Source organism: Streptomyces sp. HSS9-12 (assembly GCF_054963655.1).
Genome location: NZ_JBUEGC010000016.1, coordinates 1 through 114,544, shown reverse-complemented (window position 1 = coordinate 114,544; position 114,544 = coordinate 1). Strand labels below are relative to the sequence as shown.

96 protein-coding genes and 1 pseudogene are annotated in these 114,544 nt (G+C 70.5%); 57 read left to right on the top strand and 40 right to left on the bottom strand.

The window, feature by feature from the left end:
* The 3 genes from ACY34J_RS11450 to ACY34J_RS11440 all read right to left on the bottom strand — a co-directional run.
* Positions 1 to 605, bottom strand: a 605-nt coding sequence (locus ACY34J_RS11450) for a replication initiator (RefSeq protein ID WP_462761952.1), incomplete at its 3' end; no start/stop codon positions are given.
* A 136-nt stretch (positions 606 to 741) separates the two neighbouring features.
* Positions 742 to 1,512 (bottom strand): FtsK/SpoIIIE domain-containing protein, encoded by a 771-nt coding sequence (locus ACY34J_RS11445; protein WP_462726375.1) that lies wholly within the window; start codon positions 1,510 to 1,512, stop codon positions 742 to 744.
* Positions 1,467 to 2,651: a magnesium and cobalt transport protein CorA gene (locus ACY34J_RS11440; protein ID WP_462726374.1), complete on the bottom strand. Its 1,185-nt coding sequence runs from the start codon at positions 2,649 to 2,651 to the stop codon at positions 1,467 to 1,469. The genes ACY34J_RS11445 and ACY34J_RS11440 overlap by 46 nt, the downstream gene beginning before the upstream one ends.
* 289 nt (positions 2,652 to 2,940) lie before the next feature.
* On the opposite strand from ACY34J_RS11440, the gene ACY34J_RS11435 reads away from it, so the two are divergent.
* A complete protein-coding gene (locus ACY34J_RS11435; protein WP_462726382.1) occupies positions 2,941 to 3,681 on the top strand; it encodes a PP2C family protein-serine/threonine phosphatase in 741 nt (246 codons plus the stop codon).
* A gap of 176 nt (positions 3,682 to 3,857) precedes the next feature.
* Here ACY34J_RS11435 and ACY34J_RS11430 read toward each other — a convergent pair whose 3' ends face one another.
* Both ACY34J_RS11430 and ACY34J_RS11425 read right to left on the bottom strand, forming a co-directional pair.
* Positions 3,858 to 4,646, bottom strand: a complete 789-nt coding sequence (locus ACY34J_RS11430) for a VOC family protein (protein WP_462726373.1) — start codon at positions 4,644 to 4,646, stop codon at positions 3,858 to 3,860.
* 154 nt (positions 4,647 to 4,800) lie between these two features.
* On the bottom strand, positions 4,801 to 5,706 hold the full coding sequence (locus tag ACY34J_RS11425; protein WP_462726372.1) for a helix-turn-helix transcriptional regulator: 906 nt from the start codon (positions 5,704 to 5,706) through the stop codon (positions 4,801 to 4,803).
* Between the two features lie 93 nt (positions 5,707 to 5,799).
* Between ACY34J_RS11425 and ACY34J_RS11420 the strand changes: the two genes are divergently transcribed.
* Both ACY34J_RS11420 and ACY34J_RS11415 read left to right on the top strand, forming a co-directional pair.
* The gene (locus tag ACY34J_RS11420) at positions 5,800 to 7,482 is read left to right on the top strand and encodes an AMP-binding protein (RefSeq protein ID WP_462726371.1); all 1,683 of its coding nucleotides are present in this window, start codon (positions 5,800 to 5,802) and stop codon (positions 7,480 to 7,482) included.
* Positions 7,479 to 9,101, top strand: a complete 1,623-nt coding sequence (locus ACY34J_RS11415; protein ID WP_462726370.1) for an AMP-binding protein — start codon at positions 7,479 to 7,481, stop codon at positions 9,099 to 9,101. Before ACY34J_RS11420 ends, ACY34J_RS11415 begins: the two co-directional genes overlap by 4 nt.
* A 103-nt stretch (positions 9,102 to 9,204) precedes the next feature.
* Here the strand turns inward: ACY34J_RS11415 and gcl are convergent, their stop codons facing one another.
* The 5 genes from gcl to ACY34J_RS11390 all read right to left on the bottom strand — a co-directional run bounded on the left by gcl (position 9,205) and on the right by ACY34J_RS11390 (position 14,574).
* The gene (gene gcl / locus ACY34J_RS11410; protein WP_462726369.1) at positions 9,205 to 10,986 is read right to left on the bottom strand and encodes a glyoxylate carboligase; all 1,782 of its coding nucleotides are present in this window, start codon (positions 10,984 to 10,986) and stop codon (positions 9,205 to 9,207) included.
* 294 nt (positions 10,987 to 11,280) lie between these two features.
* Positions 11,281 to 12,021: a hypothetical protein gene (locus ACY34J_RS11405; protein WP_462726368.1), complete on the bottom strand. Its 741-nt coding sequence runs from the start codon at positions 12,019 to 12,021 to the stop codon at positions 11,281 to 11,283.
* 461 nt (positions 12,022 to 12,482) lie between these two features.
* Complete coding sequence (locus tag ACY34J_RS11400; RefSeq protein WP_462726383.1) at positions 12,483 to 12,632, bottom strand: hypothetical protein; 150 nt, start codon at positions 12,630 to 12,632, stop codon at positions 12,483 to 12,485.
* A 59-nt stretch (positions 12,633 to 12,691) separates the two neighbouring features.
* Complete coding sequence (locus ACY34J_RS11395) at positions 12,692 to 13,600, bottom strand: 2-hydroxy-3-oxopropionate reductase (RefSeq protein ID WP_462726367.1); 909 nt, start codon at positions 13,598 to 13,600, stop codon at positions 12,692 to 12,694.
* Between the two features lie 134 nt (positions 13,601 to 13,734).
* Positions 13,735 to 14,574, bottom strand: coding sequence for a TIM barrel protein (locus ACY34J_RS11390; RefSeq protein ID WP_462726381.1), 840 nt, complete (start codon positions 14,572 to 14,574; stop codon positions 13,735 to 13,737).
* Between the two features lie 139 nt (positions 14,575 to 14,713).
* Between ACY34J_RS11390 and ACY34J_RS11385 the strand changes: the two genes are divergently transcribed.
* From ACY34J_RS11385 to ACY34J_RS11360, 6 genes are all read left to right on the top strand, one after another.
* The gene (locus tag ACY34J_RS11385) at positions 14,714 to 14,965 is read left to right on the top strand and encodes a YkoF family thiamine-binding protein (RefSeq protein WP_462726366.1); all 252 of its coding nucleotides are present in this window, start codon (positions 14,714 to 14,716) and stop codon (positions 14,963 to 14,965) included.
* Positions 14,962 to 15,342, top strand: a complete 381-nt coding sequence (locus tag ACY34J_RS11380; protein WP_462726365.1) for a helix-turn-helix domain-containing protein — start codon at positions 14,962 to 14,964, stop codon at positions 15,340 to 15,342. Before ACY34J_RS11385 ends, ACY34J_RS11380 begins: the two co-directional genes overlap by 4 nt.
* Positions 15,343 to 15,501: 159 nt before the next feature.
* Positions 15,502 to 16,020, top strand: a complete 519-nt coding sequence (uraD, locus tag ACY34J_RS11375) for a 2-oxo-4-hydroxy-4-carboxy-5-ureidoimidazoline decarboxylase (protein ID WP_462726364.1) — start codon at positions 15,502 to 15,504, stop codon at positions 16,018 to 16,020.
* Positions 16,017 to 16,403, top strand: a complete 387-nt coding sequence (gene uraH / locus ACY34J_RS11370; RefSeq protein WP_462726363.1) for a hydroxyisourate hydrolase — start codon at positions 16,017 to 16,019, stop codon at positions 16,401 to 16,403. The genes uraD and uraH overlap by 4 nt, the downstream gene beginning before the upstream one ends.
* Positions 16,404 to 16,410: 7 nt before the next feature.
* Positions 16,411 to 17,343 carry a factor-independent urate hydroxylase gene (pucL, locus tag ACY34J_RS11365; RefSeq protein WP_462726362.1) on the top strand — a complete coding sequence of 311 codons (933 nt, stop codon included), beginning with the start codon at positions 16,411 to 16,413 and terminating at the stop codon, positions 17,341 to 17,343.
* A gap of 155 nt (positions 17,344 to 17,498) precedes the next feature.
* A complete protein-coding gene (locus ACY34J_RS11360) occupies positions 17,499 to 18,908 on the top strand; it encodes an 8-oxoguanine deaminase (protein ID WP_462726361.1) in 1,410 nt (469 codons plus the stop codon).
* A 199-nt stretch (positions 18,909 to 19,107) separates the two neighbouring features.
* Here the strand turns inward: ACY34J_RS11360 and ACY34J_RS11355 are convergent, their stop codons facing one another.
* From ACY34J_RS11355 to ACY34J_RS11345, 3 genes are read right to left on the bottom strand one after another with little or no spacing between them, the layout of a single operon-like run.
* The gene (locus tag ACY34J_RS11355; RefSeq protein ID WP_462726360.1) at positions 19,108 to 19,503 is read right to left on the bottom strand and encodes a cupin domain-containing protein; all 396 of its coding nucleotides are present in this window, start codon (positions 19,501 to 19,503) and stop codon (positions 19,108 to 19,110) included.
* 49 nt (positions 19,504 to 19,552) lie between these two features.
* Positions 19,553 to 20,458 carry a ribonuclease BN gene (locus ACY34J_RS11350; protein ID WP_462726359.1) on the bottom strand — a complete coding sequence of 302 codons (906 nt, stop codon included), beginning with the start codon at positions 20,456 to 20,458 and terminating at the stop codon, positions 19,553 to 19,555.
* A gap of 53 nt (positions 20,459 to 20,511) precedes the next feature.
* The gene (locus ACY34J_RS11345) at positions 20,512 to 22,950 is read right to left on the bottom strand and encodes a LuxR C-terminal-related transcriptional regulator (protein ID WP_462726358.1); all 2,439 of its coding nucleotides are present in this window, start codon (positions 22,948 to 22,950) and stop codon (positions 20,512 to 20,514) included.
* 419 nt (positions 22,951 to 23,369) lie between these two features.
* On the opposite strand from ACY34J_RS11345, the gene ACY34J_RS11340 reads away from it, so the two are divergent.
* Positions 23,370 to 24,977, top strand: a complete 1,608-nt coding sequence (locus tag ACY34J_RS11340; protein ID WP_462726380.1) for an MFS transporter — start codon at positions 23,370 to 23,372, stop codon at positions 24,975 to 24,977.
* Between the two features lie 36 nt (positions 24,978 to 25,013).
* Positions 25,014 to 25,640 carry a potassium channel family protein gene (locus tag ACY34J_RS11335; protein WP_462726357.1) on the top strand — a complete coding sequence of 209 codons (627 nt, stop codon included), beginning with the start codon at positions 25,014 to 25,016 and terminating at the stop codon, positions 25,638 to 25,640.
* 138 nt (positions 25,641 to 25,778) lie between these two features.
* Here ACY34J_RS11335 and ACY34J_RS11330 read toward each other — a convergent pair whose 3' ends face one another.
* The 6 genes from ACY34J_RS11330 to ACY34J_RS11305 form a co-directional block, all read right to left on the bottom strand.
* Positions 25,779 to 26,183, bottom strand: a complete 405-nt coding sequence (locus ACY34J_RS11330; protein WP_462726356.1) for an SHOCT domain-containing protein — start codon at positions 26,181 to 26,183, stop codon at positions 25,779 to 25,781.
* Between the two features lie 235 nt (positions 26,184 to 26,418).
* Positions 26,419 to 27,843 carry a hypothetical protein gene (locus ACY34J_RS11325; RefSeq protein WP_462726355.1) on the bottom strand — a complete coding sequence of 475 codons (1,425 nt, stop codon included), beginning with the start codon at positions 27,841 to 27,843 and terminating at the stop codon, positions 26,419 to 26,421.
* An 87-nt stretch (positions 27,844 to 27,930) separates the two neighbouring features.
* Positions 27,931 to 28,128, bottom strand: a complete 198-nt coding sequence (locus ACY34J_RS11320) for a hypothetical protein (RefSeq protein WP_462726354.1) — start codon at positions 28,126 to 28,128, stop codon at positions 27,931 to 27,933.
* 163 nt (positions 28,129 to 28,291) lie between these two features.
* Positions 28,292 to 28,813: a hypothetical protein gene (locus ACY34J_RS11315; protein WP_462726353.1), complete on the bottom strand. Its 522-nt coding sequence runs from the start codon at positions 28,811 to 28,813 to the stop codon at positions 28,292 to 28,294.
* A gap of 263 nt (positions 28,814 to 29,076) precedes the next feature.
* Positions 29,077 to 30,690 carry a malate synthase A gene (gene aceB / locus ACY34J_RS11310; RefSeq protein WP_462726352.1) on the bottom strand — a complete coding sequence of 538 codons (1,614 nt, stop codon included), beginning with the start codon at positions 30,688 to 30,690 and terminating at the stop codon, positions 29,077 to 29,079.
* Between the two features lie 245 nt (positions 30,691 to 30,935).
* Positions 30,936 to 31,565 carry a nucleotidyltransferase family protein gene (locus ACY34J_RS11305; protein ID WP_462726351.1) on the bottom strand — a complete coding sequence of 210 codons (630 nt, stop codon included), beginning with the start codon at positions 31,563 to 31,565 and terminating at the stop codon, positions 30,936 to 30,938.
* Positions 31,566 to 31,899: 334 nt separating this feature from the next.
* Here ACY34J_RS11305 and ACY34J_RS11300 point away from each other — a divergent pair, with 334 nt between their 5' ends.
* Positions 31,900 to 32,229, top strand: coding sequence for a DUF5955 family protein (locus tag ACY34J_RS11300; protein WP_462726350.1), 330 nt, complete (start codon positions 31,900 to 31,902; stop codon positions 32,227 to 32,229).
* Between the two features lie 334 nt (positions 32,230 to 32,563).
* On the opposite strand, the gene ACY34J_RS11295 is transcribed toward ACY34J_RS11300, so the two are convergent.
* Positions 32,564 to 33,373 carry an IclR family transcriptional regulator gene (locus ACY34J_RS11295; RefSeq protein WP_462726349.1) on the bottom strand — a complete coding sequence of 270 codons (810 nt, stop codon included), beginning with the start codon at positions 33,371 to 33,373 and terminating at the stop codon, positions 32,564 to 32,566.
* 507 nt (positions 33,374 to 33,880) lie between these two features.
* Here ACY34J_RS11295 and allB point away from each other — a divergent pair.
* The 6 genes from allB (at position 33,881) to ACY34J_RS11265 (ending at position 40,839) form a co-directional block, all read left to right on the top strand.
* Positions 33,881 to 35,227, top strand: a complete 1,347-nt coding sequence (allB, locus tag ACY34J_RS11290) for an allantoinase AllB (RefSeq protein ID WP_462726348.1) — start codon at positions 33,881 to 33,883, stop codon at positions 35,225 to 35,227.
* Positions 35,228 to 35,229: 2 nt separating this feature from the next.
* Positions 35,230 to 36,375: an allantoicase gene (alc, locus tag ACY34J_RS11285; RefSeq protein WP_462726347.1), complete on the top strand. Its 1,146-nt coding sequence runs from the start codon at positions 35,230 to 35,232 to the stop codon at positions 36,373 to 36,375.
* Between the two features lie 316 nt (positions 36,376 to 36,691).
* Positions 36,692 to 38,047, top strand: a complete 1,356-nt coding sequence (locus tag ACY34J_RS11280) for an MFS transporter (protein ID WP_462726346.1) — start codon at positions 36,692 to 36,694, stop codon at positions 38,045 to 38,047.
* A gap of 120 nt (positions 38,048 to 38,167) precedes the next feature.
* On the top strand, positions 38,168 to 38,596 hold the full coding sequence (locus ACY34J_RS11275) for a guanyl-specific ribonuclease (RefSeq protein ID WP_462726345.1): 429 nt from the start codon (positions 38,168 to 38,170) through the stop codon (positions 38,594 to 38,596).
* 269 nt (positions 38,597 to 38,865) lie between these two features.
* On the top strand, positions 38,866 to 39,504 hold the full coding sequence (locus ACY34J_RS11270; protein ID WP_462726344.1) for a bifunctional 4-hydroxy-2-oxoglutarate aldolase/2-dehydro-3-deoxy-phosphogluconate aldolase: 639 nt from the start codon (positions 38,866 to 38,868) through the stop codon (positions 39,502 to 39,504).
* 135 nt (positions 39,505 to 39,639) lie between these two features.
* Entirely contained in the window at positions 39,640 to 40,839 is a 1,200-nt protein-coding gene (locus ACY34J_RS11265) for a cytochrome P450 family protein (protein WP_462726343.1), read from the top strand.
* 220 nt (positions 40,840 to 41,059) lie between these two features.
* Here the strand turns inward: ACY34J_RS11265 and ACY34J_RS11260 are convergent, their stop codons facing one another.
* Positions 41,060 to 42,004 carry a threonine/serine dehydratase gene (locus ACY34J_RS11260; RefSeq protein ID WP_462726342.1) on the bottom strand — a complete coding sequence of 315 codons (945 nt, stop codon included), beginning with the start codon at positions 42,002 to 42,004 and terminating at the stop codon, positions 41,060 to 41,062.
* Between the two features lie 167 nt (positions 42,005 to 42,171).
* Between ACY34J_RS11260 and ACY34J_RS11255 the strand changes: the two genes are divergently transcribed.
* The 10 genes and pseudogenes from ACY34J_RS11255 (at position 42,172) to ACY34J_RS11210 (ending at position 52,212) form a co-directional block, all read left to right on the top strand.
* A complete protein-coding gene (locus ACY34J_RS11255) occupies positions 42,172 to 42,891 on the top strand; it encodes a GntR family transcriptional regulator (protein ID WP_462726379.1) in 720 nt (239 codons plus the stop codon).
* A gap of 116 nt (positions 42,892 to 43,007) precedes the next feature.
* Positions 43,008 to 44,015, top strand: a pseudogene (locus ACY34J_RS11250) (sugar ABC transporter substrate-binding protein); the annotation flags it as partial.
* A 91-nt stretch (positions 44,016 to 44,106) separates the two neighbouring features.
* Positions 44,107 to 45,117, top strand: coding sequence for a sugar ABC transporter substrate-binding protein (locus tag ACY34J_RS11245; RefSeq protein ID WP_462726341.1), 1,011 nt, complete (start codon positions 44,107 to 44,109; stop codon positions 45,115 to 45,117).
* 26 nt (positions 45,118 to 45,143) lie between these two features.
* A complete protein-coding gene (locus tag ACY34J_RS11240) occupies positions 45,144 to 46,160 on the top strand; it encodes an ABC transporter permease (protein ID WP_462726340.1) in 1,017 nt (338 codons plus the stop codon).
* Positions 46,157 to 46,972: an ATP-binding cassette domain-containing protein gene (locus ACY34J_RS11235; protein ID WP_462726339.1), complete on the top strand. Its 816-nt coding sequence runs from the start codon at positions 46,157 to 46,159 to the stop codon at positions 46,970 to 46,972. Before ACY34J_RS11240 ends, ACY34J_RS11235 begins: the two co-directional genes overlap by 4 nt.
* Before the next feature lie 486 nt (positions 46,973 to 47,458).
* Entirely contained in the window at positions 47,459 to 48,598 is a 1,140-nt protein-coding gene (locus tag ACY34J_RS11230; protein ID WP_462726338.1) for an ROK family glucokinase, read from the top strand.
* On the top strand, positions 48,595 to 49,275 hold the full coding sequence (locus tag ACY34J_RS11225; protein ID WP_462726337.1) for a sugar kinase: 681 nt from the start codon (positions 48,595 to 48,597) through the stop codon (positions 49,273 to 49,275). Before ACY34J_RS11230 ends, ACY34J_RS11225 begins: the two co-directional genes overlap by 4 nt.
* A 38-nt stretch (positions 49,276 to 49,313) precedes the next feature.
* Positions 49,314 to 50,630, top strand: a complete 1,317-nt coding sequence (gene pcaDC, locus ACY34J_RS11220) for a bifunctional 3-oxoadipate enol-lactonase/4-carboxymuconolactone decarboxylase PcaDC (protein WP_462726336.1) — start codon at positions 49,314 to 49,316, stop codon at positions 50,628 to 50,630.
* A 55-nt stretch (positions 50,631 to 50,685) separates the two neighbouring features.
* Positions 50,686 to 51,330 carry an MBL fold metallo-hydrolase gene (locus tag ACY34J_RS11215; RefSeq protein WP_462726378.1) on the top strand — a complete coding sequence of 215 codons (645 nt, stop codon included), beginning with the start codon at positions 50,686 to 50,688 and terminating at the stop codon, positions 51,328 to 51,330.
* Positions 51,331 to 51,417: 87 nt separating this feature from the next.
* Positions 51,418 to 52,212, top strand: a complete 795-nt coding sequence (locus ACY34J_RS11210) for an exodeoxyribonuclease III (RefSeq protein ID WP_462726335.1) — start codon at positions 51,418 to 51,420, stop codon at positions 52,210 to 52,212.
* Here the strand turns inward: ACY34J_RS11210 and ACY34J_RS11205 are convergent.
* Positions 52,209 to 54,035 carry an SGNH/GDSL hydrolase family protein gene (locus ACY34J_RS11205; RefSeq protein ID WP_462726334.1) on the bottom strand — a complete coding sequence of 609 codons (1,827 nt, stop codon included), beginning with the start codon at positions 54,033 to 54,035 and terminating at the stop codon, positions 52,209 to 52,211. The genes ACY34J_RS11210 and ACY34J_RS11205 overlap by 4 nt on opposite strands.
* A 226-nt stretch (positions 54,036 to 54,261) precedes the next feature.
* Here ACY34J_RS11205 and ACY34J_RS11200 point away from each other — a divergent pair, with 226 nt between their 5' ends.
* From ACY34J_RS11200 to ACY34J_RS11180, 5 genes are all read left to right on the top strand, one after another.
* Positions 54,262 to 54,705: a DUF6278 family protein gene (locus ACY34J_RS11200; protein ID WP_462726333.1), complete on the top strand. Its 444-nt coding sequence runs from the start codon at positions 54,262 to 54,264 to the stop codon at positions 54,703 to 54,705.
* Between the two features lie 118 nt (positions 54,706 to 54,823).
* Positions 54,824 to 55,591: an amino acid ABC transporter ATP-binding protein gene (locus ACY34J_RS11195; RefSeq protein ID WP_462726332.1), complete on the top strand. Its 768-nt coding sequence runs from the start codon at positions 54,824 to 54,826 to the stop codon at positions 55,589 to 55,591.
* 21 nt (positions 55,592 to 55,612) lie between these two features.
* Positions 55,613 to 56,527 (top strand): glutamate ABC transporter substrate-binding protein, encoded by a 915-nt coding sequence (locus ACY34J_RS11190; protein ID WP_462726331.1) that lies wholly within the window; start codon positions 55,613 to 55,615, stop codon positions 56,525 to 56,527.
* Positions 56,528 to 56,563: 36 nt separating this feature from the next.
* A complete protein-coding gene (locus ACY34J_RS11185; RefSeq protein ID WP_462726330.1) occupies positions 56,564 to 57,208 on the top strand; it encodes an amino acid ABC transporter permease in 645 nt (214 codons plus the stop codon).
* Complete coding sequence (locus tag ACY34J_RS11180) at positions 57,205 to 58,080, top strand: amino acid ABC transporter permease (RefSeq protein WP_462726329.1); 876 nt, start codon at positions 57,205 to 57,207, stop codon at positions 58,078 to 58,080. Before ACY34J_RS11185 ends, ACY34J_RS11180 begins: the two co-directional genes overlap by 4 nt.
* A 22-nt stretch (positions 58,081 to 58,102) precedes the next feature.
* Here ACY34J_RS11180 and ACY34J_RS11175 read toward each other — a convergent pair whose 3' ends face one another.
* Together ACY34J_RS11175 and ACY34J_RS11170 are read right to left on the bottom strand one after the other, a co-directional pair.
* A complete protein-coding gene (locus ACY34J_RS11175; protein WP_462726328.1) occupies positions 58,103 to 59,716 on the bottom strand; it encodes a CocE/NonD family hydrolase in 1,614 nt (537 codons plus the stop codon).
* Positions 59,717 to 59,845: 129 nt separating this feature from the next.
* On the bottom strand, positions 59,846 to 60,640 hold the full coding sequence (locus tag ACY34J_RS11170; RefSeq protein WP_462726327.1) for a hypothetical protein: 795 nt from the start codon (positions 60,638 to 60,640) through the stop codon (positions 59,846 to 59,848).
* A 110-nt stretch (positions 60,641 to 60,750) separates the two neighbouring features.
* Between ACY34J_RS11170 and ggt the strand changes: the two genes are divergently transcribed.
* Positions 60,751 to 62,571: a gamma-glutamyltransferase gene (ggt, locus tag ACY34J_RS11165; protein WP_462726326.1), complete on the top strand. Its 1,821-nt coding sequence runs from the start codon at positions 60,751 to 60,753 to the stop codon at positions 62,569 to 62,571.
* A gap of 161 nt (positions 62,572 to 62,732) precedes the next feature.
* On the opposite strand, the gene ACY34J_RS11160 is transcribed toward ggt, so the two are convergent.
* Both ACY34J_RS11160 and ACY34J_RS11155 read right to left on the bottom strand, forming a co-directional pair.
* The gene (locus tag ACY34J_RS11160; RefSeq protein WP_462726325.1) at positions 62,733 to 63,815 is read right to left on the bottom strand and encodes a M4 family metallopeptidase; all 1,083 of its coding nucleotides are present in this window, start codon (positions 63,813 to 63,815) and stop codon (positions 62,733 to 62,735) included.
* Positions 63,816 to 63,852: 37 nt separating this feature from the next.
* The gene (locus ACY34J_RS11155) at positions 63,853 to 64,773 is read right to left on the bottom strand and encodes an endonuclease/exonuclease/phosphatase family protein (protein WP_462726324.1); all 921 of its coding nucleotides are present in this window, start codon (positions 64,771 to 64,773) and stop codon (positions 63,853 to 63,855) included.
* Between the two features lie 307 nt (positions 64,774 to 65,080).
* Here ACY34J_RS11155 and ACY34J_RS11150 point away from each other — a divergent pair, with 307 nt between their 5' ends.
* The 6 genes from ACY34J_RS11150 to ACY34J_RS11125 all read left to right on the top strand — a co-directional run bounded on the left by ACY34J_RS11150 (position 65,081) and on the right by ACY34J_RS11125 (position 73,271).
* Entirely contained in the window at positions 65,081 to 66,601 is a 1,521-nt protein-coding gene (locus ACY34J_RS11150; protein ID WP_462726323.1) for a hypothetical protein, read from the top strand.
* Positions 66,602 to 66,828: 227 nt separating this feature from the next.
* A complete protein-coding gene (locus tag ACY34J_RS11145) occupies positions 66,829 to 67,671 on the top strand; it encodes a nitrilase-related carbon-nitrogen hydrolase (protein ID WP_462726322.1) in 843 nt (280 codons plus the stop codon).
* Positions 67,668 to 68,975 (top strand): aspartate aminotransferase family protein, encoded by a 1,308-nt coding sequence (locus ACY34J_RS11140; RefSeq protein ID WP_462726321.1) that lies wholly within the window; start codon positions 67,668 to 67,670, stop codon positions 68,973 to 68,975. Before ACY34J_RS11145 ends, ACY34J_RS11140 begins: the two co-directional genes overlap by 4 nt.
* Before the next feature lie 46 nt (positions 68,976 to 69,021).
* On the top strand, positions 69,022 to 70,422 hold the full coding sequence (gene hydA, locus ACY34J_RS11135) for a dihydropyrimidinase (RefSeq protein ID WP_462726320.1): 1,401 nt from the start codon (positions 69,022 to 69,024) through the stop codon (positions 70,420 to 70,422).
* A gap of 27 nt (positions 70,423 to 70,449) precedes the next feature.
* Positions 70,450 to 71,451: a TIGR03842 family LLM class F420-dependent oxidoreductase gene (locus ACY34J_RS11130; protein ID WP_462726319.1), complete on the top strand. Its 1,002-nt coding sequence runs from the start codon at positions 70,450 to 70,452 to the stop codon at positions 71,449 to 71,451.
* Positions 71,452 to 71,693: 242 nt separating this feature from the next.
* Positions 71,694 to 73,271: an NCS1 family nucleobase:cation symporter-1 gene (locus ACY34J_RS11125; protein ID WP_462726318.1), complete on the top strand. Its 1,578-nt coding sequence runs from the start codon at positions 71,694 to 71,696 to the stop codon at positions 73,269 to 73,271.
* Between the two features lie 91 nt (positions 73,272 to 73,362).
* Here the strand turns inward: ACY34J_RS11125 and ACY34J_RS11120 are convergent, their stop codons facing one another.
* Positions 73,363 to 74,115, bottom strand: a complete 753-nt coding sequence (locus ACY34J_RS11120) for an SDR family NAD(P)-dependent oxidoreductase (protein WP_462726317.1) — start codon at positions 74,113 to 74,115, stop codon at positions 73,363 to 73,365.
* Between the two features lie 343 nt (positions 74,116 to 74,458).
* The gene (locus tag ACY34J_RS11115; RefSeq protein WP_462726316.1) at positions 74,459 to 75,529 is read right to left on the bottom strand and encodes an ADP-ribosylglycohydrolase family protein; all 1,071 of its coding nucleotides are present in this window, start codon (positions 75,527 to 75,529) and stop codon (positions 74,459 to 74,461) included.
* A gap of 140 nt (positions 75,530 to 75,669) precedes the next feature.
* Here ACY34J_RS11115 and ACY34J_RS11110 point away from each other — a divergent pair, with 140 nt between their 5' ends.
* The 5 genes from ACY34J_RS11110 (at position 75,670) to ACY34J_RS11090 (ending at position 82,171) form a co-directional block, all read left to right on the top strand.
* Positions 75,670 to 77,472: a gamma-glutamyltransferase family protein gene (locus tag ACY34J_RS11110; RefSeq protein WP_462726315.1), complete on the top strand. Its 1,803-nt coding sequence runs from the start codon at positions 75,670 to 75,672 to the stop codon at positions 77,470 to 77,472.
* 70 nt (positions 77,473 to 77,542) lie between these two features.
* Positions 77,543 to 78,466, top strand: coding sequence for an inositol monophosphatase family protein (locus ACY34J_RS11105; RefSeq protein ID WP_462726314.1), 924 nt, complete (start codon positions 77,543 to 77,545; stop codon positions 78,464 to 78,466).
* A gap of 168 nt (positions 78,467 to 78,634) precedes the next feature.
* Positions 78,635 to 80,050 (top strand): phytoene desaturase family protein, encoded by a 1,416-nt coding sequence (locus ACY34J_RS11100; protein WP_462726377.1) that lies wholly within the window; start codon positions 78,635 to 78,637, stop codon positions 80,048 to 80,050.
* A 69-nt stretch (positions 80,051 to 80,119) separates the two neighbouring features.
* Complete coding sequence (locus ACY34J_RS11095; protein ID WP_462726313.1) at positions 80,120 to 81,616, top strand: AlkA N-terminal domain-containing protein; 1,497 nt, start codon at positions 80,120 to 80,122, stop codon at positions 81,614 to 81,616.
* An 18-nt stretch (positions 81,617 to 81,634) separates the two neighbouring features.
* Positions 81,635 to 82,171 (top strand): methylated-DNA--[protein]-cysteine S-methyltransferase, encoded by a 537-nt coding sequence (locus tag ACY34J_RS11090; RefSeq protein WP_462726312.1) that lies wholly within the window; start codon positions 81,635 to 81,637, stop codon positions 82,169 to 82,171.
* Here ACY34J_RS11090 and ACY34J_RS11085 read toward each other — a convergent pair.
* Positions 82,166 to 82,948 (bottom strand): SIR2 family NAD-dependent protein deacylase, encoded by a 783-nt coding sequence (locus ACY34J_RS11085; RefSeq protein ID WP_462726311.1) that lies wholly within the window; start codon positions 82,946 to 82,948, stop codon positions 82,166 to 82,168. The genes ACY34J_RS11090 and ACY34J_RS11085 overlap by 6 nt on opposite strands.
* A 229-nt stretch (positions 82,949 to 83,177) precedes the next feature.
* Between ACY34J_RS11085 and ACY34J_RS11080 the strand changes: the two genes are divergently transcribed.
* Positions 83,178 to 84,335, top strand: coding sequence for a glycerate kinase (locus tag ACY34J_RS11080; RefSeq protein ID WP_462726310.1), 1,158 nt, complete (start codon positions 83,178 to 83,180; stop codon positions 84,333 to 84,335).
* Positions 84,336 to 84,621: 286 nt separating this feature from the next.
* On the opposite strand, the gene pssA is transcribed toward ACY34J_RS11080, so the two are convergent.
* From pssA to ACY34J_RS11035, 9 genes are all read right to left on the bottom strand, one after another.
* The gene (pssA, locus tag ACY34J_RS11075) at positions 84,622 to 85,482 is read right to left on the bottom strand and encodes a CDP-diacylglycerol--serine O-phosphatidyltransferase (protein ID WP_462726309.1); all 861 of its coding nucleotides are present in this window, start codon (positions 85,480 to 85,482) and stop codon (positions 84,622 to 84,624) included.
* On the bottom strand, positions 85,469 to 86,116 hold the full coding sequence (locus ACY34J_RS11070) for a phosphatidylserine decarboxylase (protein ID WP_462726308.1): 648 nt from the start codon (positions 86,114 to 86,116) through the stop codon (positions 85,469 to 85,471). The genes pssA and ACY34J_RS11070 overlap by 14 nt, the downstream gene beginning before the upstream one ends.
* 168 nt (positions 86,117 to 86,284) lie before the next feature.
* Complete coding sequence (locus ACY34J_RS11065) at positions 86,285 to 87,490, bottom strand: acyl-CoA dehydrogenase family protein (RefSeq protein WP_462726307.1); 1,206 nt, start codon at positions 87,488 to 87,490, stop codon at positions 86,285 to 86,287.
* A 1-nt stretch (position 87,491) separates the two neighbouring features.
* Positions 87,492 to 88,058, bottom strand: a complete 567-nt coding sequence (locus ACY34J_RS11060) for a MaoC family dehydratase (RefSeq protein WP_462726306.1) — start codon at positions 88,056 to 88,058, stop codon at positions 87,492 to 87,494.
* A 3-nt stretch (positions 88,059 to 88,061) separates the two neighbouring features.
* Complete coding sequence (locus ACY34J_RS11055) at positions 88,062 to 89,021, bottom strand: HpcH/HpaI aldolase/citrate lyase family protein (RefSeq protein WP_462726305.1); 960 nt, start codon at positions 89,019 to 89,021, stop codon at positions 88,062 to 88,064.
* Entirely contained in the window at positions 89,018 to 91,033 is a 2,016-nt protein-coding gene (locus ACY34J_RS11050) for a protein meaA (RefSeq protein ID WP_462726304.1), read from the bottom strand. The genes ACY34J_RS11055 and ACY34J_RS11050 overlap by 4 nt, the downstream gene beginning before the upstream one ends.
* The gene (gene ccrA, locus ACY34J_RS11045) at positions 91,033 to 92,370 is read right to left on the bottom strand and encodes a crotonyl-CoA carboxylase/reductase (protein ID WP_462726303.1); all 1,338 of its coding nucleotides are present in this window, start codon (positions 92,368 to 92,370) and stop codon (positions 91,033 to 91,035) included. Before ccrA ends, ACY34J_RS11050 begins: the two co-directional genes overlap by 1 nt.
* 427 nt (positions 92,371 to 92,797) lie before the next feature.
* A complete protein-coding gene (locus ACY34J_RS11040) occupies positions 92,798 to 93,613 on the bottom strand; it encodes a TetR family transcriptional regulator (protein WP_462726302.1) in 816 nt (271 codons plus the stop codon).
* 148 nt (positions 93,614 to 93,761) lie between these two features.
* Positions 93,762 to 95,567, bottom strand: coding sequence for a 3-hydroxyacyl-CoA dehydrogenase family protein (locus ACY34J_RS11035; RefSeq protein ID WP_462726301.1), 1,806 nt, complete (start codon positions 95,565 to 95,567; stop codon positions 93,762 to 93,764).
* Positions 95,568 to 95,888: 321 nt separating this feature from the next.
* On the opposite strand from ACY34J_RS11035, the gene ACY34J_RS11030 reads away from it, so the two are divergent.
* Positions 95,889 to 96,512, top strand: a complete 624-nt coding sequence (locus tag ACY34J_RS11030) for a HEAT repeat domain-containing protein (protein WP_462726300.1) — start codon at positions 95,889 to 95,891, stop codon at positions 96,510 to 96,512.
* An 80-nt stretch (positions 96,513 to 96,592) separates the two neighbouring features.
* On the opposite strand, the gene ACY34J_RS11025 is transcribed toward ACY34J_RS11030, so the two are convergent.
* Positions 96,593 to 97,630: an Rv2578c family radical SAM protein gene (locus tag ACY34J_RS11025; protein WP_462726299.1), complete on the bottom strand. Its 1,038-nt coding sequence runs from the start codon at positions 97,628 to 97,630 to the stop codon at positions 96,593 to 96,595.
* Between the two features lie 145 nt (positions 97,631 to 97,775).
* Here ACY34J_RS11025 and ACY34J_RS11020 point away from each other — a divergent pair, with 145 nt between their 5' ends.
* From ACY34J_RS11020 to ACY34J_RS10975, 10 genes are all read left to right on the top strand, one after another.
* Positions 97,776 to 98,222, top strand: coding sequence for an SRPBCC family protein (locus tag ACY34J_RS11020; protein ID WP_462726298.1), 447 nt, complete (start codon positions 97,776 to 97,778; stop codon positions 98,220 to 98,222).
* A gap of 366 nt (positions 98,223 to 98,588) precedes the next feature.
* A complete protein-coding gene (locus tag ACY34J_RS11015) occupies positions 98,589 to 101,057 on the top strand; it encodes an MFS transporter (protein WP_462726297.1) in 2,469 nt (822 codons plus the stop codon).
* A gap of 286 nt (positions 101,058 to 101,343) precedes the next feature.
* Positions 101,344 to 103,794, top strand: a complete 2,451-nt coding sequence (locus ACY34J_RS11010) for an ATP-binding SpoIIE family protein phosphatase (RefSeq protein WP_462726296.1) — start codon at positions 101,344 to 101,346, stop codon at positions 103,792 to 103,794.
* Between the two features lie 81 nt (positions 103,795 to 103,875).
* On the top strand, positions 103,876 to 104,598 hold the full coding sequence (locus tag ACY34J_RS11005) for a class I SAM-dependent methyltransferase (RefSeq protein WP_462726295.1): 723 nt from the start codon (positions 103,876 to 103,878) through the stop codon (positions 104,596 to 104,598).
* Between the two features lie 100 nt (positions 104,599 to 104,698).
* A complete protein-coding gene (locus ACY34J_RS11000) occupies positions 104,699 to 105,532 on the top strand; it encodes a M55 family metallopeptidase (RefSeq protein WP_462726294.1) in 834 nt (277 codons plus the stop codon).
* Positions 105,525 to 106,919, top strand: coding sequence for a M20/M25/M40 family metallo-hydrolase (locus tag ACY34J_RS10995; RefSeq protein ID WP_462726293.1), 1,395 nt, complete (start codon positions 105,525 to 105,527; stop codon positions 106,917 to 106,919). Before ACY34J_RS11000 ends, ACY34J_RS10995 begins: the two co-directional genes overlap by 8 nt.
* A gap of 4 nt (positions 106,920 to 106,923) precedes the next feature.
* On the top strand, positions 106,924 to 108,936 hold the full coding sequence (locus tag ACY34J_RS10990; RefSeq protein ID WP_462726292.1) for a S9 family peptidase: 2,013 nt from the start codon (positions 106,924 to 106,926) through the stop codon (positions 108,934 to 108,936).
* 410 nt (positions 108,937 to 109,346) lie between these two features.
* Positions 109,347 to 110,828 (top strand): CoA transferase, encoded by a 1,482-nt coding sequence (locus ACY34J_RS10985; RefSeq protein ID WP_462726291.1) that lies wholly within the window; start codon positions 109,347 to 109,349, stop codon positions 110,826 to 110,828.
* Positions 110,829 to 110,938: 110 nt separating this feature from the next.
* Complete coding sequence (locus tag ACY34J_RS10980; protein WP_462726290.1) at positions 110,939 to 113,065, top strand: DUF5107 domain-containing protein; 2,127 nt, start codon at positions 110,939 to 110,941, stop codon at positions 113,063 to 113,065.
* Between the two features lie 61 nt (positions 113,066 to 113,126).
* On the top strand, positions 113,127 to 114,047 hold the full coding sequence (locus ACY34J_RS10975) for an NADP-dependent oxidoreductase (protein ID WP_462726289.1): 921 nt from the start codon (positions 113,127 to 113,129) through the stop codon (positions 114,045 to 114,047).
* A 93-nt stretch (positions 114,048 to 114,140) separates the two neighbouring features.
* Here ACY34J_RS10975 and ACY34J_RS10970 read toward each other — a convergent pair whose 3' ends face one another.
* Positions 114,141 to 114,491: a VOC family protein gene (locus tag ACY34J_RS10970; protein ID WP_462726288.1), complete on the bottom strand. Its 351-nt coding sequence runs from the start codon at positions 114,489 to 114,491 to the stop codon at positions 114,141 to 114,143.
* Between the last annotated feature and the right edge of the window lie 53 nt (positions 114,492 to 114,544).

Genomic DNA, 114,544 nt, shown 5'->3' with positions numbered 1-114,544 from the left:
GGGACACCAGCTGCGGCGGCGATGGTGCGGCGCAGGTGGAGCATGAAGCGCGCCCACAAGGCCGGGGCATGGGCGTTCCACAGCACGGCGCCGGGGTAGTCGTACCGCTCGGGGTCGAGCGGGGTGCCGAGGAGCGGGTCACCCTTGGCGTGGGTGCGCCCGCAGCGGCAGCGCACGGAACCGCCCACGCGTCGGCCGTGGACCGGCCCGTATGAGGGTGCGGTGAGGGTGGCGAAGACGCGGGGGTGGGTGGCGACCTGGTCGGGGATGTTCTTGCCGCCGCGCAGGCCGGCGGCGATGAGCTGGTAGGTGTCCTGGCGGTAGAGCTCGGCGCAGGAGGGGCAGCGGGTGGTGCGGCGGTTGCCGCAGCGGACCAGGAGGTGCCCGGCGGGCAGTTCCTTGGACTTCAGTTCGCGCAGGATCTCGCCGGTGAAGGCGTCGATCTCGGTGTACTGGCCTTCGAGCCGGATCGGCTGGGCACAGCCACCCAGGGAGGACAGCTGCCGTACCACGCCGAGCAGGTCGCGGTACCCGGTGAACGTGGGCAGCGCGGCCGTGGCCGGTTCGGGGCGGGGGATTGTGGCGGTCGGGTCGTGCGGTGGCATGCTGGCGGGACCTCTCTGCACTGCGGCACACGCGTGCCGTGGACGGGTATGGGAGGGAGGCCCCGGCAGGGGCGAGGGTTTGGCGACTACACGCCCTTGCCGGGGATCACTGCGAAGCGGGACCAGGAGGCGGCGGTCACGCGGCCTTGTCCAGGTCCACGCGGTCGGGCAGCTCGCGGACCTTGAGCCCTTCGGCGCACATGACGTCGTTGATCTGCCAGCAGGCTTCGGTGGGCAGGTAGACCGAGCGCAGCCGGACCGGAACGCGCATGTCGCCGACGGAGGCGATGGACACACCCTGGGGCATGGTCCGGTCGGCGGCAGTGATGTCCAGTTCCCGGCCGTCGGGGAAGAGGTGCAGGAAGTCCTCGACGGTGTCCATGCGGTGGCAGATCCGGGCGGACAGATTGGTCCGCACGGCGGTGGTCAGCACGTCGGCGGAGGGCTTCTGGGTGAGCAGCCACAGCCGGATGCCGAACTTGGCTCCCTGGCTGGCGATGGCCAGCAGCTCGGCCTCGAAGCGTTCGCGCGCCTTGCGGTCGGGGTGCCGGGTGTAGTTCGCCACCTCATCGATCACCACCAGCAGCAGCGGCAGCTCAGGGCTGAACTCGGTGATGCGGTCGGTACGGCCGGACCAGAACAGCCGCTCCCGGCGCTGCATCTCCTCACGCACCCAGCGCAGGATCTCGGTCGGATCGTCGGGATGGACGGCGTCGGACACCTTGTAGGCGGTACGCCACCAGGGCGCGACCGCACCGAAGTTGGGGTCGATCACGATCAGACGCACGTCCCGCATGAGCGAGGCGTAGGCGAGCAGGGTGTTGACGGTGATCGATTTGCCGGAGCGGGTGAGGCCGGAAACTAGAGCCAGTCCCGCCGCTTGAAAATCACGTACAAAGTGGTGCAAACCAGCACCATCAAGCCGATCGCGAAGGGGTAGCCGAACGCCCAGTGCAGCTCGGGCATCTGGCGGAAGTTCATGCCGTAGATGGTCCCGACCAGCGTCGGCGCGAAGAGAATCGCCGCCCAGGCGGAGATCTTCTTGATCTCCTCGTTCTGTTCGAAGCCCGCTTCCGCCAAGGCCCGCATCTCGGCGTTCTGCTGCTGGCTGACCAGTGTGGCGTTGACCGTCAGGATGTCCGCGAGGGCCTGGCGGAAGCCGTCCACGCGCTCGCTGGTGTGGGTGACATGGTCGGCCACGTCCCGTAGGTAGCGCTGCAGTTCCTCGTCGGTGCCGTACTTCGCGAAGCCGGCCATCAGGCCGTTGAGCATGCCGACCATCGGGCGGGTGGCGCGCTGGAACTCCACCGTTTCGCGGGCGAGTTCGTAGATGCGGCGCGAGACCTCGGGGTCGCCGCGGAAGACCTCGGTCTCGATCTCGTCGACGTCGTTCTGGACGCCGGCCACCACGGGGATGTACCCGTCGACGACCGCGTCCAGGATCGCGTACAGCACGGCCTCCGGGCCGAGGGCCAGCAGCTCGGGGGTCTCCTCCATACGCCGCCGGACCTCCGACAGGTCCGGGGCGGCGGCGTGCCGCACCGTGATGACGAAGTCGGCACCGACGAAGACGTGCAGCTCGCCGAACTCGATGTCCTCGGGGTCGTCGAGATAGCGGGCGGCGCGCAGGACAACGAAGAGCGTGTCTCCGTAGCGCTCCAGCTTCGGACGCTGGTGGGCCTCGAGGGCGTCTTCGATGGCCAGCGGGTGGAGGTCGAATTCCTCGGCGAGGGAGACCAGCTCCGCCTCGGAGGGCCGGTGCAGGCCGATCCAGGCCATGCCCTCCTGCTGCTCCCGCAGCTGCCGGAAGGTGTCGGCCAGCGTGGCGGGCGTGCTGACGCGGACGCCGTTCTGGTACAGCGCGGCGTGCACCACGCTGCCTTCGGCGGCCGGCGGGGCGGAGCCGGCGCTCGCCTGGGGCGGCGCGGCGGACCGGTCTGTGGCCCCGTCTCCGGCCCGCGCCTTGGGCGAGGGCCGAGCCGCGGCGGTACGGAGCCAGGTGTGCTTCCTGGGGGAGAGCAGAGGACGGGGGCGGCGCTCGGACATGACTGTCCCTTCACAGCGGAACGGGCTCGGGCGGACATCGGCACACCTCCGGCACCGCTCCCGGCCGCTGCTAGCGCAGGGACCAGCCGGTGCCGCTCGGCAGGCGACTGGGAGGTTCGCCTGTCATCGCAGACTCACCTCCTGCCTCGAACACATGTCGTCGCATGTCACTGACCACGACAAACGATATACGCCACCCACGCCGTGGTCGAAGCGGTGCAGCGCGGGACGGCCCGGCCGACAATGGAAGAGACGAGCCGGCCCGCCTACCGGGAAGGCGATGACCGCCATGGCCTACATCGTCGTCAGCGCGCTCAGCCACGCTGGTCTGCTGCGTGAGCACAATGAGGACAGCCTCGCCATCGGCCCCTGGACCCTGTGCAGCACTGCGACCGAGAGCCCGCAGACGCTGCTGTTCCCGCTCGGCACACCGCTCGTCGTCTCCGTCGCCGACGGTCTCGGCGGCCATCCGGCAGGTGAGGTCGCCAGCGCTCTGGTCGTCCGCCGGCTGTCGCGGATCGGACCGTTCCTCGACAGCGAGGACGCCGTGCGCGACGCCATCGAGGCCTGCAACAAGGCGGTGTACGACGCCGCCGACGACGATCCCGACCTGATCATGATGGGCACCACGGTCGCGGGGGTGGTGGTGACGGAGGAGTCGGTGCTCTCCTTCAACGTCGGTGACAGCCGGGTCTACGACGCCGGCCCGGACGGCTTCAAAGAGGTGACCATCGACGACAATCCGCCGCTCGCTCCGGGGCAGCGCACCACTCCCATCGTCACGCAAACCCTCGGCGGAACCCCCGAGTTCACTCCGGTCGTCCCGCATGTGACCAGCTCGCCACTGTCCGTCGGCACCCGCCACCTGGTCTGCACGGACGGGCTGAGCGACCCGGTGCCGGACGACCATATCGAGGACATCATGCGCGAGCACGGCGACGGCAGGGCGGCCTTCGAGCTGTGGAAGGCCGCCATGGACGCGGGAGGGCCCGACAACATCACGCTCGCCGTCGTCCGTATCGGCGACTGAGGCCCGCGAGCACCTGGCGCATCGACCGGGATCGCGAGCGCGCCACGCTGGTCGTCGAGCCTTTGCGAAGCTGTCGCACGCCGACCGTGCCGCGCTGGAGGCCGAGGGCGCACGCCTGCTGGAATTCGCCGCGGCGGGCGCCGCCCACGACATCCGGGTCCGGCCCGGTTGATCGCCTACGCGGCTTCCAGCCGCCGCGTGCTCGTGATCACCGCGAAGTCCGCGCCGAATGGATCGGTGAGCCGTGCGAAGCGCCCGACATCCGCCGCTTCCACAGGGTGGATGGCGATCGCGCCACCTGCCTGCTCGGCCTTCGCGGCCACCAGGTCGCACTCCGTCACCTCGATGTACGGAAGCCAGTGCGCCGCCGCCCCGGCGGGCGGCAGGGGCATGACCCCGCCGAAGGACGGGTCCGGCCTGTCCTCGGCGAGGCTCAGGACCGTGTACGTGGTCCCGGCGAAGGGCATCTCGTCGGCCCGCCAGCCGAAGACCGAGCCGTAGAAGGAGCGGGCGCCGTCCGGCTCGGGGGTGTGCAGCTCCGTCCAGCACAGGCTGCCCGGCTCCGTGACCAGCTCCAGCCCGGGGTTGTCACGCGGCTCCCATACGGCGAACTGCGCGCCGGCCGGGTCGGTGAACCCCGCCATGCGCCCTTCGGTGAACACCTCCACCGGCCCGAAGCGGACCGTGCCGCCGGCCTGCTCCACCGCCTTGGCCGTGGCGTCGGCGTCAGCGGTGTGGAAGTACACCGTCCAGGCGCTGCGCGCGCCCTCCTCGGTGAGCGGGCCGACGCCGGCCACCCTCTTCCCGTTGAGCTGGAACATCGCGTATCCGCCCGCTTCGGAGCCGAGCGCCTCCAGCCGCCAGCCGAACAGCTCGCCGTAGAAGGAGGCCGCGGCCGCCATGTCGGGCGTCCCGAGATCGAGCCAGTTGGGCGCCCCGGGGACGTACTCGGTGGTGAGCGTCATGAGCGGCTCCTTCGCGGGCGGGGAACGGAACCTGTCGAGACGTGGTGTGACCTTGTGACCTTGATGGCCGCGTACCCCCCGCCTGACGGCGTACCCCCAGCCTGACCCGGATCCGGTGCCCTCGCACCCTGCTGCGCGACCGCCCCGTGGGGCGCTACGGCAGCAGGCCCGCGCGGCGGGCCGCCACCACCGCCTCCATGCGGGTGTGCGCCCCCAACTTCCGCATCGCCGAGCGCAGATACGCCTTCACAGTCTCCGCCCGCAGCCCGAGCCGCTGCGCCACCGCCGCATTCGTCGCACCCACCGCCACACAGGCCAGCACATCCAGTTCGCGTGGCGCGAGCCGTACCCCCGCGGGGCGGCTCCGGGTCCCCGCGGCGGCAAGCCGGCCGCACACGGCGAGCAGGTCCGCCCGCAGCTCCGGATCGGTGACGCGCGGGGCCAGCGCGCGCAGCTCGCCGTGCGCTTCCCGAACTTCCTCCCACGCCCCCGGGTCGTTACGGTCGCCGCCGGCCGTCGCGGTGGGGGCAGCCAGCGGTGGCAGGGGGACGCCGCCGACTGGAGCGTGGTCCCAGTCGGCCGCCGGGCCGCGCCGCCCGGCCAGCAGACGCTGGGCCTCGTCCCGCACCGCCAGCGTCTGCTCCAGCTCACGGGCTGCCTCCACGGCCGCGTTCAGAGTGCGGTCCCCGAGCGGCAGAGCGTCCCGCAGGGCTCCGTAGAGAACGCCGCGCACCCGCCGCCGTACGACCACCGGTACCGCGAGCACCGCCCGCAGCCCTTCCGCTTCCACCGCCGCGTCGTACTCGTGGCTGATCGTGCGCGCGGTGCGGTAGTCGGTGACCGCGAGCGGGCGGGAGAGGGCCAGCGACTTGCCGCCGAGGCCGTTGCCCGCCGCCACCGCAAGCCCGCGCAGGGCCGCCGTCGCCGCCCCGCTCAGTTCACTGATCCGCACCTGTCTGCCGTCGTCCACCAGTCCGCCGAAGGCGACCGGCAGACCGCTGGTGCGCCGCAGCGTCCGCAGTGCCGTGCGTACCTCGCCCGTCGCGCCCGCCTCCGGCATCGCACACCTGCCCTTCAGCCCCGTTCGGGGGTAGTGAGACACAGTTCACCGATTACACGATGCGAGTGGGCGGTCCCGCAATGAGGAGGACACATGGCGGCAACCAGCGCGACGGAGGAGTTCCGGGAGGCCCGGGACTTCCTGCTGCGGCACCGGGAGGACTACGAGGCGGCGTACGGGGGCTTCCGCTGGCCCCGGCCCGAGCACTTCAACTGGGCCCTGGACTGGTTCGACCGTGTAGCCGAGGGCAACGACCGCACGGCACTGCACATCGTCGAGGAGGACGGGAGCGAGGCGCGGTACTCCTTCGCCGAGATGTCGGCGCGGTCCGACCAGGTCGCGGCCTGGCTGCGCGCCCAGGGGGTACGGGCAGGCGAACGGATCGTGGTCATGCTCGGCAACCAGGCCGAGCTGTGGGAGACGGCACTGGCCGCGATGAAGCTGCGGGCGGTCGTCATCCCCGCCACCCCGCTGCTCGGCCCCGCCGACCTCACCGACCGGATCACCCGTGGCAAGGCCCGCCACGTCATCGTCCGGGCCGAGGACACGGCGAAGTTCGACGAGGTGCCAGGTGAGTACACGCGCATCGCGGTCGGCGGCACGGGCGCCGCGGCAGGTGGCTGGCGCGCGTACGAGGCCGCGTACGACCACCAGGGGGCCTTCGAGCCGGACGGGCCCACCCGCGCCGACGACACCCTCATGCTGTACTTCACCTCCGGCACCACCGCACAGCCCAAGCTGGTGGAGCACACCCACATCTCGTACCCCGTGGGCCATCTGGCGACGATGTACTGGATCGGCCTGCGTCCCGGCGACGTCCACCTCAACATCTCCTCGCCGGGCTGGGCCAAGCACGCCTGGAGCAACCTGTTCGCCCCCTGGAACGCCGAGGCGACCGTCTTCATCCACAACTACACGCGCTTCGACGCGGCGGCGCTCATGGGGCACATGGACCGCTGCGGGGTGACGAGCTTCTGCGCGCCGCCCACGGTCTGGCGGATGCTCATCCAGGCCGACCTCACCCAGCTGCAGGCGCCCCCGCGCGAGGCCGTGGCGGCGGGCGAACCGCTCAACCCCGAGGTCATCGAGCGGGTCCGGGAGGCCTGGGGCGTCACCATCCGGGACGGCTTCGGGCAGACCGAGACGGCCGTGCAGGTCGCCAACTGCCCCGGCCAGCCTCTCAAGCCCGGCTCCATGGGCCGCCCGACGCCCGGCTACGCGGTCGCGCTCATCGACCCCGTCAGCGGCGAACCGGGCGACGAGGGCGAGATCTGCCTCGACCTGTCCGCCGGCCCCGTCGGCCTGATGACCGGCTACCACGGTGACCCCGAGCGCACCGCCGAGGCGATGGCCGACGGCTACTACCGCACCGGCGACATCGGCAGCCGCGACGCCGACGGCTACATCACCTACGTGGGCCGCGCCGACGACGTCTTCAAGGCCTCCGACTACAAGATCTCCCCGTTCGAGCTGGAGAGCGCCCTGCTGGAGCACGACGCGGTCGCCGAGGCCGCCATCGTCCCGGCCCCCGACCCGCTGCGGCTGGCGGTCCCCAAGGCGTACATCGTCCTCGCCGAGGGCTGGGAGCCGGGCCCGGAGACCGCGAAGGCGCTGTTCGCACACTCCCGGGAGACCCTGGCGCCGTACAAGCGGATCCGCCGCATCGAGTTCGCCGACCTGCCCAAGACCGTCTCCGGCAAGATCCGCCGGATCGAGCTGCGCGAGCGCACCGCAGAGGGAAGCACCGCCGAATACCGCGAGGGGGACTTTTCATGACCGAGCTCTCGTACAGCAGCGGCACCGGCGACCGGCCGCTGCTCGGCGACACCATCGGCACCAACCTCGACCGGGCCGTCGCCGCGCATCCGGAGCGGGACGCACTGGTCGACCTGCCCTCCGGGCGCCGCTGGACGTACGCCGAGTTCGGGAAGGCGGTCGAGGAGGTCGCGCTCGGGCTGCTCGCCAAGGGCGTGGGCAAGGGCGACCGGGTGGGGATCTGGGCGGTCAACTGCCCGGAGTGGGTGCTGGTGCAGTACGCCACCGCCCGCATCGGCGCGATCATGGTCAATATCAATCCGGCCTACCGCGTACACGAGTTGGAGTACGTCCTGCGGCAGGCCGGCATCGAGGTGCTGGTCGCCTCCCTCGCGCACAAGACCAGCGACTACCGGCGGATGGTGGAGGAGGTGCGCGGTGCGTGCCCCGCGCTGCGCGAGGTCGTCCACATCGGCGACCCGACCTGGGAGGAGCTGGTCCAGGCGGGCAGCGCGGTCCCGCGTGAGCGACTGGCGGCCCGTGAGGCCGAGCTGAGCTGCGACGACCCGGTCAACATCCAGTACACCTCCGGCACCACCGGCTTCCCCAAGGGCGCCACCCTCTCCCACCACAACATCCTCAACAACGGCTACTGGGTCGGGGAGATGGTCGGCTACACCGAGCACGACCGGATCTGCCTCCCGGTGCCCTTCTACCACTGCTTCGGCATGGTGATGGGCAACCTCGCAGCCACCAGCCACGGCGCCTGCATCGTCATCCCGGCCCCGTCCTTCGACCCGGTGGCCACACTGCACGCCGTCGAGCGCGAGCAATGCACCTCCCTCTACGGCGTACCGACGATGTTCATCGCCGAGCTGAACCTGCCCGACTTCGCCACCTACGACCTGTCCACGCTGCGCACCGGGATCATGGCCGGATCTCCCTGCCCGGTGGAGGTGATGAAGCGGATCGTCGCCGAGATGCACATGGCCGAGGTCTCCATCTGCTACGGCATGACGGAGACTTCGCCCGTGTCCACCCAGACGCGGCGCGAGGACGACCTGGAGCGGCGTACGGGTACGGTCGGCCGGGTGCTGCCGCACCTCGAGGTGAAGGTCATCGACCCGGCGACGGGAGTGACCGTCCCGCGCGGCGAGCCGGGCGAGCTGTGCACCCGCGGCTACAGCGTCATGCTCGGGTACTGGAACGAGCCGGAGCGCACGGCCGAGGCGATCGACAGCGGGCGCTGGATGCACACCGGCGACCTGGCGGTGATGCGGGAGGACGGCTATCTGCAGATCGTCGGCCGGATCAAGGACATGATCATCCGGGGCGGGGAGAACGTGTACCCGCGGGAGATCGAGGAGTTCCTGTACGGACATCCGAAGATCGCTGATGTGCAGGTGGTCGGAGTCCCGGACGACAGGTACGGGGAGGAGATCCTGGCCTGCGTCATCCTGCGCGACCCCGCCGAGACGCTCACCCAGGAGGAACTGGCCGCATACTGCCGGGGCCGGCTCGCGCACTACAAGGTGCCGCGCCATCTGCAGGTCCTGTCGGCCTTTCCCATGACGGTCAGTGGAAAGGTCCGCAAGGTGGAGCTGCGCGAGCGCTTCACCGAGCAGCCGGCGCGGCACTAGGGTCGCCCGGCGATGGGTTGGTGCCGTCCGGCGGCGCGAGGTACGGGCGCGACAGGAATTTCGCGCCGCCGGACGGAGTGTGCGGGGTGGAGCGGAAGCGCCGTCAGCTCTTGAGCGGCTTGATCGCGGTGGGCGCGTGGCCCGGCTCGGTCGCGATCTCCTCCCATTCGTTCACCTTGTCGATGTCGGCGGCAGCCATCGAGATGTTGGTGATCCGCTCCAGGATGGCTTCCACGACCACCGGGACCCGGTGCACGGCGGCGAGCTTCTTGGCCTCCTCCAGCGCCGACAGCAGGTTCTCCGGTTCGGTGACCCGGATGGCCTTGCAGCCCAGACCCTCGGCGACCTTGACGTGGTCGACGCCGTAGACGCCCAACTCGGGGGAGTTGATGTTCTCGAACTCCAGGTTGACCTGGTAGTTGATGTCGAAGTTCCGCTGCGCCTGGCGGATGAGCCCCAGGTAGGAGTTGTTCACCAGGACGTGGACGTAGGGGATCTTGTGCTGTGCCCCGACCGCCAGCTCTTCGATCATGAACTGAAAGTCGTAGTCGCCGGACAGGGCGACGACCTGCGCCTCCGGGTCCGCCTTGGCGACACCCAGCGCGGCCGGGATGGTCCAGCCGAGCGGGCCGGCCTGGCCGCAGTTGATCCAGTGGCGCGGCCTGTAGACGTGCAGCATCTGCGCGCCGGCGATCTGGGAGAGGCCGATGGCGGTGACGTACCGGGTCTCCGGGCCGAAGGCCTTGTTCATCTCCTCGTACACGCGCTGCGGCTTGATCGGCACGTTGTCGAAGTGGGTACGGCGCTGCAGCGAGGCCTTGCGCTCCTGGGTGGAGGCGGCCCACTCGCTGCGGTCCGGCAGCTTGCCCTCGGCCCCCAGCTCCTTCGCCACCTCGACGAACAGCTCCAGTGCGGCCTTGGCGTCCGAGGCGATGCCGTAGTCCGGTGCGAAGATCTTGCCGATCTGGGTGGGCTCGATGTCGACGTGGACGAACGTACGGCCCTGGGTGTAGACCTCCAGGCTGCCGGTGTGGCGGTTGGCCCAGCGGTTGCCGATGCCGAGGACGAAGTCCGACTCGAGGAAGTTGGCGTTGCCGTAGCGGTGCGAGGTCTGCAGACCCACCATGCCGGCGTTGAGCTCGTGGTCGTCGGGGATGATGCCCCAGCCCATCAGGGTGGGGACGACCGGGGTGCCGGTCAGCTCGGCGAACTCCGCCAACAGGTCTGAGGCGTCGGCGTTGATGATGCCGCCGCCGGCGACGATCAGCGGGCGCTCCGACGCGTTCAGCAGTGAGACGGCCTTCTCGATCTGGGCGCGGGTCGCGGACGGCTTGTAGACCGGCAGCGGCTCGTACGTCTCGGGGTCGAACTCGATCTCGGTCATCTGGACGTCGATCGGCAGGTCGATCAGGACCGGGCCGGGGCGGCCGGAACGCATCAGGTGGAAGGCCTGCTGGAAGACGCCGGGGACCTGCGCGGCCTCCAGGACGGTGGTCGCCGCCTTGGTGACGGGCGCCGCGATCGAGGCGATGTCGACGGCCTGGAAGTCCTCCTTGTGGATCCGGGCGGTCGGCGCCTGGCCCGTGATGCACAGGATCGGTATGGAGTCGGCGATCGCGGAGTACAGGCCGGTGATCATGTCGGTGCCGGCCGGGCCCGAGGTGCCGATGCACACACCGATGTTGCCGGCCTTGGTCCGGGTGTAGCCCTCGGCCATGTGGGAGGCGCCTTCGACGTGCCGGGCCAGGGTGTGGTTGATCCCGCCGCCGGCCTTCAGGGCCGCGTAGAAGGGGTTGATGGCCGCGCCCGGCACACCGAACGCGTTGGTCACGCCTTCACGCTTGAGGATCTCAACTGCCGCGCGGGCGGCGGTCATTCGAGGCATCGAGTACTCCTGGGTCGACCGTCATAGGCGGGCTCTCGCGAGGGCCGGAGGGGCACGGCTTCCATGATGCGAAAGATATGTTCTGCAATATGGAAGCAATGTAAGGATGCGGCGGTCCGCGCGTCAAGGGAGGGGTGATGTGTTCGGAGGTGCCCGGGCTGCTCGCAGGGGTGATGGGCGCCATGCGGTTGCCCATGTGATCGCGCAGCTGAGCGGGTCCCGCCGTCAACGGGCGATGGTGACCTGCGCGTTCATCGCTGATGTGGCGTCAGTAGGCGGCGGGGCCGCGTCCGGTCACGGACCCCAGTCGATCAGGTCGTCCGCGGCGTCATTGACCGGCTGCGGAGTGCCGGTGAGGTCCATGACGAAGAGCGGGATGCGGAGTTCATCGGCGCGGGTACGAGCATCCCGGGTATAGCCGGCGAGGGAGAAGAAGACGCTTGCCGCGGACTGGGTGAGGCCGTGGAGCCACAGGCATTCGACGTCGCGCAGAGTGGTGGGCCGGGTGGTGGGGTCCACCTGGGCGATGACGCCCGGGCCGCACAGATCCGCGCCGAACGCGGCGGTGTCGTCGGCGATCTGTACGTCCCTGTAGCCCAGCCACTTCATGTACTGTGCGGCCGCGGTGATCGCGTCTCGGCTGGTACGGATCGTCACCGGCCGGAAGGCCGGGCGCAGTACGGCCGCGGAAGGCGGCTGGATTCGCTCGGTGGGCTCGGAGCCGGCGCCCGGTGTGGCGCGGACGGCACCGGCGGTGCCCGAGGCCGGCACCGCCGTGGATGCCACGGGGACGAGCAGGATCGTCCCGCAGGCGCAGCCGAGTTCGGGGCGTGGCCACTGGTCCTCGCGGCCGCAGGAGCCGCACTGTACGCGCACCCAGGAGTCGTCCCAGGTGCGGTGTTGTACGGGGAGCGGCACACCGCCTCGGAGTACGGGCAGGGTTACCGGCGAGCCGCAGGCGCAGGGGAAGGTGGGCGGCGTGAACGAGTGCTCGCGGCGGCACGCCGGGCACCGCACCGGCACGCTCTCTGCCACGTCGCCTCCCACGGGGTCTGATGCGGCGTCGAAGGGTTTTCGGACGCTTGTGGCTTGGACCCCATGTTCTCTGATGCGTCACGCTTTGGGGAGTGAATTGAGCCGTTTCCCCGGACCCCGGCCCCGCTCACTCGCCCCGTCAGTCTCCCAGTGAGGGGAACCACCGGCTTCAGCCGGTGGAGCCGGTGGGGGGAATCGCTTCCCTGGCCTGTGGTATTTCCTTTCGTCCCGCAAGGGATCGGTTCGGGCTGGACCGCAACCCTCGGGTTGGAAGCCCCCTCCTTTCAGGTGGGGGAGCGGAGTCACTTGTCCGCAAGGGACCGGTTCGGGCTGGACCGCAACCCTCGGGTTGGAAGCCCCCCTTCGTGCAGATGGGGGATCGGAGTCACGACAATCCGTACCGCCCGGCCACCCCTCATTGGACCGGACGGTACGGACATCCCTAGCGAACTGACTTTACGTCAGTCCTCTCGCAGCTCGCGGACCTTGGCCTCGACGCGCTTGCCGTAGTCCGGGTCGGCGGCGTGGAAGTGGGCGAGGTTCTTCTCGATCACATCATCGCGGCCGACCTTGACGGCTGCGAAAAGCGACAACAGTTTGTTGAAATCCAAGGGGCGGCGCCTTGGGCGCGACAGGACAGTGTCGGTGCCGCCACCCGGAGCCGGAGTGGTCAGCCGTCGACCCTGGTGCCGGACAGCCGCTCGACCGCGCGCAGCAGTGCGGAGTGGTCCAGGCCCCCGTCGCCCTGGGCGCGCAGCGAGGCGACGAGTTGGGCGACGACGGCGCCGACGGGCAGCGCGGCACCGACGTTGCGGGCGGCGTCGGTGACGATGCCCATGTCCTTGTGGTGCAGGTCGATCCGGAAGCCGGGCTTGAAATCCCGGTTGAGGAAGTTGGCCTTCTTGCGGGTCAGGACGGTCGAGCCGGCCAGACCGCCACCCAGCACATCCAGCGCGGCCTCGAGGTTCACGCCGGACTTCTCCAGGAAGACCACGGCCTCGGCACAGGCCTGGATGTTGACGGCGACGATGAGCTGGTTGGCGGCCTTGACCGTCTGGCCGGAGCCGTGCGGCCCGCACCGCACGATGGTCTTGCCCAGTGCCTCGAAGATCGGCTTGGCCTCCTCGAAGTCCGCCTGCTCGCCACCGACCATGATCGACAGTACGGCCTCGATGGCGCCGGCCTCACCGCCGGAGACCGGGGCGTCCAGGACACGGATGCCCTTGCCGGACTCGGCCGCGGCCTTGGCCAGGTCGATGGAGGTCTGCGGGGTGATCGAGGACATGTCGATCAGCAGGGCACCGTCCCTGGCGTTCGCCAGGATGCCGTCCTCGCCGTAGGCGATGGCCTCGACCTGCGGAGAGGCCGGGACCATGGTGATGACGACGTCGGCGTCCTTGACTGCCTCTGCGATGGAGGCGGCCGCGGTGCCGCCGTTCGCCTCCAGCCGGTCGAGCTTCTCCTGCTCGAGGGTGAAGCCGGTGACCTGGTAACCGGCCTTGATCAGGTTCTCCGACATGGGGGAGCCCATGATGCCGAGGCCTATCCAGGCAATCTTCGGGAGTGCGGCGGTGCTCATGGCGTCCTCTCGCTGGGGTTGTGGAAGGGGGCGCCTCATCAGGGCGCAGGGCGGTCGGGCATTCGGCCGGCGAAGCCGGGCCGCGCAGGCAGGGGCCGCGCGGGGGGTGAGCCCGCGGGCGGCGCGCGTACGGATCAGCGCACGGCGCGCTGGTTCGCCGGCAGCCACCCGAAGGTTTCGGCGCTGGGCGCGTCGCCCGGCTTGTACTCCAGGCCGATCCAGCCGTCGTAACCGGCCTTCTTCAGGCGGTCGAGGAGGTCGGTGAAGTCGAGCTCCCCCGTGCCCGGGGCGCCACGGCCGGGGCTGTCGGCGATCTGTACGTGCCCGGTCTTGTCGGTGTAGCTGTCGATGATCCGGTGCAGGTCCTCACCGTTCATCGACAGGTGGTACAGGTCCATCAGGAACGCGGCGTTGCCGAGCCCGGTGGCGGCGTTGACCTTGTCCACGATCTCGATCGCGGGCTCGGCGCTCACCAGCGGGTACAGCGGCGACTCCGGCTTGTTCAGGGCCTCGATCAGCAGGATCGCGCCCACCCGGTCGGCGGCGCGGGCCGCGATGACGAGGTTCTCCAGGGCGAGCTCGTCCTGGGTCCCCGCGTCCACGCCCTCGACGCGATTGCCGTAGAGCGCGTTCAGGGCCTTGCAGCCCACCGACTGGGCGAAATCGGCGGCGATATCGACATTGGCGCGGAAGCGGTCGGACTCCGTGCCGGGAATGGACAGCGCGCCCCGGTCCGGGCCAGGCAGCTGACCGGCGTAGAAGTTCAGGCCCACCAGCTGGGTGCCGGCGTCCCGCAACGCGTCCCGGAGCGTGTCGAGTTCCGCCTGCTCCGGGACGGGGGAGTCGATCCACGGCCACCACAGCTCAACCGCGGTGAAGCCGGCCGCACGGGCAGCCGCGGGTCGCTCCAGGAGCGGGAGCTCGGTGAACAGGATGGAGAGGTTCACATCGAAGCGCTGGTCCGTGACGCCGATTTCAGGGAGGGCCATGAGGGCGGCGCTCCTTCCGTATTGCGGAAGCTTATTTCTGCTTAATGGAAAGACTCTAAGTGACGCGGCGAGGCTGTCAAGTGGGGCTGCCTGATATGCGTAGTGGCGCAGTAGGTTGAGGGACGTGAGATTGAGGGTTGAGTTCACGACCGAGCCTTTCGACCTGGACCAGGCGCCGCCTCATGCGGTGGTCGCCCGAGAGGTCGTACAGGCCGCCGAGCTGGATGCCGTCGACGTCGGCCCGTTCGGCAACACCGCGGAAGGTGCGGCCGACGAGGTGCTGACCGCCGTCGACGCGCTGCTGCGCAAATCCCTGGAGGCGGGTGCCACCAGGGTCTCGCTTCAGGTCAATGTGATCGCGGACGGTGAGAGATGACCGCGCCCGAGGATCACCCGTTCGTTACGGCGGTCAAGCCTCTCGTTGACGCCATGGGCGGCGAGATGGTGGCCCCGGAGCTGGCGACGGGCGACGATGTCGTCCTGGCCTGGGAGGGGCAGGATGTGCTGGCCGTGCGGCTGCCTCACCTGTCCGACTCTCTCGACCACATCCTCGCCGACCTGGAGCGCCGGCATGGTGTGCCGCTCTCGCAGCTCGATCGGAAGACCAAGCAGTCGGTCGTGCGGATCCTGGAGGCGCGCGGAGCCTTCTCCGTGCGGCATGGGGTCGAGACCGTGGCGGCCGCCCTCGGGGTCAGCCGCTTCACCGTATACAACTACCTGAACCGGGAGAACGCAGCCAAGGGTGACAGCTGACCCCCTGGCACCCGCACCGGCCGCCGTCCGGGATGACCGGGCGGCGGCCTTTGTGCCGGGAGAATTTCAACAAAGTGTTGACGTGGTGTTGTGTGAGGGCGTTAGCTAGGCGAAGCCCGTCCAGCACAAGGCCACGGAGGACCCGTGTCTTCGAGTTCGATGGCGAGTCCCGCAGACGGGGGACTTGCCCGGTTCAACGCCTCCCAGGAGAGCGCGGCCCGCGCCGCCCTGCACGAGGTGTGCGCCAGTTCCGCCTGGGTGAGCAAGCTGCTGGCCCAGCGCCCCTTCGCCACGGCCGACGCCCTGCTCGCGGCGAGCGACGCCGCCATGGCGGACCTCGCCGCCGAGGACCTGGCCGAGGCCATGGCAGGGCACCCGCCGATCGGGCGTCCGAAGCCGGGCGATGCGACCTCCGCCCGTGAGCAGCGGGGGATGGCCGGCGCTTCCGAGGAACTCAAGGCGGAGATGCTCGAGCTGAACCTGGCCTACCAGGAGCGCTTCGGCCATGTCTTTCTGATCTGCGCCACCGGCCTGACCGGCGAGCAGATGCGCGACGCGCTCCGTCACCGGATCGACAACTCGCCGGAACAAGAACGCGAGATCGTCCGAGAGCAGCTGGGCAAGATCAACCGCATCCGGCTGACCCGCCTCGCAGAAGAAGGAGCCGTTACGCGATGAGCACCGACACCACGGCTTCGGTGTCCACGCACATCCTGGACACCAGCGTCGGTCGCCCGGCCGAAGACGTCGCCGTGCGGCTCTCCGCGCGTGCGGACGGCGGTGAGTGGACCGTCCTCGGTGCCTCCACGACCGACGCTGACGGGCGCTGCAAGGACCTTCCGGTTCCGCCGGAGGGCGCCACCCATGTGCGCCTCGACTTCGAGACCGAGGCGTACTTCGCAACCAAGCAAGCCGAGGAACAGCAGGACGCCCCCCGCGTAAGGGACAGCGGAGCCTTCTTCCCGGAGGTGGCGATCACATTCGCCGTCAAGCCGGGTGAGCACTACCACGTACCGCTGCTGCTCAACCCGTTCGGCTACTCCGTATACCGAGGGAGCTAGCACCGACATGCCCACCACGCTCGGCCAGAACCAGTACGGGAAAGCAGAGAACCGCGTCGTCAAGATCACGCGGGACGGCGACACCCACCACATCAAGGACCTCAATGTCTCGGTCGCCCTCTCCGGCGACATGGACGAGGTCCACTACTCGGGCAGCAACGCCACCGTGCTGCCGACCGACACGACCAAGAACACCGTCTTCGCCTTCGCCAAGGAGTACGGGATCGAGTCGGCCGAGCAGTTCGGCATCCACCTGGCACGCCACTTCGTGACCAGCCAGGAGCCGATCAAGCGGGCCCGTATCCGAATCGAGGAGTACGCCTGGGACCGGATCGAGGCCTCCGAAGCCGACTCACGCTTCATCGGGGCCGAGGAGGTCCAGCACTCCTTCGTCCGCAAGGGCCAGGAGATCCGCACCGCCCAGATCACCTTCGACGGTGATGAGTGGGAGGTCATCACGGGCCTGAAGGACCTGACGGTGCTGAACTCCACCAACTCGGAGTTCTGGGGCTACGTCAAGGACAAGTACACGACCCTGCAGGAGGCGTACGACCGCATCCTCGCCACCGATGTGCACGCCCGCTGGCGCTACAACTGGACCAGCGACGAGCAGCGGATGCCCAACTGGGAGAAGAGCTACGCCCAGGCGCGCAAGCACCTGCTGCAGGCCTTCGCCGAGACCTACTCCCTCTCGCTGCAGCAGACGCTGTACCAGATGGGTTCGCGGGTCATCAACAGCCGTGCGGAGATCGACGAGGTCCGCCTCTCGCTTCCGAACAAGCACCACTTCCTGGTGGACCTGGAGCCGTTCGGCCTGAAGAACGATACCGCCGACGGAGCTGTCTACTTCGCCGCGGACCGTCCGTACGGCCTGATCGAGGCCACCACCCTGCGCGATGGCGCCGAGCCGCGGATCCCGGTCGACATGACCAACCTCTGACACGGGTAGCCGCGTCCCCGGGGTTGCCCCCGGGGAACCGGCGCACAGGAGGTAACTCCCATGGCACAGCCCGCACAGCCGGCGGCCGACGCCGCTCACATTCCCCAGGGCCTTGCCGTGCCCACACCGCCACTGACAGAACACGAGAAGGCATCATGGCAACGCAGCCAGCACCGGCAGCCCCTGACAGCGTGGCCCGGCGCATCGTCATCGAGAACTGCGCCATCGCGACCGTCGACGCGCACGACACCGAGTACGCCACCGGTCATATCGTCGTCGCCGGCCACCGCATCGAGTCGGTGGGCCCGGGAGCTGCCCCCGACCATCTGGAGAACGTGGTCCGCCGGATCGACGGCACCGGCCATCTGGCCACCCCCGGCCTGGTCAACACCCATCACCACTTCTACCAGTGGATCACCCGCGGACTGGCCCAGGACTGCAACCTCTTCAACTGGCTGGTCTCCCTCTACCCGGTCTGGGCGCGCATCGACGAGCCCATGGTCTACGCGGCCGCCCAGGGTTCGCTGGCGATGATGGTGCGCGGCGGCGTCACCACTGCCATGGACCACCACTACGTCTTCCCGCAGGGCGCCGGCGACCTGCTGGGTGCCGAGATCCGCGCCGCCCAGGAGATCGGCGTCCGCTTCACCGCGACCCGCGGCTCCATGGACCGCGGCGAGTCGGACGGCGGCCTGCCGCCGGACTTCGCCGTCGAGACCACCGACGCCGCGCTGATCGCCACCGAGGAGGCGATCGACACGTACCACGACGCCTCCTTCGGCTCGATGCTGCAGATCGCCGTCGCGCCCTGCTCGCCGTTCTCCGTCTCCACCGAGCTGCTGCGCGAGGCCGCCGTACTGGCGCGGCGCAAGGGCGTACGGCTGCACACCCACGGCTCGGAGACCGTGGAGGAGGAGCAGTTCTGCAAGGAGCTGTTCGGCATGGGCCCGACCGACTACTTCGAGAGCACCGGCTGGCTCGGCGAGGACGTGTGGATGGCCCACTGCGTCCATATGAACGACTCCGACATCGCGGCCTTCGCCCGCACCCGCACCGGCGTCGCCCACTGCCCGTCCTCCAACGCGCGCCTCGCCGCCGGCATCGCCCGCGTCCCGGACATGCTCGCCGCCGGTGTGCCCGTCGGCCTCGGCGTGGACGGCACCGCCTCCAACGAGTCCGGCGAGCTGCACACCGAACTGCGCAACGCCCTGCTGATCAACCGCCTCGGTGCCCACCGCGAGAACGCCCTGAACGCCCGTCAGGCGCTGCGGCTGGGCACCTACGGCGGGGCTCAAGTCCTCGGCCGGGCGCAGGAGATCGGCTCCCTGGAGGCCGGCAAGCTCGCCGACCTGGTGCTGTGGAAGGTCGACGGCGTCGGCCACTCCTCGATCGCCGACCCGGTCGCCGCCCTCGTCTTCGGCGCGGCGGCCCCGGTGACCCTCTCACTGGTGAACGGCAAGCCGGTCGTCGAGGACAACCACCTCACGACGGTGGACGAGGACGCCATTGCCCGCAGTACGCGGGAGGAGGCTCAGCGGCTCGCGCGCATCGTCGCGGCGGAGTGATCCAGGGCCGGACCAGGAGGGGACACCCCTCCACCTCAGCAACCGGCCGGGAGGGACGGCTCCCGGCCGGTGGCCGCGGACCCGAGCGGGGTCCGCGGCATCCGGATCCGGGGGACGCGGGCAGCCCGCCCGCGTCCCCCGGGGACGGTCGTACCTCCATGCCACCCGCCCTGCAGAAGAGCCGGGTGGCAAGGGCAATTCACATCAGCTCGTGGCCCACGGTGCTGTCCACATGGTCCGGGATCTCGCCGTCGTGCCGGTCCCCGGTGGTCGAGGTGCCCGAGGGCTCGAACATGAGGATCGATCCGCCCGGCGACGACGGCTTGTGCTCGGTTCCCTTGGGCACCACGAATGTGTCGCCCTTCCGGAGCTGGACTGTGGTCTCGCTGCCGTCGGCGCCGCGCAGGGCGATGTCGAACCGGCCGTCGAGGACCAGGAAGAACTCGTCGGTGTCGTCGTGCACGTGCCAGACGTGCTCCCCTTCGGTATGCGCGATCCGTACGTCGTAGTCGTTCATACGGGCCACGATCCGCGGGCTGTAGACGTCCTTGAACGAGGCCAGTGCTTCGGTCAGGTTGACGGGTTTCGCATCCATGCGATCCATTCTCCGCCAGGCCCGGGCACGGTGTCTTGTACGTTCTTCCTCATCTCGGACGCCGAGGACCTCTGATGGGAGCTTCACGCCTCAGTCGTTCCGTCAGCCTGGTGAACCACTGCGAGGAGGCCACGATCTGGCCGACGGCGAGTCCCACCACCGCGATGGCGAACACCACGATGAGCCAGGAGAGCAGGGTGAAGACGGGCCCGAGGGGACCGTACTCGGCGAAGCTGCGGTCCATGGCTCTCGGCATGACCAAACGGGAGACGTAGCCCAGCAGGACGGTAGCGGTGCCGGTCAGTACGGCGCCCGGCAGGAGCAGCAGCCACCCGATTCTGCCGCCCAGCAAGAGGTGCTGTGTCCACCACCACAGCAGAATGCCCGAGAGGAGGGAGAGGACCAGCCCGGCCACGAACCCGGCGCCGAAGCCCCTGCGCAGAGGCGCCTGCACGAAGAGCACCGCCATCCAGACGAGCACCCACAGCAGCCATCGCCAGGCCACCACGCGTACGCCCGCTCGCGGCAGATTCCAGCACCGTTCGCAGACCGACTGCAGAGCCCGGCTGAACGCTGTCGCGGAGACCAGGGCCACGATCACGCCCACGGCGCCCGAGGAGTTCTTCACCGTCTCTGAGGCGAAGAAGGGCTGTTTCACCTCGTCCAGTGCTTTACCGTGCATGCCCACCGTCGTTCGCAGGGAGTCGGTCATCAGGTTCTGCAACTCCCTGGGCATGAACGCCGCCACCACCATCAGCAGCGGCAGGGCCGCCAGAAACGCCTGTGCGGCAAGCCGGATGGCGGCTTCCAGCGTGTTCACAGCCAGCAGGCGCTGCAGCAGTCCGGCCGCGAGCGGTGTCCGCGTCCGGGCCAGGATCCGTTGGAGCCGTTCGCGGACTCCGCCGTCCGTGCCGTGTGGGCGGCCACGCGGCCGATGCCGTTCCCGCGCGCTCACCGCGTACCTCCATGTCCCGGCCGAAGGCCGGCCGGCTGTGTCATTCGGGCAGATCAGAGAAGATGCAGCTCCTTTCCGCGCAGGACCGCATCGCGGCGGCGGGAGACGCAGAGTTTGCGGTAGATGCTTCTGAGGTGCGTCTTGACGGTGTTCACCGACAGATGAAGTTCATGGGCGATCTCGTCGGTGGCCATCATCTGCGCGACGAGCTCCAGCACTTCGCGCTCACGGCCGCTCAGCGGCCGCAGCGCCTGATTGGCGCGCCCCGCCGAGCGGTGGGTCCGGGCCAGTGCGGCGCTGCGCGCCGGACCGCCGGAGCCGGGGGTGGTGACGACACCGATAGCCGACGCGGCGTCCCCACGGGCCAGATCGATCGCCGAGTGCGCCATGGACAGGCGCTCAGCGGACCACGACGCCCGACAGGCCCGATCCCCGTCGCGGAGGGCTTCGAGGGCTGCTTCCCACTGACCCCGCGCCAGCGCCAGGCGGGACCGAAGGATCGCCTTCTCGACCGTCAGGACCGGGTCGTCCTCCCGGGCATCGGGGGTGGCCTCGGCCAGGCGAAGGTGGTGCTGGGCACCCTGGAGGTCACCGCGCTCGAAGGCAACGGTGGCCAGCGCCAGATGAGCGGCCCCTGAACGCCCCGCCGCCGGTATTCCGTGCTGTTCGGCGACCGCGACGGAGCGCAGGGCGTGGCCTTCGGCGGTGACGAGCCATCCGCGGATGCTCTCGACCAGGGCGAGCCGGGCAAGGGCGTCGTGTCGTACGGTGCCGGTGCTGTCGGAGGTGCAGGCCGTGACCGCGTCGCTGAGGACGTGCCGGGCGTCCTCAAGGCATCCGGTCCGCAGGAGGGTGCAGCCGAGACCGTAGCGCCGAAGCGCCTCGATTTCCGGGTGCTGCTTGAGCCGGAACTGCGGGACCTGCTCCATCAGTTCCTCGACCTGGCGCGCCGTTTCCGCGGCGGCAGCTCTGCCGCCGCGGTCGCCCTCATCCCCGTACGGCTCGGAGAGGAGCCGCAGCAGAGCGAGGGCGAGTCGCACCTCGGGCTGCGCTCCCTCGTCCCACAGGTGGTGCTCGGCCTCGGTGAGCCGCTGCCGGCAGCCCGCCGGGTCGTGCTGGGACAGCCGGCATGCTGCCGTCACGATGGCGGGTTCCGCTCCCTGCACGTCGGCGGGGATGCGGGAGAAGAGCCCTTCGAGCCGGTCGGCCTCGGGGCCGGTCAGCAGATTGCCGATCATCAGGTGCTCGATGGCCTTGGCGGAGCCGTACTGCCAGTCGCCGGCTGCTGCCGCGTGCCCCAGGGCTTCGCCGATCCGGCCGGCGTCCGCCAGCCATCGTGCTGCCCGGCGGTGCAAGCGCGGTTGCAGGCCGGGCCGCTGCGCGCGCAAGTGCATGTGAAGCACCTCGGCGAACAGCGGGTGAAAGCGGCACCAGGGAGTGTCCGCCACGGGTTCGACGAAGGCGTTGGCGCGAGCGAGTTCCGTCAGAACCCGCTCCGCGTCCTTCCGCCCGGTCAGGGCATTGGCGAGGTCGGGGTGCACCTGGTCGAGGATGCTGGTGCGCAGCAGCAGCTCCTGGGTGCCGGTTGGCTGCGCATGGAGTACCTCGGCGAGCAGATAGTCGGCCACCGCGTGCTGGGAGGCGGCGAACGACCGGGCGAAGCCGTCCGGATCGTCGGACCGCTGCATGGCCAGAGCACAGAGTCTGAGCCCGGCGGCCCAGCCCTCGGTTCGCTCACTGAGGTCGCTGACGGTCTCACGCGTCGGTGACAAGCCGTGCCGGCGCAGCAGCGCCTCGGCCTCAGGCGGGGTGAAGGCCAGGTCTGCGCCGCGGATCTCGCTCAGCCGGTCCTCGGCACGGTAGCGGTGGAGCGGCAGCAACGGGTCGACCCGGCTGATCAGTATCAGGCGCAGCCGCCCTCGTACGTGGTCCAGCACGAACTGCAGGGACTCCGGCACCTCGCGACCGGACAGCTTGTCGAGTCCGTCGAGTACGAGCACCACCGGTTGGGGCAGGCGGTCCAGAACGCAGCAGAGGCGAGCGAGGAGGGAGTGACCGACGTCGCCCGGGCAGGCCGGGGTGCTGACCTCGTCCGGTAGCGCCAGAAGATGACGCCGGAAGGCTTCCAGTACGTAGGCCCAGAACACACCAGGTGCGCTGTCGTCGGCGTCGAGGGTGAGCCAGACGGTCGGCCCAGGTGCTGTTCCCAGGCGCGTCCAGGACGCGGCGAGTGTGGTCTTCCCGGAGCCCGCCGGGCCGGTGATCAACGTAACCGGCCCGTCCGTACCGCCCTCCAGCCGGTCAACCAGCCGCTGCCTGCGGACGAACGTCCGAGGCAGAGCCGGGACCGAGAATTTGGCAGCGAGCAGTGGATCCCCGGTCGGGGCCAGCGCCGGAAGGGAGGTGCTGTTGCCGGGGGTCGTTGCGTCGATGCGGGAGGTACGGGTGTGCCCGCCGCCTTCCGCGGCTGCCGGGGCCTGGTGAGGGGACATGACTGCTGGGTGGAGCGGTGCCCCGTGATGTTGTGCGTGTACTCGCGATCGGCCCCCTGCCGGGAACCGGTACTGCCATAGTCACCCCGCTTCACCTGTGATCGCCAAGCGGGCGCCGAGCAGGCCGCGGGGCCCGGTGGCCGAGATCGCCTCCGACCGGGTGATTCACCTTTGTCCGAGACGCCGCAACCGGATGATCGGAGCCACGTGAAGGATGGTTGTCACCCCGCTGCGGCACGACCGGCGCCGCCTGGTGGCCGCCGCAGCAGGCGGTGCCGCGGTGCCGCTGCGGCGGGCGGGGTGCCGCGGCAGCCGGTGACACTCCGTACGGTACGCGACACGATCCGGCACCGCGGTGGGAGACGATGACGTCCGTTCAACCGGTCGGTGCCCGGTCGGGCTCTGTGGAGGTGCGCACGGTGCGGCGTTGGCGGGCTCTGGTCATCCTGGGGACGGCCCAGTTCCTGATGGTGCTCGATACCTCGGTGATGAATGTGTCGATCAGCCGGCTGGTGGAGGACTTCGACACCGAGGTGACCGCGATCCAGGCCGTCATCACCCTCTACACCCTGGTCATGGCCGCGTTCATGATCACCGGAGGGAAACTCGGGGACATGTTCGGGCGCCGCCGGATGTTCGCCGTCGGGCTGGTCGTGTACGGAACGGGGTCCGCTCTGACCGCGGTGGCGCCGAAGCTGTGGGTGCTCACACTCGGCTGGTCGGTCATCGAGGGGCTCGGCGCGGCACTGGTGCTTCCGGCCCTCGCAGCCCTGGTGGCGGGCGCCTACAGAGGACGGGACCGAGCAGTCGCCTATGGCGTCATCGGAGGTCTCGCCGGGGCGGGCATCGCGGTAGGGCCGCTGCTTGGCGGCTGGGTGACGACCTATCTGACCTGGCGGCTGGTCTTCGCCGGTGAGGTGGTCCTGGTCGTGGCCATCCTCGGTTGCATCCGGTGGGTCGAGGAGCGGCAGCGGCCGGAGCGTCCGGCCGCCCGGCTCGACGTCGGCGGCGCGGTCCTGTCGGCCGCCGGCCTGGCCTGCGTGGTCCTGGGCATCCTGCAGAGCAGCACCTGGGGATGGCTGCGGCCACGCGCCTCCCCGGTCACGGTATTCGGCTTCTCGTTGACCATGTTCGTCATCGCGGCGGGAGGTTGCCTTCTCGTCCTCTTCCGGAGGTGGGAGCGCCATCAGGAGTCCAGCGGCCGGGAACCTCTGGTGCGGTCCGCTCTGTTCGGCATTCCGGCACTGCGCTCCGGCCTGACCATGCTGCTCAGCCAGAACATGATCCTGCTGGGGCTGTTCTTCATCATTCCCCTGTACCTCCAGGTCGTGCAGGGCCTCGACGCGTTCCAGACGGGCCTGCGGCTCCTGCCCGTATCGGTCACGATGCTGGTGTCATCGATGAGCGGCCCCCTCCTCGGCCGGATCGCCGGCCCGCGCGCGGTGGTGCGGCTCGGTCTGCTGGTCCTTCTCGTTTCGATCCTGTGGCTGCTCGGCACCATCGAGCCCCGGCTGGACGATCTGTCGTTCGCGCTGGCCATGGCCGTGCTGGGGCTGGGGATGGGCCTGCTCGCCTCCCAGCTGGGCAACGTGGTGCAGTCCAGCGTCGGAGAGGCCGAGCGCAGCGAGGTCGGCGGACTCCAGTACACCGCCCAGAATCTGGGGTCCTCCCTCGGTACCGCGCTCATCGGCGCCATCCTCATCGGTGCTCTGGTGAGTGTCTTCACATCGCAGATCACCGAGGATCCGCGGATCTCGGACGCGGTACGGCAGCAGGCCGGCATCGCGATCGAAGCCGGTGTCAGCTTCGTGAGCACCGACCAGGTACGGGCGGCGGTCGAGCGCAGCTCCGTGCCGCCGTCCGAGGCGGACGCCCTGGTGGAGAGCTATGCCAGGGCCCAGCTCCACAGCCTCAAGGCGGCGATTCTGGCTGCGGCCGGGATCACGCTGCTCAGCCTTGCCTTCACCCGTCACCTGCCGACGGCCCGGCTCCCCAGGGCTCCGGCCGAGGCAGCTGCGGCCTCCTGACCCATCGACGAACGCGGAAGTGGGAGAACAGAGCAGGTGGAAGATCCGGACGCGCGGCATGAAAGCGATGAGATGCGGAGCGGCGCCGGCGAGGGTGCGGGGCGATACGGGACGGCCGGCTCGCTGGTACGGGCGGTGGCGCGGCCGCTGCTCACCGCGGCCGGTCTCGTCGTCGCGTACTACCTGCTGCCGATGAACAGGCCGTTCGCCGGGGGTGGGGCCGTCGGTCTCGTCCTCGGTCTGATCGCTGTTCTGGTGATCTTCACCTGGCAGATCCGTATGATCGCGCGCTCCCCCCGCCCCCGGTTGCGGGCCGTCCAGGCCTTCGCGACCGTTCTTCCGCTGTTTCTCCTGCTCTTCGCGGCCGCCTACTACCTCCTGGAGCAGTCCGAGCCCCGCAGCTTCACGGAGCCTCTGACCCGGACGGATGCCCTGTACTTCACGATCACGGTATTCAGTACGGTCGGGCTCGGGGACATCGCCGCCCACTCGGAGCCGGCCCGAGTCGTGACGATGCTTCAGATGACGGGTGACATCTTGATCGTCGGAGTGGCGGCACGGATGGCGGTCGGCGCGGTCCAGGCAGGCCTCCGCCTGCAGCGAGGCGACACCGATGCCCCGGGTGAGACCGCAACGGGCGAGGAGCGCCAAGACGGCGGGTGACCACCCCCGAAGCTCCGGCGTCGCACCTGACTCCCCTGGTCATGGCTTGGGATTGGTCCGTACGACGCACAGCGCCCAGATGATGAACGCGTAGAGCGCGATCAGCACCGCAGGCTGTTCCCGGAAATCTCGACGGTGCTAGTGCAGGATCTTCTCCTTGGCGCGCTGGAACTCGGCCTCGGAAATGTCGCCCCGGTTCTTCAGCTCGGAGAGTTTGGCCAGTCTTTCCACGTCTCCGGTCGCGCCGGCAGCCACGTCCCGGATGTAGGAATCCATTGCCGCTTGCTGTGCGCGCGCGTGCTCGATGTCGCGCTCACCCATACTGCGACCACGCGCGATCACATACACGAAGACACCCAGGAACGGAAGGATTATCACGAAGATGAGCCAGCCGGCCTTCGCCCACCCATTCATCGTCCGGTCACGGAATATATCGACGATGATATGGAACAGCAGCATTATCCACAGGACCCACAGAAAGATCCACATCGCGGTAAGAAAGGCGCCGAGGACCGGATAGTCGTACGCCAGATAGCCAGCCATCGTTCTCTCCTGCTTTCAGCAGTTCGGCTTCCACGGTCACGCGGCAGCCGTCGGCGGCTGCGGCAAGTACTGGCACGCCGGTCCCTCCGGACAGCGGCTTGGGTTGCCACGGCCCGCATCTGCCACAGTGCGACGACAAAGTGCCGCGCGCATCACCCTCGGCGGGTGACCCCGACCAGAGGTTGGGCGGCAGGACCCGTGCGCGGTGCGACGACGCATGAACACGGCGCAGGACTCACCGTGGCCCTGCGCTGTCCGGCGGCTGTTCCTGCTCAGGACCTTCCTCCGTAGGCGCCTCGCCCCGAGCAGCCGGAGGCCCTGCCGCGGCGGCGGCTGGAGCGACGGCGCGGGGTGCACCGGCCGCGGCGAGGATGCCCAGCACTGCCAGTACGGCGACGACGATGACGAGGACGAGGGCGACGGAGGCCGGGGTCGGGTAGTTCCACAGCACCAGCGCCAGCGCGCCCGCCGCGATGACGATCCCGGTGGTCCAGGGACGGTGGGCCTCCAGCCAGCGGCCCACCGGCCCGGTGCGCAGCCCGATGCGCGCGAGGGCCCTGCCCGTCGCTCCGGTAACCGCGGCGGTGCCGGACCGTATGGCGCGAGCGCCGCGTCCGGGCCCGTACAGATAGGCCGCGACCGCGGTGATCGCGGCGACGACGAGCACGGTGTACGTGCTGTTCCGCAGGAAGCGCACCAGGGTGTCGAAGACGACCGCCGCGGCGGCCCGTGGCTGTGCACTCGGGGGTACGGAATCGATGTAGAGCTGGCGCACCACGTTGAGGCCTACGAGGAGCAGGAGCATCATCACGCCGGTGCCGATGCCCGCTGCCATCAGCGCCACCCGATGTGACGGCGCCGCCCACACGGCCACGGCCGCCAGCACCACCACGGTGACGGGCAGCCAGATGCCGACGGTGTCGAGCACCATCATCGCGGTCTGCGCCTTCTGTACCTTGTCGGACTTGATCAGCACGATCTGCCGGTCGACATCGGGGATGTACTTGGCCTTTTCGAAGCCGGCCTGAATGAGCCGCTGCTGGACCCGGTCCACGACCGTGCCGATGTCCAGCACGACGGTGTCGCCCTTGGCCTGTACGGCGCTGGTGCCCTCGCCGGTGAGGACCTTCACCACGGCGGCGTGCGCGCGTTGGTTGGCGAAATCCCACGTCTGAGCAAACTCGTCACTGGTGACGACCTTGCGCACCACTCGGTGGACGACGTCGGTCACGGCGTTCTCCAGCGGGCCGGACAACGCCCTGGCCTGGTTGACGACCACCCGGGGAGCGTCGTTTCTCGCCAGGACGTCCGCCAGAGCGTTGGTGACCCGCTCGACTTCGAGCTTGTTGACCACATCGCGGGTCAGGCGGTTGATCACCACGTTCTGCACCACGGGCTCTCTGGCCAGTGGGGCGACGGTTTCGACGTACCGGTCCTGGTCCGTGATCTCGGATTTCGCCCAGGTGGCGACGACCCCGAGCGGCGCCAGGAGAAACGCCAGCACCAGGAGTACGGACGTCGCGGCGTACCGCAGTCCCCGATGCCGTGTTTGCGCGGCACGGTGCAGCCGCTCGTACTCCGCCCGCTCGGAGGCCGTCAGGGGACGCTCATCCGCCGGGCGGCCGCGGTCCTCGGGGGCGGGGGTGTCTGAGGTGGCCATGGGCTGCTCCTTTCCTCTGTTGCCCCCTGACGACCTCGTCCGCGCTGCCTTCGGGGCGCGCCGCGACACGAGCGAGCTGGAACGCCCTCAGTCCGGCAGCTGGCGCATCTCGACCACGTGAAGGCCGAGGTCCTGGAAGCGCATCAGCAGCCCGTACAAGTGCGCCTCGTCGGTGACCGATCCGAACAGGACCGTCTGCCCGGACACCGCCACCTTCTCCAGCTCGGGGAACGCTTCGGCCATCGGCGGGGACAGGCAGCCGGTGACCCGGAACTCGTAGTGCATGGCGCACTCCACCGTGGGTCGACCGATGGTGCTTTCCTCGTATGCTGCCGCGCGCGCGACAGCCGGCCATCACCCGTGCCAGGTGACATTCGCTCCGGGTCCGAGCCGGTCTGGATGTGCTGTGTGCACCGGTCGCCTGACGGGGGTCCGGTTACTCCCTCCGTCAGTGCTGGAGTGCGGTCTTGACCGCCACGATGATCAGCCCAAGCAGAAGGTTGACGGCACCGGCGGCGACCACCAGATGACGAGGCGCACCGGCACGAACGACTGCGATGCTCGCCCAACCGACTTGCTCGGTCACGGCGACAGCGAGCGCCAGCCACGCGGCCCCTCCTGGTCCCAGGCCCAGTAGCGGGCTGATCGCCACGGCCCCGGCCGGTGGGACGGCCGCCTCCACGATCGGCCACTCATCCGTGCAGACCCGACGGACCTCCTCCCATGTCAGTGGCTGGTGGACCAGCCTGTCCCCGACGAGACGGGAATAGACGTGGGCAGCCCAGAACACCCCGCCCGTACTGAGCAGCAGCACGATGAGCCCGAGCCGCGGATACACACCCAGGGTTCCGGCCCCGGCCACCACCGAAGCGGCGAGGAGCGAACCGTAGACCGCGCCGGCGTAGTCGGTCCGAGCCGCGCCCGGCGGCTGCTGAGCGTCGTCGCCGTGTGCGGTGGCACGACTCGTCACACATCCAGGCTCTCCTGGGCCGCCGTGACCCGCATGTCCGCTCTGGTCCGTGAGGCCCAGTGGCCCGCAGGGGCGGCGGACTCCGGTGGGGCGCCGTGCGTCGCCCTGGTGGGCGGGACTCTGCCACGGCCGCGTAGGCCCCGGACCATCACGCATTCCGACCTGCGGCGCCGGCAGCGCATCACCGTTTCGGGGGGTGGCGGGAAATGCGGACACGGGCCGTCGTCCGCCGTGGACGAGGGCCCGTGTGCGGTGCATTGCGGTCAGCCGAGCAGTTCGTACGCGGGGAGGGTGAGGAAGTCCTCGTAGTTCTCGTCGAGCGAGACCTGGAGGAGCAGGTCGTGCGCTTGCTGCCACTTGCCGGACGCGAAGGCCTCCGGGCCGGTCTCGTTGCGGATAGCCTCCAGTTCCTGGGCGGCGACCTTGCGGGCCAGCTCCGGGGTGGCCTTCTCGCCGTTCTCGAAGACGACGCCGGCGTTGATCCACTGCCAGATCTGGGAGCGGGAGATCTCCGCCGTCGCGGCGTCCTCCATGAGATTGAAGATGGCGACGGCACCCAGGCCGCGCAGCCACGCCTCGATGTACCGGATGCCGACCTGGACCGCGTTGACCAGACCGCCGTACGTCGGCTTCGCGTCCAGCGAGTCGATCGCGATCAGGTCGCCGGCCGCCACCGACACGTCCTCGCGCAGGCGGTCCTTCTGGTTGGGCTTCTTCCCGAGCACCGCGTCGAAGGAGGCCATCGCGATCGGCACCAGGTCCGGGTGGGCGACCCAGGAGCCGTCGAAGCCGTCGCCGGCCTCGCGGTCCTTGTCGGCGCGGACCTTCTCGAAGGCGACCTTGTTGACCTCGGCGTCGCGCCGGGACGGGATGAAGGCCGCCATGCCGCCGATGGCGTGCGCGCCGCGCTTGTGGCAGGTACGGACCAGCAGTTCGGTGTAGGCGCGCATGAACGGGGCGGTCATCGTCACCGCGTTGCGGTCCGGCAGAACGAACCGGGGGCCGCCGTCACGGAAGTTCTTGACGATGGAGAAGAGGTAGTCCCAGCGGCCCGCGTTCAGGCCCGAGGCGTGGTTGCGCAGCTCGTAGAGGATCTCCTCCATCTCGTACGCGGCGGTGATCGTCTCGATCAGGACGGTGGCGCGGATGGTGCCCTGCGGGATGCCCACGTAGTCCTGCGCGAAGACGAAGATGTCGTTCCACAGCCGGGCTTCGAGGTGTGACTCCGTCTTGGGGAGGTAGAAGTACGGTCCCTTGCCGAGGTCGAGCAGGCGCCGGGCGTTGTGGAAGAAGTAGAGGCCGAAGTCGACGAGCGCGCCCGGCACCGCTCGGCCGTCCAGCCGCAGGTGCCGCTCATCGAGGTGCCAGCCGCGCGGCCGCATCACGACGGTGGCGAGCTCCTCGGCGGGCTTCAGCGCGTAGGTCTTGCCCTGCGGGGTGGTGAAGTCGATGCGCCGCTCATAGGCGTCGATCAGGTTGAGCTGGCCCAGGACAACGTTTTCCCAGGTGGGGGCGGAGGCGTCCTCGAAGTCGGCGAGCCACACCTTGGCGCCCGAGTTGAGGGCGTTGATGGTCATCTTGCGGTCCGTGGGGCCGGTGATCTCCACCCGCCGGTCCTCGAGGGCGGCGGGCGCCGGGGCGACCTGCCAGTCGCCCTCGCGGATGTGCGCGGTCTCCGGCAGGAAGTCCAGGGTCGAGGTGCGGGCGATCTCCGCCCGGCGCTCCTTGCGGCGCGCGAGGAGCTCGTCGCGGCGGGGGGTGAACCGGCGGTGGAGCTCGGCCACGAACGCGAGGGCCGCGTCGGTCAGAACCTCCCCCTGCCGCTCCACAGGCTCGGCGTCGACGATGGCCAGCGAGGAAGGCGCTGGTGCGGACATAAGGTTGTCACTCCTTCAGCGGGCGGTGCCCGTCCGGCCGCGCTGGTACGCGGCACGGGGTGCCGCAGTGCTCCGGGATACGGTCGCGGGCGCGGTCTGAGGTAGAGGGTGCTTCTGAACAGTGGAGAATAGTTTCCTCATAGTGGAAGTACAAGGTGTGTTGACGTCGAGATAATGTTTTTGCGCCCGATCGGGCGACGAGATGGCTCTCAGTGCCACCCCTGCCTGCCGAGCCCGCGCACGGCTCAACTCCCCAGCAGCTTCAGGTCCTCAGGGGTGTCGATGTCGTCGGGTGCCGCGATGTCCGAGCAGTCGATCAGCGTGATCTCGTCCGCGTGTGCCTGGAGATACGTACGCGCTCCCCGGTCGCCGACCGCACTCGCCGCGATTTCCGGCCAGAGGGCGCTGCCGAACAGCACAGGATGGCCGCGCCGGCCCCCGTACGCGGCGGCCGCCAGGCTCGTCGGCGAGCGGAACGCCGCCACCAGTCGGGCCACCGCGTCCGCGCCGATCCCCGGCTGGTCCACCAACGTCACCACCGCCGCCCGCGCGTCACTGCCGGCCAGGGACTCCAGTCCCGCGCGCAGCGACGAGCCCATGCCGTCCGCCCAGTCGGGGTTGTCCACCAGGACGCAGCCGGGCAGCTCGGCCCTGGCCCGTACGTCGTCTGCTGCCGCGCCCAGCACCACGTGCAGCGGGCCGCAGCCGCCGTCCCGGAGCACGGCCGCCGCGTGCTCGACGAGCGGCCGGCCCCGGAAGTCCAGCAGTGCCTTGGGGCGGCCGCCCAGCCGCCGCCCGCCGCCCGCGGCGAGCAGCAGCCCGGCGACCGGGCCTGTGGGGTCGTTGGGCATCCGCGCGGCTGCGAAGTCTGTCATGTGCCCCTGCATATCGCACCCGTGGCCCCAGTGGGTGTCGGCGTCGGCCCTGTTGCGGGCTGGGCAGGCACCGATGTCCGGTTCATCCCTGTTGCTCCTCGCCCTGTCGAGCTGATTTTCGCCCTCCGTGTGGCGCCAGGTGCGGAGAGTGGCGTTAACTTGCCCGCGACGGACGCACGGGTCTCTTCTCTCCAGGCTGAGGGCGGCCGAGAGGGACGGGTCTGAGTGCCCGGACGCAGGCGAGCGCTGCGAGAGGGGCAGGAGTGCGTCGCGCATCGATCGAACGGACCGCGGCAGGCCGGCGGGCACCGCGGCGGCGGAGGGCGCCGTAGCAGTGGAGCAGAGGCGAGCGGTCGGCATCGACCAGGAGGCGTGGGTGGACGACCCGCGCCTGACGGAGTTGCGCGCGGCCGTCTCCCGGCTGCGCCGTGAACTCGCCGGGCACCCGGCCGAGTTGTCCGACCGGGGTGTCGCCGAGGACGAGCTGGCCGCCCTCGACGCCATGGTGTGCGCCGGAGCGCCCGAGGTGCCCCGGCTGCGCCGCTCCCTGCTGCTGGTCGCCGGGGCGCTGGGCTCGGTGAGCGCGCTGGTGCCCGCGCTGACCGAGATGCGTCAGGTGATCGACGCGTTCAGCGATCTCCCGCGCCCACGCCCCGGCGGCTGACCGATCCTGGGCGGGGTCCGGTTCAGCGCTCGGGGCAGACGTGGCACCGGGCCTTGGCCCCTTGGCCCTGGCCCGGTATTCCGGGCTCGGTGCGGCACCGGCCTCAGGCCCTTGCCGGGGACCCGGGTGTTGACATGGCATGGGGACCCCGGCCCCGGGCTGGCGTCCCCGCGCCTTCGGCGCGGACTTTCCCCAACCACCGGGTGGCAAAGACTGGCGCGGACCGCCGGACCCTGCGGGGCCTGGCGGTCCAGGCCTGGCATGTGCACCCTAGCGGTGGGGGTGCAACGCACGGCGACGTGCGAGCCGCGAAGGCTGCGTTTCGCTTCGGCCGTCAGGCCGAGGTCGCATTCGCGCCGGTGCCGGCCAGCGCGGACGACAGCCCGGCCGCGACCTCCCGCAGCAACGGCACGATCTTCTCCGTGGCCGCCTCCGTCACCCGGCCGGCCGGACCCGAGATCGAGATGGCCGCGGGCGTCGGCGCGTCGGGCACCGCGACGGCCAGGCAGCGGACGCCGATCTCCTGCTCGTTGTCGTCCACCGCGTAGCCGGCTTCCCGGACCTGCCCCAGCGCCTCCAGAAAGGCATCGGGCGTCGTGATCGTCTTCTCCGTCGCGGCCGGCATTCCCGTACGCGCCAGCAGCGCCCGGACCTCCTCGGCCGGGGAGTTGGCGAGCAGCGCCTTGCCGACGCCCGTGGAGTGCGGCAGCACCCGACGGCCGACTTCGGTGAACATCCGCATCGAGTGGCGCGAGGGCACCTGCGCGACGTACACCACCTCATCGCCGTCGAGCAGGGCCATGTTCGCCGTCTCGCCGGTCTCCTCGACCAGCCGTGCCAGATACGGGCGCGCCCAGGTGCCGAGCAGGCGGGACGCGCTCTCGCCGAGGCGGATCAGCCGCGGGCCGAGGGAGTAGCGACGGTTGGGCTGCTGCCGTACATAGCCGCAGGCCACCAGCGTGCGCATCAGCCGGTGGATGGTGGGCAGCGGAAGTCCGCTGCTGCTGGACAGCTCGCTCAGCCCGACCTCGCCCCCGGCGTCGGCCATCCGCTCGAGCAGATCGAAGGCGCGCTCGAGGGACTGCACGCCGCCGGAGCCGTTGGCGGGCTTGGCGGTTGCGGAGGTGCTGTCGGACGGCGGCACGTCGCGTTCCTTTCGAGGCAGCAGATGGGGCCGACCACCGCGTCAGTGCGCGCGCCGCGGCCGACCGGCAAGTAGGCAGCCTACCCGGCCCAGCCGACCTCCACATCGGCCCTGACACTGCGTTCGCGCCGGTCACGGCTTGTTTGCCCACGTGATCGTGGCGTAGGCCCGTATCCCCGACCTGGCTAGTGGCGATAGCTACGGTCTGATTCCCGGAATCATCGTTCCAATACGTGGAATCCCTCAAACCGCGAAAGTCGGCTCCCCCGACAACGTCTCGCGGGGGCTGGCCGCCGAGGGCTGTACCGCGGTTCCCGCAGGTCGGGGCGGTGTCAAGGGCCGATTCGGCCGAGGCGAGGGGGTCTTGACGGACGCGGTGCCGGAGTGAAGACTCCCATTCAACAGATCGTTGAAATTTCGCTGTGTGGAAGCCGTTCTTCCTTCGGCACCACACACCAGATGCCGCGAGCACAGCCGCAGTGAGAAGCCGAGAAGAGGGAGACCCGGGTGTCCGAGGTGGAGCTGGTTCTGCGCTCGACGCGCGTCATCACCCCCGAGGGGACGCGCCCGGCAGCAGTCGCCGTGGCCGACGGCAGGATCGCGGCCGTGCTGCCGTACGACGCCGAGCCGCCCGCCGGTGCGCGGATCGAGGATTTCGGGGACGACGTTGTGCTCCCCGGCCTGGTGGACACCCACGTGCACGTCAACGATCCCGGCCGTACCGAGTGGGAGGGCTTCTGGACCGCGACCAGGGCCGCCGCGGCCGGGGGCATCACCACGCTCGTCGACATGCCGCTCAACAGTCTTCCTCCCACCACCACGGTGGAGCACCTCGAGATCAAGCGCGGGGTCGCGCGCAGCAGGGCGCACATCGACGTCGGGTTCTGGGGCGGCGCCATCCCCGGCAACACCAAGGACCTGCGCCCCCTGCACGAGGCGGGAGTCTTCGGCTTCAAATGCTTCCTGTCGCCCTCCGGTGTCGATGAGTTCCCGCAGCTCGACCAGCGCGAACTGGAGCGCGCCATGGGCGAGATCGCGAGTTTCGACGGGCTGATCATCGTGCACGCCGAGGATCCGCAGCGGCTGGAGAGCGCCCCGCAGCGCTGCGGCCCCCGCTACGCCGACTTCCTCGCCTCGCGTCCCCGAGAGGCCGAGAACGAGGCCATCTCCGGCCTCATCACGCTCGCCAAGAAGCTGCACGCGCGCGTGCACGTCCTCCACCTGTCCTCCAGCGACGCGCTGCCGCTCATCGCCGCGGCGAAGGGTGAGGGCGTGCGGCTGACGGTGGAGACCTGTCCGCACTTCCTCACCCTCACCGCCGAGGAAGTCCCCGACGGCGCCACCGAGTTCAAGTGCTGTCCGCCGATCCGCGAGGCGGCCAACCAGGACGCGCTGTGGGAGGGGCTGGCCGACGGGACGATCGACTGCGTCGTCTCCGACCACTCGCCCTGCACTGCCGACCTCAAGCGCTTCGACACCGGCGACTTCGCCCAGGCCTGGGGCGGCATCTCCTCCCTCCAGCTCGGCCTGCCCGCGATCTGGACCGAGGCGCGGGGCCGCGGCCACACCCTCGAGGACGTCGTCCGCTGGATGGCCACCGCACCCGCCGAGCTGGCCGGCCTGGGCCGGAAGGGCGCCATCGAGCCGGGCCGCGACGCCGACTTCACCGTGCTCGCACCCGATGAGACCTTCACCGTGGATCCCGCGGAGCTGCATCACCGCAACCAGGTCACCGCCTACGCCGGCAAGACGCTGTACGGCGTCGTACGGTCCACCTGGCTGCGCGGGCAGCGGATCGCCGACCACGGCACGACCACCGAGCCCACCGGCCTCCTTCTGGAAAGGCAGCGATAACCATGGCCGCGGAGATACCGCGCTTCACCGGCGATGCCGGCCCGTACGGCGGCGGCGACCCGTACGCCGACTACCGCACCGCCGACTTCCCCTTCACCCACCTCGCGGATCTCGCCGACCGCCGGCTGGGTGCGGGCGTCATCGCCGCCAACGACGAGTTCTTCGCCCAGCGCGAGAACCTGCTCATCCCCGAGCCCGCCCACTTCGACCCGGAGCACTTCGGGCACAAGGGCAAGATCATGGACGGTTGGGAGACCCGGCGCCGCCGTGGCATCAGTGCCGAGCAGCCGCACCCGGCCGAGGACGACCACGACTGGGCGCTGGTACGGCTCGGTGCGCCCGGCGTCATCCGCGGCATCGTCGTCGACACCGCCCACTTCCGCGGCAACCACCCGCAGGCCGTGAGCATCGAGGCCGCCTCCGCCGCCCCGTCCGCCTCGCCCGACGACCTGCTCGCCGACGACGTGAAGTGGACAACGCTCGTACCCCGTACACCGATCGGCGGCCACGCGGCCAACGGCTTCGCCGTCGACGTCGAGCAGCGCTTCACCCACCTGCGCGTCAACCAGCACCCCGACGGCGGGATCGCGCGCCTGCGGGTGTACGGCGAGGTCGCCCCCGACCCGGTGTGGCTCGCCGCCCTCGGCACCTTCGACCTGGTCGCGCTGGAGAACGGCGGCCAGGTACTGGACGCCTCGGACCGCTTCTACTCGCCGGCGACCAACACCATCCAGCCGGGCCGCTCCCGCAAGATGGACGACGGCTGGGAGACCCGCCGCCGCCGCGACAAGGGCCACGACTGGATCCGCTACGCGCTCGTCGGGCAGTCCGAGATCCGCGCGGTCGAGATCGACACCGCCTACCTCAAGGGCAACGCGGCGGGCTGGGCCGCGCTGTACGCCCTGGACGTCTCCGGCGGCGCCGACCCGGCCGACCATGCCTGCGACGCATGGGTGGAGATCCTTCCGCGCACGCGTCTGCAGCCCGACACCAACCACCGGTTCGTACTGGACGCGGCCCCTGCCGCCACCCACGTCCGGATCGACATCTTCCCCGATGGTGGCGTCTCGCGGCTGCGCCTCTTCGGCTCGCTGACGGAGGCCGGTGCTCAGCGGCTGGCGGCCCGGCACCAAGAGCTCGGCGGCTGACCCAACTCAGCGTGTTCGGGCTGTGCCTGACGCCCTTTCCGAAGCCGGCCGGTGTGCGAGGAGCGCACCGGCCGGACCGCTGTGTACAAGAACCGGCGGCTCGCAGCACTGCGCCGCACCGGGTCGCCTCGACACCGACAGTACGCGGCGCGCGCCCCTTCATACCTACTGGCCGGTACGAATCGATGCTGTTCATGCGGTTGACGCCATACCACCCGGTCGGTACGTTCACTCGCGCTCAGCCCCGGGATTCCGTTTTCGCTCGTCGGCGCCGACATCCCCATCCCGTCCCCACCCTCCTTCGAAGGGCGGCACCATGGATACATCTTCCGCTGCGAGCGCCCCCGCACCAGACTCCGCCGAGAGCCCTGCCCCTGATTCCGCCGAGGTCTCGCGCCGTCGCCGCACCGCCGGCGCCGCGGCACTGGCCGCTGCCGTCGAGTGGTACGACTACTTCATCTTCGGCATCGCGGCCGCCCTGGTCCTCGGCCACCAGTACTTCCCCTCCGCCAGCCCCGTCGCCGGCGTGCTCGCTGCCTTCGCCACCTTCGCCGTCGGCTTCCTCGCCCGGCCCGTCGGTGGCGTCATCGCAGGTCACCTCGGTGACAAGCGCGGCCGCAAGCCGATGCTCGTGCTCGCCCTGACCATCATGGGTCTGGCCACCACCGCCATCGGCGTCCTGCCGTCCTACGACAGCATCGGCATCATCGCGCCCGTGCTGCTCGTGCTGCTCCGCGTCCTGCAGGGCGTCGCCGTCGGTGCCCAGTGGGGCGGCGCGATGCTCATGGCCACCGAGTACGCCCCGCCGGGCAAGCGCGGGCTGTACGGCAGTCTGGTCCAGCTCGGCGTCCCCATCGGGGTCGTCACCGCCAACTGTGCCTTTCTCCTCGCCGCGGGCGTCGCCCCGGGCGCGGCCTTCGCCTCCTGGGGTTGGCGGTTGCCGTTCCTCATCGGTCTGTTGGTGCTGATCCTCGCCTGGTACATCCACACCAGGGTCGAGGAGACCCCCGAGTTCCGGGAGGCCGAACGTCGACTCGCCGCGCAGGAGAAGGCCGAGGACGGTGAAAGGTCACCGCTGCGCGAGATCCTCCGCAACCACCTGGGGACGGTGCTGCTCGCGGGCGGCTCGTTCGCCGTCAACACCGCGACCTTCTACATCCTCATCACCGGTGTGCTGGACTACACCACCCGCAGTCTGGGCATGGACCGCGGGTCCGTCCTCACCATCTCGCTGCTGGTCAGCACCTTCCAGCTGCTGACGATCCCGGCCGCGGCGGCGCTCTCCGACAAGTTCGGCCGGCTGAAGATCTACACGGTGGGTGCGGTCGGACTGCTCCTGTGGGCGGTGCCGCTGTTCCTGCTCATCGACACCCGTTCGCTCACCGGGCTGACCGTCGCGACGCTCGTCGGCAGCCTGTTCCTGTCCATCATGTACGGCCCGCAGGCGGCGCTGTTCGCCGAGCTGTTCACGGCCGAGATGCGCTACACCGGGGCCTCACTGGGCTACCAGATCAGCGCGGTTCTCGGCGGCGGACTCGCGCCGTTTGTGATGGTGCTGCTGCTGGAGTCCACCGGCACCTCGATGTCGGTCTCCGGCTACATCATCCTGCTGGCGGTCATCGCCCTCGGCTCGATCGCCGTCCTCAGGCGCCGCAACGCCACAGCAAGCTGACGCGGCTATCAGCTTTTCCGGCGGGCCACGCGGTTCGCCGGAAAAGATCGTGTGAACTCCCAGCAAGCAAAGGCCGTTTGGCGTTGACAGCCAGTCAGTCGTCGGCGTCATGCTCATGGCATGAAATTCCCCCCACGGATCGTCAGGACCGGCGCCCTCTGCGCCCTGGTCTCCTCTCTCCTGGTCGGCGGACCCGCCCTCGCCTCCGCCTCGCAGTCCACGGCCTCTCCGGTCACGCACGCCGCGGCGCCGTCCGCGGCGCAGGTCGGGGACATCTGCTACTCCGCCCTGCCGTCCGAGGCTCACGACACCCTCAACCTGATCGAGGCCGGCGGCCCGTACCCGTACCCCCAGGACGGCACCGTCTTCCAGAACCGCGAAGGCCAACTGCCGGCCCAGCAGAGCGGCTACTACCACGAGTACACGGTCAAGACGCCCGGATCGCCGGACCGCGGCGCCCGCCGCATCATCACCGGCGAGGCCCCTCAGGAGGACTACTACACCGCGGACCACTACGCCTCGTTCGACCTCATCGACGCCAACTGCTGAACCCAGCTCCCCGGGGGCGCGCCGATCGGGCCCCCGGAGGGGCCGATGTCAGTGGTGCCCGGTACGGTTCCGGCAGAAGTGACGTACGGGCGGGCAGCGGAGGCAACAGTGGCAAACGGGCGCGGCTCCGGGACGTTACCCATATCCGGCATCGCGCCCATGCTGTCGCCGACCGCAACCGACGCCACGACCCGTGTGACAGCCCTGGCCCGGTCGGCCGGATCGGCCGTGTCCGCGTCTTCGCACACACGAAAGGGCAGCCGACTGCCGTGTACCGCTGGGAGATCACCCGTGCCGCGCTGGCGCAGCGGGTCTTCGCCATCATCCGCACCGAGAGCTACGACCAGGCGGCCGCCGCGGCCGACACCCTCGTCTCCGCCGGGATCACCAGCCTGGAGATCTCCCTGACCACCCCGTTCGCGCTGGAGGTCATCACCACGCTCACCCGCGAGGTCGGCGAGGAGGCCCTGATCGGTGCGGGCACCGTTCTGGACGCCTCGTCAGCCCGGATGGCGATCGACGCGGGCGCCCGCTTCCTGATCTCGCCCGCGCTCGACGCCGACGTCATCCGCACCGGCCACCGCTACGGGATCCCCGTCTTCCCCGGCGTGGCCACCCCGTCCGAGATGGTGCAGGCCATGGAACTGGGCGCGGACGCACTCACGCTCTTCCCGGCCTCGGCGTATCGGCCCGGCTGGATCAAGGACGTACGCGCGGCGCTGCCCCAGGCGCCGCTGCTGCCCGCCGGCGGTGTGACCGTCGAGAACGCCCCGGAGTGGATCGCCGCGGGCGCGGTCGCGTGCGGTATGGGTTCGGAGCTCTCGGAGGGCGACCGGGACGCTGTGGCCAAGCGCGCGGCCGATCTGCTCGCCCGGCTTGCGGAGGTGGACGGCTTCGGCTTCGGCTGAACGCGGGTCCCCGCCGGGGCGCCAACATGTACCGCGTACAGGCCGATTGTCGCCCGAAATCGGCTGAATCGGGGCCCCTCAGGGCGCCGCGTCGCCGGTTAGTGTGTGCTCATTTCTCACCACCATGGGGGAACCATGAGCACAGACGCGCTGATCGACCTCGCCGGTCTCGGGGAGGACTTCACCCGGGACCCCTATTCCGTCTACGCCGAACTTCGCGCACGCGGACCAGTGCACCGGGTACGTATGCCGGAGGGCGCCGACGCCTGGCTCATCGTCGGCCATGAGGCGGGGCGTGCCGCGCTCGCCGATCCGCGGCTGTCGAAGAGCTGGAAGAACGCTTCCGCCGCGCTGGGGCTGTCCAGCGTCGCGTCGGGTACGCACATGCTGAGCTCGGACCCGCCGCACCACACCCGGCTGCGCAAGCTGGTCTCGAAGGAGTTCACCCCGCGCCGGATCGAGGCGCTGGAGCCGCGGGTACAGCAGATCACCGACGAGCTGCTGGACGCCATGCTCGCCCGTGCGGACGGCCGCGCTGATCTCGTGGAGGCCCTGTCCTTCCCGTTGCCGATCTCAGTGATCTGTGAACTGCTGGGGGTGCCGTTCCTGGACCGGCAGTCCTTCCGTACCTGGACCAATGACGTGACGTCAGACCCCGACGTGGAGGTACGGAGGTCAGCGTCGGAGGCGGCCGCCGGCTACATCGCCTGGCTGATCGAGGAGAAGCGGAAGGACCCGGGGGACGATCTGGTCAGCGCGCTGATCCGTACCACCGACGAGGACGGGGACCAGCTTTCCGTCAACGAGTTGATGGGCACGGTGTGGCTGCTGCTCGTCGCCGGGCACGAGACCACCGTCAACCTCATCTCCAACGGAGTCCTCGCCCTGCTCAACCACCCGGATCAACTGGCCGCGCTTCGCGCCGACTTCTCGCTCATGGAGAACGCGGTGGAGGAGATGCTGCGCTACGACGGGCCGGTTGAGACGCCGACGTACCGGTTCACCACCGAGCCCATGGACATCGGCGGCACCACGGTTCCCGGTGGGGGTGAACTCGTCCTGGTCGCGATCGCCGACGGGAACCGTGACCCGGAGCGCTTCCCGGACGCCGACCGCTTCGACATCCGCAGGGACGCGCGGGGCCATCTGAGCTTCGGCCATGGAATCCACTACTGCCTGGGCGCGCCGCTCGCCCGTCTGGAGGCGCGGGTGGCGGTCCGTACGCTGCTGGAGCGCTGTCCGGATCTGGCGCTCGACATCCATCCGGCGGCGATCACCTGGCGCACGGGCATGCTGATTCGCGGGCCGCAGCGCCTGCCGATCCGCTTCCGCTGACCGCCCCTACCCCGCCCTTCCCGATACTGGGGCTCCGCCCCAGACCCCGTGCCCAAGAGGCTGAGCGCCAGGATTCGGCGGCCGCAGGGGCAGCTCCCAGCAGCAGCTGAGAGGTGCCCCGGAAGAAGGCGGGCGAGGAGTCCGTCCACAGGGCGAGGATCCGCCGCCAGCCACCGCTGGGGCGCCTCGTGGGGGCATGCGGAGCCCGCCGCAGGCGCGCCTATCGCCGGACCAGGTCCGAGGGATCCGTATTCGCGCCGCACAGGATGACGCAGATCCTCTCGCCCGGCGCCGGGACGTACGCCCCGGACCGCAGCGCCGCCAGTGCGGTGGCGGCCGCGTGCTCGACCGCGAGTCTGCTCTCGTCCCACAATGCCTGCCGAGCCGAGACGATCGCTTGGTCCGAAACCAGGACGGAGCGCACATCGGCGCGCTGCGCCCAGCGCAACGCGGTCTCGGACACCCGACGGGCTCCGAGGGAGTCGGCCGCGACGGACTCCACCGGCACGTCCACCACCCGCCCGGCCTCCAGCGCGGCGTTCAGCGCCCGGCAGCGCTCCGGCTCGACGGCGACGACCCGTACGCCGTGGTGGTCGGCGGCCGCGGCGATCCCGGAGAACAGCCCGCCGCCTCCGACTGCCACGACCACGGTGTCCACCCCGGGCAGACGGTCGTGGATCTCGGTGAGCAGGGTGCCCGCGCCCGCGGCGATCAGCGGGTGGTCGTAGGCGTGCGACTCCAGCGCGCCCGAGGCGGCCGCGTACTGACGGGAGGCGTCGAGGGCCTCGGCGTACTCGGCGCCGACCTGCCGTACGTCCGCGCCGAGCGCGCGCAGCCTGTCGGCCTTCACGGCAGGCGCCGTCTCCGGCAGGAACACCGTCGCCGGCACGCCGTGCTGCGCGGCGGCCCATGCGCAGGCGAGCCCGGCGTTCCCACCGGAGGCGATGACGACACCGGCCTCCGGCATGGTGCCAGCCTCGACGTGCGCGGCGGTGAAGTTCGCCGCGCCGCGGGCCTTGAAGGACCCGGTGTGCTGCATGAACTCGAGCGCCAGCCACAACTCGGCGTCACGGAAGGTGTCCGTCGGTGCGAGGGTGACAGGCCGGGTCCGTCCGGCGATACGGTCCCGGGCGGACTTCACATGGCCGTAGGTCAGCGCTGTCATGTCCCCGAACGTACCCCAGGCGTCAGGAGGAGCGGTGCAGGTCACCGCACCCGGCCCGGATATGTCCGGACAATCAGTCTTACAACTTCCCGTCATCTGCCCTGACGGCTACGCTCACGACCGTGGCGAAGCACGAAGCAGACGCGACGGGCGCACTCCAGCTCAGCGTGGACCGCAACAGCCCGGTCCCGCTGTACTTCCAGCTGTCCCAGCAGCTCGAAGCGGCGATCGAGCAGGGCAAGCTCGCCCCGGGCAGCCTGCTCGGCAACGAGATCGAGCTGGCGGGGCGGCTCGGGCTGTCCCGCCCCACCGTCCGGCAGGCGATACAGTCGCTGGTCGACAAGGGTCTGCTCGTACGCCGCCGAGGTGTCGGCACCCAGGTCGTCCACAGCCAGGTCAAGCGCCCGCTGGAGCTGAGCAGCCTCTACGACGACCTTGAAGCCGCGGGCCAGCGACCCGCGACCCGCGTACTGCGCAACACCGTCGAGCCGGCCACCGCGGAGGTCGCCGCCGCGCTCGGCGTCGCCGAGGGATCCGATGTCGTTCTGATCGAACGGCTGCGGCTCGCGCACGGCGAGCCCATGGCCCATCTGCGCAACCATCTGCCCCTCGGTCTGCTGGAGCTGAACACCGAGCGCCTGGAGGCCACCGGCCTCTACCGGCTCATGCGCGAGGCCGGCATCACCCTGCACAGCGCCCGGCAAACGGTCGGAGCCAAGGCGGCCGATGCCGAGGAGGGCAAGCAGCTCGGCGAGCCGGAAGGCGCTCCGCTGCTGACGATGCAGCGCACGACCTTCGATGACACCGGCCGGGCCGTCGAGTTCGGCTCGCACACCTATCGCGCTTCGCGGTACGCCTTTGAGTTCCAGCTGCTCGTCCGCGGCTGAATCGGGCCCATCCGAGTAAGAATGTTCGGACAAAGTATTGACGGGGTGTGCCGCACGCCGTTAGAACTCCCTGCAGCCGCACCGAGGCGGCCCCGGCAGGGAAGGCGGACCCCACGATGGCGTGCAGACGCGCAGCGCGTACGACCCGGACAGCAGCCGCACTCGCGGCGACGATCGCACTCACAGTCACCGGGTGCAGCAGCTCCGGCGGCAAGGGAGCCGAGGACAAGGCCGGCGGCACGAGCGCCGCGAAGGCCGTGAACACCCCGCGCCTGAAGATCGCGATGGTGACCCACTCCGGGGAGGGCGACACCTTCTGGGACATCGTGCAGAGCGGTGCCAAGCAGGCGGCCGCCAAGGACAACGTGGAGTTCCTCTACTCGGCCAACAAGGAGGGCGACCAGCAGGCCCAGTTGGTGCAGACCGCGATCGACCAGAAGGTAGACGGTCTGATCGTCACCCTGGCCAAGCCCGACGCGATGAAGGCCGCCGTCGCCAAGGCCGTCAAGGCCGGCATACCCGTGGTCACGATCAACTCCGGCGGCCGGTTCTCGACAGCGGTCGGCGCGCTCTCGCACATCGGCCAGGACGAGACCATCGCGGGTGAGGCGGTGGGCGAGGAGCTGAACAAGCGCGGCCGGAAGAAGGCGCTCTGCGTCATTCACGAGCAGGGCAACGTCTCCCTCGAGGACCGCTGCGCGGGCGTGAAGAAGACCTTCAGGGGCTCCGTACAGAACCTCAACGTCGAGGGTACGAACATGCCCGCCACCCAGTCCTCGATCGAGGCGAAGCTCCAGTCGGACAAGGACATCGACACCATCGTCACCCTCGGCGCGCCGTTCGCCGCCGCCTCGGTCAAGGCGAAGAAGACGTCCGGCAGCAAGGCCGAGATCGACACCTTCGATCTCAACGCCCAGGTCGTGAAGTCCCTGGGCGCCAAGGAGATCGGCTTCGCCGTCGACCAGCAGCCCTATCTGCAGGGCTATCTCGCCGTCGACGAGCTGTGGCTCTACAAGACCAACGCCAACGTCCTCGGTGGCGGCAAGCCCGTCCTCACCGGACCCGCCGTCGTCACGGAGAAGGACGTTCCGCGGCTGGAGAAGTACACCGCGCGCGGCACCCGTGAATTTCCCGAAAACCGCCGTAACGGATACTTGGGCGGCCGGGGTGACCCGGCCGCACCGGAAAGAACAGCAGCTGGAAAGGCACGTCTTCGTGGCAAGGGTTCGGACAGGAGTACGTGCGACGGGCGCCGTTCTGGCGGCGGTGCTCGGCGCGACCCTGACGGGGTGCAGCAGTACGGGCGGCAAGCGGGCGGAGGAGCGGGCCGAGCAGGCCGCCCAGGGCCATGCCGCGGTGACGACCCCGCGCTGGACCTTCGCGATGGTCACCCACTCCGGTGACGGGGACACCTTCTGGGACATCGTGCAGAGCGGTGCCAAGCAGGCCGCCGTCAAGGACAACGTCAGATTCCTCTACTCGCACCACGACGAGGCCCAGCAGCAGGCACAGCTCGTGCAGACCGCGATCGACCAGAAGGTCGACGGCCTGATCGTCACCCTGGCCAAGCCGGACGCCATGAAGGCTGTCGTCGCCAAGGCCGTCAAGGCCGGCATACCCGTGGTCACCGTCAACTCGGGCTCGGAGGAGTCCAAGAAGGTCGGCGCGCTCACCCACATCGGCCAGGACGAGACCATCGCCGGTGAGGCGGTCGGTGAGGAGCTGAACAAGCGCGGCCGCCGTCACGCCCTCTGCGTGCTGCACGAGCAGGGCAACGTCGGCCATGAGCAGCGCTGCGACGGTGCCCGGAAGACCTTCCACGGCGAGCTGAAGAACCTCTATGTCGAGGGCACCAACATGCCCGAGGTGCAGTCCGCGATCGAGGCGAAGCTGCAATCCGACAAGGGCATCGACGCCGTCGTCACGCTCGGCGCGCCCTTCGCCGCCACCGCCGCCAAGGCCAAGGAACAGGCGAACAGCAAGGCCGAGATCGACACCTTTGACCTCAACACCAAGGTGGCCCGGTCCCTGAGGGACGGCGACCTCGGCTTCGCCGTCGACCAGCAGCCCTACCTGCAGGGATACGAGGCCGTCGACCAGCTCTGGCTCCACAAGTACAACGCCGACACCCTGGGCGGCGGCCGGCCGGTGCTCACCGGTCCGCAGATCATCACCAAGAAGGACGCGGCCGCCCTGGAGGACTACACGAAGCGAGGGACCCGATGACAGGCCTCGTCACCACACATCCCCCCATGGACGAACGGCTCGTGCACCGCTCGCTGGTGCGCCGCCTCATGGGCCGACCCGAGCTGGGCGCGGTGGTCGGCGCAGCCGCCGTCTTCGTCTTCTTCGCGATCGCCGCCGACAACTTCCTCCAGGCGTCCAGCCTGAGCACCGTCCTGTACGCCTCCTCGACGATCGGGATCATGGCGGTACCGGTCGCGCTGCTCATGATCGGCGGCGAGTTCGACCTGTCGACGGGCGTGATGGTCACCTCGTCCGCCCTGGGCTCGTCGATGTTCAGCTACCAGATGACGGCGAACGTCTGGGTCGGCGTCGGCGTATCACTCCTGGTCACCCTGGCCGTCGGCTTCTTCAACGGCGTCATGCTGGTGCGCACCAAGCTGCCGAGCTTCATCATCACCCTCGGCACCTTCCTGATGCTGACCGGCCTCAACCTGGGTTTCACCAAGCTGATCAGCGGCACGGTCTCCACCAAATCGATCGGCGACATGGAGGGCTTCACCTCCGCCCACGCCCTGTTCGCCTCGCACCTCGCCCTCGGCGGGGTCGACCTGCAGGTCACCATCCTGTGGTGGGCCGCCCTGGTCGCCCTGGCCACCTGGATCCTGCTGCGCACCCGCGTCGGCAACTGGATCTTCGCGGTGGGCGGCGGCGCGCAGGCCGCCCGCGCGGTCGGCGTCCCGGTCAACCGCACCAAGATCGGCCTCTATATGGCCGTCGCGTTCTGCGCCTGGATCTCGGGCCAGCACCTGCTGTTCTCGTACGACGTCGTGCAGTCCGGCGAGGGCGTCGGCAACGAGTTCCTCTACATCATCGCGGCCGTCATCGGCGGCTGTCTGATGACCGGCGGTTACGGCTCGGCCGTGGGCTCGGCGGTCGGTGCCTTCATCTTCGGCATGACCAGCAAGGGAATCGTCTACGCCCAGTGGAATCCCGACTGGTTCAAGTACTTCCTCGGAGCCATGCTCCTCCTGGCCACCCTGCTCAACGCATGGGTCCGCAAGCGGGCGGAGGCGAGCAAGTGACAGCCCTGGTGAAGCTCACGGATGTGAGCAAGTTCTACGGCAACATCAAGGCCCTGCAAGGGGTGAGTCTCGAGGTGCACGCCGGAGAGATCACCTGTGTGCTGGGGGACAACGGCGCCGGCAAGTCCACCCTGATCAAGATCATCGCCGGGCTGCACCAGCACGATGCGGGAACCTTCGCCATAGGCGGCGAAGAGACCCGGCTGACCTCTCCCCGCGAGGCCCTCGACCGCGGTATCGCCACGGTCTACCAGGACCTCGCCGTGGTGCCTCTCATGCCGGTGTGGCGGAATTTCTTCCTCGGCTCGGAGCCGACGAGGGGCCGGGGCCCGTTCAGGCGTCTCGATGTCGAGATGATGCGCGAAACCACCAGGTCGGAGCTGCTCCGGATGGGGATCGACCTGCGCGACGTCGACCAGCCGATCGGGACGCTCTCCGGAGGCGAGCGGCAGTGCGTGGCCATCGCGCGGGCCGTCTACTTCGGCGCGAAGGTGCTCGTCCTGGACGAGCCGACCGCGGCACTCGGCGTGAAGCAGTCAGGTGTCGTACTGAAGTACGTCGCCGCCGCCCGTGACGCAGGTCTCGGAGTAGTGTTGATCACGCACAATCCGCACCACGCGTATCTGGTCGGTGACCGGTTCGTGCTGCTGAAGCGCGGAGCGATGTCCGGCAGCTACACCAGGGAGAACATCGCACTGGAGGAACTCACTCGCCAGATGGCGGGCGGATCGGAACTCGACCAGCTGAGCCACGAGCTCGAACGCGCCCCCGTCCCGGCCCACCTCAAGGCAGCTGCGGACGAGGCGCGATGACCGCCTCACCGCTGCGGCCCGCCTTCAGACAGCGGCCGACGAGACATACGGATCTTCCCGGAGTCGACCGGCAGCCGCCGGCGGACGCGAGGGGCCCGGGGTCGTAGGCAGGGGTTCCTGGACGCAAGAGCGTAGTCAGGGCCGCCAGGCCCGAGAATGCGCAGTCCAGGCCCCTCCCGGGTGCCCCGGGCCCCGACCCGGTCATCACCGCTGTGCGTCGCCCTCTGCCCGTGAGGCAGAATCACCACGAGTGAGATGATCCGAGGCCCGCCCCCGGCCTCCTGAGACCTCCGGGACGAGACAACTCTTGCGAGCACGCACCGGCAGCGACCGCAGGCCCCGCGCACGCACCCCCCAGGCCGCGCACGCGGCAAGGGCCCACGCCGCGCACGCGGCCAGCGCCGCCCGGCCCGCACGCGCCGCCCGGCCCGTACGCGCTGCCCGGCCCGCACGCGCCGCCCGGCCCGTACGCGAGGAGGTCACGCCATGAGCAGCGGCAGCAGCTACCGGGAGCGCGCCTACCGTGGCTCGGCCCGAGCCACCATGCTCCGCACTGTCGGCACCCGCGAGCGCCGCTCCCACCTCACCGCCCCCCGCGTCCCCACCGTCGGCATCGACATCGGTGGTACCAAGGTCGCGGCCGGTGTCGTCGACGCCGACGGCAACATCCTCGAGAAGATCAAGACCGAGACCCCGGACAAGTCCAAGAGCCCCAAGGTCGTCGAGGACACCATCGTCGAGCTGGTCCTCGACCTCTCCGACCGCCACGATGTGCACGCTGTCGGCATCGGCGCCGCCGGCTGGGTCGACGCCGACCGCTCCCGGGTGCTGTTCGCCCCGCACCTCTCCTGGCGCGACGAACCCCTGCGCGACGCGCTCGCCGCCCGCCTCGCCGTCCCGGTCATGGTCGACAACGACGCCAACACCGCCGCCTGGGCCGAGTGGCGCTTCGGCGCCGGCCGCGGCGAGGACCATCTCGTCATGATCACGCTCGGCACCGGCATCGGCGGCGCCATTCTCGAAGACGGGCAGCTCAAGCGGGGCCGCTACGGTGTCGCCGGCGAGTTCGGCCATATGCAGGTGGTCCCCGGAGGCCACCGCTGCCCGTGCGGCAACCGCGGCTGCTGGGAGCAGTACAGCTCCGGCAACGCTCTGGTCCGCGAGGCCCGCGAGCTGGCCGCCGCCGACTCGCCGGTCGCGTACAACATCATCGACCGCGTCAAGGGCAACATTTCCGACATCACCGGTCCGCTGATCACCGAACTGGCCCGCGAGGGCGACGCGATGTGCGTCGAGCTGCTCCAGGACATCGGGCAGTGGCTCGGCGTGGGACTGGCGAACCTCGCCGCCGCCCTCGACCCATCGTGCTTTGTCATCGGCGGCGGCGTCAGCGCTGCCGACGACCTGCTCATCGGGCCCGCCCGGGACGCCTTCCGCCGCCACCTCACCGGCCGCGGCTACCGCCCGGAAGCCCATATCACCCAGGCCCAGCTCGGCAACGAAGCTGGCCTCGTCGGCGCCGCCGACCTCGCCCGGCTCGTAGCCCGCCGCTTCCGCCGCGCCAACCGGCGCCGCGTCGAGCGCTACGAGCGTTATGCCCAGGCCACCCGTGGGAGCCGACGATGACGTCCACCGAACGCCTCGAGCGACCCGAGCGCCTTGAGACCGCCGAGAGCCTCGACCGCACCGGGTTCGACCGCGCCGACACCCCCGCCGTACCGCGGCAGCCCCCGCCGCCCGGCGGCCCGGTCGGCGGCGGCAGCCCGTACCCCGAAGGCCCGAGCCTCGGCCGCCGCTGGCTGACCCTGCTCATCGTGATACTGCTCATCGGCATCCCGGCGGGCTATCTGGTGATCTCCGCCGAACAGAGCCGGGACAGCGGCCGGGACAAGGAGGGCCGGGCCGCGGCGAAGGGCCTCACGGACGGCTGGCCCCCCAGGGTGACCCGCCGCATCTACGACGTACCGATCCCGCCGTACTCCGCTGATGTCGCGTTCTACGAGACCAACTCCTGGCGGGTCAGCAAGCTGTACGTGCAGTTCATCACGTCCCAGGAGGGTCTGAACCGCTTCCTGCACCGGGCCGGAACCAGCCGGTCCGCCCTGCGGGACGGCCGTATCACCATCAGCGCGAAGGAGGCCAGGACCGTCGGGTGGGACTTCGCCGCCGACGCCTCCGGCGGTTCCGACTGGGCCGGCATGGTCCACACCCAGCGCGATCCCCTGCCGAAGCAGGACATCACCGTCGACCTCAGCAACCACGAGCACCCCAAGGTGTACGTCGTCTCGACCGTGACCCCCTGACCGGCCCCGCCGGCAGCCTTGCGGATACCGTGGCGCGAGTGAGCGAGACGAAGACCCTTCAGTACCGGATCGACGGCCCGCAGGATGCTCCCGCACTCGTCCTCGGCCCCACGCTGGGCACCACCTGGCACATGTGGGACCGGCAGATTCCGGAGCTGACCCGCCACTGGCGTGTCGTGCGCTACGACCTGCCAGGCCACGGAGGCGCGCCCGCCCACGCCGCCGCTTCCATGGCCGAGCTCGGTGACCGTCTTCTCGCCACCCTCGATGAGCTGGGCATCGAGCGCTTCGGCTACGCCGGTTGCGGCACCGGCGGCGCGGTCGGCGCCGACCTGGCCCTGCGGCACCCGCACCGCCTGGCCGCGCTGGCTCTGATCTCCGTCTCGCCCCGGTTCGGCACCCCGGACGAGTACCGGCAGCGCGGCGTCATCGTGCGGACGAACGGGCTGGAACCGATCGCCCGGTCCGTGACCGACCGCTGGTTCACACCCGGCTTCGCGGCGGCCCAGCAGGCGATCGCGGACTGGGCCGTCCAGATGGTGCGCACCACCGACCCCGGCTGCTACATCGCCGCCTGCGAGGCCCTCGCCTCCTTCGACATCCGCACCGATCTGGAGCGGATCGGCGTGCCCACGCTGGTGCTCGCCGGCGCCGAGGACCGGGTCACCACGCCCGCCGACGCACGGGTGGTCGTCGCCGGTATAAGAGACGCCCGTCTCGCGCTCGTTCCCGGCACCTCACACCTGGCGCCCGTCGAGCAGCCGGCCGCCGTCAGCGATCTGCTGGTCCGTCACTTCACCGCCACCTGGCGGGGGGACACCCTCTCGGGCATGGCGGCCATCTCGGCCCCCAACCCGAAGCCGGTGCTCACGCCCGCCCCGCCGCAGTCGCCTCCCACCACCTCGGTCACCCCGGCCGGGCCGATCGCCGAGATCACCCCGGCCGAGGCGCCCCCGGAGGTCCCGGCCGGCCGGCCGGACCCGTACGACGCGGGCTCGAAGGTACGGCGCGAGGTTCTCGGCGACGCACATGTCGACCGGGCCACGGCGGCCGCCGACGAGTTCACCGGAGACTTCCAGGAGTTCATCACCCGCTACGCCTGGGGCGAGGTGTGGACGCGGCCGGGCATCGACCGGCGCACCCGCAGCGTCGTCACTCTCACGGCGCTCGTGGCGGGCGGCCACCTGGACGAGCTCGCGTTCCACCTCCGCGCCGCCCTGCGCAATGGCCTCACGCCCGCCGAGATCAAAGAGGTGCTGCTGCAGACCGCCGTCTACTGCGGCGTGCCGGCCGCGAATTCGGCGTTCAAGGTCGCCCAGGAGGTCATTCGGCAGGAGACGACGCCGCAGGAGTAGCAGGATGGTCCCGTCAAGATCAGCCCTCAAGATCGACGCACGGGAGGACCTGCCCATGAAGCTCACCAAGAAGGGCCACGCCTGCATTCGGCTGGAGAAGGACGGGCGGGTGCTCGTCATCGATCCGGGGACCTTCAGCGAGGAGGATGCGGCGGTCGGGGCGGAGGCCGTCCTGGTCACGCACGAGCACTTCGACCACTTCAACGAGGACCGGCTGCGGGCCGCGCTGGAGGCCGGCCCTGCTGCCGAGATCTGGACGCTGCGGAGCGTCGCCGACCAGATCTCCGCGGCCTTCCCGGGCCGTGTGCACACCGTCGGGCACGGCGACACCTTCACCGCGGCCGGCTTCGAGGTGGAGGTGCACGGCGAGCTGCACGCCGTGATCCACCCCGACATCCCGCGGATCACGAACGTCGGCTACGTACTGGACGGCGCGCTGTTCCACCCCGGAGACGCCCTGACCGTCCCGGACCGCCCGGTGGACACCCTGATGCTGCCGGTGCACGCGCCGTGGAACAAGGTCGGCGAAATCATCGACTATGTGCGCGAGGTCCAGCCCCGGCGGGCCATCGATGTGCACGACGGACTGCTGACCGATATCGCGCGGCCCATCTACGACCGGATGCTGGGCCCGGACGGCCCGGGTGTCGGCGGTGCGGAGCACTCCCGTCTGGCCCCGGGGGAGACGGTGACGCTCTGAGCGTGCGGAGCGGGGTACGGGGCCGGGCGGGCGCTGCGCATCCGGCTGTGGGACCTGGCTGTCACAGCCGCCCGGTACATTCGATCCATGCGCATCGCGACCTGGAACGTCAATTCGATCACCGCCCGGCTCCCCCGGCTGCTGGCCTGGCTGGAGAGCAGCAGCCCCGATGTGCTGTGCGTCCAGGAGACCAAGTGCACCGAGGAGCAGTTCCCGCGCGACGAGGTGCGGGAGCTGGGCTACGAGGCCGCGGTCAACGCCGACGGGCGGTGGAACGGCGTGGCGCTGCTGTCCAAGGTCGGCCTGCAGGACGTGGTCGTCGGTTTGCCCGGCGGGCCGGACTTCGACGGCGGGCAGGAACCGCGTGCGATCTCCGCGACCTGTGACGGCGTCCGCGTCTGGTCGGTGTATGTGCCCAACGGCCGCGAGGTCGACCACGAGCACTACGCGTACAAGCTGCGCTGGCTCGAGGCCCTGGGCGCCGCGGTGGCCGGGGACGCGGCAGGGGAGCGCCCCTTCGCGGTGCTCGGCGACTTCAACGTGGCGCCGACCGACGAGGACGTATGGGACCGGTCCGCCTTCGAGGGCCTGACCCATGTGACCCCGGCCGAGCGGGCCGCGCTGGCCGCGCTCGGTGAGCTGGGGCTGAGCGACATCGTGCCGCGCCCGCTGAAGTACGACCACCCGTTCACGTACTGGGACTACCGGCAGCTCTGCTTCCCCAAGAACCGGGGCATGCGGATCGACCTGGTCTACGGCAACAAGGCGTTCGCCGGTGCGGTCAAGGACAGCTATGTGGACCGCGAGGAGCGCAAGGGCAAGGGCGCGTCCGACCACGCGCCGGTCGTGATCGACCTGGACCTCCCGAGGGCCGCCGGCTAACCGGCGACCAGAGCCCGCAGATCGACCGACTCGGCGAGCGCCCGCAGCCCCGCATCCCCGGGGTGCAGATGGTCGCCGCTGTCGTAGACGGGCAGCATCCGCGACGGCCGCTGCGGGTCCCGGATCACCGCGTCGAAGTCCAGCACGGCATCGAAGGTCCCCTTGTTGTCCCGTACGAAGGCGTTGACGGCGGCGCGCCGGGCCTCGACCTCCGGCAGGCAGTCGGGGTAGCCCTCGCAGGGCCCGATGGTCGCCGCGACGACCCGTAGCCCGCGCGCGTGCGCCCGCTGCGCGATGGCTTTCAGCCCCTCGATGACTTCGACCGCCGAGGCGCCCCAGCGCACATCGTTGATGCCCTCGAAGACCACCACCGTACGGGCCGAGGTCTGGGCGAGGACGTCCCGGTCGAGCCGGTGCTGGGCGCTGACGCCCCCGGTCTCCGAGCTCGTCCCGTCGCCCGGGTAGCGGTCGCTGGTGATGCGGTTCGCCGAGATGCCCTGGTTGAGCACGCCGTAGCGCGGGATCTCGTGCTGCGCCTGGATGCGCCGCGCCAGGACGTCCGGCCACCGACGGTTGGCGCCGGTCGTCGACCGCACCCCGTCGGTGATCGAGTCCCCGAGGGCCACCACCGACCCGGGCCCGCCTCCGACATCGACGCCGGTGAGGAACGGCCACGCCGTCAGCGACCCGGTGAAGGCGGCCCCGTCACTGTTGCCCGTAAGGTCACCGCTGCCCGGCGCGCTGAGGTATGAGCGCTGGATCGCCTGGCTGTGCACGGGCACCTCCGACACGGTCCCGGGCAGATGGATGCTCACCAGCAGATTCGCCTCCGGGGGCACGGGCAACCCCAGCGGATCGCTGAACACCTGGGCGCCCGCCGGGATCTCGGTGTCCGGGCGCCCGCCGAAGGTCAGTGGCAGCGGCACGCCTTGCGCGGCGGCCCCCGCCGCCTGGAACGCCACTGAGGCACGCCCGATCCGTACCGGCGCCGCCGCGAAGGTGTTGTCGAGCCGGATCCGTACCCGGGGCCCGCCGGTGCTGGTGTGCACAACCAGCCGCAGGGTCTGGTCGGTCCAGGGACCGACCGAGGTGTAGCCGCCGGTGCTCGCCGACCAGGTGCCCGTCCAGCCATGGGCGGGGGTGCGCACGGTGACGGCGAAGACGTGCAGATCGGTGTGCGGCCCCGGGTCGTGCGGCAGCACCACGGAGGTGATCTCGCGGTCGCGTACGACGGGCACGGTCACCACGTACAGGCGCGCCTTCTCGAAGCGCTGTCCGTCAGGGCTGTTGAGGTGCGGCAGGGCGACGGCCTTGGTGGTCAGCGGTCCGGTGCGCCAGTCGGGCGCCGTGAGCGTGTACGTGCTGCGGGAGCCGTCGCGGTAGCGCACGGTACCGGTGCCGCTCGCTTCGCCGCCGGTGCCGGCGACCAGGAAGGTCAGCGCGTCACCACGGCCCGTCAGCCGCACCTGCTGTCCGCCCGCGCGGACGTTGTCGGGGTGCCCGGCGGTCGAGCGCGGCCAGGTCAGCCGGGCGGTGTCGATGGTGAGGGTGCGCCCCGGCGTCCAGCCCGCGCCGGCCAGGTCCTGAGCGGACAGCGAGAGCCCCGAACCGTCGAAGTCGGCTTCGCCGGGGCGGGCGTTGTCGCTCACGGCGGTGTTGTCGAACAGCCGGTGCAGGGGCAGGGGCGAGGGAGCGGGCCCCGCGAGGATCCGGTGGCTTTCGGGATGGCGGCCCGCGGCCGCTGAAGCGACCGCGGTCCCGGCGGAGGTGGCGAGAGCCGTGACAGTGAGGACAAAAGCCGCTCCCCACGCTCTGACGCGCATGGCTGTCCCTCCCATGGCAGACGGCGGCAACTCCCGGAATGTGCACCAGCGATCGGACGGGTGGCGGATGAAGCTAGAGATGCGTCAGGGACGCGTCAAGGCAAACATCCGGCCAGCCTTCCCCTGGGTCTCCCCATGCCGCAGGCCAGGGGACTTCCTTCTGGGGAGTCCCAAACCCCCGCGCGCCCTGTGGTGCACGCCCGGGCCAGGTGCGACGCTGAGCGGTATGAACATCCCTTTCTTGGGTAATTGGCGCAAGCGTCTCGGCGGCGTGGCTCAGGGTGTCGCCGTGACGGACGCGTTCGAGGACGATCCCGAGGGTGTTGCGGAGCTGCTGTCCGAGTGCGAGCTGCTGCGGGCCCGGGCCGCCGAGGCCGGTCTGGAACTTGACGACTCCGCCGCGTCGCTGGCGGCGCTCGACCAGCTGCTGCCCCGCTGGCGGGACGACCCCGAGGAACTGCCGTGGCTGGGGAACGACGCGGGCCTGTATCTGGGGACGGTGATCGTCCGCCGGGTGGCCGGGGCGGCGTGGCGCCGGTGGCCGAACGGGCAGCCGTATGTGCGGCTGGCCTCGGGCCGCGAGCTGCATGTGGTGGAGGCCGGCCTCGACTGGGCGGTGACCGGAGCGCCGGAGCTGTACCGGATCTACGCGGAGGCATCCGAAGCCTGACCTCGGCGAGTCGCACCATACGCTTATTGCCCGCGTGGTGCGTGTCGGGAGGGAGATGCCCCATTCGGCTGGATAGTTTGCGCTGACCGCGACACAGCTGAGAGTGGGTTGGGGCTGCATGCAGGTTGGAGCCGGCACCGTCCCCGCAGCCGGTCCCTTGATCGAGCTGCGCGACGTGAACAAGCACTACGGAGCGCTGCACGTCCTCCAGGACATCAACCTGACGGTGGACCGGGGCGAGGTGGTCGTGGTCATCGGTCCCTCGGGCTCCGGCAAGTCGACGCTCTGCCGGTCCATCAACCGGCTGGAGCCCGTGGAGTCCGGCCGGATCCTCATCGACGGGCAGCCGCTGCCCGAGGAGGGCAAGGCGCTGGCCAAGCTGCGCGCCGACGTCGGTATGGTCTTCCAGTCCTTCAACCTCTTCGCGCACAAGACCGTGCTGGAGAACGTGACCCTCGCGCCGGTCAAGGTCCGCAGGCAGCCCAAGGAGGAAGCCGAGCGGCGGGCCCGTGAACTCCTGGACCGTGTCGGCCTGGTCGCGCAGGCCCCGAAGTACCCGGCCCAGCTGTCCGGCGGCCAGCAGCAGCGCGTCGCGATCGCCCGTGCCCTGGCCATGGACCCGAAGGTGATGCTCTTCGACGAGCCGACCTCCGCCCTCGACCCGGAGATGATCAACGAGGTGCTGGAGGTCATGCGGCAGCTCGCCGGCGAAGGCATGACCATGGTCGTCGTCACCCATGAGATGGGCTTCGCCCGGTCCGCCGCGAACCGCGTCGTGTTCATGGACGGCGGCCGGATCATCGAGGACCGCCCGCCGGACGAGTTCTTCACCGCGCCGGAGAGCGACCGCGCCAGGGACTTCCTGTCCAAGATCCTCAAGCACTGAGCCGGGAGGTGACGGACGGACATGCAGCGTACGAACCGTACGACCGGCCTGGCCCTCGCGCTCCTCGCGCTGCTCGCGGTCGCCGGCTGCGGCAAGGAGGGCAGCCCTCCGGTCAAGGGGCCGAAACCCGAAGAGCTGCCCAGCTACCACGTGAACCGCGGCTTCCAGCTGCCCGCCTCCCCGACCTGGCGGAAGGCCGAGAAGCGCGGCCACCTGATCGTCGGCGCCAAGGAGGACCAGCCCTTCCTGGGCGAGAAGGACCCCGCCACCGGGACCTACTCCGGTTTCGACATCGAGATCGCCAAGATGATGTCGGCGTCCCTCGGCTTCGACCCCAAGACCATCGAGTTCAAGACGATCGCCTCGGCCAACCGCGAGACCGCCCTGCAGAACGGCCAGGTCGACTACTACGTCGGCACCTACACCATCAACGCCCGGCGCAAGCAGCAGGTCGGGTTCGCCGGTCCCTACTACGAGGCGGGGCAGCGTCTGCTGGTGCGGGCCGGCGAGAAGGACATCAAGGGGCCGGAGGACCTGGCCGGCAAGCGGGTCTGCTCGGCCGCCGGCTCCACCCCGCTGCAGCGCATCGAGCACGACTACCCCGAAGCCCATGCCGTCGCGTACGACACCTACTCGGTGTGCGTGGACAACCTCCTCACCTACCAGGTCGACGCCGTCACCACCGACGACACCATCCTCCTGGGCTACGCGGCCAAGGTGCCCGACGAGCTGAAGGTGGTCGGCAAACCCTTCTCCAAGGAGCCGTACGGCATCGGCGTGGCCAAGCGGGACAACGCGCTGCGGTTCGCCCTCGACGACGCCATCGCCGCCCACGAGAAGAACGGCGACTGGAAGAAGGCGTACCAGGCGACGCTCGGCCTGTCGGGCGCACCCGCCCCGAAGCCGCCTCCGATCGACCGCTATCCCGCCGGCTGAGCCAAGGCACCGAACCGGAGTCAGGACCCACCTTCCATGGACGTACTCCTCAACAACCTTTCCCTCTACGGCGAGGGCCTGTGGGGCACGGTGCAGCTGACGGTCTTCGCCTCGCTGCTCGCCCTCGCGCTCGGCGTCGTCATGGCCGCCTTCCGGGTCGCTCCGGTCGGGTCGCTGCGCGCGTTCGGCACCGCATGGGTGACCGTGCTGCGCAACACCCCGCTGACGCTGCTCTTCTTCGCGGTGATGCTGGGCCTGCCCCGCTTCGGGGTGGTGCTGCCGTTCAAGACGTTCGCGATCCTCGCCCTCGGCTGCTACACCTCCGCCTTCATCTGCGAGGTGGTGCGCTCGGGCATCAACACCGTCCCCACCGGCCAGGGGGAGGCCGCCCGCAGCCTGGGCATGACCTTCCCTCAGGCGCTCGGGATGATCGTCCTCCCGCAGGCGTTCCGCTCGGTCATTCCGCCGGTCGGCTCGACGCTGATCGCCCTGGCCAAGAACTCGGCCATCGCCGGGTCGTTCAGTGTCACCGAGCTGCTCGGCACGTACAAGACGCTGGGCGAGCTGGGCTACAACATCGTCTGGTCCTTCGTCTGGATCGCCGTCGGCTATCTGATCGTGACCCTGAGCATCAGCGCCTTGTTCAACGTGCTGGAGAGGCGCTGGGGAGTGCCCCGATGACCACCACCACCGCCACCGCGCTCTATGACGTCCCGGGCCCGAGAACCCGCGCCCGGCACCGCGTCTACGGCTTCGCGGGGACGATCGTGCTCCTCGCGCTGATCGCCTGGATCGTCTATCTCCTCTACGACACCGGCCAGTTCGAGGCAGTGAAGTGGCGCCCCTTCGCATACAAGGGCATCCAGGAGCTGCTGCTGCGCGGTCTTGGCAACACACTGCGGGCCTTCGGCCTGGCCGCCGCCTTCTCGCTGGTGCTGGGCGTCATCCTCGCCACTGCTCGGCTCTCGGAGCACGCTCCGGTGCGCTGGATCGCCACGCTCTGCGTTGAGTTCTTCCGCGCGATGCCCGTGCTGGTGATGATCTTCTTCGTCTTCGTGGCGCTGAAGGTGCAGCCGCTGCCCGCGCTCGTCACCGGACTGACGCTCTACAACGGGTCGGTGCTCGCCGAGGTGTTCCGGGCCGGCATCAATGCCGTGGACCGCGGGCAGCGGGAGGCGGCGTACTCCCTCGGTATGCGCAAGACGCAGGTGATGACCTACGTGCTGGTGCCGCAGGGGCTGCGCGCGATGATGCCCGCCATCATCAGCCAGCTGGTGGTGACGCTGAAGGACACCTCGCTGGGGTTTCTCATCACCTATGAGGAACTGCTCCAGTCCGGCAGGCTCATCGCCACCAATCTCAACTACGACCTGCCTTTCATCCCGGTGGTGATGGTGATTTCACCGATCTACATCGGGATGTGCATGCTGCTGTCGTGGTTCGCGTCCTGGGTGGCCAAGTTCGAGCGGCGCAGCGTGAAGACGAAGGCGGGGAAGGTGGCCGAGGCGGGCCCGACAGCGGTGCTGTCGGGCCCGGGGGCCTCGGGCCGCTGACTCGCGCAGAAGGCGGGGGACATCAGCGCTTGGTGAGCGGGATGTCCACGTACGACGGGTCCTCGGCCGGGGACGAGAAGGTGAGCTTCGCGCCGTCCGGGTTGTGTTCGATGTAGAGCGGATCGACCGTGTCGACGACCAGCGCGAGGTGGTGCCCGGCCGGTACGTCGTACGCCGTCGAGAACAGATCCAGGTCGACGCCGAAGGGCTGTCCCGGCGTACGGCCGTGGAAGGTGAACGGCGCGTTGGTGATCAGCTTGCCGACGCCGAGCGGACCGACGTCGTACAGGTACGCGACCGCAGTGCCGCTCTCGTGGGTGCTGGTCAGCGTGGTGTGCAGCGTCACGGTGCCCCGCACGCGCTGCTCGTCGGCGTACTTCTCCGACTGCCAGACGGCGGCGAACGCCCGCGGCAGCAGCGGGATCAAGGCCATCGGCGGTACCTTGAAGAACTGGTCGATGACGCTCGACAGCACCGCGACACCGCCATCGGCGCCGGAGTCGATGTTGGCGTGGACCCGCCGGCTGCCCTCCAGGGGGATCCTGCGGGTCTCGGCGGGCACCGCCTTCCAGCTGGCGTAGCCCTCGTAGTCATCGCTCGTACGGGGCTTCAGCTGGACGGGCGGTTCCCGGTCGATGCCGTTGTCCTCGCCCTTCAGATAGTGGTCGAACCAGCGGTGGGCGTCGCTCCAGACATCGTTGGGCAGGCCCAGCAGGGCGGTGCCCTCGGCCGTCGCATGGTCGCCCGGGCGGAACTCCAGGCGCTTGGGACCGGTCAGCTTCTCGTAGAACTCCGCGTACTGGTTGGGCGGGAAGATGGAGTCTCCCCAGGCATTGCCCAGCATGATGGCCGCACCGCTCGCGTTGATCCGGTCGAGATAGGTGGCGGGGGAGCGCTTCTTCGCCCACTCCAGCATCTCGTCCTCGTGGTCCATGTCGGACGTCATGAAGCCCTTGAAGATGCGCTGGAATTCGGGGCTGGGGCGGCCGGTGAGGTAACCGAGGCCGCCCAGCAGGCCGACGGCCTGGACGTGCTGGGTGCGTTCGCTGTAGATCGCGTCGGCGAGGTCGGCCCAGCCGCTCATCGAGACCACGGCTTTGATGCGCTTGTCGAAGGCCGAGGCGAGCAGGCTGATCCCGGCGGCGTATGACATCCCGCCGATACCGACCCGGTCCGGGTCGGCCGGAGTGTTGGCCAGGCCCCAGTCGATGACCTTGGACGCATCGGCGATGTCCGCGGGCCCGCCCACCTCGATATATCCGCCGGACTGCCAGAATCCGCGGGTGTTGTACGTCAGCACGATGTAGCCCGAGTCGGCGAGCTTCTGCGCCTGGGCGAGGTATTCCACCTGGGGCGTGGCCCAGCTGGTGGGGAGGACGATGAGGGGGTGGCGGCGGTTGCCGTCGGCGTCGGAGGGAGTGACGACGTTCGCCTTGAGAACGGTCCCGCCGTCGCCCTGGATGTCGACGAACCTGACGTTGTGCGCGCTCGAGGCGGCCGCGTCGGCCTGTGCTACGGGCGCCGTGAGGGGGGTGGCCTGGGCGGCGGGCGCGAGGTTGAGCGTCAACCCCGCGACCACCGCCGTCGACAGGACGCCCACGGCTGAGGCGCGTGCGGCCTTTCGATGCTTGCCCATTGGTCGGCTCCTGATGTCAGTGCCGACCCCCGAGCCGGCACACCCCGTAAAAGTGACCCGACGGTAACCCCTGGGCGTTACTTGAGGTAATAGGCGGTAAGTTACGCACTAGTAAAGCTTGTTGATCATTTAAGCAGTGCGCGGTTGGCCGGTCACGTCTGGTGAGTTTTCGTCAGATCGCGACGGAGAGGGAACCGCCGTCGGCTCCGGGGGCCGGGTGGTCGCGGCGCGCGTGACATCGGCGACGAGCTCCACCACATCCGGCCCGTAGGCCTCGGAGTTGACCACCTTGAGCAGCAGGCAGAAGGACTTGTTGCCGTACTTGCGAGCCAGCCGGGAGTGGTTGCGTGCCAGATGGCGGGCGGCGGCCTGGTTGGTGATCGAGCGCTGGCCGCAGGAGAGGAAGACCGGCCGGGCGTCCGGACCGGCCAGCAGGCGGGCGAGCAGGACGTATTCGACCTCGCCGTTCTCCGGCGCGTAGGACTCGCCGCCGATCCTGAACGACCCGCGGCGGTCCGGCCCGGAGCCGGTGGGGGTGTCGACGATCTCGAAGCCCGGTAGCAGTGAGTGCAGATGAGCGGCCATCCGGCGGTTGGACACCGGGCCGCCGATGCAGAACTCCGTACGCTCGCCTATGCCCTGCTGTGCCGTATCGTGCGCGACGACCTGGGCGTGCGCCCCGCAGTCCTTGATGAGCGCGGACAGCTCCAGCAGCGCGAAGACATCGTGGCGGGCCACGCTCCAGTCCGCGCCGGCGTCGCGGTTGACCACGAGAAGGCACTCGGAGTTCTTCGGCAGCCCGAAGAAGCGCTGCTTGCGGGCGAGCTTGCGGCGCCAGAGATAGGTACGGGTGAACCAGCCGAGGCTGGCGCTGATGCCGGTGGCCAGGACGCCGAGGACGATGTTGCGCACGTCGTCGTTCATGGCCGGGGATCGTATCCGGGTCCGCATCGGCGTTCGAGAGCCCGAGGCGCTGCTGACGGGGCCGGGTGGCGAAGTTAGGCTTCCGGCACGCCAGTTGAGTGGAGGAACGAATGCCTCGTCGTCTCGCTGTCCGGACGCTGTCGTTGCTGGCCGTCACCGCGGCCATGGTGTCGGTCGCCGCCGCGCCACCGGCTCCGGCCGGGTCGGCGGGCAGCGGGGCACCACCGGCCAAGACTCCGGTCGCGGCCGGGTACGGCGGCGCGGTGGCCAGCGTCGACGCGGATGCCTCGGCGGCGGGCATCGAGGTGCTGAAGCGGGGCGGCAACGCGGTGGACGCGGCGGTCGCCACGGCGGCCGCGCTGGGCGTCACCGAGCCGTACTCCGCGGGCATCGGCGGCGGCGGCTTCTTCGTCTACTACGACGCCAAGCACCGTACGGTGCATACGATCGACGGCCGGGAGATCGCGCCGCTGAGCGCCGATGCGGATCTCTTCGTCGAGAACGGGAAACCCCTCCCCTTCGGCGAGGCGGTCACCAGCGGGCTCAGCGTCGGCGTCCCCGGCACGCCCGCCACCTGGGGCTCCGCGCTCGACGCCTGGGGCAGCCGGTCCCTGCGGCAGGTGCTGGCACCAGCCGAGCGGCTGGCCCGCGACGGCTTCACGGTCGATCAGACCTTCCGGCAGCAGACCGCCGACAACGAGGCCAGGTTCCGGGACTTCCCGGCCACCGCCCAGCTGTTCCTGCCCGGAGGAGAGCTGCCGGTCGTCGGTGCCCCCTTCACCAACCCCGACCTGGCGCGGACGTACGCCGAACTGGGACGCAAGGGCACAGGCGCGCTCTACGAGGGCCCGCTCGCCCGCGACATCGTCCGCACGGTCCGCAAGCCGCCCGTGAGCGCCGAAGCACAGCGCACGGTCCGGCCCGGCGATCTGACCACACAGGATCTGCGGGCGTACCGGACCAAGCTGCAGGCGCCGGCGAAGGTCTCCTACCGCGGGCTGGACGTCTACGGCATGGCGCCGGTCTCCTCCGGCGGCACGACCGTCGGCGAGGCGCTGAACATCCTGGAGAACACCGACCTCTCCAAGCTGAGCGAAGCCGAGTATCTGCACCGCTACATCGAGGCGAGCCGCATAGCCTTCGCCGACCGGGGCCGGTGGGTCGGCGACCCTGCCTTCGAGGACGTCCCCGGCAAGGAGCTGCTCTCGCAGCGGTTCGCCGACTCCCGCGCCTGCCTGATAAAGGACGACGCGGTGCTGAACAGTCCGGTCCCGCCGGGCGATCCGCGCACGCCCGACAGTGGCTGCAGCGGCGGCGGTACGGCCGCCCCCACGACGTACGAGGGTGAGAACACCACGCACCTGACCGTCGCCGACCGGTGGGGCAACGTGGTCGCGTACACCCTCACCATCGAGCAGACCGGCGGCAGCGGTATCACCGTGCCCGGCCGAGGCTTCCTGCTCAACAACGAGCTGACCGACTTCTCCTTCGCGCCCGCCAACCAGGCCGTGCCCGACCCGAACCTGCCCGGACCCGGCAAGCGCCCGCGCTCTTCGATGTCCCCGACCATCGTGCTCGACGGCGGCCGGCCGGTGCTGGCGGTGGGCTCCCCGGGCGGCTCCACCATCATCACCACTGTGCTGCAGACCCTGACCGAGCGTCTGGACCGCGGCCTTCCGCTGGTCGACGCGATCGCGGCGCCGCGCGCCAGCCAGCGCAACGGCGCCACCACCGATCTGGAACCGGTGCTGTGGAACAGCCCGCTGCGGGCGCGGCTCGAAGCCCTCGGCCACGTCTTCAAGCAGAACCCGGAGATCGGCGCGGCGACCGGCGTGGAGCGCCTGCCGGACGGCCGCTGGCTGGCGGCGGCCGAGAAGGTACGGCGCGGGGGCGGCTCGGCGATGGTGGTACGGCCCGCCGGCCGCCCGTAGGGAGGCCTGAGTAGTGGCTGCGGGCTGGGGCGTCGGTGCCGCAGCAGCAGGTGGCCAATGAGAGCGGAACCTACCTGGCGACTCCCTGACTGATCGTCCGGAACGGGAGCCACACGAGCGACAGGGACCTCACCGGCGGGCAGGAGCGCGGTGGTGTCGTATCAGCGCCTGTTGCTCCCGCCGTCCGTCGGCACGCCGACTTCGGACCACGCCTGGCGCACCGCCTGACCCTCCTGCTGCCCGTAGTTGTCCGCGGCGGTCACGGTCAGCCGGGCGAACGACGCGAAGTCGGCGTCGGAGGCCAGCTTGTTGCCGGTGAGCACGTCGTACCAGATCCGGCCGGCCCGCTCCCAGGCGTGGCCGCCGAGCTGCATCGCCAGCAGGTAGAAGGCGTGGTTCGGAATGCCGGAGTTGATGTGCACGCCGCCGTTGTCCGAGAAGGTCTCCAGGTAGTCGTCCATATGGGCGGGCTGCGGGTCCTTTCCGAGCTCATCGTCGTCGTACGCGGTGCCGGGTGCCTTCATCGAGCGCAGCGCCACGCCCTGCACGCCGGGCCGGAGCAGCTCTTCGCCGATCAGCCAGTTGGCCTGGTCCGTGGCCTGGTTCTTCGCGTACTGCTCGACCAGGGACCCGAAGACGTCGGACATGTGCTCGTTCAGCGCACCGGACTGGCCGTAGTACTCGAGGTTGGCCGTGTACTGGGTGACACCGTGGGTGAGTTCGTGGCCGATGACGTCCGGTGACAGGGTGAAGTCCCCGAAGACGCGCCCGTCACCGTCGCCGAAGACCATCTGTTCGCCGTCCCAGAAGGCGTTGTCGTAATCCCGGAGGTAGTGGACGCTGGCGTCCAGCGGGAGTCCGGCACCGTCGATGGAGTACCGGGAGAGGGCCTTCAGGTAGTAGTCGAAGGTGGAGCCGAGGCCGTGATAGGCCTGGTTCACCGATGTGTCCTGCACATCGGCCTCGCCCTCGCCGCGTACTTTCCTGCCGGGCAGGTTCTGGCGGTGTTCGGCATCGGAGATCGTGCGCTCGGGGTGGTCCGGCGGAGCCTTCGGCCGGGCCGCGACCGGGCCGAGCGCTGCCGTCAATCGCCGCTGGGCGCGTTCTGCCGCGTCCAGCGCGAGGGTGTTGCGGGCCCGCCGGTGAATGGCCGGGTCCTCGGCCCGGGCGAGCCGGTTGAGCAGATGCGGCGGCACGATCGCACAGGCTGGTCTCCTGGGCGTCTCGCCGTGGGTGCGGGTCATGAGTGGTGCTCCCAATCAGTGCCGGTGTGACGGTGGATCAGGGGACTTGGAGATCGAGCAGGACCGGGCAGTGGTCGGACGCCTTGGGCCGGTCCTTGCCGACGCCGGGGTACCGCTCGCCGGTGTAGCGGGTGGCACGCAGCGGTGTTCCCTTGCGGAAGATCTCCGGTGGCCGCTGGGCGGCCCTGGCGAGCGAGACCGACGGGAGCAGATAGTCCAGTTGCCGGTACTCGTCCTCGTCGTCCCAGTAGTGGGTCCACTGCTCGTCTTCGGGCAGCTGCGCCACCACGTTCTCGACTTGGTCCCAGCCGACCAGGCGGTCAATGGCCGAGCCGTCGCCGAGATAGTCGTTGAGGTCACCGAGGATGATGAACAGCTGATTCCCGGGCTGCGCGCCGAAGCGGCCGGTGACGAGCCGCTGCACCTGGTCGGCCTGGCGTTCGCGCTTTCCGCGGGTGGCGGCGCGGGTGCCCATCATGGACTTGAAGTGGTTGACGAAGAGCGTCACGCTCGTCTGTTCCGATATCTGCACGTCCACCTCGAGGCAGTCCCGGGAGAACAGCGCGGCGGTCGGAGTGGCCGGATCCATCAGCTGCTGGTGCGAGCGGATACGGGTGATCGGCAGCCGCGAGAGCACGGCCACATCGATCAGCCGGGGATCGTTGCCGTCGACGCCTGCGACGAACGGGTAGGCGGAGCGGCCGCCGAGGAACAGCGTCCGGAAGTGCTTGAGCGTGTCGACGTTTTCGACCTCCTGAAGGGCGAGAACGTCCGCCTCGAGGTCCCGGACGGTGGCGCCCGTGATGGCCTTGTCGGCGACACCCAGCTCCTGGAAGTGGGTCTGGTCGACCGTCCACCCCCGGGTATTGGCTTCGGCCGGGTTGACGCCGTCTCTGAACCGCCAGCGGGCGAAGAGGTTTTCGATGTTGAACGTGGCAAGTCGCAATGCGGTGGACATGGAGTCCTCCCGGGAAGGGCGGGGGACGGATCCGGATCCACGCGTGCAGGTTATGTCACCAGTGTCCGCCCGGCCCGAGGGAGCTGCAAGCCAAGCGTCCGGCGTGACTCCTGGGTGCGAGGTCCCCGACAGCGCAGGTCCGGCTGCCCGTGGAGACCCCAGAATGATCAGTAACTCCCAGCCGTCATCGGCATACTGTGCGGCGCTTGAAAACTGCCCGTAGTGTCGCCGTGCGGTTTGCGTAACTCCCGGGGTGTCGAATGCCTGAGAACCCGCAGGATCCCGTCGGCTCGGGGGAGGGGCGGCAATGGTGGACGGGCAAGTACCGGACGACGTAGCCGAGTTCGCGGCGTATCTGCACGAACTCCTCAGCTCCCTGGACCCCGAAGCGGGCTGGTACGGGGTCTTCGCGCAGCGCGACGCCCAGGGCATACGGGCGTGCCTGGACGGCCGGGAGGTCCTGCCCTGGGACGTGGTCGACGCGCTGCTGCAGGATTTTGCGGTACGGCACGGCACGCAGGCCGCCGATCGGCAGCTACTCCGGGCCAGGGCCCTGCACCGGGCCTCGGTGGCGGCGTTCGACCTGCACATCGGCGGCCGCGACGCGCTGCTGGACAGCCTGGATGTGATGCTGCGGGAGCGGCAGTACGCGGCCTCGCGCGAACGGGAGTTGAGCGCGGCCGTGGAAGCCGCCGAGTCGCCGGAGGAGAGAGAGCGGCTCGCCGCCGGGCTGGCGTGGGCCCAAGACGACCACGAGCGAGCGACGGCCCGCTGTGTGGAGCTGCGGGCCCGCCTGGACGCCGTGGCGCCACCTGGGACGTATCCCCGCGCGGACTCACATGTCCGGCCTCATGGGCCCGTCAGGTCAGTCCGCGCAGACCCGGACTCCGATGCGCAGGGCCACACGACGCCCGAAGCTCCCCCCGCGCGCGAGTCGGCCGACGCTCGTGGTCAAGCCGGACGGCCATCCGGTGCGGGCCCGGCGCCGGGCGGGCCGGCGCCGGGCCCGCTGCGCGGCGCACGGTTCGCCGGCGTCGCCGGCACGCCCGAGCCCGCGGCAGCGGCCCCGCAGCCCACGCCCGTGGAGACTCCAGCACGGGCGGCCAAACCGCGAGGCGCCCGGTTCGCCGGCGCGTACGAACAGCCGGATGCCAACCAGCGGAACGGCGAGCGGGGCGCCAAGCGGCGCGGCAAGGAATCGCGCCGGGCAGCCCAGCCGCCCCGCGAGGACGACCCCAGCCGGGCAGCCCAGCCGCCCCGCGAGGACGACCCCGCCTCACTCGCCGCCGCCCAGCGCGCGAGCGCCCAGGCCGTCGCCAGACTGGCCGAGTTGCGCGCCTCCGGCCGCAGCGGTGAGGCGCACGTCATCCTGTGTGAGGCCGCCGCCTGGCCCGCCGAGCGGCTGCCCCTGCTGATCGCGGATCTGGAACGCGCCGGTCTCGCCGCCGATGTGGCCACCCTCCTGTGGGAGGCCGGCAGTCTGCCACCCCCCGCGCTGGCCGCCGCGGCCTGCGCGCTCGCGGACGCAGGCCGCGCCGAGGACTGCCGTGTCCTGCTGCGCCAGTCGGTGGGGCGGCCCCCGGCCGACGTGGCCGAGACCGCTCTCGCGCTCCGCACCGCCGACCGCACCGCCGAGGCCGAGTCGCTGTTCGCCACGCTGGTGCGCGTCCGCACCCCCGAGGAGGCGGCCGAGGTGGCGCAGGCGGACCCCGGCGCGCTCGTGCCCTCGCTGCTCGCCGCCGCGGCGGGCGTGGCCTCGCACCGGCTTCGCGACCTCGCCCACGCGCTGCGTATCGCGGGCGTGCCGGGAGTCCCGGAAGCCGTCTGACGCTGCCTGATGTGGCCCGTTGCGGTATGAAACTTGATCGACTCCTTCACTTCACGGCGATGGTCTTGCCACGGTCCGTAGCGGGCTCTACGTTTTCGCTCTACGTTCCGCCGCCTCTACGTGCGTAGAGGCGGAACGCGGAGGCTCTCTGACGTCGCGGGGGAGCGGGGCGCGGGGATGTGCCGCGCCGCGCAGCGCGCCCGTACAGCGCAGTGAAGGAGCAGCTCATGGCCAATGTCGTCCGCGCCGCACTGGTCCAGGCAACATGGACCGGCGATACCGAGTCCATGATCGCGAAGCATGAGGAGCACGCCCGCGAGGCCGCCCGCCAGGGCGCCCAGGTGATCGGCTTCCAAGAGGTTTTCAACGCCCCCTACTTCTGCCAGGTCCAGGAACCGGAGCACTACCGCTGGGCGGAGCCCGTACCGGACGGCCCGACCGTACGGCGCATGCAGCACCTCGCCCGCGAGACCGGGATGGTGATCGTCGCCCCTGTCTTCGAGATCGAGCAGCCCGGCGTCTACTACAACACCGCAGCCGTCATCGACGCCGACGGCACCATCCTCGGCACCTACCGCAAGCATCACATTCCGCAGGTCAAAGGCTTTTGGGAGAAGTACTACTTCAAGCCCGGAAACCAGGGCTGGCCGGTGTTCGACACCGCCGTCGGCAAGGTCGGCGTCTATATCTGCTACGACCGCCACTTCCCCGAAGGCTGGCGGGCGCTCGGCCTGAACGGGGCTCAGCTGGTATACAACCCGTCCGCCACCTCCCGCGGCCTGTCCGCGTACCTCTGGCAGCTCGAGCAGCCCGCGGCCGCAGTCGCCAACGAGTACTTCGTCGCCGCCATCAACCGCGTCGGCCAGGAGGAGTACGGCGACAACGACTTCTACGGCACCAGCTACTTCGTCGACCCCCGCGGCCAGTTCGTCGGCGAGGCCGCCAGCGACAAGCAGGAAGAACTCCTCGTCCGTGACCTCGACTTCGCACTGATCGACCAGGTGCGGCAGCAGTGGGCCTTCTACCGCGACCGCCGCCCCGACGCCTACGAAGGACTGGTGCAGCGGTGAAGGACCTCCACGCCCGGCACAAGGCCGTCCTGCCCGACTGGCTCTCGCTCTACTACCGCGACCCCATCGAGATCACCCACGGCGAGGGCCGCCATGTCTGGGACGCCGAGGGCAAGCGCTACCTCGACTTCTTCGGCGGCATCCTCACCACCATGACCGCCCACGCCCTGCCCGAGGTCACCAAGGCGGTCAGCGAACAGGCCGGCCGCATCATCCACTCCTCCACGCTCTACCTCAACCGCCCCATGGTGGACCTGGCCGAGCGCATCGCGGCTCTCTCCGGCATCCCCGACGCGCGCGTCTTCTTCACCACCTCCGGCACCGAGGCCAACGACACGGCCCTGCTGCTCGCCACCACCTTCCGGGGGTCCAACCAGGTCCTGGCGATGCGGAACAGCTACCACGGCCGGTCCTTCTCGACCGTCGGCATCACCGGCAACTCCGCCTGGTCGCCGACCAGTCTGTCGCCGCTGCAGACGCTGTACGTGCACGGCGGCGTCCGCACCCGCGGGCCGTATGCCCCACTGTCCGACACCCAGTTCATCGAAGCCTGCGTCGCCGATCTGGAGGACATGCTCGGGCAGACCCACAGCCGCATCGCCGCGCTGATCGCCGAACCCGTACAGGGCGTCGGCGGCTTCACCGCCCCGCCTGACGGCCTGTTCGCCGCGTTCCGCGAAGTTCTGGACCGGCACGGCATCCTCTGGATCAGCGACGAGGTGCAGACCGGCTGGGGGCGGACCGGTGAGCACTTCTGGGGCTGGCAGGCGCACGCCGCGAGCGGGCCGCCCGACCTGCTCACCTTCGCCAAGGGCATCGGCAACGGCATGTCCATCGGCGGGGTCGTCGCCCGCCCGGAGGTCATGAACTGCCTGGAAGCCAACTCCATCTCCACCTTCGGCGGCAGCCCGGTCACCATGGCCGCGGGCCTCGCCAACCTCACCTACCTCCTCGAGCACGACCTCCAGGGCAACGCGCGCCGCGTCGGCGGGCTGCTCATCGAGCGGTTGCGCGCCGTCGCGGCCGCCCTCCCGGTCGTCCGGGAGGTACGCGGCCGCGGCCTGATGATCGGCGTCGAGCTGGTCGACCCCGCCGGTGCCCCCTCCCCGAAGGCGGCCGGCCTCGCCCTTGAATACGCCCGGGAGAGGGGCCTGTTGATCGGCAAGGGCGGTCGCGAGGGCAACGCGCTGCGGATCGCCCCGCCGCTCACCCTGACCGTCGCAGAGGCCGAGGAGGGCGCCGCGCTCCTGGAACAAGCGCTGGGGCAGGTGCAGGCGGAGATCGCGGGATATCCGACCACGTGATCCGGCAGGCCGGGAACCAACGGGAAGGACGGGAAGGAGCGGCACTATGACCCGCACCCTCATCCGCGGCGGGCTCGTCGTCACCGCCGCCGACGAGATCCACGCCGATGTACTGATCGAGGACGGCCGCGTCGCCGCGCTCGCCGCGCACGGCAGCGCGTCCGGCCAGAGCTGGACCGCCGACCGCACCATCGACGCCACGGGCAAGTACGTCGTCCCCGGGGGCGTCGACGCGCACACGCACATGGAGTTGCCGTTCGGCGGAACCTTCTCCTCCGACACCTTCGAGACCGGCACCAAGGCCGCGGCCTGGGGCGGCACCACCACGATCATCGACTTCGCCGTCCAGGCCAAGGGCCACAGCCTCCGCGAAGGGCTCGACTCGTACTACGCCAAGACCGACGGCAAGTGCGCCATCGACTACGCCTTCCACATGATCGTCTCCGATGTCGACGACGGCTCGCTCAAGGAGATGGATCTGCTGGTCGCGGAAGGCGTGACCTCGTTCAAGCTGTTCATGGCCTATCCGGGCGTGTTCTACAGCGACGACGGCCAGATCCTGCGGGCCATGCAGCGCTCCGCCGGCAACGGCGGACTGATCATGATGCACGCCGAGAACGGCATCGCCATCGACGTACTCATCGAACAGGCCCTGGCCGACGGCCGTACCGGCCCGCGCTATCACGGGGAGGTGCGCCGCGCGCTGCTGGAGGCCGAGGCCACCCACCGCGCGATCCAGCTCGCGCGCGTCGCCGAGGCTCCGCTGTACGTCGTGCACGTCTCGGCGCAGGAGGCCGTGGCCGAGCTGGCCCAGGCCCGCGACCAGGGCATCAACGCCTTCGGCGAGACCTGCCCGCAGTATCTGTACCTGTCCACCGACAACCTTGCCGAGCCGGACTTCGAGGGCGCCAAGTACGTGTGCAGCACACCCCTGCGGCCCCGCGAGCACCAGGCCGCCCTGTGGCGGGGGCTGCGCACCAACGACCTTCAGGTCGTCTCCACCGACCACTGCCCGTTCTGCTTCGCCGGCCAGAAGGAGCTGGGCCGCGGCGACTTCTCCAAGATTCCCAATGGGCTGCCGGGCGTGGAGAACCGGATGGATCTCCTCCACCAGGGGGTCGTCGACGGGCACATCTCGCGGCGCCGCTGGATCGAGATCGCCTGCGCCACGCCCGCGCGGATGTTCGGCCTCTATCCGCGCAAGGGCACCATCGCCCCCGGCGCCGACGCCGACATCGTCATCTACGACCCGCACGCCGAGCAGGTGATCTCCGCGGAGACCCACCACATGAACGTCGACTACTCGGCGTACGAGGGCAGGCGGATCGCCGGCCGCGTGGAGACGGTGCTCTCGCGCGGCGACATCATCCTGGCGGACGGTGAGTTCACCGGCCGCACGGGCCACGGCCGGTACGTACCGCGCGGCACCTGTCAGTACCTCATCTAGCCACCTTCCAGGATCCGGGAGTGCACCGTGGACTTCGGACTTGTCCTGCAGACCGATCCGCCCGCGGCGGGCGTCGTCGGACTGATGCGCCGCGCCGAGCGCAACGGCTTCCGCTACGGCTGGACCTTTGACTCCGCCGTGCTGTGGGAGGAGCCGTTCGTCATCTACAGCCGCATCCTGGAGCACACGCGGAAGCTCATCGTGGGCCCCATGGTCACCAACCCCGGCACCCGCACCTGGGAAGTGACCGCCTCCACCTTCGCCACCCTCAACGAGATGTACGGCAACCGCACCGTGTGCGGCATCGGGCGCGGCGACTCGGCGATGCGGGTCGCCGGCCGGCGCCCCAACACCCTCGCCCGGCTCGGGGAGGCGATCGAGGTCATCCGGGACCTCGCCGAGGGGCGCGAAGCCGAGGTCGACGGTGCCCCCGTACGGATTGCGTGGATCAAGGACGGGAAGCTGCCGGTGTGGATGGCGGCGTACGGGCCGAAGGCGCTGGCGCTCGCCGGACAGAAGGCCGATGGGTTCATCCTTCAGCTCGCCGACCCGTATCTGACGGAGTGGATGGTCCGCGCGGTCCGCACCGCGGCGAAGGAGGCGGGCCGCGACCCGGACTCCGTGACCATCTGCGTCGCGGCTCCGGCGTACGTGGGTGACGACCTGGAGCATGCGCGCGAACAGTGCCGCTGGTTCGGCGGCATGGTCGGCAATCATGTGGCCGACCTGGTCGAGCGGTACGGCGCCGACTCGGGGCTGGTGCCCAAGGCCCTTACCGCGTACATCGCGGCGCGGAAGGGCTATGACTACAGCCACCACGGGCGGGCGGGGAATCCGTCGACCGAGTTCGTGTCCGACGAGATCGTCGACCGCTTCTGCCTGCTGGGCCCGCCGGAGGCGCATGTGGAGAAGCTGCGGGCGTTGCGGGAGCTGGGGGTGGATCAGTTCGCGGTGTATGCGATGCACGATGCGAAGGAAGCGACCATCGATGCGTACGGCGAACACGTGATTCCCGTGTTCGCCGACTGAGCCCGAACCTGGCGCTCCGCGCCGGGATGTTTTCTCCCGCCCGCCCCTTTTCACGGGTGAGCGGGCGGGGAAAGGACGCGCCGTAGGCGCCGTCCGACCCCAGGGCCGCCGCGAGATCGGCGACGCTCGGCGCTATGAGCCCGCCTTTCCCTTCAAGGGCCGGGTGGGTGGGAAACGAACCGCGCCGTGGGCGCGGCTTCAGCCAGGCAAGGACACCGTCCCCGCGAACGAATGGACTCCACATGTCCGAGACCTTGTCCGCCGACTCCGCCGACCCGGGCGGACAGAGATCCCAGCTCACACACCCCGACGGCCGGGTGGAACTCCCAGAGGGCACGGCCCTGCCCGACGGCCGATTCGCCAACAACGACCTGCGGCCGGTGCCTGTGGCGGGCCGGCACTGGACGACGTACAACTTCGCCGCCCTCTGGGTCGGCATGGCCCACAACATCCCGTCCTGGACGCTCGCCTCCGGGCTTGTCGCGCTCGGCATGGACTGGAAGCAGGCCGTCCTCACCATCGCCCTCGGCAACGTCATCGTGCTGCTCCCGATGCTGCTCACCGGGCACGCCGGACCCAAGTACGGCATCCCCTTCCCCATCCTGGCCCGGGCCTCCTTCGGGCTGCGCGGCGCCAATCTGCCCGCGATGATCCGCGCCGCCGTCGCCTGCGCATGGTTCGGCATCCAGACCTGGATCGGCGGGCAGGGCATCTACATCCTGCTCGGCAAGCTCTTCGGCGGCGGCTGGGCGAGAGCCGCCGAGGTGGGGGGCTACCCCTGGACGCTGTGGCTCTGCTTCCTGATCTTCTGGATCATCGAACTCGCCATTATCTACCGCGGCATGGAGACCCTGCGGCGCTTCGAGAACTGGGCCGCGCCGTTCGTCATCATCGGCGCCCTCGTGCTGCTGGTGTGGATAGCGGCCAAGGCGGGCGGCTTTGGGCCACTGCTCGACCAGCCCTCGAAGCTGGGGTGGGGCCCGGACTTCTGGAAGGTCTTCTTCCCCTCCCTCATGGGCATGATCGGCTTCTGGGCGACCCTGTCGCTGAACATCCCCGACTTCACCCGCTTCGGAAAGGGCCAGCGCGCCCAGGTTTGGGGCCAGTCGCTGGGCCTGCCCACCACCATGACCGCCTTCGCGCTGCTGTCGGTGTTCGTCACCTCGGGTTCGCAGGCCGTCTACGGCGAGGCGATGTGGGATCCGGTGCAGCTGGCGGGCATGACGGACAGCGCGTTCGGGCTGCTCTTCGCCCTGGTCACGGTTCTGGTCGCCACCGTCTCGGTGAACATCGCGGCCAATGTCGTGTCCCCGGCCTATGACCTGGCGAATCTGGCGCCGCGGTTCATCAACTTCCGTACCGGCGCGCTGATCACGGGCGTTGTCGGCGTTGTGATCTTCCCATGGAAGCTGACGGCGACTCCGGAGCTGTACATCTTCACCTGGCTCGGCCTGGTCGGCGGCCTGCTCGGCACCGTAGCGGGCATCCTCATCGCGGACTACTGGCTGGTGCGCCGTACGGTCCTGGAGCTTACGGAGCTGTACCGGCCCGGCGGCCGCTACTGGTACGCGGCCGGCTGGAACTGGCGGGCGCTCGTCGCCTTCGCCGTGGGCGGCGTACTGGCGGTCGGCGGCTCGTACTCGGCACCGGGGAAGGGCCCCTTCCCTGCCGACGGGCTGATCCCTCTGCTACAGCCACTCGCCGACTACGGCTGGGCGGTGGGACTGGCAACCTCGCTGGTCCTCTACACGGCGCTCATGCTGCCCGGAGGCTCGGCGAAGGCCCGTGCGCAGGCCGTCCCCGGCGAGCCGGACCGGTAGCGGACCGAGGTGCTTTCTCTCCGATCACGGTGGCGCGACAGTGGTCAGGCGCTGCGGTCGGTGAAGGGGCCGTCGGCGGTGAAGGCCAGCGTCAGACCGCCACGCGGCCGCCGTCGACGGGCAGCACCGCGCCCTGCACAAAGCTGGCCGCGTCACTGGCCAGATAGGCGATCGCCTCAGCGATCTCCTCCGGTGCCGCGGGCCGCCCGGCGGGTGCCTGGGAGACCAGGGCGTCGAAGTCCTCGCCCATGTCGGCCGTGCCTTCCGTGCGGGTCGGGCCGGGCTGCACGGCGTTGACACGCACCCCGCGCGGGCCGTACTCGGCGGCCCACGCCTTGGTCAGCAGGTTCAGCGCGGCCTTACTCGATCCGTACAGCGCTGTGCCCGCCATACCGAACTCGGCGACCATGGTGCTGACGTTGATGATCGCCCCATGACCGCGCTCGGCCATCGCCGGTGCCAACGCGGCCACGAGGTAGAACGGGGCCTTCACATTGAGCGCGTAAACGGTGTCGACCTCGCTCTCCGGCGTCTGCTCCGTCGGGCCGTACGGGAAGACGCCGGCGTTGTTGACGAGGATGTCGACCCGACCGCCGCCCAGGTGGGTCGCCTCACGCGCCAGTCGCCGCACCGACTCGGCGTCACGCAGATCGGCGGCGACGAAGTCCGCCTTGCCGCCATGCCCCCGGACCGCGCCGGTCATAGCCTCACCGCGGGCCCGGTCCCGGCCCGCGACCAGTACGTGCGCGCCCCGCTCGGCGAGCGTCGCCGCGGTGGCCGCACCAATGCCGCTCGTCGCCCCGGTCACCAGGGCAACGTTCCCGGCCAGGGAGGTGGAACTCATCGGGTCATCCTTCACTTCCGGAACGAGAACTCAACGGTGTGCGGCTGAGCCGCGTCCGTTGTCCCACCACCTCATTTGCGTGGTGACGAGCAATGAGCGCGCGCGTCAGCCGGATTCCAGCCGCGCCACAGCCGATTCCGATGACGGGCATGAGAGGCGCTCGGCCCGTTATGGCTGGGGTCCTGCATGGCGCAGCCATCTGCCTCAACTCCACAGCAACACCATCCCCTCGAGGCCGCAACCTGCTCCGGCGCGGCGTCATCGCGGTCACCAGCCTGAACACCGGAAGAGTCCGGCATACGGAGCGAGCAAGGGGGACCGGCGCACAAGGGAAGGCCCGCCGTCATGGACGGCTGACGGCCGCCAGGCGGCAGGTACGTTCCGCGAGATCGCTGATCCGGGCGCCGTCGAAGCCGAAGACGGCGCTGTGGACCCGGTTCTCCAGCGGTGCCGTCCACTGCGGCGGAATCGCGGCCGCACCGCACAGCACCCCCGCGACGGATCCGGCCGTGGCGCCGTTGGAATCGGTGTCGAGGCCTCCGCGGACGGTCAAAGCGATGGTGGTGGTGAAATCGCCCGCGCCGTAAAGGAGTCCGGCCGTGATGATCGCGGTGTTCGGCACGGTGTGGATCCAGTGCAGGCCGGTGACGTCGCGGTCGAGTTCGGCCAGCGCGTCCGCCCAGTCGAGCCCTGCGTCATGGAGCTCGGCGGTGCTTCGTACCGTACGGGCGAGGCGGCTGTCCGGGGGGATCTGGTCGAGTGCGCTGTCGATGGCGGCGCGCGGGGTGGGCGCGGTGAAGGCGGCGGCGACAAGGGCGGCGGCCCACATGGCGCCGTAGACGCCCTCCCCGGTGTGGGAGAGCGCCGCGTCACGCCGGGCGAGCTCCGCCGCGCGCCGCGGGCTGCCGGGCGAGGTCCAGCCGTGGATGTCGGCGCGGATGAGCGCGCCGATCCAGTCCTGGTAGGGGTTGTCGACGGTCGCGGTCAGGGGCGGGCTGAGGCCGTTGGCCAGATTGCGGTACGCGGCGCGCTCCGCGGTGAAGGTCTGCAGATACGGCAGGCGCAGCAGCCACACCTCGCCGACCTGCTCGGTGGTGAAGTTGAAGCCGTACGTCTCCAGCAGGTGCAGGCCGAGGATCGCGTAGTCGATGTCGTCGTCGCGTGCGCTGCCGTGGATGTTGCCGCGGGTGCACCGTGGCCACCCCGGCCGGAGTTCGAACTCGGCGGGGTCCAGCGAGCCGTCGGGCGCCGGGAAGTAGTCGGTGAGCGGAAGCGCGCCGGCGCGGCGCAGATAGCGGTCGATCCGGTCCCGCGTCCAGTGGTCACCGCGCTCGACCGGTTTGCCGAGCATGTTCCCGGCGATCCGGCCGAGCCAGCCGCCGAGGATCCGGTCTTCGAGCGTGCGGGATGTCATGGCTCCGGTGTACCGGACGATTCGGCCCCCGGCGCGGAGCCATTGCCGGTTCTCTGCGCCATCGCGGTCTTGAACCGCTCTTGCGGGGCAGGTACCTGATCAGCCCTTTGCCGCCGCCGCTGACACAGGAGCGCTCGACGATGTTCACCACCCGGCCGACCCTCCAGGGCACCTTCGGCATGGTGTCCTCCACCCACTGGCTGGCGTCCCAGTCCGCCATGGCCGTCCTGGAAGACGGCGGCAACGCCTACGACGCGGCCGTCGCGGCCGGATTCGTGCTGCACGTCGTCGAGCCGCACCTCAACGGGCCCGCGGGTGAGGTCCCGATCATCCTCGCGCCCGCCGGCGGCCCGGTCCGGGTGCTGTGCGGCCAGGGCCCGGCCCCCGCCGGGGCGAGCATCGACCACTACACCTCCCTCGGCCTCGACCTCGTCCCCGGCACCGGACCGCTCGCCGCCGCCGTGCCCGGCGCGTTCGACGCCTGGATGCTGCTGCTGCGCGACCACGGCACCAAGTCCCTGGCAGCCGCGCTGAAGTACGCCATCGGATACGCCGAAGCCGGCCACCCGCCCGTTGAACGCCTGGGCCAGACCGTAGAGGCCGTGCGCGAGCTGTTCGAGAAGGAATGGGCCGCCTCCGCCGAGCTCTACCTCCCCGGCGGCCGGCCCCCGGCCCCCGGCACCCTCGTCAAGAACCCCGCGCTCGCGGCGACCTGGCGGCGTCTCATCGCCGAGGCGGAGGCGGCGGGCAGCGGCCGTGAGACCCAGATCGACGCCGCGCGGCGCGTCTGGCGGGAGGGCTTCATCGCGGAGGCGCTTGCCGAAGCCGCCGCCCAGCCCACCCTCGACACGTCCGGCGAGCACCACACCGGCACCCTCACCGGCGACGACCTCGCCGCCTTCGCAGCCGGATACGAGAACCCGGTCACGTACGACTGGCACGGCTGGACCGTCTGCAAGGCCGGCGCCTGGTCGCAGGGACCCGCCTTCCTGCAACAACTTGCCCTGCTGCCGGAGGAGATGGACTACGGCACCCCCGACTGCGTCCACACCCTCATCGAAGGCACCAAGCTGGCCATGGCCGACCGCGAGGCCTGGTACGGCGACGCCGACAGCGCCGAAAACGTCCCCCTGCGGACCCTGCTCTCCGCCCGCTACAACGCCGGGCGCCGCACCCTGATCGGCCCCGAGGCCTCGTACGAGCTGCGCCCCGGCAGCCCGGACGGCCGTACGCCGCGCCTGAGCGAGCACGCGCGGGCCATCGGCTCAGGCGAGTTCCCGGGCATCCCGCAGGCGGCGGCCGGCGCCGGGGAACCGACCGTCGCGGCGCACGGAGGCACCCGCGGCGACACCTGCCACCTGGACGTCGTCGACCGGTGGGGCAACATGGTCGCCGCCACCCCCAGCGGCGGCTGGCTCCAGTCCAATCCCGTGGTGCCCTCCCTCGGCTTCCCGCTCGGCACCCGGCTGCAGATGACGTGGCTGGAGCCGGGCCTGCCGAACTCGCTCACCCCCGGCCGGCGGCCCCGTACGACGCTGACCCCATCGCTCGCGCTGCGCGGTGGCGAGCCGGTGATGGCCTTCGGCACGCCCGGCGGCGACCAGCAGGACCAGTGGCAGGTGCACTTCTTCCTGGCGGTCGCGCTGCGCGGGCAGGTGCGCGGCGGTCTCGATCTGCAGGGCGCGATCGACGCCCCCAACTGGCATACCGACAGCTTCCCCGGCTCCTTCTACCCACGGCACATGTGGCCGGGGCGGGTCACGGTGGAGTCCCGGATCGGGGCGGAGGTGATCGACGGGCTGCGCGGGCGTGGGCACGACGTGATCGTCGGAGACCCCTGGTCGGAGGGGCGCCTGTGCGCGGTGGCGCGTGACCCGGAGACGGGCGTGCTGTCGGCGGGCGCGAACCCGCGCGGCATGCAGGGTTACGCGGTCGGCCGCTGACGGCCGTGCCCGGCGAACGGCTTCGCTACGCGGTAGAGCCGTGGCCGATGATGCGTGGTTCGATGGAGGGGTGATCACTGACTTCGCCACGGGGGCCGACGCGGCCCGGAATCTGTCCGCTGTCGAGGCGGCGGTCCGCGCGGCGGCCGCCGCTGAGATCATGCCCCGCTTCCGGCAGCTCGCCGCCCACGAGGTCATACAGAAGAACGGCCCGCACGACCTGGTGACGACCGCCGACCGGCGGGCCGAGGAACACCTCACCGCCTCGCTCACGGCGTTGCTCCCGGGCTCAGTCGTGGTCGGTGAGGAGTCCGTGCACGCCGACCCGGCCATCCTCGGCGCGCTGCGCGGCGACGACCCCGTGTGGATCGTCGACCCTGTCGACGGCACCCGGCAGTTCGTGCATGGCAACCCGGGCTTCGCCACCCTGGTGACGCTCGCCCACCGCCGGGAGCTGCTCGCGTCCTGGACGTATGTGCCCGTGGTCGACCAGATGGCCGTCGCGGTGCGGGGCGGGGGAGCGCGGCTGGACGGCGCGCCGCTGCGCTGCGGCAGCCCGAACCCGGGTGACCTGCTGGAGATCGCCACCTCGCACCCGGACTTCAGTTCCCTGGCGGAGGACGAGGCCTTCTCCCGGCTGGTGGTGAGCGGGGTCGCGCCACGGCCGTGCGGCTCGGCTGGGCTGGAGTACCTCCATGTCGCGCAGGGCGAGCTGGGGGCGGTCGCCTTCGGCTGGGAGAACCCGTGGGACCACGCGGCCGGCCTGCTGCTGGTGGCCGAGGCGGGCGGGGCGAGCGGGACCGTCGCGGGCGAGCCGTTCCGGATCGAGGGCGGCAACACCCTGCCCTTCACGGCGGCGCGGGATGAGGCCACGGCGCGGCGCGTCCTCGACCTGCTCCGAGGTGCCCACCTCGGGGGCGAGCCGAGCGCTGTGCCGGGCGAGGGTCCGTGGGGCGGCCCGCAGGACGCACCGCCCGAGGGCGGGGAGCGCTGAGCGGCGGAACGGCCGCGCCAGGTACGGAAGAAGATCCTCCGGGGTACGGAAGCGGCTCCCGGGGCGGCAGGCCCTCCGCATATCCTGGGGGCCGGAACCCGAAGGCCGGACGGGGGCGCCTCGGGGGTGATGGCCGTCGGCTGACAAAGGAGTCCTGCGGTGGCGTCAATGCTCGATGCGGTCGTGGTGGGGGCTGGGCCCAACGGGCTGACCGCCGCCGTCGAACTCGCCCGCCGGGGCTTGGCGGTGGCCGTGTACGAGGCCGCGGACGCGGTCGGCGGCGGGGCCCGCACCGAAGAGCTCACCCTCCCCGGCTTCCGGCACGATCCCTGTTCGGCCGTCCACCCCCTCGGCGCCGGTTCGCCCGCCTTCAAGGCGATGCCGCTGGCCCGCCATGGACTTCAGTGGCTGCACCCCGAGCTGCCGATGGCCCACCCCTTCCCCGACGGCACGGCGGCGATCCTGTCCCGCTCGGTCGGCGAGACCGCGATGTCGCTGGGGCCGCGGGACGCCGGCGCCTACCGCCGGCTCGTCGCTCCCTTTCTGGGAAAGTGGGACACCCTGGCCGCAGACTTTCTGCGCACCCCGTGGGACGGCTTCCCGCGCGACCCGGTGATGTACGCACGCTTCGGCCTGATCGCGATGCAGCCCGCGTCGGTCGTCGCGCGCCGCTTCCGCGACGAGAAGGCGCGAGGCATGTTCGCCGGGCTCGCGGCGCATGCCATCGCGCCGATGACGGGCCTGGTGACCGGCGGCATCGGCCTGGTCTTCGCGCTCGCCGCGCACGCCGGCGGCTGGCCGATGCCGCGCGGCGGGTCGCAGGCCATCTCCGACGCCCTCGCCTCGTACTTCCGCGAACAGGGCGGCACGGTCCACACCGGTGTGCAGGTCAAACGGCTCGACGAGCTGCCGCCGTCCCGGGCGTACGTCTTTGACACCTCGCCCACCGCGCTGGCCCGTATCGCCGGGCTCGGCAACGCCTACAGCCACTACCGCTACGGGCCGGGCTGCTTCAAGATCGACTATGCGCTGGACGGCCCGGTGCCGTGGACGGCCAAGGAGGCCCGCAGGGCTGGTACGGTCCACGTCGGCGCGACCAGCGGTGAGATCGAGGCCGCGCTACGGGCCGCCATAGCGGGCCGTGACCCCACCGTCCCCTTCCTGATCACCGCGCAGCCCAGCCTGGTCGACCCGACCCGCGCTCCCGAGGGCAAGCACACCTTCTGGGTGTACGGGCACGTGCCCAGCGGCTGGGAGGGTGACGCCACGGAGGTCATCGAGGCGCAGCTGGAACGCTTCGCGCCCGGCTTCCGCGACCTGGTGCTGGCGCGGGCGGTCGCCGGCCCGCCCCAGCTCGAGGCCCGTAACGCCAACTACGTCGGCGGGGACATCGCCTGCGGGGCCTTCGCGGGCCTGCAGACACTCCTGCGGCCCAAGCTCGCCCGCGTTCCGTACGCCACGGCGCACCCCGCGGTCTTCCTGTGCTCCTCGGCCACCCCGCCCGGCCCGGGCGTCCACGGCATGTCCGGCCACCACGCGGCCAAGGCCGTCTGGCGCCGGCTGACGCAGGTGAGCGGCCGATGAGTGGCCCGCCCGACGGCCATGTCGGATTTCCGCCAGCCCGGGTGGCGGGCGTGCCCGATGCTTGGGGCCATGTACACCGACACCGACCGGTGCGTACGCGCCGTCCAGTCGAAGGACGCCCGCTTCGACGGCTGGTTCTTCACCGGGGTCCTGACCACCCGGATCTACTGCCGCCCCAGCTGCCCGGTCGCGCCGCCCAAGGTCGAGAACATGACCTTCTACCCGAGCGCGGCCGCCGCCCAGGAGGCCGGGTTCCGGGCCTGTAAGCGCTGCGCCCCCGACGCCGCCCCCGGCTCGCCCCGCTGGCACGAGCGCCCCGACGTCGTCGCCCGTGCCATGCGGCTGATCGCCGACGGCGTCGTGGACCGCGAGGGAGTTCCGCGGCTGGCCGCCCGGCTCGGGTACAGCACGCGCCAGATCGAGCGTCAACTGCTCGCCGAGCTGGGCGCGGGCCCGCTCGCCCTCGCCCGGGCACAGCGCGCCCAGACCGCGCGCACGCTCATCGAGAGCAGTGCCCTGACGATGGCGGACGTCGCCTTCGCCGCCGGCTTCTCCAGCATTCGCGTCCTCAACGACACTGTGCGCGACATCTTCGGCCTCTCCCCGACCGAGCTGCGCGCCCGCGCGGCCCGCGGCCAGGGCGCCTCCCCCAGCCGGCCGGCGGCCACCACGGCCGGATCGCTCAGTCTGCGGCTGCCGTTCCGGGCCCCGCTGTGCCCCGACAACCTCTTCGGCCACCTCGCCGCCACCGCCGTACCCGGTGTCGAGGAGTGGCACGACGGCGCGTACCGGCGCACCCTCCGGCTGCCGTACGGGCACGGCGTCGTCGCCCTCCGCCCGCGCCCCGGCCACATCGACTGCCGGCTCACCCTCACCGATCTGCGGGACCTCACCATCGCCATCAGCCGCTGCCGTCGGCTGCTCGACCTCGACGCCGACCCGCCGGCCGTCGACGACCAGCTGCGCACCGATCCGCTGCTCGCGCCGCTGGTCGACAAGGCGCCCGGGCGGCGGGTGCCGCGTACGGTCGACGCCGCGGAGTTCGCCGTACGGGCGGTGCTCGGGCAGCAGGTGTCCACCGCCGCCGCCCGCACCCACGCGGCGCGGCTCGTGCTCGCGCACGGGGACCCGGTCGAGGACCCGGACCCGACCGGTGGCCTCACCCATCTCTTCCCCGAGCCCACGGCGCTGGCCGGGCTCGACCCGCAGTCCCTGGCTCTGCCCCGCAGCCGCCGTACCACCCTCACCGGCCTTGTCACCGCGCTGGCCGCGGACGAGATCGCGCTGGATGTCGGCTGCGACTGGCAGCAGGCCCGGGAACGGCTCGCCGCCCTGCCCGGGATCGGGCCCTGGACGGTGGAGACGATCGCGATGCGGGCCCTCGGCGACCCCGACGCCTTCCTGCCGACCGACCTGGGACTGCGGCGCGCAGCCAAGGAGCTGGGCCTGCCCGGCACCCCCGCCGCCCTCACCGCGCGGGCCGCGGCCTGGCGGCCCTGGCGGGCGTACGCCGTCCAGTACCTGTGGGCCACCGACGCCCATCCCATCAACCATCTGCCGGCCTGATCCGCACCCGAGGACCGCATGCCCGTACGCACCCACACCGTTGTCGACAGCCCCGTCGGACCGCTCACCCTGGTCGCCACCGACGGAGTCCTCTCCGGCCTGTACATGACCGAGCAGCGGCACCGTCCTGCGCGGGAGACCTTCGGCGAGCCCGACGACGGCGCCTTCACCGCGGCCGTCCAGCAGCTGCGGGCCTACTTCGACGGGGAGTCGACCGTCTTCGACCTGCCGCTCCATCTGGAGGGCACCCCGTTCCAGCGGCGGGTATGGACGGCCCTGTGCGACATCCCGTACGGGGAGACGCTGTCCTACGGGCAGCTCGCCGAACGCATCGGCCGGCCCGCCGCCGCACGGGCCGTGGGCCTGGCCAACGGCAAGAACCCGATCGGCATCATCGTCCCCTGCCATCGCGTCGTGGGGGCCGGCGGCTCGCTCACCGGCTACGGCGGCGGGCTCGACCGCAAGCGGCGGCTGCTGGACCTCGAGGCCGGGGTCGCCTCCCCGACGGCGCCCCACCTGCTGTTCCCGGTCCAGCCGGGGCGTGCCGGGTTATGAGACGCCCTCCACCGCCAGGCGGCGCAGCAGGGCCGGCAGCGCGGTGCCGATCGGTTCCCGGACGACCTCGTCGGCCAGCTCGTCGTACGGCGTCGGCTCGGCGTTCACGATGATCAGCCGGGCGCCGTGCTCGGCCGCGATCCCGGCGAGGGAGGCGGCGGGCTGCACCTGGAGGCTCGTACCGGCCGCGATGAAGATCTCGCAGGCCTTGGCCACCCCCAGCGCCTCACCGAGGACCACCGGGTCGAGCCGTTCGCCGAACATCACGGTCGCCGACTTCAGAATCCCGCCGCACGCCTCGCACGGCGGATCCTCCTCGCCCGCCGAGACCCGCTCCAGCGCCGCCGCCATGTCCGAGCGCGCCTTGCAGCGCGTGCACACCACCGCCCGGGCCGTGCCGTGCAGCTCCAGGACCTTGCGGGCGGGCAGACCGGCCAGCTGGTGCAGTCCGTCCACGTTCTGCGTGATCACCCGCAGCGGGACGCCTGAGCGCTCCAGCTCGGCCAGGGCGTGATGCGCGGCGTTCGGGCGGGCCCGCAGCGCCGGGCCGTCCCGCCGCATCAGCCAGGAGCGGCGGCGGATCTCCGGGTCGGCCATGTAGTACTCGTACGTGACGAGCTTCTCGGCCTCCGGATCGCGCCGCCACAGGCCGTTCGGCCCGCGGTAGTCGGGGATTCCCGAGTCGGTGGAGATCCCGGCGCCGGTGAGGACGCCAACCAGGGCCCGCCGGGGCCGGGCCTGTCCGGTCGCTGGGCGCGCTGCCGCTCCGCTGCTCATGCGGCCGAGCGTACGCAGCGGGCACGGGCCGCGGCGAACCGGTTTGCGGCAAGCCGCGCGCCGGATCATCGAAACCGGATCCTCGGGCCCGAATCGTCATGTGAAAACACATGATCTACGCAGATGGCGGGGGTGCTGGTCGGGGACAACGCCCATGGGCAGGGCGGCCCCGCTGCGGATAGGGTCACAGCGGGTGCGACTGCCTTTTCGAAAGCAAGGGGGTCACAAGGTGGCGGAGGCAGCTGTTTCTGAGCCGGGGCGCGTACTGATCGCCGCGGACAAGTTCAAGGGCTCACTGACGGCCGTCCAGGTGGCCGAGCACATCACGGCCGGGCTGCGCCGTGCTGTGCCCGATGTGCGGGTCGAGGCGCTGCCGGTCGCCGACGGCGGGGACGGCACGGTCGACGCGGCGGTCGCCGCCGGGTTCGAGCGCCGGGAGGTCGTCGTCACCGGGCCGCTGGGCACCAAGCTGACCGCCGCGTTCGCGCTGCGGGACGGTACGGCCGTGGTGGAGATGGCCGAGGCCTCCGGGCTGCAGCGTCTGCCGGAGGGCCTGTTCGCGCCGCTGACGGCCACCACGTACGGCACCGGGGAGCTGCTGCGCGCCGCGCTGGACGCGGGCGCGCGCACGATCGTCTTCGGCGTCGGCGGCAGCGCCACCACCGACGGCGGGGCGGGCATGCTGGCCGCCCTGGGCGCCCGATTCCTGGACGCCGACGGGGAGCCGGTGGCGCCGGGCGGCGGTCCGCTGCGGGATCTGGCCACGGCGGACCTGTCGGGCCTGGACCCCCGGATCGCCCAGGTCGAGATCGTACTGGCCAGCGATGTGGACAACCCGCTGACCGGCCCGAAGGGCGCCGCGGCGGTGTACGGGCCGCAGAAGGGCGCGAGCGAGGAGGACGTCAGGACGCTGGACGCCGCTCTGGCGCACTACGCGCGGGTGCTGGAGAAGGCCATCGGCGCGAAGGCGGCCGAGTACGCCCTCTCGCCCGGTGCGGGCGCGGCGGGCGGCATCGGCTACGGCGCGCTGGTCGGCCTCGGCGCGACGTTCCGGCCCGGTATCGAGGTGTTGCTGGAGGTGCTCGGCTTCGCGCCGGCCCTGGAGCGGGCGGATCTGGTGATCACCGGCGAGGGGTCGCTGGACGAGCAGACGCTGCACGGCAAGGCTCCGGCGGGGGTGGCGGCGGCCGCGCGGGCGGCCGGCAAGCGGGTGGTGGCGGTCTCCGGGCGGCTGGCGCTCTCCTCGGAGGACCTGGCCAAGGCGGGGATCCAGGCCGCGTACGCCTTGACGGACCTGGAGCCCGATCCGGCGACCTGTATCGCCCATGCGGGGCCCCTCCTGGAGCGCACCGCCGAACGCCTGGCCGAAGACCAGCTCCCGGCCTGACCGGCCGATCACGGCCCCTCCCTGCGGCCCGGGGGCTGCCCGCCCAACGGCGGGTACTCGCCCCGTGGCTGTGGCCCGGGCCGTCCGCATACCGGCCTCCGCCCGCAGTCCGGGACCTGCCCGCAGTCCGGGAGCTGCCCGCGGTCCGGGAGCTGCCCGCCTGTCCGGCGCTTCGCGCCAGATTTCCCAGCCCACCCGCCCCGGGGCAAAACCAAACGGCGTGGGGCCCGAGCGAATCGCTCGGGCCCCACGCCGTTTGTTCTCTCGCGGTCCTGCCGCGGAGCGGTTACGGCAGCTGCGCCGCCCTCGCCTCGCGACGGTTGTAGCGGAACGTGTTCACCCGCCGCGCCGTCGCGAAGAGCGGGATCACCGCGCCCAGAACCACCTGCAGCGCGCAACCCGTCTGCAGGAGCAGCTGTCCGCCGGGCGCGTCGAAGGCCCAGGCGGCCAGCAGCCCCATGCTGAGCACGATCCAGCTGAGCATCGCCACCGCCAGCCGTCCCCGCGGCTTCGGGTACTCCACCCGGCTCACCATCAGCCAGGCCACCCCGATGATCGCGAGCACCGTGGGGATGAAGGGCAGCTCCAGCAGCACGATCGAGACGACCGTCAACGCCCCGAAGGGACTCGGCATGCCCTGGAAGATCCCGTCCCGCAGCGTCGTGCAGGAGAATCTCGCAAGCCGCAGCACCACCGCCAGCAGCACCACGATCGCCGCCACCGCCGACATCTGCTGGCTCGCATCGTCGGCGACCATGCCCCAGACCAGGACGAAGAACGCCGGCGCCAGCCCGAAGCTGATCAGGTCCGAGAGGTTGTCCAGCTCAGCGCCCATCGCAGAGCTGCGCAGCTTGCGTGCCACGAGCCCGTCGAAGAGATCGAACACCGACGCCAGCAGCATCAGCAGCACCGCGGTCGCGGCGCTGTGCCGCGCCATGCCGACGTCCTCGCTGCCCGTGAGGTGCGGGATGAGAACGCCGGTGGTGGTGAAGTACACCGCCATGAAGCCGCAGGTCGCGTTGCCCAGCGTCAGGGTGTCGGCTATCGACAGCCGCGTGGACAGCGGCATGTCGTCCATCTCGTCGGCCGTGTCCTCCTCGAGTTCGGGGACCCAGCTGGCCTGAGGTTCCGGATCAATCACGGTCAAGGCGAGTCACCCCCGCTGTTGTGGCCTGGCCGACCTCGACGGCGACGTCGACGCCTTCCGGAAGGTAGATGTCGACGCGCGAGCCGAAGCGGATCAGGCCGATCCGCTCGCCCTGCTCCACCTTGGTGCCCTGCGGCACGTATGGCACGATGCGCCGGGCGACAGCACCGGCGATCTGCACCATCTCGATATCGCCGAGCTCGGTGTCGAAGTGCCAGACAACCCGCTCGTTGTGCTCGCTCTCCTTGTTGAACGCCGGAACGAATCCGCCGGGGATGTGCTCCACGGACGTCACCGTGCCGGCCAGCGGAGCACGGTTGACGTGGACGTTCAGCGGACTCATGAAGATCGCGACCCGGGTGCGCCCGTCCTTCCACGGCATGATGCTCTGCACCACACCGTCGGCGGGCGAGAGCACCCGGCCCTGGGCGATCTCACGCTCGGGGTCGCGGAAGAACCACAGCATGCCCGCCGCCAGCGCGGTGGCGGGCACTGCGGCCGTGGCCCAGCGCCCGGAGCGGCGGGCCCGGGCGAGGCTGATGGCCGCGGTTGCCACGGTCGGGAGGAGCCACGGCGATGCTCCGCGCGCAAGACGGACCCGGCCGCGTGGTGCAGAGATTTGGCTGTGGGGCATGGATGACCTTCGTAGCGGATGATGCCGCGCGGCAATGGGGGACGGCGGCTTTCCAGGGATGCTATCGGCTTCGGACGGCAACTGGGCAAGCCAGCAATCGAGTCGATGTCCGAAGGCCGACGACAGAGTGTGATCTTACCCTCGAAGAAAATCCCCCAGAAGGGACTTTCAGCCCTGAAACCGATACTCTTCGAGCAGCCGCCTGCCGATGATCATTTTCTGGATCTCGGCGGTGCCCTCGCCGATCAGCAGCATCGGCGCCTCGCGGTACAGACGCTCGATCTCGTACTCCTTGGAGAAGCCGTAGCCGCCGTGGATCCGGAAGGCGTCCTCCACGACCTCCTTGCAGTATTCGGACGCGAGGTACTTCGCCATGCCCGCTTCAAGGTCGTTGCGCTGCCCGGAGTCCTTTTTGCGTGCCGCGTTCACCATCATCGCGTGGGCCGCCTCGACCTTGGTGGCCATCTCGGCGAGCTTGAACTGGATGGCCTGGTGCTGCGCGATCGGCTTGCCGAAGGTGTGCCGCTGCTGCGCGTAGGCCACGCCCAGCTCGAAGGCGCGCTGGGCCACACCGCAGCCACGGGCCGCGACATTGACCCGGCCGACCTCCACGCCGTCCATCATTTGGTAAAAACCCCGGCCCGTGGTGCCGCCGAGTACCCGATCGGCCGGAATGCGCAGTCCGTCCATGATCAGCTCGGTGGTGTCGACACCCTTGTAGCCCATCTTCTCGATCTTGCCGGGGATGGTCAGGCCCGGCCGCACCTCGCCGAAGCCCGCCTCCTTCTCGACCAGGAAGGTGGTCATGGACTTGTGCGGGGCGGTGCCCTCGGGCAGGCCCTCGTCGGTGCGGCAGAGCACCGCGACAAGGGTGGAGGTGCCACCGTTCGTCAGCCACATCTTCTGGCCGTTCAGGACGTACTCGTCGCCGTCCTTGACCGCCTTGGAGGAGATGGCGGACACATCCGAGCCCAGGGCCGGCTCCGACATCGAGAAGGCGCCGCGGACCTCGCCGGCCGCCATCTTCGGCAGGAAGTAGTCCTTCTGCTCCTGTGTGCCGTGCTGCTTAAGCATGTACGCGACAATGAAATGCGTATTGATGATGCCCGAGACGGACATCCAGCCGCGCGCGATCTCCTCTACGCACAGTGCGTACGTCAGCAGGGACTCACCGAGGCCCCCGTACTCCTCCGGGATCATCAGACCGAAGATGCCGAGCTCCTTGAGGCCCTCGACGATCTTGGTCGGGTACTCGTCGCGGTGCTCCAGCTCGGTCGCGACCGGCAGGATCTCTTTGTCGACAAAGTCGCGGACCGTGGACAGGATCTCCTGCTGGATGTCGGTCAGCCCGTGGGTCTGCGCCAGACGGCTCATCTCACTTCTCCTGGGACTTCAGCTCGGAATCGGGGGTGCCGCCCCGCAGGGGTGCCGATTGAGGGTGGTGGGAGACGGGCGGGCGGCCGGGCTGCTCACCGCCGCGCTCCTTGACGTACGTGGCGGTGGGGACCATCACCTTGCGCCGGAAGACGCACACGAGGGTGCCGTCCTGCTTGTAGCCCTTGGTCTCGACGTAGACGATGCCGCGGTCGGACTTGGACTTCGACGGCGTCTTGTCGAGCACGGTGGTCTCGCCGTAGATCGTGTCGCCGTGGAAGGTCGGCGCCACGTGCTTCAGCGACTCGATCTCGAGGTTGGCGATGGCCTTGCCCGAGACGTCCGGCACGGACATGCCCAGCAGCAGTGAGTAGATGTAGTTGCCGACCACGACGTTCTTGCCGAAGTCGGTCGTCTTCTCCGCGTAGTTCACATCCATGTGCAGCGGGTGGTGGTTCATGGTGAGAAGACAGAAGAGGTGGTCGTCGTACTCGGTGACGGTCTTCCCGGGCCAGTGCCGGTAGACGTCGCCGACGGTGAACTCTTCGTAGGTGCGGCCGAACTGCATGGCTCAGGCCTCCGGGATCTCGAACTTGCTGGTGCGCTGCATGCCGGCGGCGCGGCCCTTGCCCGCGATGACCAGCGCCATCTTGCGGCTGGCCTCGTCGATCATCTCGTCGCCGAGCATCGCGGAGCCCTTCTTCCCGCCCGCCTCGGACGTGCAGTAGTCGTACGCGTCCAGGATCAGCTCGGCGTGGTCGTAGTCCTCCTGGGAGGGCGAGAAGACCTCATTGGCCGCCTCGACCTGGCCCGGGTGCAGCACCCACTTGCCGTCGAAGCCCAGCGCGGCGGCACGGCCGGCCACCTCGCGGAAGCCGTCGACGTTCTTGATCTGCAGGTAGGGGCCGTCGATCGCCTGGAGGTCGTTGGCGCGGGCCGCCATGAGGATCTTCATCAGGATGTAGTGGTAGGCGTCCGCCGGGTAGCCGGGCGGCTGCTCGCCGACGACCAGCGACTTCATGTTGATGGACGCCATGAAGTCGGCGGGGCCGAAGATGATCGTCTCGATGCGCGGCGACGCCTGGGCGATCTCGTTGACGTTGATCAGTCCCTGGGCGTTCTCGATCTGCGCCTCGATGCCGATCCGGCCGACCTCGAAGCCCATCGTCTTCTCGATCTGGGTCAGCAGAAGGTCCAGCGCCACGACCTGCTCGGCGCTCTGGACCTTCGGCAGCATGATGCAGTCCAGGTTCGGGCCCGCCCCCTCGACGACCGTGACGACATCGCGGTACGTCCACTCGGTCGTCCAGTCGTTCACCCGCACGACCCGCGTCTTGCCGGTCCAGTCGCCCTCATTGAGGAACTTGACGATCGTGTGCCGCGCGTCCGGCTTGGCCAGCGGCGCGCACGCGTCCTCAAGGTCCAGGAAGACCTGGTCGGCGGGGAGGCCCTGCGCCTTCTCCAGGAAGCGGGGGTTGCTCCCCGGCACGGCGAGGCAGGAGCGCCGCGGACGAAGACGGTTGACTGTCATGCGGGGACCTCCAGAGGGTCGAGCTTGTTCGCTTTCCGGATCTCGTCGACGATACGGCCGATGATCGCGGTGATATCGAAGTCCTTCGGGGTGAATACGGCCGCGACGCCCGCCGCGTACAACGTCTCGGCGTCCGCGGTCGGGATGATCCCGCCCGCGATCACCGGGATGTCGTCCACGCCCGCCTGGTGCAGCCGGGTGAGCACGTCCGGAACCAGCTCGGCGTGTGAACCGGACAGGATCGACAGACCGACGCAGTGCACATCCTCGGCCACGGCCGCCGAGACGATCTGCTCGGGGGTGAGCCGGATGCCCTGGTAGACCACCTCGAAGCCCGCGTCGCGGGCCCGTACGGCGATCTGCTCGGCGCCGTTGCTGTGCCCGTCCAGGCCGGGCTTGCCCACCAGCAGGCGCAGCTTGCCGCTGCCCAGCTCGTCGGCCGTCCGGGCGACCTTCTCGCGGACCAGCGCGAGCGGGGTGCCGGCCTCGGCGGCGACCGCCAGCGGTGCGCTGCTCACCCCGGTGGGGGCGCGGAACTCGCCGAAGACGTCCCGCAGCGCCCACGCCCATTCGCCGGTGGTCACGCCCGCGCGGGCGCATTCGACGGTGGCGGTCATGAGGTTGGTGTCGCCGGCGGCCGCTGCCTTGAGGGCGGACAGCGCCTCCTGCGCCCGGGCCTCGTCACGGTTGTCCCGCCAGCGGTGCAGCGCTTCGACCACGCGGGCCTCGTTCGCCGGATCCACGGTGTGGATCGCGGTGTCGAGGTCGGCGGTGAGCGGGCTGGGCTCGGTGCTCTCGAAGCAGTTGACGCCGACGATCTTCTCCTCGCCGGACTCGATCCGCGCCCGCCGCTCGGCGTGTGAGGAGACCAGCTGCGACTTCAGATAGCCGGACTCGACGGCCGCCATGGCGCCGCCCATCTCCTGGATCCGCTCGATCTCGGCCAGGCACTCCTCGATGAGGGCGTCGACCCTGGCCTCGATCACATGGCTGCCGGTGAAGATGTCGTCGTACTCCAGCAGGTCGCTCTCGTGGGCGAGCACCTGCTGGATGCGCAGGGACCACTGCTGGTCCCAGGGGCGGGGCAGGCCCAGCGCCTCGTTCCAGGCGGGCAGCTGGACGGCACGCGCGCGTGCGTCCTTGGAGAGGGTGACGGCCAGCATCTCCAGGACGATCCGCTGGACGTTGTTCTCCGGCTGAGCCTCCGTCAGACCGAGGGAGTTGACCTGGACGCCGTAGCGGAAGCGCCGCTGCTTGGGGTCCTGGATGCCGTAGCGCTCACGGGTGATCTGGTCCCAGATGCGGCCGAAGGCACGCATCTTGCACATCTCCTCGATGAAGCGGACGCCCGCGTTCACAAAGAAGGAGATACGGGCGACCACGTCGCCGAAGCGCTCCTGCGGGACCTGGCCGGAGTCCCGTACGGCGTCGAGGACGGCGATGGCCGTCGACATCGCGTACGAGATCTCCTGGACGGGGGTCGCCCCGGCCTCCTGCAGGTGGTAGCTGCAGATGTTGATCGGGTTCCACTTGGGGATGTTGCCGACCGTGTACGTGATCATGTCGGTGGTCAGCCGCAGCGACGGGCCGGGCGGGAAGACGTGCGTCCCGCGTGACAGGTACTCCTTGACGATGTCGTTCTGCGTCGTCCCCTGGAGCTTGGAGATGTCCGCGCCCTGCTCCTCGGCGACCACCTGGTACAGCGCCAGCAGCCACATCGCGGTGGCGTTGATGGTCATCGAGGTGTTCATCTGCTCCAGGGGGATGTCCTGGAACAGCCGGCGCATGTCACCGAGGTGGGAGACCGGGACCCCGACCCGGCCGACCTCGCCGCGGGCGAGGATGTGGTCGGGGTCGTAGCCGGTCTGCGTCGGGAGGTCGAACGCGACCGACAGGCCGGTCTGGCCCTTGGCCAGGTTGCGGCGGTACAGCTCGTTGGACGCCTCGGCCGTGGAGTGCCCCGCGTAGGTCCGCATCAACCACGGCCGGTCCCGCTTCCGTTCCTCCGTCATCAGATGTTCCGGAAGCGGTTGATGGCGTCGATGTGCTTGGCGCGCATCTCCTCGTTGCGCACGCCCATGCCCTCCTGCGGGGCCAGACACAGCACGCCGACCTTGCCCTGGTGCAGGTTGCGGTGCACGTCGTAGGCGGCCTGGCCGGTCTCCTCCAGCGTGTACGTCTTCGACAGCGTGGGGTGGATCCTGCCCTTGGCGATCAGGCGGTTGGCCTCCCACGCCTCGCGGTAGTTGGCGAAGTGCGAGCCGATGATCCGCTTCAGCGACATCCACAGGTAGCGGTTGTCGTACTGGTGCATGTAGCCGGAGGTCGAGGCGCAGGTGACGATGGTGCCGCCCTTGCGGGTGACGTAAACACTCGCGCCGAAGGTCTCCCGGCCCGGGTGCTCGAAGACGATGTCGACGTCCTCGCCGTCGGTGAATTCACGGATGCGCTTGCCGAAGCGCTTCCACTCCTTGGGGTCCTGGGTGTGCTCGTCCTTCCAGAACTTGTAGTCCTCGGCGGTCCGGTCGATGATCGCCTCGGCGCCCATCGAGCGGCAGATCTCGGCCTTCTGCGGCGAGGAGACCACACAGATGGGGTTGGCGCCGCCGGCGAGCGCGAACTGGGTGGCATACGAGCCGAGTCCGCCGCTCGCGCCCCAGATCAGCACATTGTCGCCCTGCTTCATGCCGGCGCCGTTGCGCGAGACCAGCTGGCGGTAGGCGGTGGAGTTCACCAGGCCCGGCGCCGCCGCCTCCTCCCAGCTCAGGTGCTTCGGCTTGGGCATCAGCTGGTTGGACTTGACCAGGGCGATCTCGGCGAGGCCGCCGAAGTTGGTCTCGAAGCCCCAGATGCGCTGCTCCGGGTCGAGCATCGTGTCGTTGTGGCCGTCGGAGCTCTCCAGCTCCACCGACAGGCAGTGCGCGACGACCTCGTCGCCCGGCTGCCAGGCGTTGACGCCCGGGCCGGTGCGCAGCACGACGCCCGCGAGGTCGGAGCCGATGATGTGGTACGGCAGGTCGTGGCGCTTGGTCAGCGGGGACAGCTTTCCGTACCGCTCCAGGAAGCCGAAGGTCGGCAGCGGCTCGAAGATCGAGGTCCACACGGAGTTGTAGTTGACCGAGCTGGCCATCACAGCGACGAGGGCCTCGCCGGGGCCGAGCTCGGGCACCGGCACGTCGTCCACGTGCAGGGACTTGCGGGGGTCCTTGTCCCGGCTGGCGACGCCGGCGAACATCTCCGCCTCGTCCTTGTGGACGGTCACAGCCCGGTACGACTCGGGGAGCGGCAGATTGGCGAAGTCGGCAGCGGTGCTGTCCGGGGAGAGGATTGCGTCCAGGATCTCGTTCACTTGGGCCTCCGGCGAAGCGTTGGGAAACGCTTGAGGGAACGCTGGGGTCTTTGACTGTCGGTGCGCGTGCCGTCGGTTCGGCTCGAAGGTGGTGCGGCTCACCGTGCGGATCGCACGGGTTGTGCTTGGCGGCGCTGTTGCGCGGAAGCCTGTGACGCAGGCGCCCGGTCGGCACGAGAGGACTCGTCGGGACAGCCGCCCGGACGAAAACCACGCTATGGCACGGCGTGCCAGGTGGCAAGACACTGCGTGCCAGAAATTTGAGACACCTGTCACCTCGATGTCACAGATGAGCGAGAATCTCGTCCGCTTTTGGTGTTGTACCGCCCAGTCTGAGGTCCTGCTGCCAGACCTGCATCCCAACACCAAAGGCCCAGCCTGCGGTGCAGGCCGGGCCTTGTCGTCGGTACGGGAGCAGCTGCCGGAATCAGCCCCGCTGCTTCTTCAGGGCCGTCTCGATCGTCCGCATGACCTCCTCCAGCGGGGCGTCCGTACGGGCCACCGTCACCAGCACATCGCCCTCGGTGGACGCCGTCACCGCCGCCGGTCCGCGCTCCGCCCCCGTCCGGCCGGCGCCAATGCCGCTGCCGAAGGCCTCGCGGACGATCGCGAAGGCGTGGTCCAGCTGCGCCTCCACATCGCCCTTGCCGCCGGCGCGCAGCCAGCGCCGCAGCACGTGGTTGTGCGCGGTGACCACCGCGGAGGCCGCGACCTCGGCGAGCAGCGGGTCGTCGTCGCCGTCGCGGTGCGCCCGCTCGTCGAAGTGCCCCAGCAGATAGCGGGTGAACAGCCGCTCGTAGCGGGCGACGGAGGCGATCTCGCGCTCCCGCAGGGTCGGCACCTCACGGGTCAGCCGGTAGCGCTCCACGGACACGGCCGGGGAGGCCGCGTACATCCGCATGACCTCCTTGATGCCCCGGCACACCGTGTCAAGCGGATGCTCGTGCGCGGGCGCGGCGTTGAGCACGGCCTCGGCCCGTACGAGGGTGTCGTCGTGGTCGGGGAAGATCGCCTCTTCCTTGGAGCGGAAATGGCGGAAGAAGGTGCGGCGGGCCACCCCGGCCGCGGCCGCGATCTCGTCGACCGTGGTGGCCTCGTACCCCTTGGTGGCGAACAACTCCATCGCCGCGGCCGCGAGTTTGCGGCGCATCGTGAGCCGCTGGGCGGCGGCACGACGGTTGCCGGCGCCTTCCGCGGCGGTATCGGAGGGGGGTGTTCGAGGTGACCTCACGGGCTGGGACATGTGTGGAACGTAACACGCTCCATCTGTTGCCTGAGGCGGGCCGACCGGGCTCGGGCTGCCCGGGCTCCCCCGGCCTGGGGCCGGGGGAGATCCTGGCGGACCCACAGATCCTGACGACGGCTCCAGCAGCCCGCCCCACCTGCTGTGATCAGGCCCTCGCATACTCGCGGAAGCCGCGCCCCGTCTTACGGCCCAGGCAGCCCGCCGCGACCAGGTGCTCCAGCAGCGGTGCGGGCGCCAGGCCCGGGTCGCGGAACTCGCGGTGCAGCACCTGCTCGATGGCCAGGGAGACATCCAGCCCGACCACGTCCAGCAGTTCGAACGGGCCCATCGGGTAGCCGCCGCCCAGCTTCATCGCCGCGTCGATCTCGTCCAGCGACGCATAGTGGTCCTGCACCATCTTGATGGCGTTGTTCAGGTACGGGAACAGCAGGGCGTTGACGATGAAACCGGCCCGGTCGCCGCAGTCCACCGGGTGCTTACGGATCTTCGTGCAGACCTCGCGAACGGTGGCGTGGACGTCGTCGGCGGTGAGGACCGTACGGACCACCTCGACCAGCTTCATCGCCGGCGCCGGATTGAAGAAGTGCATGCCGATGACGTCCTGCGGACGCGAGGTGGCCCGTGCGCAGGCCACCACGGGCAGCGAGGAGGTGGTGGTGGCCAGCACCGCGCCCGGCTTGCACACCTTGTCCAGCGTCCCGAAGAGCTGCCGCTTGACCTCCAGGTCCTCAGCCACCGCCTCGACGGCCAGGTCCACCTCCGCGAAGGCGTCCAGCGAACCCGCGGGGATGATCCGGGCCAGAGTCTCGTCCCGCGCCTCAGCGGTCATCCGCCCCTTGTCGACAGAGCGCTTCAGCGACTTGGCGATACGGGCCTTGGCGGTCTCCGCCTTCTCGTGGCTGCGGGCCGCCAGCACGACCTCGTACCCGGCCTTGGCGAACACCTCCGCGATGCCGCTCGCCATGGTGCCGGAGCCGGCGACGCCCACGCTGCTCACCGTACGGCCGGGGACAAGGCCGCCGGAGCCCTCCGCCGGCGTCTCCGCGTCCGGGACGACCGTCGCGCTCCCCGGGGCCTCGTACGTGTAGAAGCCGCGGCCCGCCTTGCGGCCGGTCAGGCCCGCCTCGCTGAGCTGCTTGAGGATGGGCGCGGGCGCGTGCAGCCGGTCGCTGGACTCGGCGTACATCGCCTCCAGGACGGTACGGGCGGTGTCCACGCCGATCAGGTCCAGCAGGGCGAGCGGGCCCATCGGCAGGCCGCAGCCCAGCCGCATCGCCGCGTCGATGTCCTCCCGGGTTGCGTACTTGGACTCGTACATCGCGGCGGCCTGGTTGAGGTAGCCGAACAGCAGGCCGTCGGCGACGAAGCCGGGCCGGTCGCCGATCGCCACCGGCTCCTTGCCCAGCTCATAGGCGAGCGAGGTGACCGCTTCCACCGCCGTCGGCGCGGTCAGCACCGAGGAGACGATCTCGACCAGCTTCATCGCGGGCGCCGGGTTGAAGAAGTGCAGGCCCAGGACGCGCTCGGGGCGGGCGGAATCGGCGGCCAGGCGGGTCACCGACAGGGCGTTGGTGCCGGTGGCCAGGATCGTGTCCGGCCGGACGATCCCGTCGAGGGCGGCGAAGACCTCGAGCTTGGTCTCGTAGTGCTCCGGCACCACCTCGATCACCAGGTCGGCGTCGGCGGCCGCCTGCAGGTCGGAGAAGGTGCGGAAGCGGGCGAGCACGTCCTGCCGCTCCTGCTCGGTGATGCGCTCGCGGCTCACGGCGCGGGCGGTGGAGGCTTCCAGGGCGGCCACGGCATGGCGGCCGGCGGCCTCGCTGATGTCGATGCCGATGACCTCCCGGCCGGCCCGGGCCAGGACTTCGGCGATGCCGGTGCCCATGGTGCCGAGGCCGACGACGGCGATAGTGCCGAGTGGGGAGAGGTCTGAGGTGGACGAACGGTCCATCGCGAGCTCCAGAGGGTGTTCCCCGGACGCGGGGCGCGGGGAGAGTGACGACTGAGGGGACGCCGAAGCGCGCGTACGGGGGTACGGGCGTACGGCGTGAGGGAGTTGCGTTGTGAATGCACGGCGGGCAGCAGTGCCCGTGAGAGAAGCGGCAGGGCCCTGTCCCGGGGCCGTGCCGTACTGCGTGCGTATGCGCATAACCGACTGCGCACGGCGGCTGCGTCACCAGGCCGCCCGAGCGGGTGTGCTCGTAACCCCGAGCTTAACTTGTGGGTAACCGATTGCGCCAGGGGGAGTTCGGGAACAGCGGAAAGGGTGGAAATGGAAGATGAATTCCACGTGCTCGTGGAACGGGTGCGGGCGGAGGCGTCCGGTCTGGAAGCGGCCGTGGCGTACGAGAAGGTGGTCGCGCAGGCCCGGGAGCCGGACGGTGCCGGGCGCGAGGAGCTGGCCCGGATCCTGACCGAGCCCGGACAGCCGCTGTGGGCGCGGGAGATCGCGGCGTTCGCGCTCGGGTGCGCGGGCGACCGGCGGGCCTTTGAGACGTTGGTGCTCCTGCTCAACTACCGCGAGCCGGCGCGGTGTGCGACGGCCGCTTTCGCCCTGGCGCGGCTCGGCGATCCGCGTACGGCGCGGGCGGCGGCCGCGCTGGCCACCAACCCGCTGCGCACGGCGTATGCGCTGTATCCGGTCCGGCTGCTGGCGGCCCTGCGCGCTCCCGAGTCGGTGCCGGCGCTCATGGCGACCCTGAAGCGGCTGCTGAGCCCGGATGAGGTTCCCCCTGCCTTCGGCGGAGGTGCCCCCGGGCGCGTGGCCCTCGCCTGTGTGGAGGGGCTGGGCGAACTCGGTGACGAGCGGGCCGTTCCCATGCTCACCGCCGCGCTTGACCACCCGCGCCTCCACGCCGCGGCCTCCACGGCCCTGGCCCGCCTGCGGGCGGACTAGCGAGCGGAACCGCCGGCTTACCCGGTGGGGGAATCGCTTCTCTGGCCTCTGAGAGCGGAGTCACAAGACCGGGGCGTGCCTCAAAGCAGCGTCAGCTGCTCCGGTGCGGGGGCGGCCGCCGGTTCCCCGGCGGGCGGCTCCGGTGGCGAGATGCGGCGCGCGCTCCCCGCACGGGACGGCCCGATCCCGGCCTGCGCCGCGAACTCATGCACTTGGCGCGTAATTTGCCGCTGATACCACTTTGGGGCATATGCCCCACCCGCATACATCGTCTCGTAACGCTCCACCAGATACGGATGGTGCTCGGCCAGCCAGGCCATGAACCACTCGCGCGCCCCCGGCCGTAGATGGAGGACGAGCGGCGTCACCGAGGTCGCCCCGGCCGCCGCGATGGCCCGGACCGTCGCGCGCAGCTGCTCCGGCGAGTCCGAAAGGAACGGAATGACCGGCGCCATCAGGACCGCGCACGGAATGCCGTTGTCGTTCAGGGTGCGGCAGACGTCCAGGCGGCGGTCGGGGGCCGGCGTACCCGGTTCGACGGTGCGCCAGAGCTCGCGGTCGAGGAAGCCCACCGAGACGGATGTACCGACCTCCGTCACCGCGGCCGCCTGCCGTAGCAGTTCCAGGTCGCGCAGGATCAGTGTGCCCTTGGTGAGGATCGAGAACGGATTGGCGTAGTCGCGCAGGGCCGCGATGATGCCCGGCATCAATTGGTATCGGCCCTCGGCCCGCTGGTAGCAGTCGACGTTCGTGCCCATCGCGATGTGGTCGCCCTGCCAGCGCCGGGAGGCCAGCTCGCGGCGCAGCAGCTCAGGGGCGTTGACCTTGACGACGATCTGGGAGTCGAAGCCGAGGCCGGTGTCCAGATCGAGATAGCTGTGCGTCTTGCGGGCGAAGCAGTACACGCACGCGTGCGTGCATCCCCGATAGGGGTTGATCGTCCACTCGAACGGCATCCGCGAGGCCCCCGGCACCCGGTTCACGATCGACCGCGCCCGGACCTCGTGAAAGGTGATCCCGCGGAATTCCGGGGTGTCGAAGGTACGGGTCACCACATCGGTGCCGAAGAGTGCCGGCGTCGCCGTGGCCGCGTCCTGGCTCAGCCCCTCCCAGCGCATGACGCCTCCCTTCCGTTCACGCCCTCACGCTAGAACATTCATTCGAATCCCGCCAGGCGGGCGCCCGATTTGGGCGTGACCGCCGCCGGTGGTTGGCTGGGCGCGTACAAGAGCACTCAGCGAGCCGATGGGAAGGACGTACGAGATGGCGCAGGTTGAGGCGACGACAGAGCGGATCGTCGCGGCAGACCCCGAGACGGTGTTCGACGCGCTCGCCGACTACTCCGGGACCCGCGCCAGGCTTCTGCCCGAGCACTTCAGCGAGTACGAGGTGCGCGAGGGCGGCGACGGCAAGGGCACGCTGGTGCACTGGAAGCTCCAGGCGACCAGCAAGCGGGTCCGGGACTGCCTGCTCGAGGTGACCGAGCCGACCCCCGGGCAGCTGATGGAAAAGGACCGCAACTCCTCCATGGTCACCACCTGGACCGTCACCCCGGCCGGCGAGGGCAGGTCGAAGGTCGTCGTCACCACCGTCTGGCAGGGCGCGAGCGGCATCGGCGGCTTCTTCGAGAGGACCTTCGCCCCCAAGGGGCTCGGACGCATCTACGACGCCGTGCTCGCCAAGCTCGCCGCCGAGGTGGAGAAGAAGTAAACGCCCGCGGGCTCCGGGATGCTCACCGGATCGAGTGGTTTCCCGAACTGCGCCCGCGTACGCGGGGGTTCGTCAGGGCCGTGCGAAAGCCCCTGATGAGCGCCCGAAAGGTGCTCTTCGCTTGGTGGTTGGTGGCCCGCCCGCGCACTCCTCGCGGTGAATCGTCGCGCTTGATCGCTGTTGTCGTCCAATGCAAGGAATTGGGCGGTGCGACAGGGATTGATGACGGGAGCAGGACGTGGGCGGGACCATCGAGGCCGACCTCTCGGCCGTGAACCACCGGAATCTTGAGCTGATGTGGCCACACCGTGCGGCTCGCCCCTGGCGGGAACGGCCGGATCTGCCGACAGCACCGGTACGGGCACGTTGACTTCCACCCGCGCCGCCGTGAAGGCGGCGACACCACCAGCTCGGTCGGCGCCGGACACCAACCCACCCCCGGAGCAGACTGGTTCCTCCCGCGCCTACGCGCACAACACCGGAAGCCCCACTCGTCCGCAGACTGACGACGCGTTCACTCTCGGGCCCGCCCGGCTGCGCCTGACGATGTTCGGCCTGACGCTCGCCCTCCTGCTCGCGGCGCTCGACCAGACGATCGTCTCCACGGCGCTGCCCAAGGTCGTCGGCGAGCTGCACGGACTGGACCGGATGTCCTGGGCCGTGACCTCGTACCTCCTCGCTGCCACCATCGGCCTGCCGATCTACGGCAAACTCGGCGACCTCCTCGGCCGCAAAGGTGTCTTCCTCTTCGCCATCGCCGTCTTCGTCATCGGCTCGGCGCTGACCGGCTGGTCCCGGACCATGAACGAGATGATCGCCTTCCGCGCCCTGCAGGGCGTCGGCGGCGGTGGACTCATGATCGGCGTCCAGGCGATCATCGCCGACATCGTCCCGCCCCGCGAACGCGGCCGCTCCATGGGGCTGATCGGTGCGGCATTCGGACTCGCCTCCGTCGCGGGCCCGCTGATCGGCGGGTTCTTCACCGACCACGCCTCCTGGCGGTGGTGCTTCTACATCAACGTCCCGTTCGGCCTGATCACCCTGCTCGTCGTCGCGCTCGTCCTCAAGCTGCCCAAACCGGGCGCGAGGCCCCGCCTCGACATCCTCGGGGCTCTCCTCCTCGCCGCCGCCTCCACCTGCCTGGTCCTGCTGACCAGTTGGGGCGGCACCGAGTACGCGTGGACCTCGCGGACGATCCTCGGGCTCGGCGCGGGAGCCCTCGCGGCCACTCTCCTGTTCCTCCTCGTCGAGTGCTTCGCCGTCGACCCCATCCTTCCGCTGCGGCTCTTCCGCGACTCCGTGTTCACCGTCACCGGACTGGTCGGCGCGGTCGTCGGCGTCGCGCTGTTCGGCGCCGCCAGCTATCTGCCGACCTTCCTGCAGATGGTCAACGGCGCGAGCGCCACCGAGTCCGGGCTGCTGATGCTGCCCATGATGGGCGGCATCGTCCTCGCCTCCATCGCCAGCGGCCGGCTGATCAGCCACACCGGCCGCTACAAGATCTATCCGCTGGTCGGATGTGCGGTGGCGGCCGTCGGCATGTGGCTGCTGTCCCGGCTCGAAGTCGGCACCACACGCCTGGAGTACAGCGTGGCGATGGCCGTCCTCGGCGTCGGCATCGGGCTCGTCATGCCCGTCCTCGTCCTGGCGGTCCAGAACTCCGTACCCCCGGCCGACCTGGGCGTGGCCACCAGCGCCAACAACTACTTCCGGCAGATCGGGGGTTCGGTCGGCGCGGCGGTCTTCGGGACCGTGTTCGCCCATCGGCTGGGCCGCAGCCTCGCGGCCGAACTCCCCGCCGGCGCCCACCTGCCCGAGCCGGAGTCGATCACTCCGCAGCTGGTGTACACGATGGACGCGGCCCTGCGCGACGGTTACATCCGCGCCTACGCCGACGCCATGCCGCGCATCTTCCTCTATCTCGTGCCGGTGCTGCTGCTCGGCCTCCTGCTGGCCTTCCTGCTGAAGGAGAAACCCCTGGTGTCCTACAACGCCCACGGCGCCACCGCCGAGACCTCCACCATCCCGTCCGCGCGCGGCGCGTCCCCCACCATGGGCATGGCCGCCGGGGCGCCCGCCGGGGTGCCGGTCTGCGGCACGGTCCAGCACCACGACGGAACCACCGTCCCGCGGGCGGCGCTCACCCTGATCGACATCTCGGGCCGGCAGATCGGACGCGGAGCGTCCGGGGAGGACGGGCGCTACGCCCTGAGCACGCCGGGTGCGGGCGCGTACGTGCTCATCGCCGCCGCCGGCGGACACCAGCCGCAGGCCGTGAGCGTCACGGTCGGCGAACGGCCCGTCGAGCTCGACGTCGTCCTCGGTGGCGCCGGCCGGCTCACCGGCACCGTCCACACCGCGGACGGAACTCCCGTACGGGACGCGACGGTCACCCTGACCGGCGTACGCGGCGAGGTCGTTGCCACGACCCGCAGTGGACGCGACGGCGGCTACGCCATCACGGACCTGGTGGCCGGGGAGTACACCCTCGCCTCCAGCGCTCCCGTCTTCCGGCCGGCTGCCCTGCCGGTGACCGTCCAGGCCTCGCGCGAGACCCGCCAGGACATCGAACTGGCGGGAGGCGCGGTGCTGCGCGGCACCGTACGGGCCCCCGGCGGACGGCCCGTCGAGGATGCGCGGGTCACGCTGCTCGACGCTGCGGGCAATGTGGTGGACACCCTCACCACGGAGGCGGAGGGGGCGTTCCGGTTCGTCGACCTGTCGGCGGGCGAGTACACCGTGATCGCTGCCGGGTACCCGCCCGTGGCCACCGTCCTGCAGGTCGCCGGAGGCGGCCGCACGGAACGCGACCTGCAGCTGGGGCACGAAGACTGAACGGCGCGCACCGGCAGCTCACGCGACTGCGGCGGGCGCCGTACGCGCCCGCGCCATGACAGTGCTGCGGCCGCTGACGTCTGCGTCAGGGGCCACCGGTGGCCGCGCGCGCCGCGGCGCGCGGCGAACCGCCCCGCGGGCACCCCGGTCAGCGCGCCCCGGCGCCCAGCGGCACCGGGTTGCCGGTCGTATGACCTCTTCAGCGGTTGACCCGCGCGACACCCCGCACGGGCCCTACCGTGGTGACGGTGCCGCAGATCTTGTGGCAGGGAAGGAGCCCCCCACCATGGGCAGTGGCAATCCGCTCCGGCTTCCGCGGCAGGGCGCCGTAACCGGCAGGATCCCACTCGCGGTCGTCGTCGTGGATGTGGGCGGCCTGGTCTCCCACTGGAGTTCCGGTGCGCGCAGGCTCTTCGGCAGGACCCGGGAAGAGGCCGTGGGGACGTCCGCGGTCGATCTCCTGCCGGTGTCCGGAGCCCTCGCCGACCACGGAGCCGACGGGCCCTACGAGCACGGCGAGGAGTTCGGCTCCGACCTCGACGCCTCGCTCGCCGGTGAGGCTGTCTACCCCGCGGCGGGCCGCGCCCGGATCGCCGACCCCGGCGGCACCGCGTCCCGCAGGCCGCTCGACGTCCTGTGGTGGGCGTACCCGCTCGTCGGGCCGGGCCCCGAACGGCTGCTCGTGCTCGCCGCCGACGCCGGTCAGTTCCCCGGCCCCGACGGACCGGGCGGCGCCGGGAGCGGCCCCGGCGACCGCATCACGCCGGGCTTCGCCCTGCACACCGAGTTCCCCGGCGCGGAGGAGCTGGCCCGGAAGCTGCCGGAGATCCTCCCCAGCATGAGTGTCGGCGAGAGCAACCGGATCGTCTCGCAGGTACTCGAACTCGGCTACCCGGTGCTGGAGTTCAGCCGGCACGACCGGGTGCCCGTCACCCCCGACTGGGGCGTGCCCCGGCGGGCCGAGCGCCGTGCGCGGGCAGGCGCGCGCCCCGCCGGTGAGAGCGCCGCACCGCCCCCGGCCGAGCAGGACTTGGAGTACGCCGCCGTACGCGAGCGCCTTGAGTTCCTCAATGAGGTCAGCAGCGGCATCGGCTCCTCCCTCGACCTGGAGCAGACAATCCGTGAGGTCACCAGCGCGGCCGTACCGCGCTTCGCCGACTTCGCCGGCACACATCTGCGCGCCCAGGTGCTGGCCGGTGAGGGCTTCCCCGACGGCGTGCCGGACGTCACCACCGTGTGGCACCGCGTATGGGTGGAGCACAACGACGAACCGGGCCGCTGGGACGACACGGTGCCGGTCGGGGAGGCCATCGCCTTCCCGGAGCACACGCCGTTCTTCCAGTGCATGGTCACCGGTTCGCCGGTGCTCATCCCACGGATCAGCGAGAAGCTGGGCGACCGGATCTCCGGCCAGTTCGAGAAACGGGACCTGCGGCCGCTGATCAACGGCCGGTCGATCCTGATCGTGCCGCTCAAGGCGCGCAACGTGGTGCTGGGCTTCATGGTGCTGCTGCGCAGGGCGGAGCGTGAGCCGTTCAACGACATGGACCGTGCGACCGGCGCGGAACTCGCCGCGCGCGCCGGCCTCGTACTCGACAACGCCCGCATGTACACGCACCAGGAGAACGTCGCCGACACGCTCCAGGACAGCATGCTGCCGCAGGTCACCCCGCGCATTGCGGGCTGCGACACCACCACCCGCTATCTGCCGGGAACACGGCTCGGACGGGTGGGCGGCGACTGGTTCGACACCATCAAGCTGCCCGGCTCGCGCACTGCTCTCGTCGTCGGTGACGTCATGGGCCACGGCCTCAACTCGGCAGCGATGATGGGGCAGCTGCGGACGGCCGTGCAGACCATGGCCGCGCTCGATCTGCCGCCGGCACAGCTCCTGCGCAACCTGGATGACCTCGCGCGGCGCCTCGGCGAGCACTACCTCGCCACCTGCGTGTACGCCGTCTACGACCCAATCCGCTCTGAGCTGCTCATTTCCAACGCCGGGCACATCCCGCCCGTGCTCGTACGGGCGGAGGACGGCCGCAGCGAGCTGCTGGAGCTGCCGACCGGCGCACCGATCGGGGTGGGCGGAGTTCCCTTCGGGACCGCGAAGGTCACTGTGGCGCCCGGCGACCGCCTCATCCTCTGCACGGACGGCCTGGTGGAGGTGCGCGGCCAGGACATCGGGGCGGGGCTCGCGGCCCTGTGCGAGTCCGCGGCACATCCGGCCGCCTCCATGGACGACGCCTGCGACACCATCATCCGGGCGCTGAACCCACGCGGCGGCCGCAAGGACGATGTGGCGCTGCTGATGGCGCGCCTCAACGGCATCCCGACCGAGCATGTCGCGACCTGGAGTTTCGGCCACGACCCTCGGGAGGTTGGCCGAGCCCGGCGGGTGGTGCGTGAGCAGCTCGCCGGCTGGCGGCTGGAGGATGCCGTGGACACCGCCGAACTGCTGGTCAGCGAGGTGGTGACCAACGCGTTGCGGCATGCCCGTACGGAGCGGGTGGAGCTGCGGGTGGTGCGCACGGACGCGCTGCTGTGGGAGGTCTCGGACGAGGACCACACGCTGCCAGTGCTGCTCGAGGCGGGGGCCGAGGAGGAGTACGGGCACGGGTTGCGGGTGCTCGGCTCGCTGACGCGGGAGTGGGGCACGAGTTCGTCGGCGCGGGGCAAGACGGTGTGGTTCGAGCAGCCGCTGCCGCGGGCATCGCGCCTCCGCTCGAACAGCAGGTGAAGGATCGCGGCAGGCTCTTGTCCGCTCACCCGGACCGGCGATAGAAGATCGTGACGGTTCGTCGGGTCCTGGGGAGTGGTCATGACCGTGTCGCAGCCCTACAGGGAGTCCTGGGAGAGCTACTGGAGGGACACCTCCGATGCTCCGGGCGAGGCGATATGGGACTCCGGCCCGGCCTTTACGGCCATCCCGCACATGGAGCTGTTCGCCCCGTACGTCGATACCTCGCTGCCTGTTGTTGACCTGGGCTGCGGGAACGGCACCCAGACCCGCTACCTCGCCACCCGCTTCCCCCGAGCGATCGGGGTCGACCTCGCGCACGCGGCGATCGAGCACGCGCGCCGCGCCGACACGGCGGGCGTGGCGGAGTTCCGGGAACTCAGCCTGACCGACGAGGAGGGCGTGGAGAAGCTGCATGCCGAACTCGGCGACGCCAACGTCTACATGCGGGCCGTCATGCATCAGAGCGAGCCGCAGGACCGGTCCCGGGTCGCCGCTGCCGTCGCAGCCCTGACCGGGACGAGTGGACGGGCTTTCGTCGTGGAGCTGACATCGGCGTCCAAGGCGGTGATCCAGCGGGCGGCGCAGGCCCCGGGCGGCCCGCCGCCCAAGCTGGCCAGGGTCTTCCACCATGGCCTGAAGCCGGCCGAGGCCGACGATGCGGAAGTGCCACGGCTGCTCGAGGAGTCGGGACTGACGGTGCTGGCGCAGGGTGACACCGCGCTCGCCCAGACCGAGTACCTGCCGGACGGCACGCGGATCGAACTCCCGGCGCGGTGGCTGGTCCTGGGCCGTCCGGACTGACCAGGCCATCCCCGCGCGGCAAAGGTCCGGGCTGGTCGCGGCATGCCGAGTTGTCCACAGGCCTGTCCGGCCACCCTCCGAACGCGTAACGTGACGAGGCATGAAGATCCTTATCTCCGCGGACATGGAGGGCGCGACCGGCGTCACCTGGCCCGCTGACGTACTGCCGGGCACCGAGCAGTGGCAGCGCTGCCGTGCGATGTTCACGTCCGATGTGAACGCGGCGATCGCCGGGTTCTTCGACGGCGGTGCCGACGAGGTGCTGGTCAACGAGGCGCACTGGACCATGCGCAACCTGCTGCTGGAACAGCTCGACGACCGGGCGCAGATGCTCACCGGCAGGCACAAGTCGCTCAGCATGGTCGAGGGCGTACAACACGGCGATGTGGACGGCATCGCATTCGTGGGATACCACACCGGCGCCGGCGCGGAAGGTGTGCTGGCGCACACCTATCTCGCCAACTCCATCACCGGCGTGTGGGTGGGCGGCAAGCGGGCGAGCGAGGGGCTGCTCAACGCGCTGGTGGTGGCCGAGTACGGGGTGCCGGTGGTGCTAATCACCGGCGACGACCGTACCTGCGAGGACGCGCTCGGATACGCGCCGGGGGCGCGGTCGGTCGCGGTGAAGGACTACGTCTCGCGGTACGCCGCGGTGTGCCGTACCCCGGCCCGTACCGCCGCGGACATCCGGGCCGCGGCCAAGGAGGCCGCGGCGCTGGCGGTGCGGCACGAGCCGGAGCGAGGCGGCCCGTTCACCATCGAGGTCGAGTTCGACGCGGAGCATCTCGCCGGGGCGGCGACCGTCGTGCCGGGGGTGGAGCAGACGGGTGAGCGCCACGTCTCGTATACCACCGGCACCATGTATGAGGGCATCCGCAGTTTCAAGGCGGTCACGACCGTCGTCTCATCCGCGGTGGAGGAGTGCTATGGCTGACGAGCAGGCCTTGGCGGAGGTGGTGCGGTTCACCTCCGATCTGATCCGTATCGACACCACCAACCGGGGCGGCGGGGACTGCGTCGAGCGGCCGGCCGCCGAGTACGTCGCCGAGAAGCTGGCCGAGGCCGGTCTGGAACCGACCCTGCTGGAGCGGGCTCCGGGCCGGACGAACGTGGTGGCGCGTATCGCCGGTACGGATCCCGGCGAGGACGCCCTGCTGGTCCACGGCCACCTCGACGTCGTACCCGCAGAGCCCGCGGACTGGACGGTGCACCCCTTCTCGGGTGAGGTGCGGGACGAGGTGGTCTGGGGCCGCGGCGCCGTCGACATGAAGAACATGGACGCGATGATCCTCGCGGTCGTACGGTCCTGGGCCCGCTCGGGGGTCCGGCCGCGGCGGGACATCGTGCTGGCCTTCACGGCGGACGAAGAGGACAGCGCGGCGTACGGCTCCGGTTACCTCGCCGACCACCACCCGGAGCTGTTCGAGGGCTGTACGGAAGGCATCAGCGAATCGGGCGCCTTCACCTTCCACACCAACCCCGAGGACCCGGTGAGCGGTCTGCGGCTGTATCCGATCGCGGCGGGGGAGCGGGGCACCGCCTGGCTCAAGCTCACCGCGCGGGGCACCGCCGGCCACGGCTCCAAGGTCAACCGGGCGAACGCGGTGACCCGGGTGGCCGCGGCTGTCGCCCGGATCGGGGAGCACTCCTGGCCGGTCCGGCTCACCCCGACCGTACGGGCCGCGCTCACCGAACTCGCCACGCTGCATGGCATCGAGGCCAAGCTCGACGACATCGCCCCCGACGATCTCGGGGGCAGGGTCGACGAGTTGATCGGCGAGCTGGGGCGCGCCGCCGCGCTCGTCGAGCCCACTGTGCGCAACAGCGCCAACCCGACCATGCTGGCGGCTGGTTACAAGCTCAATGTGATTCCGGGCAGCGCCACCGCGTTCGTCGACGGCCGGATCCTGCCGGGCGGCGAAGAGGAGTTCCGCGAGACCCTGGACCGGCTCACAGGCCCCGACGTGGACTGGGAGTTCCACCATCGGGAGGTGCCGCTGCAGGCGCCGGTCGACTCGCCGACGTTCCGGGCGATGCGCGAGGCCGTCGAGCGGTTCGATCCAGCCGGTCGCACTGTGCCGTTCTGCATGGCCGGCGGCACCGACGCCAAGCAGTTCTCGCGGCTCGGCGTCACCGGTTATGGCTTCTCACCCCTGAAGCTGCCGCCCGGGTTCGACTACGCGGCGATGTTCCACGGTGTCGACGAGCGGGTGCCCACCGAGGCCCTGCACTTCGGCGTCCGCGTCCTCGACCACTTCTTGCAGCACAGCACGTCTTCCCGTAATGGCACTGTCGGCACGAGCACCGTGCAGGAGGGGTGAGGAAATGGTGTCAACGGCCCCGTACGGCGCATGGCGGTCACCGATCGATGCCGCGCTGGCCGCGTCCCACGACGGCCGGCCCGAGTTCGTGGGCACGGTCGGCGCCGAGGTGTGGTGGACCGAGCCCCGGCCCGCCGAGCATGGCCGGCGGGCGCTGGTGCGCCGGCTCGCCGACGGCACCGAGCAGTCGCTGCTGCCGGTCCCCTGGAACGTCCGCAGCAGGGTCATCGAATACGGTGGCAGGCCTTGGGCCGCTGTGGCGCGCGAGCGCGGCGGGCCGCTCGCCGTCTTTGTGAACTTCGCCGACCAGCGGCTCTACGCCGTCGAGCCGGATGCTGCCGGCTCCCCCGAGCCGCGGCCGCTCACGCCTGTCTCGGCGGTCGGCGGAGGCCTGCGCTGGGCCGACCCGCAGCTGCACCTCGACCGTGGCGAGGCGTGGTGCGTGCTGGAGGAGTTCACGGGGGAGCGGCCCACCGATGTGCGGCGGGTGGTGGCCGCCGTGCCGCTGGATGGGAGGGCCGCGCGGGACCGCGGAGCCATCCGGGAACTCAGCGACGACAGCCACCGGTTCGTCACCGGCCCGCGGCTGTCACCGGACGGGCGCAGGGCGGCCTGGATCGCCTGGGACCATCCGCGGATGCCCTGGGACGGCACCGAGCTGAAGCTCGCCGAGGTCACTCCCGACGGGCGCTTCACGGATGTCCGTACGGTCGCCGGAGGCGCGGCGGAGTCGGTAGCCCAGGCCGAATGGGCCTCGGACGGCTCCCTGCTGGTGGCCAGTGACCGCAGCGGCTGGTGGAATCTGTACCGCATCGCGGTCGGCACCGGGGCCGAGCGCCCGGAGGCGAGGGAGCGGATGACAGCCCTGTGCCCTCGTGAAGAGGAGTTCGCCGGTCCGCTGTGGAGGATCGGCCAGCGCTGGTTCGCCCCGCTGGCCGGCGGGCTGATCGCGGTGCTGCACGGCCGCGGCTCCAGCGTGCTCGGGGTACTGGATCCCGAGACGGGGGAGCTGGTCGACGCACAAGGCCCGTGGACGGAGTGGTCCCCGGCCCTCGCGGCCTCCGGCAGCCGCGTCGTCGGCGTCGCCGCCAGTCCGCGCAGCGGATATGAGGTCGTGGAACTCGACACGGCGAGCGGACACGCCCGGGTGATCGGTGCCGAACACCATGACCCCGTGGACCCGGCGTTCTACCCCGAGCCGCAGATCCGTACCTTCGCCGGACCGGACGGCCGGGAGGTGCACGCCCATATCTACCCGCCGCACAGCCCCGACCACATCGCGCCGGGCGATGCCCTCCCGCCCTATGTGGTGTGGGCGCACGGTGGTCCGACCGGTCACGCACCGCTCGTCCTCGACCTGGAAATCGCCTACTTCACCTCCCGGGGCATCGGCGTCGCCGAGGTCAACTACGGCGGCTCGACGGGCTACGGCCGGGAGTACCGCAACCGGCTGCGCGAGCAGTGGGGCGTGGTGGACGTCGAGGACTGTGCGGCCGTCGCTCGGTCGCTCGCCGACGAGGGCACCGCCGATCCGGCCCGGCTCGCCATCCGCGGTGGCAGCGCGGGAGGGTGGACAGCCGCGGCCTCCCTCACCTCCACCGACCTCTACGCCTGCGGCACCGTCATCTACCCGGTCCTGGACCTGGTCGCGTGGGCCGCGGACGGCACCCATGACTTCGAGTCGCAGTACCTCGAAAGCCTCATCGGCCCGCCGGCCGAGGTGCCCAGCCGCTACCGCGAACGCTCGCCGCTGTACCACGCGGACCGGATCCGGGTGCCGTTTCTGCTCATGCAGGGGCTGGACGATGTGATCTGCCCGCCCGTGCAGTGCGAGCGCTTTCTCGCGGAGATGGCCGGCCGGGGCATAGGACACGCCTACATCGCTTTCGAAGGTGAGGGGCACGGCTTCCGCAGAGCGGACACGATGATCCGGGCACTGGAGGCGGAACTCTCCCTCTACGCCCAGGCCTTCGGGCTGGAATCGCCAGATGTACCGACCCTGGAGCTCACCAAATGACAGCAACTGACCAGTGAATAACAGTGCTGACGCCTTGTTGACACTGATGTAACGGCGGCCGGACCATGGGGCACGGTCATGACCAACCAGTTGGTGCGTCCGTCTCGTCGTCCATCGGCGTGCAGGTCTCCGGGTGAGGTTCAGGACGAAGTCCCGTGCGCACGCAACCCGTAAGCCATTGATCCTCGTAGCCAGTGCGGTACTCGCAGCACCGCTCGCACTCACCGTGCGCTTCGTCATCGCCGCGAGCGACACCGCGTACTACGGCAACAGCGGCATCAAGCCGGGGGGTGACGGTCACCAGCGCACCCGAGGACACCGGCGTCCTGGAACTCCCGGTGACCAGCGGCACCCTCGCTCCGTAGGAGGCGATCTGTCCATGGGTTGGCACGGAGTGCCACACTGCGGCCATGGAACAGGACGCAGATGGCACCGCCACGGCCTGGGCAGCCCTCGGCGGAGATCCCCGGCTGACGGCAGGCATCAGCCATGTCGGGCGCCATGCCGGACCGGCCGCACCCCTGCCGGCGCGGCTGCCCGTCATGGCACTGGCGCGGTCCACCGTCGCGGCCTGCTCACTGGCCGCGGCAGAGCTGGCGGCGCGCAGGACGGGCGAGGCACTTCCGGCCGTGACCGTCGACGACGGCGCGGTCGCGACCGCCTTCCTGAGCGAACGCCATCTGCGGGTGGACGGGCGCGCGCCGGTGACCTTCGCGCCCCTCTCCCGCTTCTGGCGCACCGGCGACGGCTGGCTGCGCACGCATGCGAACTATCCGCACCACCGCGCCCGGCTGCTCGCCGCCCTCGGCATCCAGGACCACGGTGACGACACCGCTCTTGCCGAGCACGTCGCCGCCGAACTGGCCGGGAGCCGGGCCGAGGAGATCGAGGAGACGGTGTACGCGGCGGGCGGACTCGCGGTCGCTGTCCGCGGCCCCAAGGAGTGGGCGGCCCACCCGGCGGGCGTGGCCGCGGCCGCGCGGCCGCTGGTGGCCCGCGAGCGGATCGGGGACGCCTCCGTCCGTACCCTCCCCGCCCTCCCGGCGGACGGCGGCCCGGTGTTGCCCGCGGCAGGCGTCCGCGTCCTGGACCTCACCCGGGTCCTCGCGGGCCCGGTGGCCACCCGTACGATCGCGCTGCTCGGTGCCGACGTGCTGCGGATCGACCCACCGCGGTTCCCCGAAAGCCCGGACCTCTACAGCGACACCGGCTTCGGCAAGCGCTCGGTCTCCCTCGACCTCGGCACTCCGGCCGGGCAGGCGGTGTTCGAGGAGCTGCTGGCCGGCGCGGACGTCGTCGTGACGGGTTATCGGCCCGGCGCCCTGGACCGGTACGGACTGGCGCCGCAGGCGCTGGCCGAGCGGCGGCCCGGCCTGGTCATCGCGCAGGTGAGCGCCTGGGGGACGGACGGCCCGTGGGCAGGGCGGCGCGGCTTCGACAGCCTGGTGCAGGCGGCCAGCGGTATCGCCGTCACCGAGTCGGAGCCGACGGGCCACCCGGACAGTGTGCATCGGCACCGTCAGCTGGACCCGGACGGCCGCCCCGGGGCCCTGCCCGCACAGGCACTGGACCATGGCACCGGCTATCTCCTGGCGGCCGCAGTACTGCGCGCCCTCACCGAGCAGCTGGACGGCGGCGGCACACAGCTCGCCACGCTCGCCCTCGCCCGCACCGCGGCCTGGCTGCTGTCCGGCATCGGCGAGCCGGCCGCAGGCGTACCGGCGGCGGACAAGCCGTACGACGCCGACGCGTGGCTGACCGAGAGCACCGGCCCGCTCGGCCGCCTCCGCCACGCCCGGACGCCGGTCGCCTTCGCCGGATCCCCCGCGAACTGGTCGCGGCCGCCCGGCCGACTCGGCGCGGACGCTCCAACCTGCTGGGTCACATTCTGACTGACTGAAGCCCTGTTCAGGAGCGCCGAGACCATGTTCCATGGTCAACAGGCGGCCGCCGAGCCTGAGGTGGCCCGGGTAGAAGCGAGCGAGGCACTGTGGCCACGAGCGTGCGACGTACCACCCTGACCCTTCCCGCCGCCCCGACAGGCCCCGACAACCCGCTGCCCCCGCTACGGGCACCCCGCGACGTCCACCGCATCGACGAGGAGACCCGCGCCGCGCTCCCCGCCGACATGGCCCGGCAGATCGGCTACGAGCCGCTTCGCTCGCTGCTGCCCGCACGGGTGCGCGACGGTTACGGGCGCGACCGCACCCCCACCGCCCTGGACGCGATCGTCATCGAGAACGACCGGCTCCGCGCCACCGTCCTGCCCGGTCTCGGCGGCCGCGTCCACTCCCTCCACCACAAGCCGACCGGCCGTGAACTGCTCTACACCAACCCCGTTGTCCAGCCGGCCGACTTCGCGCTGAACGGCGCCTGGTTCTCCGGCGGCATCGAGTGGAACATCGGCGCGACCGGCCACACCACCCTGTCCTGCGCCCCGCTGCACGCGGCCCGCGTAGCCGCCCCCGACGGCGGAGAGATGCTGCGGCTGTGGGAGTGGGAGCGGCTGCGCGACACCCCGTTCCAGGTCGACCTGTGGCTGCCCGACGGCTCTGACTTCCTCTACATCGGCGTACGGATCCGCAATCCGCACGACCGGCCCGTAGCCGTCTACTGGTGGTCCAACATCGCCGTCCCGGAGGTTGCCGGCACCCGGATCCTGGCCCCGGCCGACGAGGCCTGGCACTTCGGTTACGAGCGCAGCCTGCGCCGCGTCCCCGTCCCCGTGTGGGAGGGTGCCGACCGCAGTTACCCGCTGCGCAGCGAGTATCCGGCCGACTACTTCTACGAAGTACCCGACGGCGCCCGCCGCTGGATCGCCTCGCTCGACGCCGACGGCCACGGCCTGGTCCAGACGTCGACCGATCTGCTGCGCGGCCGCAAGCTCTTCCTGTGGGGAGCGGGCCAGGGCGGCCGGCGCTGGCAGCAGTGGCTGACCGAGCCTGGCACGGGCGGCTACGCCGAGATCCAGGCCGGCCTCGCCCGTACGCAGCTGGAGCATCTGCGGCTGGAAGGCGACGCGGAGTTCGCGTGGCTCGAGGCGTACGGGCCGCTGTCCGCCGACCCGGTGGCGGTGCACGGCGAGGACTGGGCCGCCGCCCGCGCGGAAACCGAGTCCCGGCTCGAGTCCGCGCTGCCGCGCGCGGATGTGGACGCGGCGTACGCGGCCTGGCTGCCGTACGCCGATGCCGTGCCGAAGGAGAGCCTGGCGACGGGCTCCGGCTGGGGCGCGCTGGAAGTCGAACGCGCCGGGTACGACTTGCCGGGCACGCCGTTCGACCCGGCGACGCTGGGGGAGGAGCAGCGGCCGTGGCTCGAACTGCTGCGGACGGGCCGCCTTCCCGAGCCGCAGCGGGAGCGGGAGAGCGAGCCCGGCACCTCGCTGGTCGGACCGGCGTGGCGCGAACAACTGGAGACCGCCCCGCCGGGCGCGTCGGCCGACTACCACCTGGGCGTGGCCCAGTGGCACGCGGGCGACCGCGCCCAGGCGGCCCGCAGCTGGGAACGCTCCCTGGCCCAGGCCGAGACGCCGTGGGCGCTGCGCTGCCTGGCCGTCGCCGATGCCGAGTCCGGCCACCACAGCCGGGCCGCCGACCGCCTGCTGCGCGCCGTACGCCTGGCGGCGGGCCCCGGGGAAGCGACCACCGCCGCGGCGGACGCACCGGCCGCAGGCACCGCGAGCCCGCACGCGAGCGCGGAGACCGGGCCAGGCGGACGTGCCGCCCAGCCCGCCGGGACAGACCGGGCCGCCGCCGTTTCCCCTGCCGTCCTGATCGCGCTCGGCCATGAGGCGATCCCGGCCCTGCTCTCCGCCGGCCGGGCCGCGGACGCCCGTGCCGTGCTCGACGGGCTCCCGGCCGGCGTTCGCGCGCTCGGCCGGTTCCGGCTGCTTCAGGCCCAGGTCCTGCTGGCGGAGGGGGATGCGCGGGCCGCCCGCGCTGTCTTCGACGAGGGCTTCGAGGTCGCCGATCTCCGCGAGGGCGATGAGATCCTCGGGGACACCTGGTTCGCCATCGCCGAGCGGCTGGTCGCGGGCAATGGACCCGTCACCGAGCAGGTACGGGCCCGGGCGCGGACCGAGCACCCGCTGCCGGAGCGTTACGACTTCGGGATGCGGCCGCGGGAGTGACATTCCGTCGGAATCGGCGGGCGCGGGGAATGATCGCATCCGCGCCCGTCGTTGCCCAGGCATGAAGGCAGTCACCATCAGCGCATATGGCCAGACCCCGCAGCTCACCGAGCAGCCCGAGCCCAAGGTCGGACCCGACAGCATCCTCATCCGCGCCAGGGCCGCCGGCGTCAATCCCGTGGACTGGAAGATCGCGGCGGGCGCACTCGACCCGGTCCTGTACGTGTACTTCCCGCTCATTCCCGGGTGGGACGTGGCCGGTGTCGTGGAACGCGTCGGGGCGGCTGTCACGGAGTACGCGGTCGGAGACGAGGTGATCGCGTACAACCGGCAGGACACCGTACAGCACGGCACGTACGCCCAGCTGGTCCCGGCGCCCGTCCGCACGCTCGCCCGCAAGCCGGCCTCTCTCAGCTGGCAGCAGGCGGCGGGTCTTCCGCTGGCCGGGCTCACCGCTTACCAGTCGCTGCGCGCCGCGGATGTCAGGGAGGGCGAGACCGTGCTGGTGCACGCGGCGGCGGGCGGGGTCGGTTCGCAGGCCGTCCAGATCGCCGTGGCGGCGGGCGCCCGCGTCATCGGCACGGCGAGCGAGCGCAACCACGACTTCGTGCGCTCGCTGGGCGGGGAGCCGGTGACGTACGGGGAGGGGCTTGCGGACCGGGTGCGGGCGCTGGCCCCCGAGAGGGTCCACGCGGCGCTCGACTTCGTGGGCGGGGATGCCGTGGCCGTCTCCGCACAGCTGGTCAAGGACACGTCCCGGATCGTGTCGATCGTCGACGGCGCGGGGGTCGCCGAGGTGGGCGGCCGCTACGTCTTCGTGCGCCCCAGTACGGCGGACCTGACCGCGCTCGGTGAACTCGCCGATGCGGGGAAGCTCACGGTGCACGTGGACAAGGTTCTGCCGCTCGCCGAGGCGGCGGAGGCGTTCCGGCTGAGCCAGGAAGGCCACACGCGCGGAAAGATCATCCTCGACATCTCCTGATGTCCCGTCAATGGGCCCGCGCCCGTGGTTTCCCGCCCGCCCGCCCCGAAAAATCGGGGCGGGCGGGCCAAGGCGAGGTATCCGGGAAAAACGTCAGGCGCCGCCGCGGTCCACATACTCGAAGACCGAGCCGTCGGGGTGGCGGGCCACCAGATTGCGGCCCACCGGTGTGGGCACCGGTCCCGCGATGATCTGGGCACCCACCTCCGTGAGGACCGCATGCGCCTCGTCCACGTCCTTCACCGCGATGGTCGCCGTGACCTTCCGCAGTACCTCCAGCTGCGCCTCCGGTCCGCTCATCAGCAGGAACGCACCGACCGCGGCGACGGAGACACCACCGCGCTCAAAGCGCTGCGCCTGACTGCCCGTCAGCCTCTCATAGACGCCGATCGCGGCGTCGATGTCGTCGACACACACCCGCAAGGAAGTACCCAGGATCTCCATGGGGGTTGAGCCTAGTGGCGGTGGCGCCGCCGGGACGAGGGGCGGCGGCTGGT

Coding starts and splice junctions, on each gene's coding strand:
- ACY34J_RS11280 (WP_462726346.1), top strand. CDS start 36,692: ATGGATACATCTTCCGCTGCGAGCGCCCCCGCACCAGACTCCGCCGAG.
- ACY34J_RS11440 (WP_462726374.1), bottom strand. CDS start 2,651: ATGTCCGAGCGCCGCCCCCGTCCTCTGCTCTCCCCCAGGAAGCACACC.
- ACY34J_RS11185 (WP_462726330.1), top strand. CDS start 56,564: ATGGACGTACTCCTCAACAACCTTTCCCTCTACGGCGAGGGCCTGTGG.
- ACY34J_RS11125 (WP_462726318.1), top strand. CDS start 71,694: ATGTCCGAGACCTTGTCCGCCGACTCCGCCGACCCGGGCGGACAGAGA.
- ACY34J_RS11000 (WP_462726294.1), top strand. CDS start 104,699: ATGAAGATCCTTATCTCCGCGGACATGGAGGGCGCGACCGGCGTCACC.
- ACY34J_RS11010 (WP_462726296.1), top strand. CDS start 101,344: ATGGGCAGTGGCAATCCGCTCCGGCTTCCGCGGCAGGGCGCCGTAACC.
- ACY34J_RS11330 (WP_462726356.1), bottom strand. CDS start 26,183: ATGGCTGGCTATCTGGCGTACGACTATCCGGTCCTCGGCGCCTTTCTT.
- ACY34J_RS10995 (WP_462726293.1), top strand. CDS start 105,525: ATGGCTGACGAGCAGGCCTTGGCGGAGGTGGTGCGGTTCACCTCCGAT.
- ACY34J_RS11240 (WP_462726340.1), top strand. CDS start 45,144: ATGGACGAACGGCTCGTGCACCGCTCGCTGGTGCGCCGCCTCATGGGC.
- aceB (WP_462726352.1), bottom strand. CDS start 30,690: ATGTCCGCACCAGCGCCTTCCTCGCTGGCCATCGTCGACGCCGAGCCT.
- ACY34J_RS11395 (WP_462726367.1), bottom strand. CDS start 13,600: ATGAGCACCGCCGCACTCCCGAAGATTGCCTGGATAGGCCTCGGCATC.
- ACY34J_RS11190 (WP_462726331.1), top strand. CDS start 55,613: ATGCAGCGTACGAACCGTACGACCGGCCTGGCCCTCGCGCTCCTCGCG.
- ACY34J_RS11115 (WP_462726316.1), bottom strand. CDS start 75,529: ATGACATCCCGCACGCTCGAAGACCGGATCCTCGGCGGCTGGCTCGGC.
- ACY34J_RS11225 (WP_462726337.1), top strand. CDS start 48,595: ATGACGTCCACCGAACGCCTCGAGCGACCCGAGCGCCTTGAGACCGCC.
- ACY34J_RS10990 (WP_462726292.1), top strand. CDS start 106,924: ATGGTGTCAACGGCCCCGTACGGCGCATGGCGGTCACCGATCGATGCC.
- ACY34J_RS11100 (WP_462726377.1), top strand. CDS start 78,635: ATGCTCGATGCGGTCGTGGTGGGGGCTGGGCCCAACGGGCTGACCGCC.
- ACY34J_RS11150 (WP_462726323.1), top strand. CDS start 65,081: ATGGTGGACGGGCAAGTACCGGACGACGTAGCCGAGTTCGCGGCGTAT.
- ACY34J_RS11020 (WP_462726298.1), top strand. CDS start 97,776: ATGGCGCAGGTTGAGGCGACGACAGAGCGGATCGTCGCGGCAGACCCC.
- ACY34J_RS11110 (WP_462726315.1), top strand. CDS start 75,670: ATGTTCACCACCCGGCCGACCCTCCAGGGCACCTTCGGCATGGTGTCC.
- ACY34J_RS11205 (WP_462726334.1), bottom strand. CDS start 54,035: ATGCGCGTCAGAGCGTGGGGAGCGGCTTTTGTCCTCACTGTCACGGCT.
- ACY34J_RS11170 (WP_462726327.1), bottom strand. CDS start 60,640: ATGAACGACGACGTGCGCAACATCGTCCTCGGCGTCCTGGCCACCGGC.
- ACY34J_RS11215 (WP_462726378.1), top strand. CDS start 50,686: ATGAAGCTCACCAAGAAGGGCCACGCCTGCATTCGGCTGGAGAAGGAC.
- ACY34J_RS11210 (WP_462726335.1), top strand. CDS start 51,418: ATGCGCATCGCGACCTGGAACGTCAATTCGATCACCGCCCGGCTCCCC.
- ACY34J_RS11355 (WP_462726360.1), bottom strand. CDS start 19,503: ATGGATGCGAAACCCGTCAACCTGACCGAAGCACTGGCCTCGTTCAAG.
- alc (WP_462726347.1), top strand. CDS start 35,230: ATGGCCGCGGAGATACCGCGCTTCACCGGCGATGCCGGCCCGTACGGC.
- ACY34J_RS11275 (WP_462726345.1), top strand. CDS start 38,168: ATGAAATTCCCCCCACGGATCGTCAGGACCGGCGCCCTCTGCGCCCTG.
- ACY34J_RS11430 (WP_462726373.1), bottom strand. CDS start 4,646: ATGACGCTCACCACCGAGTACGTCCCCGGGGCGCCCAACTGGCTCGAT.
- ACY34J_RS11070 (WP_462726308.1), bottom strand. CDS start 86,116: ATGCCCCACAGCCAAATCTCTGCACCACGCGGCCGGGTCCGTCTTGCG.
- pucL (WP_462726362.1), top strand. CDS start 16,411: ATGCCCACCACGCTCGGCCAGAACCAGTACGGGAAAGCAGAGAACCGC.
- uraD (WP_462726364.1), top strand. CDS start 15,502: ATGGCGAGTCCCGCAGACGGGGGACTTGCCCGGTTCAACGCCTCCCAG.
- ACY34J_RS11230 (WP_462726338.1), top strand. CDS start 47,459: ATGAGCAGCGGCAGCAGCTACCGGGAGCGCGCCTACCGTGGCTCGGCC.
- ACY34J_RS11030 (WP_462726300.1), top strand. CDS start 95,889: ATGGAAGATGAATTCCACGTGCTCGTGGAACGGGTGCGGGCGGAGGCG.
- ACY34J_RS10970 (WP_462726288.1), bottom strand. CDS start 114,491: ATGGAGATCCTGGGTACTTCCTTGCGGGTGTGTGTCGACGACATCGAC.
- gcl (WP_462726369.1), bottom strand. CDS start 10,986: ATGCCTCGAATGACCGCCGCCCGCGCGGCAGTTGAGATCCTCAAGCGT.
- ACY34J_RS11195 (WP_462726332.1), top strand. CDS start 54,824: ATGCAGGTTGGAGCCGGCACCGTCCCCGCAGCCGGTCCCTTGATCGAG.
- ACY34J_RS11345 (WP_462726358.1), bottom strand. CDS start 22,950: ATGTCCCCTCACCAGGCCCCGGCAGCCGCGGAAGGCGGCGGGCACACC.
- ACY34J_RS10975 (WP_462726289.1), top strand. CDS start 113,127: ATGAAGGCAGTCACCATCAGCGCATATGGCCAGACCCCGCAGCTCACC.
- hydA (WP_462726320.1), top strand. CDS start 69,022: ATGACCCGCACCCTCATCCGCGGCGGGCTCGTCGTCACCGCCGCCGAC.
- ACY34J_RS11065 (WP_462726307.1), bottom strand. CDS start 87,490: ATGAGCCGTCTGGCGCAGACCCACGGGCTGACCGACATCCAGCAGGAG.
- ACY34J_RS10985 (WP_462726291.1), top strand. CDS start 109,347: ATGGAACAGGACGCAGATGGCACCGCCACGGCCTGGGCAGCCCTCGGC.
- ACY34J_RS11380 (WP_462726365.1), top strand. CDS start 14,962: ATGACCGCGCCCGAGGATCACCCGTTCGTTACGGCGGTCAAGCCTCTC.
- ACY34J_RS11305 (WP_462726351.1), bottom strand. CDS start 31,565: ATGACAGACTTCGCAGCCGCGCGGATGCCCAACGACCCCACAGGCCCG.
- ACY34J_RS11325 (WP_462726355.1), bottom strand. CDS start 27,843: ATGGCCACCTCAGACACCCCCGCCCCCGAGGACCGCGGCCGCCCGGCG.
- ACY34J_RS11155 (WP_462726324.1), bottom strand. CDS start 64,773: ATGTCCACCGCATTGCGACTTGCCACGTTCAACATCGAAAACCTCTTC.
- ACY34J_RS11435 (WP_462726382.1), top strand. CDS start 2,941: ATGGCCTACATCGTCGTCAGCGCGCTCAGCCACGCTGGTCTGCTGCGT.
- ACY34J_RS11180 (WP_462726329.1), top strand. CDS start 57,205: ATGACCACCACCACCGCCACCGCGCTCTATGACGTCCCGGGCCCGAGA.
- ACY34J_RS11060 (WP_462726306.1), bottom strand. CDS start 88,058: ATGCAGTTCGGCCGCACCTACGAAGAGTTCACCGTCGGCGACGTCTAC.
- ACY34J_RS11175 (WP_462726328.1), bottom strand. CDS start 59,716: ATGGGCAAGCATCGAAAGGCCGCACGCGCCTCAGCCGTGGGCGTCCTG.
- ACY34J_RS11265 (WP_462726343.1), top strand. CDS start 39,640: ATGAGCACAGACGCGCTGATCGACCTCGCCGGTCTCGGGGAGGACTTC.
- uraH (WP_462726363.1), top strand. CDS start 16,017: ATGAGCACCGACACCACGGCTTCGGTGTCCACGCACATCCTGGACACC.
- ACY34J_RS11025 (WP_462726299.1), bottom strand. CDS start 97,630: ATGCGCTGGGAGGGGCTGAGCCAGGACGCGGCCACGGCGACGCCGGCA.
- ACY34J_RS11420 (WP_462726371.1), top strand. CDS start 5,800: ATGGCGGCAACCAGCGCGACGGAGGAGTTCCGGGAGGCCCGGGACTTC.
- ACY34J_RS11050 (WP_462726304.1), bottom strand. CDS start 91,033: ATGACGGAGGAACGGAAGCGGGACCGGCCGTGGTTGATGCGGACCTAC.
- ACY34J_RS11095 (WP_462726313.1), top strand. CDS start 80,120: ATGTACACCGACACCGACCGGTGCGTACGCGCCGTCCAGTCGAAGGAC.
- ACY34J_RS11090 (WP_462726312.1), top strand. CDS start 81,635: ATGCCCGTACGCACCCACACCGTTGTCGACAGCCCCGTCGGACCGCTC.
- ACY34J_RS11085 (WP_462726311.1), bottom strand. CDS start 82,948: ATGAGCAGCGGAGCGGCAGCGCGCCCAGCGACCGGACAGGCCCGGCCC.
- ACY34J_RS11200 (WP_462726333.1), top strand. CDS start 54,262: ATGAACATCCCTTTCTTGGGTAATTGGCGCAAGCGTCTCGGCGGCGTG.
- ACY34J_RS11360 (WP_462726361.1), top strand. CDS start 17,499: ATGGCAACGCAGCCAGCACCGGCAGCCCCTGACAGCGTGGCCCGGCGC.
- ACY34J_RS11055 (WP_462726305.1), bottom strand. CDS start 89,021: ATGACAGTCAACCGTCTTCGTCCGCGGCGCTCCTGCCTCGCCGTGCCG.
- ACY34J_RS11415 (WP_462726370.1), top strand. CDS start 7,479: ATGACCGAGCTCTCGTACAGCAGCGGCACCGGCGACCGGCCGCTGCTC.
- ggt (WP_462726326.1), top strand. CDS start 60,751: ATGCCTCGTCGTCTCGCTGTCCGGACGCTGTCGTTGCTGGCCGTCACC.
- ACY34J_RS11145 (WP_462726322.1), top strand. CDS start 66,829: ATGGCCAATGTCGTCCGCGCCGCACTGGTCCAGGCAACATGGACCGGC.
- ACY34J_RS11035 (WP_462726301.1), bottom strand. CDS start 95,567: ATGGACCGTTCGTCCACCTCAGACCTCTCCCCACTCGGCACTATCGCC.
- ACY34J_RS11160 (WP_462726325.1), bottom strand. CDS start 63,815: ATGACCCGCACCCACGGCGAGACGCCCAGGAGACCAGCCTGTGCGATC.
- ACY34J_RS11005 (WP_462726295.1), top strand. CDS start 103,876: ATGACCGTGTCGCAGCCCTACAGGGAGTCCTGGGAGAGCTACTGGAGG.
- ACY34J_RS11425 (WP_462726372.1), bottom strand. CDS start 5,706: ATGCCGGAGGCGGGCGCGACGGGCGAGGTACGCACGGCACTGCGGACG.
- ACY34J_RS11040 (WP_462726302.1), bottom strand. CDS start 93,613: ATGTCCCAGCCCGTGAGGTCACCTCGAACACCCCCCTCCGATACCGCC.
- ACY34J_RS11320 (WP_462726354.1), bottom strand. CDS start 28,128: ATGCACTACGAGTTCCGGGTCACCGGCTGCCTGTCCCCGCCGATGGCC.
- ACY34J_RS11120 (WP_462726317.1), bottom strand. CDS start 74,115: ATGAGTTCCACCTCCCTGGCCGGGAACGTTGCCCTGGTGACCGGGGCG.
- ACY34J_RS11260 (WP_462726342.1), bottom strand. CDS start 42,004: ATGACAGCGCTGACCTACGGCCATGTGAAGTCCGCCCGGGACCGTATC.